We start from the raw sequence: 115,343 nt of genomic DNA on the forward strand, positions 1-115,343 counted from the left end.
CGAAACCTTCGCGCTGGCCTTTGGGAAACGGCTTGGCGCCCCAGGACGGCGCGGAGCCGGCTTCGTTGGGGATGATCCAGATCTGGAAGATCCTGGTTTCACCGGCCTCCAGGTTGTATTCGCTGTGGGCGATGCCGGTGCCCGCGCTCATCACCTGCACGTCGCCGGCCTCGGTCCGGCCCTTGTTGCCCAGGTTGTCCTGGTGGGTAATGGCGCCTTCACGAACGTAAGTGATGATCTCCATGTCCCGGTGCGGGTGCTGCGGAAAACCGGTGCCGGGGGCGATCACGTCGTCGTTCCACACCCGCAAGTTGCCCCAGTTCATGCGTTTGGGGTCGTAGTACTCGGCGAACGAAAAGTGGTGGTGGGCATCCAACCAGCCGTGATGGGCGCCGCCCAGGGATTTGAAGGGTCTGAGTTCAAGCATGATCGTCTCCTGTCAGGGTTCGTCATGGGCGTCTTGGTTGAGCCGCAGAACGAGACCAGTGGTTGATTGGCGCTCATCATCCATCAGCCAAACATCGATAAAAAGCGCAAAAAATGCCGTTATTCGATCAAGTAATTTGATGGGTTTGGGGTGGAGATTTCTACTTTCAAGCATTCAAATCATGGCTTAAGTCGATGACCTATAAGCATTTCACTAGCAGTCATCGACGAATGAGGCGACCATAGGCGCCGCATTTTTATCGTCGTTATTCCCCAGCAGTCATACCGCCACATACCTGGAGTCAGCGTGCCGCAACACAGCCCCGATCTTCCTCCCGAACTCTTGCCCCTGGCCGAAATGCCGCTGCTCAAGCGGTTGGCGGCCAGGTTCTTCGGTCACGGCCTGAGCCGCCTGCGCGCCCAGCATCGCGCATCCTGGCTGCATGGCCAGGCGGACGGTTTTCGTAGCGGGCATACCGCCGGGGTGGAATACGGCTACCAGGAAGGCAAGGCTGAGGGCCTGGAGCAGGGCCGCCAGGTGCTGCTGATTCGCGACAGCCGCTCTACCGAGCACCCGGCGCCCGGCGTCGACGACCAGTTGTTCGATGACTGGCGCCTGCCGTTGAGCGCCGAATTGAAGAAGCGCATCAAGACCGACGTCGCTCGCCTGCTGCCGGCCCACGCCCAGCCCAGCAGCGCGCAATGGAAAATGATTTTCAGCGAAACCCCGTCCACTTCGGTGATTGCCGGCGCCGGGGCGGGCAAGTCGACCTCCCTGGTCCTTCGCATCCTGCTGCTCAATCATTACCTGGGCTTCGAGCTCGACTCGATGACCGTGGTGACCTTCACCCGTGAGTCGCGCAAGGATTTCATCAATAAACTGATGGAGGTATTCGCGCTCTGGGGCCGTCCCCTGGGCCTCAAGCAGGCGCGGGAGCTGGTGCGCACCTTCCACTCGCGCATCCTGCCGATGGTCCGCAGCCTGCCAGGCTTCGAGCGCCTGCAGGCGTTCGAAAACCTCAGCGAACGCCCGGCGGCGGGGGATCTGGAGGTCGACAGCAACCCCTTCGACCTGCGGATCAACGACGCCCAGCGCAAGCACCTGAATGCCTGCTACCACGCCCTGCACCAGCGTGACGGGCGGTTTCGCGAGGCGATCAAGCCGTTGCTGCGCCATGCCCTGCAGCTCAAGGAGCTGGAGCGCGACCATCCGGACGTGCAAAAACGCATGGCCGTGACCGAGTTGGCCGCCAAGCGCGACGAGGAACTGTGCGACACCTTGGAAGACCTGTGGTTTCGCGCCGGTGCCTGGCCGATCAAGGGCATCGAGCCGAACCGGCAGACGGTCGAGATCAACGGTTCGCAGTTTCACTGCCATGGTTATGTCGCCGAGCTGGATGCCTGGGTGGTGCTGGGGTTCGACCCACGGGAAAACCCGCAACTGAGCCGCCCGGGCGCCAAGCTTTCGGTGCGCGCGGAATGGGCGGTTAAGCGCACCCTGTTTCAAGCTTTCTGTCGTAAGCCTATGATTTGGCTGGATAGTTACGATTCGGCAAAGCGAGTGCTGTCATCCCTGGCTGGCGATGCCAGTGCCGGGCCGGGCTTCGACTACAAGGTCAAGGGCGAGTTGGCTTCGGCGCCGCTGCTGGACTGTTTTGTCGCTGCGGCCGGGTTTATCGAGAACCTGGGGCTGGATGTATCGGCGGCCGTGGGCCAGATGATGTTTCCTCGAGACGATCCTGATCGCTATTTCTTCGAGGCCCTGAGTCTGTTCTGGCGAGCGCTGGATGATCATCTGCTCGACCAGTCGCCGCCGATCATGAGCTACAACCGCATGTTCGCGCTGTTCGGCGAGAACACCCCGGAGAACTTCAAGCTGCTCGGCGATGAACAGTTGCGGCCGATGTCGCACCTGATGATCGACGAATTCCAGGACGTTTCGCCGCAGATCGTCTCGTGGATCCGCGCCAGCCTGCGCGAGATCCGCAGCCGTGGGCCGGCGATGCATGTCGGGCGCGGGGCGCAGCGCTCCTCCTTGCTCTGCGTGGGGGATGACTGGCAGTCGATTTATGGCTGGCGTGGCAGTTCGCCGAAATTCTTCATGGAATTCAACAAGGAATTCCCATCGCCGGCTACCACCCGGGTGATGCTCAGCGAGAACTATCGCAGCCATCAGCACATCATCGACGCAGCGGAACATATCGTCCGCGCGGCGCCGGCGATTGCCGGAAAGAAGGCCAAGGCCAGCGGCGAACCCAAGGAAGCGCTGCCGGTGACTGTGCTGGATCGCGACGACCAGGGGCTGGCGGCGCGGTTGGCAGAGCATTACCGTAACGGCGATTCGATCTTGATGCTGTTTCGAAAAAGTAGCGATAAGTTATTGATAGAAGAACATATTTTACCAATAGTTAATGTTGATTCTAGATTGCCGGCCGAAGACCGGCGCCTCAAGCAACTGACCTACCACAGCTCCAAGGGCTTGCAGGCCGATGCGGTGTTCCTGCTGGGCGATTGCCAGCACCTGACCAGTTCACCCTACAAGAACCAGGTCTATCGCATGGCTGGGCTGGGCAAGGATGGCGATAGCGAGCCGTACGACACCGCACAGAAAGACGAAACCCTGCGCCTGGCCTATGTCGGCATCACCCGGGCGGTGAAGCATTGCTACTGGTATGTCGACAGCGCGGACACCCAGGCGGCCAATGCGCCCAAGGCATCGGACCGGATTCCCCAGGGCAAGCCGTTCTTCGCCGACCTGCGGGCATGAAAAAGCCCGCGCTACGGCGGGCTGGGGAAACAGGCTACGGGCCTGGGGCCAGGTAAACAGCGGCCCTAGGCTTTCAAGGCGAGTGGCGGCATGAAGGCCTCCAGCTCGTCTTCCACCGCTTCGATTATTCGTTCGACATCGGTGGCGTTCATCACCGTGGCGCAAGGGATGCCGGCAATGGCGATCATGGTCTCGCCACTGGCACGATCGAAGAGCCGGGCGATCATGCTGCCGGGTGCATCCATGCTGGCCTCGAAGCCCATGGGATGAAAATGCCAACGCATCAGTTGGCAGGCGTTCGGAAAGGTGACTTTACTGGCACAGACTCTATTCATGGATTGCCCACCTTGTTCATTGAGCGCTTCCTTGTGCTCGCGGTAGGTGTGGAAGGACCGTCTCTGGACCAACCTGTGGAGCTTTTAAAAATAGCACCGGGTTATGACAGCCATTGGGTTTTTTTCAGGCCGTTTGGCGATTGCCCTGCATTTTTTTGATGCAGGTCATTTTCGCCGGCGGTTTCGGCAAAACGCCAGTATCCGCGGCCATGCATTGGCCATTGAAGCGCTGGGCGAACTTCGGCAAGCTGCGCCTTTTCCTCCCCGAGCACCCTATGTCTGCCCCTGATGACGGCCCGGCGCAAACCCAGGCCACCGGCGAGACCGTGATGCGCTATCACCTGTGCTGGAAGCACCGCGACCTCGATGGCGTCATGGCGCTGTATCACCCGCAAATCCAGTACAACGACTTTTTCCAGAACCGCACCCTGGGCCTGGACGAGCTGCGCGAATACGTGCGCAACAGCATGCCGCGCGCGCCCGACGAAGCCCTGGAGCACAGCGACCGCATCCGCCTCGATGGCGATACCGCGTTCATTCAATACCAGGTGACCTTGCGTGGCGGGCAGGGCCTGGTGTCGTTTCGCGCCAGCGAGGCGATTACCGTGCGCGACGGCCTGATCTGGCGCGTCAACGAATACGCCTCGCTGGTGCGTGAAGCGGCGCCGGGCAAGGCCGGTGGCAGTACGCGGCCGGCGGCCAGCCGCCTGGGGCTGTCGCCGCGCCAGCTGAGCTTCATGGCCGATGACCTGCAACAGTACTTCGAGCGCCAGCAGCCGTACCTCGACCCCGAGCTGGACCTGCAGCGAGTGGCGAAGGAGTGTGGCTACAGCCGCAACCAGATTTCCTACCTGCTCAACCAGGTGCTGGGTCAGAGTTTCTACCGCTATGTGAACCAGGCGCGCCTGCAGCATCTGCTGGCGGCGCTGGACCAGGCGACGCCACCGGTACGTGTCGACGAGCTGGCGTTCGCCGCCGGCTTCAACTCGCTGTCGGCGTTCTACAGCTGTTTCCGTCAGCACACCGGCCTGTCGCCCAAGGCCTACGCCAAACAAATTTCTTTGCGTGCACGCGCGCAAGACAACCCCTGAACCCAGGCACTAGGATCGGCGCCATCGAAGTTCGGGTGGCGGAGTCCGTATATGCCAGCGTGGCGCAAAATCAGTTTGTGGATGGATCAGCTCGACGAGCCGCTGCTGGCCCGGCCGTCGCTGGAGCAAGACCTGGATGTCGATGTGGCGATCATCGGCGCCGGTTATACCGGGCTGTGGACCGCCTATTACCTCAAGCGCCTGGCGCCGACCCTGAGCATCGCCATCGTCGAAGCGCAGACCGCCGGCTTCGGGGCCTCCGGGCGCAACGGCGGCTGGCTGATGGGCAATCTGCTGGGCGAAGATCGGCTGCTGGCCGGGCTGGGCGCCGAACAGCGCCGCGCGGCATTCGATCTGCTGCACGGCATTCCCGATGAAGTGGCGATTGTCCTTGAGCGTGAAGGTATCGACTGCGATTACCGCAAGGGCGGGGTGCTGTACTGCGCGGCGCGCTACCCCGAGCAGGAGGTCAACCAGCGCCGCTACCTGGACAAGCTCTACAGCCAGGGCCTCGACGAACGCGACTACCGCTGGCTGAACCCCGAACAACTGGCGCAGCAGATCCGCCTGGCCAAGCCTTACGGCGGCATCTACGCGCCCCATTGCGCGACCATCCAGCCGGCCCGGCTGGTGCGGGGCCTGGCGCGCGCCGTCGAGCGCCTGGGCGTGGCGATCTACGAAAACAGCGCCGTGACTCACTGGCAATCCGGCAGCCTGCAAACCGCCAAGGCCAGCGTGCGGTGCCGCTGGCTGGTACCGGCGGTGGAAGGGTATGCAGTGACCCTGCCGCCGCTGGGCCGTTACCAGCTGCCGGTGCAAAGCCTGCTGGTGGCCACCGAGCCCTTGCCGGCTGCGACCTGGGACGAGATCGGCCTGAGCCAGGGCCAGGCGTTCAGCGAAAGCAGCCGCCAGGTGACCTACGGCCAGCGCACCGCGGATAACCGCCTGGTGTTCGGCGCCCGTGGCGGCTACCAGTTCGCCGGCAAGCTGCGCCATGACTTCGACCTGACCCGCAGCGAAGTCGAGCTGCGGCGCTACCTGTTCAGCGAACTTTTCCCGCAGCTGAAAGACGTACGGATTACCCATTCCTGGGGCGGCAACCTGGGGATGTCCCGGCACTTTCGGCCGCACATGCTCTGCGACCGCCGGCGCGGCATCGCGCTGTCTGGCGGCTACGGCGGCGAAGGCGTGGGCGCCAGCAACCTGGGCGGGCGGACCCTGGCGGACCTGATCCTCGAACGCGACAGCGAACTGACCCGCCAACCCTGGGTGATCCCCGAGGGTGGCCTCGACGCCTTGCGCGCCTGGGAGCCGGAGCCATGTCGCTGGCTGGGCTACAACGCGATCATTCGCAGCTTCGTCCATGAAGACCAGAGCCTGGCCAACCCAAGCACACCGCCCTGGCGCCGGCGGCTGGCCAGCCAAGTGGCGGGGTTCATGGAAGGCCTGATGCACTAAGCGTTTTTTTGCAGCGGTTTACAGCGGTTTTTTCCATCGACAGGTAGCGCCATGAGCATCACTCAATTCAAGAACACCGCCCACGCCAACCTCGAGCAATCGGCTCCGGTGGCCATGCCCCTGGGCAGCCCGGTCGCCGTGACCTCGGTGACCTGCGTCGAACGCAGCGACGGCGTCGAAACCGGCATCTGGGAATGCACGCCCGGGCGCTGGCGGCGGCAGATCGTCGCCCAGGAGTTCTGCCATTTCATCCAGGGGCGCTGCACCTTCACCCCGGACAACGGCGAACCGCTACTTATAGAAGCCGGCGATGCACTGATGTTGCCGGCCAACAGCACCGGGACCTGGGACATCCAGCAAACCGTGCGCAAGACCTACGTGCTGATTTTCTGATCCCTTGATTGCCTGCCAATAAAAACAACCCACACAGGAATCGCCCCATGATCCGTAACAAACCGGCTTTATCGCTGTGCGCGCCCTTGCTGCTGGTGGCTTCAATCAGCCAGGCGGCGGAGACCGTGAAGATCTACAACTGGTCGAGCTACATCGCCCCGGACACCCTGAAGAACTTTCAGAAGGAAACCGGCATCGGCTTCAGCTACGACGTCTACGACAGCAACGAAACCCTGGACGGCAAGCTGATGACCGGCCGTTCCGGCTATGACGTGGTATTTCCCTCCAACCACTTCATGGCCCGGCAGATCCAGGGCGGGGCGCTGAAGAAACTCGACAAGAGCCAGCTGCCGAACTGGAAGAACCTCAACCCGGTGCTGCTCAAGGCGTTGCAGACCAACGACCCGGGCAACGAGCACGGCTTCCCGTACCTGTGGGGCAGCACCGGGATCGGCTACAACGTGGCCAAGGTCAAGGCAGTGCTGGGCGATAACGCGCCGGTGGATTCCTGGGACCTGATCTTCAAGCCCGAATACATGCAGAAGCTGCAGAAGTGCGGGGTGGCGATCCTCGACAATGGCCCCGAGCTGCTGCCAGCGGCGCTCAACTACCTGGGCCTGCCGCACCACAGCAAGAACCCTGAGGACTACAAGAAGGCCGAAGCGCTGCTGCTGAAGATCCGGCCTTATGTCAGCTACTTCCATTCCTCCAAATACACCGGCGACCTGGCCAACGGCGATATCTGCGTGGCGGTGGGCTTCTCCGGCGACGTTTTGCAAGCCGATAGCCGGGCCAAGGAAGCCAAGAACGGCGTGGAAATCGGCTACGCGATTCCCAAGGAAGGCGCGCCGATCTGGTTCGACATGGTGGCCATGCCCAACGATGCGCCGGACGAAAAGGCCGGTTATGCCTACATGAACTACCTGCTGCGCCCGCAGGTGATGGCCGAGATCACCAATCACGTGCACTACGCCAACGGCAACGAGCAGGCCGACAGCCTGATCGACCCGGCCATCAAGAGCGACACCAAGGTCTACCCGAGCCCGGACATGATGGGCAAGCTGTTCGCCCTGGAAGCCATGCCGCTGAACATCGACCGGATCCGCACCCGCGTGTGGAACAAGATCCGCACCGGCAGCTGAGGCAGTACCACCGCTCCCCGATCTGGCGACCGCCGTCGGGGAGCGGCGTTTTTATTGCTTTATCTTCAGGCGCATCGCCAGCGCCACCCCCAGCACTGCGGCAGCCAGCACCAGCGCCGCCGGGGCGGACCAGCCGGCATAGGCGACGGCGGCGCTCAGGGCGATGGGCGCGAGCACCTGGCCCAGATAGTTGCCTTGCATCACCAGGCCCAGGCATAGCGGGATCAGCGCGGGCTCCGGAGAGGTCAGCGAGGTGCTGGCGAGAAGGGTGGCGGGCAGCATGCCGGCCACTGCGCAAAAGACGAAACACAAAGGGATTACCAGGCCGGTCGGCGTGATCGAAAGAAAGATCCCCATCCCGAAAAGCCCCATGACGCTACTGGTGCCGGCGAGCAGGGCTTGTGGGCGGACGCCCCGTGACAGCAGCAGGCCGGCGCTGATGTTGCCGACGATATTGACCGCCACCACCGCGGCGCTGACCAGCCCGGCGTTGGCGATCGACAGCCCGACCCGCTGCATCAGGAACACGGGCAGGAAGGCCATCACCGCGAAGAACTGCAGGTTGTAGGCGGTGAAAATCAGCGCCATCAACAGCGGTTGGCGGGCGCGCAGCACGCCGCTCAGCGAGTGGCGCAAAGCGGATTGCGTCTGGCGGCGCAGCGCCAGCGGGTCCCTGGGCGTGGTCAGCGGCAACAGCAGCGCCGCCAGCAGGGTCAAGGCCGCGCCGGCGATCCAGCTCTGTTGCCAGCCGCCCAGCAGCGGCCCGATAAGCATCGAGGTGCCGATACCGAACGCCATGAAGGTGCTCCAGATGCCGAACACCAGGTGGCGTTTATGCGCTGGGACCAAGCGATTGAGCACCGCCGGCGCCGCGACTACCACGATGACGAAGCCCAGCCCTTCGACAAAACGCGTGGCCAGCAGCCCGTGGAAGTCGTGCAGGCTGGAGCCCAGCGCGCTGGCGGCGCACATGATCAGCAAGCCGAGGGCCAACAGGTAGCGGTCACCCCAGCGCTGCACGAGGATGCCGGCGGCGATGCCACCGAACACCCCGACAAAGGGGAATGCCGACATGACCCAGCTCAGGGACTCCAGGGGCCGGCCGAATGCCTGCTGCAGCTGCGGCAGGGCGATGGTGGCCTTGCCGATATGCAGCGCCGCGGCAATGCCGGCGAACAGCACGTTGAACACCGCGGGCCAATACCCGGTATCGGCGACGGCGTAGCTGAGGGTGTCGGGCTTGGTTGAGGTCATGGGCTTCTCCGAAAGCAGGCGGGCGGGCGAGGATCGCCGGGGTGAGGCGCGCCAATGGGTCGGAGCCGACTCTAAAAGTTAAAGTTAACTTCAAGTCAATCGGTAAAAACGCGATGCGGCGTTCTACCCATTTGCACCATTGAGCCGTTGATCTCGCTGGACGAAGGGGCCAGGCGAACGGTGCTGTCGGGGTTGGCGTGCCGGCGCCCGGTCGGGCGCCGTGGGTGAGGGCAGGCGCCTGCCGTCAGATGAACTGCAGATTTTCCGGCAACAGGGCGCCGCCATCGACGATCAAGGTTTGCCCGGTGATATAGCCGGCCTGCTCGGAGGCGAAGAACAGCATGGCGTGGGCGATGTCCTGTGGCCTGCCCAGGCGCTTGAGCGGAATGCTCGCGGCCAGGGCCGGAGAGTCGCCGAGGTTGGCCATGGCCTGGGTGGCGATCAGCCCGGGCTCGACGCCGTTGACAGTGATCCGGTGTTCGGCCAGCTCCAGGGCCGCCGCGCGGATGAAACCATTGACCCCGGCCTTGGACGCGGCGTAGTGCGACAGCCCGGGAATTGCCGTGCGCGGACCGGTCACCGAGGAGGTGATGACGATGCGCGGGTGCTCGGCCCGGCATAACGCCGGCAGCGCCGCCTGGGTCAGCCAGAAACAGCTCTTGAGGTTCACCGCCAGGGTCGTTTCCAGGGTTTCGTCCCTCAGGTCGCAGAGGTTCTCCATCGGAAACACCGCGGCGTTGTGGATCAACAGGTCCAGCCCGCCAAAGGTCCTGAGCGTGGCGGCCACCGCCTGGTTGGCCGCGGCCCGGGCGTTCAGGTCCACCACCAGCAGCTCGGCGCTGCCGCCGGCTTCGCGGATCAGGCGCAGGGTTTCACTGCCCGAAGCCTCGCTGCGGGTGGCGAGCATCACCTTGGCGCCCTGGGCGGCGAAGACTTGCGCGATGGCGCGGCCAATGCCCTGGCCGGAGCCGGTGATCAGGGCAACACGGCCGCTGAGATCAAGCGTCATGGGTTTTCTCCTCGGGTGACGGTGTCCAGGCATTCGTCCAGCAGGCGGTTGTGCAGGTCGACGTCCTCGGCAGTGGCGGCCGGGCACAGCAGCGCCATGTTGTGGAAGGGCGTCAGCAGCACGCCGCGGTTGAGCAGGTAGAGATGCAGATAAGCCTCGATCAGGCCATGACGGGCATGGTGGGCTTCGCCGCCGTTGCGCGGCGCGTGGTCCATGAACAGGTATTCGACCCGGGCGCCGATCCGTGTCACGTGCCAGGGCAGGCGATGCTTGGCGATCAGCGCCTGGACCCCGGTCCGCAGGCGCTCGGCCAGGGCAATCATGTGCGCGTAGTTGGCCGCGCTCATGACCTCGCTGAAGGTGGCGCGCATGGCCGCCATCTGCAGGGCGTTGCCGGCCAGGGTGCCGCCGAAGCCGAAATGGTTGATCGCCTGGCCGGGCTGGAAATGCGGCAGCACCTGCCAGATGCGTTCGGCCATGGCCTGGCTGGCGCCCCACACGGCGGTCGGGATGCCACCGGCGATGCATTTGCCGAGCACGAAGAAGTCCGGCTGCAGGCCGTGTTCGCCGCTGTAGCCGGCGGGGCCGCAGGAGATGGTGTGGGTTTCGTCGATGATCAGCGGCACCTCGAAACGCCGGGTCAGCTCGCGCAGGCCGTCGTGGAAGCCGGGGGCGGGCGGGACCATGCCGACGTTGGTCATGAAGGGTTCGCTCAGCACCGCGGCCACGTCGCCGTGGGCCAGCGCCGCCTCCAGCGCCGGCAGGTCGTTGAACTCCACCAGGCGGGTGGTGGCGTCGTGGCGCAGGCCATTGGCGTGCACGCCTTCGCGGGGAATCATCTGGCCGCCGGCGTCGAACTCGACCTGGGACTCATCGACGCTGCCGTGGTAATTGCAGTTGAACACCAGCACTTTCTCCCGGCCGGTGATCATCCGGCACAGGCGCAGCACAAAGCGATTGGCGTCGGTGGCCGAGGTGGTGACCTGCCAGAACGGCAGGCCGAAGCGCCGCACCAGTTCCTGGCCGACCCACAGGCTGTCGGCGGTCGGCAGCATCAGGGTCGAGCCGTGCCGGGCCTGATGCGCGATGGCCTCGGCCACGGCGGGCTGGCCATGGCCGAACATGGCGCCGGTGTCGCCCAGGGCGAAGTCGACGTAGCGGTTGCCGTCGCAGTCGGTCAACGTCGCGCCCTGGGCGTCGGCCACCAGGATCGGGTACAGCCCCGGCCATTGCTGCATCCAGTGCAGCGGCGCGCCGTAGAGCCAGTGCTTGAGGTTCTGCCGGTAGAAATCGGCAGAACGCGGGTGACGTTCGGCGAACAGTTGCAGTTCGGATTGGTAACAACGGGCGACGCGGTCGAGGTTGAGGCCGAGGGTCATGGTCGAAGTCCTTGATAGCCAAGCGTTGGAATGAACATCACGTACGGCCCTGCGGCAGCGGAGCAAGGCCGGCATGCGGTGTAGCCGCTGCCGAGCAACGCGAGGCTGCGACCGGCCACGCAGTGGCCGCCAAACCTGAACCCGCGGTGTGTCAGGCACAACGCATTGTCCGGATCGCGCCCGCTGCGCGGTCGATCGCAGCCTGCGGCAGCGGCTACAGGGAACGCGGTGTTTGTAGCCGCTGCCGAGCCCGCGAGGCTGCGTACGGCAACGCAGTTGCCGCAAAACCTGGATTCGCGATCTGCCTGAAACATAGTGGCATCAGGTTTTGCGCCCGCTACGCGGTCGTTCGCAGCCTCGCTGTCGCTCGGCAGCGGCTACAGGTCGGCATCAGGTGTAAACGGTGCGGTTCAGCACCCGGGCGAGGGCGCCCACCGGGAAGTTGCTGGGCGTGGCGAAATCGCTGCCCTGGTAGCCGAAGATCTTGCCGTCGGTCTTGCCCGCGTGCAGATCGATCAACACCAGGCCCAGGGTCGGCACGATCTTTTCGCGCCAGACGAACAGGTACAGCTGCTCGGCGAGCTTGTAGTAATGGCAACGATCGGTGTCCGCCAGGCCTTGCTCGACGCCCTGGAGGCACTGCCAGCTGTAGAAGTTCGAGTTCAGGTAAACATGCTCGTAGGCCTCGGTGGCGCTGTAGATGTACTGGTTGCGCAGACCGACCAGCTCGTCGCTCGGCGCGTGTTGCGCGCTGCTGGCGGTCAGTGGCGTGTCGATGCTGCCGTGCAGGAACTGCGCCTTGACGCTGGTCAGCTCGCGGCCGGACAGGGCGCGGCTGAACAGATCGTCCCGGGTTTCGGCCTGGCTCGGCATCTGCCCGATGACCGCGGTGAAGATGTTCTGCGTGAGGTCGAGGATCAGGTTTACCGAGTGGATCTGCTCGTTCTCTAACTTGAGAAAGTCCACTAGATAAATTCCGGAACGTATTGAAGTACAACGGTAATTTTCCTCGCCGCGCGCTTGGTTTTCAGCGTCCTGCCAGTGCAGCGATTGTGCGCCGAAGCGGTGTTCGATCCGCCAGCCGTTGGCGAAATGCAGGGTCAGGCTGCGGCCGTTGAGCTCATCCAGGCCGGGCAGGATGTGGTTGTCGGCGGCAAAGCCTTCGGCCAGGGCGCCAACGGTAATCCATTCGGGTTGCAGGTGCGGATCTCGACTCATGAAGGGCGGCTCTTGTCTGCTGGAGAAGAACCTCATGTTCGTCGCGCAAGCCGTTGTTGCCCATCAACCGAAGGGTTGAGGCGCGGCGGTTTTTTACAGGAACAGCGCGCTCACCAGCTCGGTGCGGTTGTTCACCCCGACCTTGCGGAACAGGTTGACCAGGTGGGTCTTGACCGTCGGCAGCCCCAGCGCCAACTGCTGGGCGATGATCTTGTTGCAGGCACCGTCGCGCAGCAGTAAGGCGATCTGCCGTTCCCGCGGCGTCAGGGCACCCAGGCGTTCGTCGTGGTGCGAATAGGGCGCCTGGGCGGCGATTTCCAACAGGCCTTGCAGGGCCTGCAGGGTGTTCAATTCGTCGGGCTGGAACGGGCCCAGGCTGGCATCGCGCAGCAGCGACAGGCCGGCGATCGGGCGGCCATCGGTATTGCGCGCCAGGACCTCCACCACATCCAGCACCCCGTGGCGTTGCAGGAAGCCTTGATACACCTCGGTTTCGTGCCGGCCCTGCTGGGCCATGCCCATGCGTAGCGACAGCACGGGGTTGCCCGCCGCCACGCAGTTGCGCGGTCGCAGCGGGTCGAAATGCCGATAGCGTTGCAGGTAGGCCTCATGCATCTGCGGGCTCATGTGGTACAGCGAGAAATGCTCGGCCTGCAGGTGCGCGTCGATGCGGTAGAAGGCACCCAGGGTCGCCGGCACCACTCGGGTAAAGGCGCTGATGCAGCGCAAGTCAAGCTGTTGGGCATCCGGCAGGGCGGTTGGTGTATGCATGGGACGACTCCCTCTTCATGAACGGCCGGTAAAGAGGGGCGTAACCCTCTGATACCACGGTGTTTCAGGTAGATCGCGAATCCCGTTTTTGCGGCAACTGCGTTGCCGTACGCAGCCTCGCGGGCTCGGCAGCGGCTACAAACACCAGCCGCTGCCGCAGGCTGCGAAAAGCCCCGCAGGGGCTTGCCGCGATCACGCAGGTCGCGCTGGTATCGGTTCCAGCGCGGTCCAGGCTTCAAGGCGGCGCCGGCTCAACGGGCCTGGGTGAAGCCCTGCTCCAGGGCGTGGATGATGGCGTCGATCTGCTGCGGCTGGATCACCAGCGGCGGCGACAGGATGATCTTGGTCCCCACCGGACGCACCATCACCCCGTTGTCGCGGGCGATCTGCGCCACCTGGTTGGCATAGCCGCCCATGGGGTCGATCGGCTCGCGGGTGGTTTTGTCGGCCACCAGGTCGAGGGCGATCATCAGGCCTTTGCCGCGCACTTCACCGACGCTGTCGAAGCGCTCGGCGAACGGCAGCAGCTTGTTCAGCATGTAGTCGCCCATCTTCGCGGCGTTGGCCGGCAGGTCTTCCTTGACCACGATGTCGAGGCTGGCCAGGGCCGCCGCGCAGGCCACCGGGTGCCCGGAGTAGGTGTAGCCGTGCATGATCGCGCCGGTGAAGTTGGCGTTCCTGCTGAACGCCGACTCGATGCGCTCGTTGACCACCGTGGCGCCCAGCGGGATGTAGCCGGAGGTGATGCCCTTGGCCAGGCACATGATGTCGGGTTTCACGCCCCACAGGCGGCTGCCGAACATCGAGCCGCTGCGGCCGAAACCGGTCACCACTTCGTCGGCGATCAGCAGCACGCCGTATTTGTCGCAGACTTCGCGGATCAGCGGCCAGTAGTTGGCCGGCGGTACGATCACGCCGCCGGCGCCCTGGATCGGCTCGGCGATAAAGGCCGCGACGGTGTCGGGGCTCTGGAACTGGATTTCCCGTTCCAGCAGGTCGGCGCAGATCTTGCCGAGCTCTTCCGGGTCCTGGCTGTAGGGGTTGCGGTACAGCCACGGGGTATCGACGTGGAAACAGCCGGGCAGCAGCGGTTCGTAGTTGCGCCGGAACACGGTGTTGCCGTTGACCGAGGCGCCGCCGAAGTGGGTGCCGTGGTAGCCCTGGCGCAGCGAGATGAACTTGGTGCGGTCGGCCTGGCCTTCGAGTTTCCAGTACTGGCGGGCCAGTTTCAGCGCGGTCTCGATGGCATCCGAGCCGCCGGAACTGAAGGCGACGCGGCGCATACCTTCCGGTTCCAGCAGGTTCATCACCACCCGCGACAGCTCTTCGGCGCGCGGATGGCTGACGCCGTCGAACAGCTGGAAGTATTCCAGTTCGTCCAGCTGGGCGGTGATCGCCGCCTTCACTTCCTTGCGGTTGTGGCCGACGTTGACGTTCCACAACCCGGCGACGCCATCCACCAGTTGGTGGCCCTGGTCGTCGTACACGTAGCAGCCATCGCCGCGGACAATGCGGATCGGCTCGCGTTGTTGCATTTCGTTGGGGTGCAGCATGGGATGCCAGAAGCGGCTTGGTTCGCTCACGTTGAATCTCCTGAAAACGCACGGACAGCGTGGGACATAGTAGTGCGCCCTTCACCGCGCGGATGCTTGCCTCTGCGTGCCAGATTCTTGATCGCCGCTGCCAGGCGGATGACCCCGTCCCTGTAGGAGCGAGGCTTGCCCGCGATGACGGCGGCCCGGACGGCGATGTATCGCAGATGGAATGCGGCGGCTGGATTGGGGCTGCTGCGCAGCCCATCGCGGGCAAGCCTCGCTCCTACGGTTCGTGGGGGGGGGCTGGCAGCCAGCGGCAAGTTTTGCGGCAGCCAGAATCAAGACGGCCCCAGGCTTTGCCCTCAGAGTGGATCCCGTACCCGTCCATTTGCTTGAGGATTCCAAATGAGCCTTGCCATCGACCCACGTGTCGCCGCCTTTATCGACTGCCAGCATGGCCTGTTGATCGACGGCCGCAGCCAGCCGGCGCTGTCCGGCGCGCAGATGCCGGTGTTCAACCCGGCCACCGGCGAAGAACTGACCCGCGTCGCCGCCGGTGCCGACGCCGATATCGACCTGGCCGTGGCCGCCGCGCGACGGGCCTTCGAGGGGCCCTGGGCGGCGCAGCGCCCGGCGGATCGCGAGCGCCTGCTGCTGAAACTGGCCGACCTGCTGGAAACCCATGGTGAGGAGCTGGCGCAACTGGAAACCCTCAACAACGGCCAGTCGATCCACCTGGCCCGGGCCCTGGAAGTCGGTGCCGCCGCCGAGTTCACCCGCTACATGGCAGGCTGGGCGACCAAGATCGAAGGCAAGAGCCTGGACCTGTCCATCGCCGCCGTTCCCGGCGCCCGTTACCGCGCCTATACCGTGCCGGAGCCGGTGGGGGTGGTCGGGGCTATCGTGCCGTGGAATTTCCCCTTGCTGATGGCCATCTGGAAAATCGTCCCGGCCCTGGCCTGCGGCTGCACCGTGGTGCTCAAGCCCGCCGACGAGACCCCGCTGACCGCCTTGCGCCTGGGCCAGTTGTGCCTGGACGCCGGGATCGCCCCCGGGGTGGTCAATGTGGTCACCGGCAGTGGCGCCCAGGCCGGTGCGGCCCTGGCCGCGCACAAAGGCATCGACAAGCTGGCCTTCACCGGCTCGACGCAGATCGGCAAGGTCATCGGCCATGCGGCGGTGGACAACATGACCCGGTTTTCCCTGGAGCTGGGCGGCAAGTCGCCGGTGATCGTGCTCGATGACTGCGACCCGCAGGCCGCGGCCGCCGGCGCCGCCGGGGCGATCTTCTTCAACCAGGGCCAGGTCTGCACCGCCGGTTCGCGCCTGTATATCCAGCGAGCGATCTTCGACCTGGTGCTGGAGCGCCTGGCGGCCATCGCCGGTTCGCTGAGCATCGGCCCCGGGCTGGACGAGCAGGCGCAGATCAACCCGCTGATTTCCGCCAGGCAGCAGAAGCGCGTGCTGGACATGATCGGCCAGGGCGTGGCCGACGGCGCCCGGGTGCTGTGCGGTGGGGGCGCCTATGGCGAGCAGGGCTTCTACGTGCGCCCGACGGTATTGGCCGATGTGCACGCGGGCATGCAGGTGGTGCGCGAGGAAATCTTCGGCCCGGTGGTGGTGGCCACGCCTTTCGACGAGATCGACGAGGTGGTGGCGCTGGCCAACGACAATCAATACGGGCTGGGCGCAAGCATCTGGTCCAACGACCTGGCAAAAGTCATGGACCTGATCCCGCGGATCAAGGCCGGCACGGTCTGGGTCAACACCCACAACATGCTCGATCCGTCGATGCCGTTTGGCGGCTACAAGCAATCGGGCATCGGCCGCGAAATGGGCCACGCGGCGATCGAGGCGTATACCGAGAACAAGTCGGTGTGCATCGCCTATTGACCTGTAGCCGCTGCCGCAGGCTGCGATAAGGTCCGCAGGACCTTCAGCGACCTTAAGTACGCCACGGCCGTTCCGGCCGATCGCAGCCTGCGGCAGCGGCTACAGTCGGACCCGGTCGTCCGGCCCCAGGCTGCGCAGACAGCCGAGCAGCAAGCACGCCCGGCGTGCCCTTGAAATGCCTAGAACAACAACATCCCCATGCTTTCGAGGTCCAGCACCATGTCTTTCAACGACAGACTTACCCGACACCTGAGCCAGGGCGTGGTCGGTTTTCCCACGGCCCTGGCCAGCGCCGTCGGCCTGATCATGGCCAGCCCGGTGATCCTTACCGCCACCACCGGCTTCGGCATCGGCGGCGGGGCGTTCGCCGTGGCCATGCTGATCGCGATGCTGATGATGCTCGCGCAATCGACGACCTTCGCCGAAGCGGCCTGCATGATTCCCACCAACGGCTCGGTGTACGACTACCTGGCCTGTGGCCTGGGGCGTTTTTTCGCGATCACCGGGACCATTTCCGCCTACCTGATCGTGCACGTGTTCGCCGGCACCGCGGAAACCATCCTCAGCGGCATCATGGCGCTGGTGAACTTCGAGTCCCTCAACACCCTGCTCGAACAGAGCGGCAGCGCCTGGCTGGTGGGTGTCGGGCTGGTGATCTTCTTCGGCCTGCTGAACGCCATTGGCATCACCGCGTTCAGCCGCGCCGAGGTGATCTTGACCTTCGGCATGTGGACCACCCTGATCATCTTCGGCGTGGTCGGGGTGTTCAAGGCGCCGGCGGTGGAGCTGGGCGGCTGGTTCGGCGAGTCGATGGTCGGCACCGACCTGGCCACCATCCTCTCGCTGGTGGGCATGGCCATGTTCATGTTCGTCGGCTGCGAGTTCGTCACGCCGCTGACGCCGGAGGTGCGCAAGGCGGCGAAAACCATTCCGCGGGCCATGGCCCTGGGGCTGGTGGGCGTGGCCACCTGCATGTTCATCTATGGCGCGGCAATGAAGCGCCAGGTGGCGAACACCCCGCTGAACGCGGATGGCAGCGTGCACTTGCTGGACACGCCCATGGCCATCCCGCAGTTCGCCGAGCAGGTGATGGGGCCTTACGGGCGGATTTGGCTGGGTGTCGGCCTGCTGTTTGCCGGGGCGGCGACCATCAATACGCTGATGGCCGGGCTGCCGCGCATCCTCTACGGCATGGCCCTGGATGGCGCGCTGCCCAAGGTATTCACCTACCTGCACCCGCGTTTCAAGACGCCGCTGCCGTGCATCGCCGTGGCGGTGCTGATCCCGTGCCTGCACGCCTGGTGGCTGGGCGGCAGCACCGACAACATCATGCATCTGGTGCTGGCCGCGGTCTGTGCCTGGAGCACCGCCTATCTGCTGGTGACCCTGTCGGTGGTGGTGCTGCGCATCCGCCGTCCGGACCTGCCGCGGGCCTACAAGTCGCCGTTGTTCCCGCTGCCACAGATCGTCTCGTCCATCGGCATCATCCTGGGCATGTGGTTTATCACGCCGCCGGGCATGAACCCGCGGGACATCTACGTGCCTTTCGGCAGCATGCTCGGCCTGACGGCGGTCTACGCGCTGGTCTGGACCCTGTTCGTGCAGAAGGTCAACCCGTTCCGCCCGGTGCCGGTGGAAGAGGTGCTGGCGCAGGCCTTCAGCCTGGAACCCACTCCTGATACCCGCGCGCAGAACCTGCCTGGAGCCACGCCCGATGAGCCCTACAAGCTGGCGACAAAACCTCTCTGAGTTCTGGCACCGGCCACCCGCCGGCTACCGCCCGGGGGCGACCCTGAACCAGCTGCGGCGTGACCTGCCGGGGTTCGACTGGGCACCCCAGGCACCCGGGCTGGCGCACTTTACCTGGGCCGAAGCAGGCCTGGACTTCGAGGTCCAGGAGCTGCCGCAGGCACAGTTCCTGATGCACCTGGTGGTCTGCGAGTTTCGCCTGCGCGTTCCCGCTTTGCCGGGGCCGCAGGCGCGCATCGACATTCGCCACACCGGGGCGATCCGTCGCCAGGGCGTCGCCGCCGCCCTGAAGCAAGGAGTGAAGGAGCAGTGGGTAGGGCTGCTGCAGCAATTGCAGAGCGATCCGCAGCTGCTGGCGGCGTTGCTGCCGCTGGACTTCAAGCGCCTGCAATTGCAGCGCGACGCGCAGGGCTGGCGGGTGTGCCTGGAGCATTTCGGCGCCAGCGAGGTGGTCAACCGGCTGCCCGGGTTCCGCCGCTATATCCGCTTGAGCAACGAGCAGCGAGCTGCCTTGCTGGCCGCTTTCGCGCGCCTGCAGGCATTGTTGAGCGATCACTGAACCTTCCCGCGAGTGCTGGCATAACCCGTGCTTAGGCCATAACGGACTATCGATTGCGCCGCGCTTTATTGCCCGGCAAATAGATAACATGTTAATGATATCGCCATAACAACAAAGGCGGTCTCAGCCGGCTTCTGGAGGTGCACAGTGCTTGCTTCGCATAGTTTCGGTTCCTGGGTGGGGGCATTGCAGGGCGTTTGCGGTCGGTTCGACGCTCGCCAGGCGCTGAATTCGGCGTTGTTCATCGGTGAAGTCGGCTTGCGCGACTACGCCGGCCTCGAGGTGGCGCAGATACGCACCAATGCCGGACTGATCTCGCGCAGAAGCACCAGCGTCGATCATGAAGACGATCGCCACTGCTTCCTGATCATGCAGCGCAGCGGCCATGCCCAGCTCAGCCAGGGCGGCGAGCGCATCGAACTGGCCCCGGGAGAAATGGCCCTGCTGGACTCGGCCGGGGCCTGCGAAATCGTCCCGCACGGCTTGATCGAACATGCCTCCCTGCACCTGTCCCGCAACGAGGTGTATCGCCATCTGCCGGCGCAGCAGCGCAAGTTCGGCAAGCTCTCGCAGCAATGCGCCAGTGGCCGGCTGATACGCCTGCTGGTGGAGCAGATCTGCGGCGACGACCTGCAAGGCTGCGTTGCCCAGCAGGAAGGCCAGGCGCTGCAGGAAGCGCTGATCGCCTTGCTTGGCCCGACTCTGCGCCAGGCGCCCGGGCCGAGCCTCGATGGCTACGACAGCCAGCACGGCGGTTGCCTGCGCAGCCAGGCCCGGCAGTTGATCAACCAGTCCCTCAACGAGCCCGGCCTGACGCCGGTGTCACTGGCCAGCCAGATGAACATCTCGGTGCGCCAGCTGTATCGGTTGTTCGAAGAGCAGGGCGACAGCGTCTGCCGCTTCATCCAGCGCGCGCGCCTCGAGCGCAGCGCCGCCGACCTGGGCAACCCGCGCCTGCGCCACGAGTCGATCACCGACATTGCCTTCAAATGGGGGTTCACCGACTCGGCGCATTTCAGCCGCACCTTCAAGAAGCATTTCGAGCAATCGCCCAGGGACTACCGGGCCCGCTCGCTGAACGGCTAGGGGCGAGCCTGGCGCGGCGCAAGGATTGGTCTCAAGGGTTTTCCAGGTCATGCCCCAGGGACTGGATAAACAGCGAAAACAGTTCCGGCTGCGAGGAAATGTCCAGCTTGGCGTAGAGGTGGCGCCGGTGCACCTTGATGGTCTCCGGCGAGATCTTCAGCCTCTCGGCCATGGCCTTGGAGGAAAACCCGCGGAGGATCAGCCGGGCAATTTCCACTTCCCGATCCGACAGCACGCCACAGCCGAAATGGCTCAGGGCATCACGGATCTGGCTGGCCATTTCTTCCGTGGCGGCTGGCTGCGGGCGCTGGTTGCTTTGCTGCCAGTGTTGCTGCATCAGCGGCAGGACCCAGGCCGAGAAGGTGGTGAGTTGGCCGATTTCCTCGGCGCTGAACGGCCGCTGCATGCCCAGCGACAGCGACAGGGTGCCGGCCTGGGGAATCTGCAGGATGAATTGCAGTTCGTCCTCCAGCACGTTGTCGTGGAAGTAGCTGGAAAAGTACTCGGTCTGCCGGAAATGGTCCGGCGCCACTTCCTCCAGGCGGTACAGGCCGCTGGGGTATCCCTCGCGACAGGCCTGGAAAAACGGGTCCAGCAAGTACAAGCCGTTGAGGTAGATGAGCATCGACGCCGGCTTGTCCGAAGGCTCGGCATCGTATTCCTCGAGAGCGATGGGCAGGCCGTTGCTCGGGTAGAAGATTGCCAGGGCGTTATCGAACGGCAAGGCCTGGTGCAGCAACAGCACCAGCTGTTTCCAGAAACGCTCACCGCCGATCTGCGAGAGGGTGCGCCCGAGTCCGGCATGCATGCCGATTTCCCTGAACAGAGTGATCAAATAGGTGGCTCCGCGTCGTTGCTGTGGCCCGGCGGGTTGTTTCTCCGCCAGGTGAAAGCACGGTTTCGGCGATTTGCCCGGTCGCGTCAAGGGGGAGTACTCCAATAGGGGAATTGGCCCTGTGCCCGCGGCTGCCTAAAGTGGCCTGCAACAAGTGCGACCCAGAGCGCACCCGCCCAACGTCCTTCGTTTCTGCCTCAAACCAAAAATAATCACGAGGATAACGACATGAGCTCTCCCTGCGTGCCGCAAGGCGCCCTGAAACCTACGCTGAGCGCGTTCGATGTGGTGGCCATCACCGTGTCGGGCGTGACCCCGGCCAGTTCGGTTTTCGTCATCGCCCCGTTCGCCATCCACCAGGCCGGCAGCGGGGTGTTCCTGGCCTTTGTCATGGCGGGGCTGCTGGCCTTGATGTTCGCCTTTTGCTACGCCGAACTGGGCCGCGCCCACAACAGCGCCGGCGGCGAATATGTGTACGCCAAGCGCGTGTTCGGCGGCATGGCCGGCTACGCGACCTTTCTCACGGTGCTGGTGATGTTGCTGTTCATCCCGCCGGTGCTGGCCACCGGCGCGGCGACCTACCTGAACAATGCCCTGGGCACGCGCTTCGATTCGCAGACCGTGGCCCTGGTGATCGTGGTCAGCAGCTATGCGCTGGGTATTCTCAATATCAAGCTCAACGCCTGGATCACCGGCACCTGCCTGTTGCTGGAGATTGCCGCGTTGCTGGTGATCGTCTTCCTGGGGTTTGGCAATGCCTCGCAGCCGGCGAGCATCCTGCTGCAGCCGCAGATCGTCGAGAACGGCATGCTGCACATGGCGCCCTGGGCCCTGGTGATCGGCGCGGTGGGCGTCGGTCTGTTTTCCTACAACGGTTACGGCTCGGCGGTGCTGCTGGCCGAAGACATGAAATGCAAGGGGCAGGGCGTGCACAAGGCCGTGCTCTGGTCGCTGGTGCTGGTGGTGATCATCGAACTGGTGCCGCTGACCGCGCTGCTGATCGGCGCGCCGTCACTGAGCGCCATGCTCGAAAGCCCCGATCCCATCGGCTACCTGCTCACCAGCCATGGCAATGAAACCCTGTCGCGGGTGGTCAGTGCCGGGATCTTCCTTTCGGTGTTCAACGCGATTGTCGCCATCGTGATCCAGATCGGCCGGGTGATTTTCTCCAGCGGGCGCGATGCCTTGTGGACGCCGGGCATCAACCGCCTGTTCACAAGGATCCACCCGCGCTGGGATTCGCCGTGGCTGGCCACGCTGTTCCTGGCCGTTCCGTCGGCGGTGCTGAGCTTCAGCTCGAACCTGGCCGAGCTGACCTCGTTCAGCGTGCTGCTGATCATACTGGTGTACCTGATCGTCGCCCTCAGCGCGCTGATGAGCCGGGTGCTGCTGCGCGACCGCGCCCACCCGTACCGCATGCCGCTGTGGCCGTTGCCGGCGCTGGTGGCGGTGATCGGCGCCGGTTATCTGTTGTTCAACCTGTTCCTGGACGCTTCGCTCAGGGACATCATGGTGATCGTCGGCCTGCTGGCGCTGTCGATGATCCTGTACGGCACCAACGGCCGGTTCAGCCCGGCGTTCCAGAAGCTTTAAGGAGAAGTCATGCGCGCACGTCAATTGGGAATCAGCCTCGGCCTGGGTACGCCCGGCCCGTTCAACGCCATTACCGATGTCCCGGGGGTGCGGGTTGGCCACAGCACCCTGCGCACCACGGTCGACGGCAAGCAGGTGCGTACCGGGGTGACCCTGGTGCAGCCCCGCGAAGGCTTCGCCCGGCTGCAACCCTGTTTTGCCGGTTGCCATGTGCTCAACGGCAATGGCGATGCCACTGGCCTTGAGTGGATCCGCGAAGCGGGCCTGCTGACCACGCCGCTGGCCATCACCAATACCCACAGCGTCGGCGTGGTGCGCGATGCGCTGATCGCCGAGGAGCATGCAAGCCTGGCGGACCCTGCGGAGTATTGGTGCATGCCGGTGGTGATGGAGACTTACGACGGCCTGCTCAACGATATCTGGGGCCAGCATGTCGGCCCGCAACAGGTTCGCGAAGCGCTGGCCAACGCCGAGTCCGGGCCGGTGCACGAGGGCGCGGTGGGCGGTGGCACCGGCATGATCTGCCATGAGTTCAAGGGTGGCATCGGCACGGCCTCGCGCCAGGTGCCGAAGGAGCAGGGCGGCTACACGGTCGGCGCGCTGGTGCAGGCCAACCATGGCAAGCGCGAAGAGTTGCGGGTCGACGGCTACCCGGTGGGGCGGCGACTGACCGGCATCCCGTCGCCCTTTGCCCAGCGGGGCACGCCCGGCATGGGCTCGATCGTGGTGATCCTGGCCACCGATGCGCCGCTGTTGCCGCACCAGTGCCAGCGCCTGGCGCAGCGGGCGTCGATCGGCATCGCCCGTACCGGCGGCGGCACCGAGGACTCCAGCGGCGATATCTTCCTGGCTTTCGCCACCGGCAACCGCGACCTGCCGCCGTGCGCCTACGGGCGCCAGGGCGTGCCGTTGAGCAGCCCGCTGGCGATGCTTAACAACGACTACATTTCGGCGCTGTTCAGTGCCGCCGCCGAAGCGGTGGAGGAGGCCATCGTCAACGCCTTGCTGGCCGGCGAGCCGATGACCGCGGACAGTGGCGCGCAAGTACCGGCACTGGCGGGGGAAACCTTGTTGGAAGCGATGAAACTAACTGGATGGAACAAACTTTCATGAACTAAAAACTGCGACGTAGTCGGCAAAAGAATGTTTACCTTTATTTAATATTTAAATTCGAGATTGTCCGACAATTATTCCCGGATATTGAAGCGCAAAGAATATTTCGACTTGTCAGTCACTGTTTGCTGGAGTTTGCCGGAACAGCGGAATCAGGCGTCAAAAAAGTAGTGGACGCCTGATTTCAAATTGTGTCAGCTTTCTTGCGCCTGCATTGGGCGAGTGATAGGACGATCTCGCCAGGGATTGTCGCTATCGGACAAAAACTGTTCCATTGATTACAAGGAAGTGTGTTTATGTCGAAAGTTAAAGCGAAAGCTATTGTGACCGCAGAACAAGAGCTCGTGCCTTTGGCCGCAGCAAGTTCGGCTTATAACCAGATCAATAGCTTCAGCCATCAGTATGACCGTGGCGGCAACCTGACGGTCAATGGCAAGCCCTCCTACTCGGTCGATGAGGCAGCCACCCAGCTGCTGCGCGACGGTGCCGCGTACCAGGATCTCAACGGCAGCGGCAAGATCGAGCTGACCTATACCTTCCTGACCTCGGCCTCCTCGAGCACCATGTACAAACATGGCATCTCCGGGTTCAGCCAGTTCAGCAGCCTGCAAAAAGCCCAGGCGGTCCTGTCCATGCAGTCCTGGGCCGATGTGGCCAATGTCACCTTTACCGAAAAGGCTTCCGGCGGTGACGGCCATATGACCTTCGGCAACTACAGCGGCGGCCAGGACGGGGCGGCGGCCTTCGCCTACCTGCCCGGTACCGGTGCCGGCTACGACGGTACTTCCTGGTACCTGATCAACAGCAGCTACACCGCCAACAAGAACCCTGGCCTGAACAACTATGGCCGGCAGACGCTGACCCATGAGATCGGGCACGTCCTGGGCCTGGCCCACCCTGGCGACTACAACGCCGGGAACGGCAACCCGACGTACAACGACGCGACCTATGGAGAGGACACGCGCGGCTACAGCATCATGAGCTACTGGAGCGAGAGCAACACCGACCAGAACTTCAGCAAGGCCGGCGTCGAAGCCTATGCTTCCGGCCCGCTGATGGATGACATCGCGGCGATCCAGAAACTCTACGGGGCCAACACCAGCACCCGTACCGGCGACACCACCTATGGCTTCAACTCCAATACCGGGCGCGATTTCCTCAGCGCCAGTTCGTCGGCCGACAAGCTGGTGTTCTCGGTATGGGACGCGGGCGGCCGGGACACCCTGGACTTCTCAGGTTTTACCCAAAACCAGAAGATCAACCTCAATGATGCCTCGTTCTCCGACGTTGGCGGCATGGTGGGCAACGTGTCCATCGCCAAGGGCGCGATCATCGAGAACGCCATTGGCGGTTCGGGCAGTGACCTGCTGATCGGCAACAAGGTGGCCAACGAGCTCAAGGGCGGTGCCGGCAACGACATCCTCTACGGCGCCGGCGGCGCGGACAAGCTCTGGGGCGGCGCGGGTGCCGACACCTTCGTCTTCGGTGCGAGTTCGGACTCCGCCCCGGGCGCGGCCGACCAGATCCTGGATTTTGTCAGCGGCCTGGACAAGATCGATCTGACCGGCATCACCCAGGGCGCGGGGCTGCACTTCGTGAACGCGTTCACCGGCAACGCCGGCGACGCGATCCTCACCACCTCGGCTGGCAACAGCACCTTGTCGGTGGACTTCTCCGGGCACGGCGTGGCGGACTTCCTGGTCAGCACCGTCGGCCAGGCGGCCTACACCGACATCGTCGCCTGAGTCGTTGCGTTGTAAGGTAGAAAAGGAGGGTGGCGCCCAGGCGTCGCCCTCTCACCTTGCATTGACAGGCGAACTGCCTGAGGCTGTGGCCCGGAGCAACCCCCTATGATTCGAACTGCCTTGATCGCTAAGGCCGGCGCGTACCTGATCGCGACGCTGATGATGTTTTATGGAGAGACAAACATGGCAAGCAGCCTGAGATTGGCGGACCCCGCGGAACTGGCCGGACACTGGCAACTGTCGCAGCCGGCACAACCTGCCAACCGCTGCGCCTTGGACCTCGAGCTGAACGGCACTCTGGGCGCCGGCGCCGAGTGTTTTTCCGCCTGGCTGGGCGACTCGGCGATCGGCTGGTTTCCCGAGCCGGATGGTATTGCCGTGACTGGCAAAGAGGGCTCGAAGATCATCTTTCTAAGTCGCCAGAAAGAAGGCTTATATCAGGGCAAATTGGAATCGGGCATAACGGTTATATTGCAGCGAGCCCCCTGAATTATCACGGCTGTATGCATCGTCAAGTGTAACTGTATGGATAAGCGTATAAGGCATCGCCATATACGCTGTTGCCCATGATCGGAATAAAAGACTAAATAACTAGAACTCCGTTTCGTCTGGCGGTAGAGTTCTTTCGCCTGTCCGCCTCAATAATCCAATAATGTCCCGACTCAAGTACGGGCGGTTTATTTATCCTGCGCCCTGGCCCGGGATATACAGCTCAGGAAAGACCAATGAAGATGGCGAAGACCACTGCACCGCTGTTCAAGGCACTGGGCGATTACAAAGGCATTCTGATCAGCGTCGGGTGTTTCACCGCGCTGATCAACGTGCTGATGCTGGTCCCCTCGATCTACATGCTCCAGGTCTACGACCGGGTACTTTCCTCGCAGAACGAAACCACTTTGGCGATGCTCTCGCTGATGGTGGTCGGGTTCTTCGCGTTCATCGGCCTGCTGGAGGTGGTGCGCAGCTTCATCGTCATCCGCATCGGCAGCCAGCTGGAGCGTCGTTTCAACCTGCGGGTCTACCAGGCGGCGTTCGAGCGCAACCTGTTTCGCGGCGAAGGGCATGCCGGGCAGTCCCTGGGCGACCTGACCCATATCCGCCAGTTCGTCACCGGCCCCGCGTTGTTCGCGTTCTTCGACGCGCCCTGGTTCCCCATCTACCTGTTCGTGATCTTCCTGTTCAATACCTGGCTGGGCGTATTCGCCACGGCGGGCGCGGTGTTGCTGATTGCCCTGGCGTACCTCAACGAAGCCATGACCAAGAAGCCCCTGGGCGAGGCCAGCGGCTATTCTCAGAAGTCCACGCAACTGGCCACCAGCCACCTGCACAACGCCGAAACCATCCAGGCCATGGGCATGCTCGGCGCGCTGCGCAAGCGCTGGTTCGAGGTGCATTCGCGCTTTCTCGGCCTGCAGAACCAGGCCAGCGACACCGGCGCGGTCATCAGCTCGCTGAGCAAGACCCTGCGCCTGTGCCTGCAATCGCTGGTGCTGGGCCTGGGGGCCTTGCTGGTGATCAAGGGCGACATGACCGCCGGGATGATGATTGCCGGCTCGATCCTGATGGGCCGCGTACTGAGCCCGATCGACCAGTTGATCGCCGTCTGGAAGCAATGGAGTTCCGCCAAGCTGGCCTACCAGCGCCTGGACTCGCTGCTGCAGGCGTTCCCGCCGAGCGACACCGCCATGTCGTTGCCCGCGCCCAAGGGCCAGGTGAGCTTCGAGCAGGTCAGCGCCGGCCCGCCGGGCAAGCGCATGGCCACCTTGCAGCAGGTCAGCTTCAACCTCGGCGCGGGGGAAGTGCTGGGCGTGCTCGGGGCTTCCGGTTCCGGTAAGTCGACCCTGGCCCGGGTGCTGGTGGGCGTATGGCCGACCCTGGCCGGCACGGTGCGCCTGGACGGCGCCGATATCCATCGCTGGAACCGCAACGAGCTGGGGCCCTACATCGGTTACTTGCCCCAGGACATCGAGCTGTTTTCCGGAAGCATCGCCGAGAACATCGCGCGCTTTCAGGAGGCCGACCCGCAGAAAGTGGTGCAGGCCGCGCAACAGGCTGGCGTGCACGAACTGATCCTGCGCCTGCCGCAGGGCTACGACACCCTGCTGGGCGATGACGGCAGCGGCTTGTCCGGTGGCCAGAAGCAGCGCGTGGCCCTGGCCCGGGCGCTGTATGGCGAGCCGCGCCTGGTGGTGCTCGACGAGCCGAACTCCAACCTCGACACCGTGGGCGAAAGCGCCCTGGCGTCCGCCATCGCACAGATGAAGGCCCAGGGCACCAGCGTGATCCTGGTGACCCATCGCTCGTCGGCGCTGGCCCAGGCCGACAAGCTGCTGGTGCTCAACGAAGGGCGCCTGCAAGCCTTCGGCCCGAGCCAGGAGGTGCTCAAGGCGCTGTCCGGCAATGCCCAGGCCCAGGCGCAGGAGCAGCAGCGGGAAAAAACCTCGGCCCCGACGGCCCCGGCCGGTTTGAGCATGAGCCGCCAGTATCAGGCCCCGACACGGAACCCAGGCGCATGAGCAAGGACAGCGAAATGATGATCGAACAAGGTTACGCGCCGGAACGCCCCGAGCGCGATGCGCGGTTTTTTGCGCGCATGGGCTGGGTCCTGGCGCTGGCCGGCGCCGGCAGCTTCTTTGCCTGGGCCGCCCTGGCGCCGCTGGACCAGGGCATCCCGGTGCAGGGCACGGTGGTGGTCTCGGGCAAGCGCAAGGCCGTGCAATCCATGAGCGGCGGGGTGGTCAGCCGGATCCTGGTGCGCGAGGGCGAGGCGGTGAAACAGGGGCAACCGCTGTTCCGCCTGGACCAGACCCAGGTCGAGGCCGATGTGCAATCGCTGCAGGCGCAGTACCGCATGGCCTGGGCCAGCCTGGCGCGCTGGCAGAGCGAGCGTGACAACCTCAAGCAGGTGAATTTTCCCCAGGCCCTGAGCGCCGATCCCGATCCGCGCCTGGCCCTGGTGCTGGAAGGCCAGCGGCAGCTGTTCAGCAGCCGGCGCGAAGCCTTTGCCCGCGAGCAGGCGGGGATTCGCGCCAATATCGAAGGCGCGACCGCGCAACTGGCCGGCATGCGCCGCGCGCGCAGCGACCTCAACAACCAGGCCGAGTCCCTGCGCCAGCAGCTGGCCAACCTGCAACCCCTGGCCGACAACGGCTACATCCCGCGCAACCGACTGATGGAGTACCAGCGCCAGTTGTCCCAGGTGCAGCAGGAGCTGGCGCAGAACACCGGCGAAAGCGGGCGGGTGGAGCAGGGCATTCTCGAATCGCGGCTCAAGTTGCAGCAGCACAGCGAGGAGTATCAGAAGGAAGTGCGCAGCCAGTTGGCCGAGGCCCAGCTGAAAAGCCTGACCCTGGAGCAGCAACTGACTTCGGCCGGTTTCGATTTGCAGCACAGCGAAATCGTAGCGCCCGCCGATGGCATTGCCGTCAACCTCGGGGTGCACACCGAAGGCGCCGTGGTGCGGCCAGGGGAAAACCTGCTGGAGATCGTGCCCCAGGGCACCCGCCTGGAAGTGGAAGGGCACCTGCCGGTGAACCTGATCGACAAGGTCGGCAGCCACTTGCCGGTGGACATCCTGTTCACCGCCTTCAACCAGAACCGCACGCCGCGGGTGTCCGGCGAGGTCAGCCTGATCTCGGCCGACCAGATGGTCGATGAAAAGACCGGCGTGCCGTACTACGTGCTGCGCAGCAGTGTCAGCGACCAGGCCATGGAGCAACTCAACGGCCTGGTGATCAAGCCGGGCATGCCGGCGGAAATGTTCGTCCGCACCGGCGAGCGCTCGCTGCTCAACTACCTGTTCAAACCCCTGCTCGACCGGGCGGGTTCCGCATTGACCGAGGAATAAGGATGTTCCGTCGCATGAGTCAGCTTTCCATCTTCGGAGCTACAGTCGCATTGCTGGTATGCACCAACGCCCAGGCCATGGGGCCATTCCAGGTCTATGAACAGGCGCTGCGCAACGACCCGGTGTTCCTCGGTGCCATCAAGGAGCGCGATGCCGGCCTGGAGAACCGCATCATCGGCCGCGCCGGGCTGCTGCCAAAACTCAACTACAGCTACAACAAGGGCCGCAACGACTCCCAGGCAACCGTGCCCGATGGTCGCGGCGGCACCAGCCACGACAACCGCAACTACGACAGCTACGGCTCGACCTTCACCCTGCAACAGCCGCTGCTCGACTACGAGGCCTATGCCTCCTACCGCAAGGGCGTGGCCCAGGCGCTGTTCGCCGACGAGAACTTTCGCGGCAAGAGCCAGGAGCTGCTGGTACGGGTGCTGACCTACTACACCCAGGCGCTGTTCGCCCAGGACCAGATCGATATCGCCCAGGCCAAGAAGAAGGCCTTCGAACAGCAGTTCCAGCAGAACGAGCACATGTTTCGCCAGGGCGAGGGCACCCGCACCGACATTCTCGAAGCGGAATCGCGCTACGAGCTGGCCACCGCCGAGGAGATCGAGGCCCGCGACGAGCAGGATGCGGCGTTGCGCGAACTGGGCGCGCTGATCGGCGTGCCGACCGTGGACATTCGCGACCTCGACCCGCTACGCGAACGTTTCGAGTCCTTCACCCTGTCGCCCGCCAACTACGACGCCTGGCATGAACTGGCGATCAGCAACAACCCGAACCTGGCTTCCCAGCGCCACGCCGTGGAAGTGGCGCGTTATGAAATCGAGCGCAACCGCGCCGGCCATCTGCCGCGGCTCAGTGCCTATGCCACTTCGCGGCGGGTCGAGTCGGAAAGCGGCAACACTTACAACCAACGCTACGACACCAACACCATCGGCATCGAAATCAGCATGCCGCTGTACGCCGGCGGCGGCGTCTCGGCGGCCACCCGCCAGGCCAGCCGGACCATGGAACAGGCCGAATACGAGCTGGATTCGCAGACCCGCACCACCCTGATCGAGCTCCGGCGCCAGTTCAGCGCCTGCCTGTCCGGGGTCAGCAAGCTGCGCGCCTATCAAAAGGCACTGACTTCGGCCGAGGCGCTGGTGGTCTCGACCAAGCAAAGCATCCTCGGCGGCGAACGGGTCAACCTTGACGCGCTGAACGCCGAGCAACAGCTGTACACCACGCGCCGCGACCTGGCGCAGGCCCGTTACGACTATCTGATGGCCTGGACCAAGTTGCGCTACTACGCAGGCACCCTGCGTGAAGATGACCTGGCCCAGGTCGACGAAGCCTTCAGGCCCGGCTCATGAACTGACAATCAAGGCGGCCGAGGGCGGCCCGACCTGACATTTTCGACAAAAACAAAAAACGAGAAGTCATCACATGGATAGACGCTTTTATCAGCTCAAGGCGCTGAGTCGCCGCTTGTTGCTGGCACGCTCCACCCTGGTGGCCGTAGCGCTGCCCGGCATGGTCCAGGCGCAGTATCAGGAAACCGGCCAACTGGGCGTGCCGGCCAGTTGGCGATCGGCCGAATACACCCAGGACTGGGGCCTGGAGCGCATGCGCGCCAGCTCCGCCTATGCCGCTGGCATCACCGGCAGCGGGGTGAAGATCGGCGCCCTCGACTCCGGCTATGACGCCAGCCATGGCGAGGCCTCGCCCGATCGCTTCCATGGGGTCACCGCCACAGGCACTTATGTCGACGGCACGCCGTTCAGCGTTTCCGGGCAGCTCAACGCCAACAACGACAGCCATGGCACCCATGTCACCGGCACCATGGGCGCGGCCCGCGATGGCATCGGCATGCACGGCGTGGCCTTCAATGCCCAGGTCTATGTGGGCAACACCAACAAGAACGACAGTTTCCTGTTCGGCCCGACCCCCGACCCGCGTTACTTCCAGGCGGTGTACGGGGCCCTGGCGGATGCCGGGGTGCGCGCCATCAACAACAGCTGGGGCAGCCAGCCGCCGGGCGTCAGCTACCAGACCCTGGACGGCCTGCATGCCGCCTATGCCCAGCACTATGGCCAGGTCACCTGGCTGGACGCGGCCGCCGACGTGTCGCGCCAGGGCGTGATCAACGTCTTCAGCGCCGGCAACAGCGGCTATGCCAACGCCAGCGTGCGCGCGGCGCTGCCGTACTTCCAGCCGGAGCTGGAAGGTCACTGGCTGGCGGTGTCCGGCCTGGATGCGAATAACCAGCAGCGCTACAACCAGTGCGGCATTGCCAAGTACTGGTGCGTGGCGGCGCCCGGGCGGCTGGTCTCCAGCACCGTGCCCGGCGGCGGCTATGCCACCAAGTCCGGCACCTCGATGGCGGCGCCCCACGCCAGCGGCGCGCTGGCGCTGGTGATGGAGCGTTATCCCTACATGAACAACCAGCAGGCCCTGGAGGTGCTGCTGACCACCGCCACCCAGCTGGACGGTTCGCCCACCGTGGCCCCCACCAGCCTGGTCGGTTGGGGCGTGCCCAACCTGGAGCGGGCCATGCACGGGCCCGGGCAGTTGCTGGGGGCCTTCGATGCCAACCTGGGCGCCGGGCAGGGCGATGTGTGGAGCAACGACATCTCGGACAAGGCGCTGTTGCAGCGCCAGGGCGAAGACGCTGCCGAACGCGCGGCCTGGCAGCAGACGCTGAAGGACAAGGGCTGGGAAAACGGCCTGGGCGCCGGTGCCAGCCAGCAGGACAAGACCGACTACGCCGTCGGCATGGCCCGCGATGCAGCCGCGGCGCAGCGGGTGTACGAGGGCAGCCTGGTCAAGTCCGGCGCCGGCTGGCTGGTGCTCGGCGGCAATAACAGCTACCGCGGGGCGACCACGGTCAATGGCGGCTTGCTGACGGTCAACGGTTCGTTGACCTCGGCTGTCACGGTCAATGCCGGCGGCACGCTCGGTGGTTCCGGGCTCGTCGCTGCGCTGCTGGCCAACAACGGCGCCACGGTGGCCCCCGGTAACTCCATCGGCACCTTGCAGGTAGCGGGGGATGTGACCTTTCAGCCGGGCTCGACCTATGCCGTGGAGCTGTCGCCCACCAGCAGCGACCGTATCGTCGCTGGCGGCAAGGCCACCCTCAACGGCGCCGGGGTCACCCTGGCCCTGGAAAACAGCCCGCAACTGCTCAGCCTGGAGCAGACGCAAAGCCTGATCGGCAGCCAGTACCAGATTCTCCAGGCCGCTGGTGGCATCGACGGGCGCTTCGGTTCGGTGGAGCCCAACTACCTGTTCCTCGGCGGCAGCCTGGATTATTCGGCCAGCGGCGTACAGCTGAGCATCGGGCGTAACGACACCTCGTTCGCCAGTGTCGGCCTGACCCCGAACCAGCGCTCGGTGGCGGCCGCCGCCGAGCAACTGGGGGCGGGCAACCCGGTGTATGAAAGCCTGCTGCGGGCGCCGAGCGCCGGCATGGCGCAACAGGCGTTCCAGCAGTTGTCCGGGGAAATTTACCCGGCGCTGGGTTCGATGCTGCTCAACGACAGCCGTCAGCTGCGCGAGGCGGTCGGCGAGCGCCTGCAGGTGCCGGGCGCGGTGGTGCAGAGCGAGGGCAACGCCTGGCTCAAAGTGCTGGGCGCCTGGGGCAAGAACGACGGCGACCACGACACCGAGGCCTACAACACGTCCATCGGCGGGCTGCTGCTGGGGGCCGACGGCGCGCTCAGCGACAGCACGCGCCTGGGCGCCTTCGCCGGCTACAGCGACAGCTCCCTGAGCATGGGCGGCGGCACTCACTCCAAGGCCTCCGTGGACAGTTATCACCTGGGCACCTACCTCGGCCACGAGCTGGGCGCCTGGCGCCTGAGCGCGGGCGCGGCGCACAGCTGGCACCGCGCCGACGTCAAGCGCGACCTGCAGTTCGTCGACGTCAGCGGCAAGCAGAAAGCCAAGGTCGACGCCCGCACCAGCCAGGTCTTCGGCGAGGCGGCTTATCGCCTCGACTTGCCGGCGCTAGCCCTGGAGCCGTTCGCCAACCTGGCCTACGTGCACCTGCACCGCGACAGCTTCAGCGAGAAGGGCGATGCCGCGGCGTTGAAAGGCGGCAGCGACAGTCGCGAAGCAGTGCTCAGCACCCTCGGCCTGCGCGCCCTGAAAAGCCTCGAACTGTCCGGGCAAACCCGCCTGGACCTTTCCGGCTCCCTGGGCTGGCAGCACAACCTGAGCAGCACCCGCGCCGAAGAACACCTGGCCTTTGCCTCCGGCGGCACGCCGTTCAGCGTCGAAAGCACCTCGCTGCCGCGCGATGCCGCGCTGGTCGGCGCCCATGCCAGCCTGGCGCTGAGCCGCGACCTGCGCCTGAGCCTGGATTACACGGGCCAGCTGGCCAGCCGCGACAACAACCACGGGGCAGGGCTGAGCCTCAACTGGCAGTTCTGAGCAGGCTCCTGACAGCGTCGTGCCGATGCAAGGTCGCATCGGCACGGCAGAGCGGTATCGACACCGCAGGCTCGCGGGCCGGCGGTTCGGTAAAACCACTCGCGCCGGTTCTGGCGCGGTGTTTCTAGCAGTCAATTGTTCCTGGCCAGGCAACTATTTCTAGCAAGGCAACTAAGGAAGGTACCGATGAAATACAGATTTACGGGGGCTGCTCCGGCGGCCAATAGCCTGGTGCGCGCCTCCTGTGGCGCCTTGATCTGCAGTCTGGCCGTGGCGGGCAGCGCCCAGGCCGCGCCCTATGTGGAAAGCGGCAAGCCGGGCGATCCCGGCAGTTGGCGCAGTGCCGAGTTCAATGCCGAGTGGGGCCTGGGGGCGATTCATGCCGAGCAGGCCTATGCCGCCGGTTATACCGGCAAGGGCGTCAAGCTGGGCATTTTCGACCAGCCGGTGTATGCCCCACACCCGGAATTCAGCGGCAGCAACAAGGTCATCACCCTGGTCACCAGCGGCATCCGCGAATACACCGACCCCTACATTCCGGTCAAAGCCGGCGATGCCTTTCGTTATGACGGCACGCCCTCGGTCGGCTCCGACGGCAAGCTCGGCTCCCACGGCACCCACGTCGGCGGTATCGCCGCCGGCAGCCGCGACGGCGGGCCGATGCACGGCGTGGCCTTCGACGCGCAGATCATCACCGCCGAGAACGGCGACCCGGGCCCCGAGGACGGGATCATTCTCGGCAACGACGGCGCGGTCTACCGGGCCGGCTGGGATGCGCTGGTGAACAGCGGCGCGCGGATCATCAACAACAGCTGGGGCATCGGCATCACCGACCGTTTCGACCAGGGCGGTCGCGACCCGGCCTTCCCGCATTTCACCGTGCAGGACGCGCAGTTGCAGTTCGACCAGATCCAGCCGCTGCTGGGCACCCGCCAGGGCGGCGCCTACAGCGGGGCGATCGACGCCGCGCGCAGCGGCGTGCTGACCATCTTCGCCGCCGGTAACGACTACAACCTGAACAACCCGGACGCCATCGCCGGCCTGGCCTATTTCGTGCCGGAAATCGCGCCGAACTGGATGACGGTCGCGGCCTTGCAGAAGAACCCCGACACCGCCAGCCCCAATCCCTACACCCTCAGCACCTTTTCCTCGCGCTGCGGCTACACCGCGAGCTTCTGCGTCTCGGCGCCGGGTACGCGGATCTACAGTGCGGTGATCGGCGGCACCAACCTGGACGACATGACCCTCGGCTACGCCAACAAGAGCGGCACCTCCATGGCCGCGCCCCATGTGGCGGGCGCGGCGGCGGTGCTGATGGAGCGCTTTCCGTACATGAGCGCGTCGCAGATCGCCACGGTGCTCAGGACCACCGCCACCGACATGGGCGACCCGGGCATCGATGCGCTGTACGGCTGGGGCATGATCAACCTGCAAAAGGGCATCGACGGCCCGGGCATGTTCGTCACCGAGGCGGACATTCCCCAGGAGTTCCGTGTCGAAGGGGCCTACGGCTCCGGCCAGTTCGTTGTCGACCTGCCCGGCATCGGCGCCGTGGTGGATGCCGGCAAACCCACCGAGCGCCTGTGCACCGACGTGCATTGCGGGCTGGATGTCTGGCGCAACGACATTTCCGGCCACGGCGGCCTGACCAAGCAGGGCATCGGCACCCTGGTGCTGACCGGCAACAACAGCTACAGCGGCCCGACCCTGGTCAATCAGGGACGCCTGGCCATCAACGGCTCGCTGGCTTCGGCGGTGACGGTGAATGACAGCGGCATTCTCGGCGGCAACGGGCGCATCGCCGCCCTGACCGCCAACCGTGGCGGCACCGTGGCGCCGGGCAACTCCATCGGCACCTTGCAGGTGGCGGGCGATGTGGTCCTGCAACCAGGCTCGACCTACGCGGTGGAGCTGTCGCCGACCAGCAGCGACCAGATCGTCGCGGGCGGCCAGGCCACCGTCGAAGGGGCCAACGTGACCCTGGCCCTGGAGAACAGCCCGACCTTGCTCAGCGCCCGCGAAGCGCAAAGCCTGCTGGGCCGGCAATACAACATCCTGCAGGCGGCCGGTGGCGTCGCGGGCCGTTTCGGTTCGGTGGTGCCGAACTATCTGTTCATCGGCGGCAGCCTCGATTACTCGGCCACCGGCGTGCAGTTGCAGGTCGAGCGCAACGCGACGGCCTTCAGCGATGTCGGCCTGACCCCGAACCAGCGTTCCGTGGCGGCCGCCGCCGAGCAACTGGGGGCGGGCAATGCGGTGTACGAAAGCCTGCTGCTGTCGGAAAACGCCGCCAGCGCGCAACAAGCCTTCCAGCAACTGACCGGGGAGATTCATCCGGCCATCGGCACCATGCTGATCAACGACAGCCGCCAACTGCGCGATGCCGTGGGCGATCGCCTGCGCCAGGACGGCCTGCTCGATTCGGCGGCGCCAGCGGCCAGCGACAACAATGTGTGGTTCAAGGTGCTGGGGGCATGGGGCAAGACCGATGCCGGGTATGACCATGCCAACTACACCACCTCGATCGGCGGCCTGCTCGCCGGGGTCGACGGCTTGATTGCCGAGGACACCCGTCTCGGCCTGTTCACCGGCTACAGCGACAGCTCCCTGAGCATGGGCGACGGCACCCATTCTTCGGCCTCGGTGGACAGCTATCACCTGGGCGCCTACCTGGGGCATCAACTGGACGCGCTGCGCCTGAGCGTCGGTGGTTCCTACAGCTGGCATCGCATCGACGTGGAGCGCGACCTGCAATACGGCGAGTTCTCCGACCGGCAGAAGGTCAAGCGCGACGCCCAGAGCACCCAGCTGTTCACCGAAGCGGCGTGGCAAGTCGCGCTGCCGGGCGTGGCCCTGGAGCCGTTCGCCAACCTGGCCTACGTGCATGTGAGCAGCGACAGCTTCCATGAAAAAGGCGGCGCCACCGCGTTGCACGGCGGCGACGACAACCGCGACGCGGTGCTGTCGACCCTCGGCCTGCGGGCCAGCAAACGCTTTGCCCTGTCCGACGCCCGGCAGCTGGAACTGGCCGGCACCCTCGGCTGGCAGCACAACCTGAGCGATACCAGCTCGGATCAGCACCTGGCTTTTGCAGGCGGTAATTCGTTCAACATACAGAGCGTTGCGCTGGACCGTAACGCCGCTGTGGTCGGGGCTCGCGCCGGCTTGTTGCTGGGCCGCGATACCCGGGTAAACCTGGACTACAACGGCCTGCTGGGTTCGCGGGACAAGAGCCACGGGGTCGGCCTGACCCTGGACTGGCAGTTCTGAGGCCTGCAGGCCAATGACCATAAGAATGAGGCAGACACATGGGTGTATTCGATTATCGGAGTGACCGGGGCGAGGCGGGCAAGGCGCTGTACAGCGATGCCCTGGCGTTGACGCTTTACGCCTACACGCCTACCGGGCAGCCGCTGGCGTCGGGCTGGACGGCGATTTCCGCCGGGCAGCTGGGCTACCAGGGCAAGGTCGGGCCCCAGGGCACTTTCTTCGGCGAGCAGGAAGGCTTTACCAGCGCCGAAGTGGAAGTGCTGGGGCGTTATGACGAGGCCGGCAAGCTGCTGTCGATCGGCATTGCCTTTCGTGGCACCGGCGGGCTGGGCTTGAGCGATACCCTGGGCGATATCAAGAACAACCTGCTGGCCGCGGTCGGGCCGGTGGGCTACGCGACGAACTACAGCAAGAATGCTTTCGACAAGTTGTTCGCCAGCGTCGCCGAGTTCGCCAAGGCCCAGGGCCTGAGCGGCCAGGATGTGCTGGTCAGCGGCCACAGCCTGGGCGGCCTGGGGGTCAACAGCCTGGCCGAACTGAGCGACGGGCACTGGGGCGGTTTTTATGCCGACGCGCGTTATGTGGCGTTCGCCTCGCCGACCCAGAGCCCGGGGGACAAGGTGCTGAACATCGGCTACGAAAACGACCCGGTGTTCAGGGCGCTCGACGGCACCACGTTCAATGCCTCGTCCCTGGGCAGCCATGATCAGGTCCAGGCTTCGGCGACCAACAATATCGTCAACTTCAACGAGCACTACGCCTCGACCCTGGAGAACCTGCTGCCGCAGAGCATCCTCAACCCGCTGTCGTGGAAGGCCCACGGTTCAGCGGGTTATGCCGATGGCTTGAACCGGGTGGTGGATTCTGCGTTCTACGACCTGACCAGCAAGGACTCGACGCTGATTGTCTCCACCTTGTCCGAGGCCAGTCGTGGCACGACCTGGGTCGAGGACCTCAACCGCAACGCCGAGCCGCACAAGGGCAGCAGCTTTATCTTCGGCACCGACGGCAGCGACCTGCTCAAGGGCGGGCGCGGCAACGACTTCATCGAGGGGCGCGACGGCAACGACACCTTCCGCGACGACGGCGGCTACAACATCCTGCTGGGTGGCAAGGGGCATAACGTCTTCGACCTGCAGCAGTCGTTGGGCAAGTTCAGCGTGGTCAACGATGGCGACGGCAGCCTGTATGTGCGCGATGCCTATGGCGGCATCAGCATGACTCGCGATATCGGCGCACTGGTGAGCAAGGAGCCGGGCTTCGCCTGGGGTCTGTTCAGCAAGGAAGTGACCCACAGCGTGACCGACCAGGGCCTGCTGGCCGGCAACCAGCTGACCCACTACAACCATTCGCTCAATGGCGACGCCTACGGCAATGCGCTGGTGGCCAGCGTCGACGGCGACTGGCTGTTCGGGCACGCCGGCGACGATGTACTGCGCAGCGACAAGAGCGACGTGACCTTTGTCGGCGGCGCCGGCAACGACGTCATGCACTCCAGTGGCGGCGGGGCCAACACCTTCCTGTTCAGCGGCGCCTTCGGCTTCGACGCGATCCATGGCTACCAGGGCAGCGACAAGCTGGTGTTCATGGGCGTGGCGGGCGCGGGGCAGGGCTACGACTACACGCAACACCTGTCACAGAGCGGCCAGGACACCTTGCTCAGCGTCGGCGACTACGCCGTCACGCTGGTCGGGGTGACGGCGGACAACCTGGCCGGCACGGGGATTGTCTTTGCATAGATAAAAGCGCCAACAAGGCATTGCACTAAGGGCGGGGCGTCTGTTGAGGGCGCTCCGTCCGCGTGAGCTATCTCGAATAAGGTTCAACAACAAAGAGAGGCAATACCATGGGTGTGTATGACTACAAAAACCTCGGCACAGAAGACTCCAAGGCGCTGTTTTCCGATGCGCTGGCGATCACGCTGTATTCCTACCACAACCTCGACAACGGCTTTTCCGCCGGCTACCAGCAGTACGGCTTCGGTCTCGGCCTGCCGGCCACCCTGGTCACGGGGCTGATCGGCAGCGGCGATTCGCAAGGGGTGATTCCGGGGCTGCCCTGGAACCCCGATTCGGAGAAAGCCGCGCTGGAGGCGGTGCAAAAGGCCGGCTGGACGCCGATCGGCGCTTCCCAGCTGGGCTACGACGGCAAGACCGACTTTCGCGGCACCTACTACGGGGAAAAGGCCGGCTACACCACGGCCCAGGCTGAAGTCCTCGGCAAGTACGACGACCAGGGCCACCTGGTTTCCATCGGCATTGCCTTTCGCGGCACCAGCGGCCCCCGCGAATCGGTGATCGGCGACTCCATCGGCGATGTGATCAACGACCTGATGGCGGCATTCGGTCCGCAGGACTACGCAAAGAATTACGCCGGCGAAGCCTTCGGCACGCTGCTTGCCGATGTCGCGGCCTTCGCCCGGGCCAACGGCCTGACGGGTAAGGACATCCTGGTCAGCGGCCACAGCCTCGGCGGCCTGGCGGTCAATAGCCTGGCGGACCTGAGCGGCGATCGCTGGTCGGGGTTCTACCAGGACGCCAGCTACATTGCCTATGCCTCGCCGACCCAGAGCGCGGGGGACAAGGTGCTGAATATCGGCTATGAGAATGACCCGGTGTTCCGCGCCCTCGACGGCTCTTCATTCAACCTGGCGTCCCTCGGCGTGCATGACACGGCGCAGGAATCGGCGACCAACAATATCGTCAGCTTCAACGACCACTACGCCTCGGCGGCCTGGAACCTGCTGCCGTTCTCCATCCTGAATATCCCGACCTGGCTGTCGCACCTGCCCACCGGCTACGGCGACGGCATGACGCGGATTCTCGAGTCGAAGTTCTACGACCTGACGAGCAAGGACTCGACCATCATCGTCGCCAACCTGTCGGACCCGGCGCGGGCCACCACCTGGGTCCAGGACCTCAACCGCAACGCCGAGACCCACAAGGGCAGCACCTTCATCATCGGCACCGACAGCAACGACCTGATCCAGGGCGGCCAAGGCAACGACTACCTGGAAGGCCGCGCCGGCAACGACACTTTCCGCGACGCCGGCGGCTACAACATCCTGCTGGGCGGGCAGGGCCACAACACTCTGGACTTGCAGCAGTCGGTGAAGAATTTCAGTTTCGCCAACGACGGCGCCGGGACCCTGTATATGCGCGATGCCAACGGCGGCATCAGCATCACCCGCGATATCGGCGCGATCACCAGCAAGGAGCCAGGGTTCCTCTGGGGCCTGTTCAAGGACGACGTGACCCACAGCGTCACCGATAAGGGCCTGCTGGCGGGCAGCAACCTGACCCAGTACGCCTCTGCGGTGAAGGGCGACGGCGCGGCCAATACCCTGACCGCCCACGCCGGCGGCGACTGGCTGTTCGGCCTGGACGGCGACGACCATCTGATCGGCGGCCAGGGCAACGATGTGCTGGTCGGCGGTGCGGGCAACGACTTGCTGCAAGCGGGCGGGGGCAGCAACACCTTGCTGTTCAGCGGCAACTTCGGCCAGGACCGCGTGCTGGGCTACCAGAGCAGCGACAAACTGGTGTTCCTCGGTGTCGGGGGCGTGGTCGCCAACGATGACTACCGCGCTCATGCCAGCACCGTGGGCAACGATACCTTGCTGACCTTCGGCGGTGACTCGTTGACCCTGGTCGGGGTGAGCCTGGACAGCCTCAACGGCGCCAGCATCACCATCGCCTGAAGACTGACCGCGCGGGGTGGCGTCCTTGCCTTGCGCGGTCACGCTTTCTTTCCTGTAGCCCCCCGACAGCAGTTCCGGCAACGGCCGCGGTATTTGCCCGAAGGGTGACCTGTGGGCCGGAAAGTGACTCCAATACCTTCCAGCCGCGGCCGATATCCCGGCTGCTCGATGGCGCAGCTGCCCTGCGGGGCCAGTAAAGCCCGTGCGGGCTGGCGCGTTATCAAGGCAGGCCGCCGATACCGAGGCAGCGGCCAAGGTTTATTCAATGGCAACAGTGAACAGCAGGAGAAACACAAGGTGAGTGATAACCAGAGGTATGGCATCGGCCTGGCGCTGGTCCTGGCAGCAGGCAGCGTCATGGCCGAGGACCTGCCTCAGCAGTCGATTCTCAAGCGCTACGGCGTGACGCCCGACCAGCTGCCGGCGGCTACCGCGCCAGTGGGCAAGGCGGTGGAGCCTGAGCCGAGCGAGCGCTTTCATGTCGAGGCGTCGCAGCCTTGGGCGAATGTGACGCTAAGGGAGGACAAGCGGCCTGAAACCACCGGCAATATCAGCATCGATAATGCCGCGGCCCGAGAGTTCGAGCGTTGTCAGCGGGTGCGCAGCGAGCTGCAGAAGCGAGGGCAACAGCAATACATTTCTTGCGATAACAGCGTGCCGGGGCAGAATTCGGCACCCTGGTCGCCCTGAGGGCGACCAGGTCTGATCGGTCAGTCTTCCTCGCGGACGGTGGCGACATCGTCCGCCTTGATGCGGATTTTCTTGCCGGCAATGTCTTCGAATTCGTAGAAGCCGTCGGCGGTCTTGGCGTTAGGCATGTCCTTGGTCAGGTACTGCGTACCGTTCTGCAGGGTCACCACGGTGGGCGAGGCGCAGCCGCCCAGTGCCAGGAATGCGGCAACGGCCAATGGCAGGCCCAGGTATTTGACGTTCATAGACAAACCTCTCTTCATGAATCTGTGAGTCCACCCACGATGGCGGCTCGCGACTATATGGCTATCCGCCCTTGGTGTGATTAACCGCAAGAAAGTTCTGCGGTCCCGTAAAAAAACCTGTAACGCCACTTATCCAATAGTGTTTGCCAGGGCAGGCCGGCAACTGCTATCTGTATGCATAACCAGTATCCACCTCTTTGCCGGCGCGTTTGTCCTGTGACTTCCAACCCTCTGGAAAACCCTCTTTATTACCTGCACAACTTTCAGCAAGTGCTGGCATGGCTCGAGCTGCGCTATGCCGATGTGCTGTCATATGAAGAGCGTAGCTTCATCGACGACTTTTCGGCGCTGGCCCAGCCATCCCAGGCTTTGCTGGTGCGCATGATCATGCGCAAAGGCTGTCATTTTCGCACGTCCCGGCTTGCCTATGATGAAATCGGCGATACCCGGGCGGCGGTCGCGCCGCTGGTGCGCCTGGGCTGGGTCGACGAACAGGCGCCGCTGACCCTGGAAGAGCTGTTTGGCCTGTTGCAGAAGGCGGAAATCCTTCAGCTCTTTGGCGCGGCGATCGAGCAGCCCAAGGGCAGGAAGTCCGACTGGCTGGTCGCGCTGGCGCCGCTGTTCGAGCAACCGCGAAGCCTGGCCCAGTGGGGCCCGGCGCTGGCAGACGGGGTGTGCAGCCTGACGGTCATGGCGCTGTGCGACCGCCTGCGCCTGATGTTCTTCGGCAATCTGTATCAGGACTGGTCGGAATTCGTGCTGGCCGACCTGGGCATCTTTACCTACGAGAAAGTTGAATTTCGCGACGACGCCCGGGCCCTGCGCAGCCGCGCCGACGTCGAGGGCTTCGTGTACCTGGAGGAATGCCGGCAGTGCTTCGAAAGCGGTGCGGCGCTGGACGAGGTGCTGGCGAGCATCCAGGCCTTCAGCAGCGACAACCCGTGGTTGCAGCGGCGCCAGGCCAAGCTGCTGTTCCTGCTCGGGCAGCATTGCGAGCGGCTCGCGCAATGGCCGCTGGCCGCCGCGATCTACCAGGCGTGCGCCGACCCCGGGGCGAGAGCGCGGCTGATCCGCGTCTTCGAGCGCAGCGGCGATTACCCGCAGGCGCTGGCCCTGGCCGAGGAGGCGGCGCTGGCTCCGCAGAATGCGGCCGAGCAGCAACAACTGTTGCGGCTGCTGCCCAGGCTGCGCCGCAAGCTGGGCGGCCCGGCCACGCCACGCGCGGGTGCCCGGCCGATGTTGCGCCTGGACCTCAGCCTGGTGCGGGCCGATCCGGCGCTGTCGGTGGAGTTCCAGGTGCAGGCCCATCTCCACGAGGAGCAGGCGCCGGTGCACTACGTGGAAAACAGCCTGATCAATTCGCTGTTCGGCCTGCTCTGCTGGCCGGCGATCTTCGCGCCGCTGCCCGGGGCTTTTTTCCACCCATTCCAGCGCGGGCCGGCGGACCTGTTGAGCGAGGACTTCCACAGCCGGCGCGCCGAGCTGTTCCAGGCTTGCCTGGCGGAGCTGGATGACGGGCGTTATGCGCAGACCATCCGCCAGCGCTACCTCGACAAATGGGGCGTGCAGTCGCCCTTCGTATTCTGGGGCGCCTTCGGCGAAGAACTGCTGGAGCAGGCGCTGGCCTGTCTGCCGGCCGAGCATCTCAAGCACTGGTTCGACCGGCTGCTGCAAGACATCAAGGCCAACCGTGCCGGCATGCCGGACCTGATCCAGTTCTGGCCGCAGCAGAAAACCTACCGGATGATCGAGGTCAAGGGCCCCGGCGACCGCCTGCAGGACAACCAGCTGCGCTGGCTGGAGTTCTGCCAGCAGCACCAGATGCCGGTGGCGGTCTGCTACGTGCAATGGGCGGAGCCGGACGCGTGAACTACCGCATCGCGGTACGGGCGCTGTGCGAGTTCACCGCCAAGGCCGGCGACCTCGACCTGCGCTTCACGCCGTCGCCCACCGCGCTGGAAGGCATCCAGGGCCACCGCACGGTGGCGGCGCGGCGCAGCGCGACCTATCGGAGCGAGGTCGCCCTCGAGGGCAGTTTCGGCGCGCTGACGGTCAAGGGCAGGGCGGACGGCTACGACCCGGACGCCAACCTGCTGGAAGAGATCAAGACCTACCGCGGCGACCTGGAGCGCATGCCGGCCAACCATCGCCAGTTGCATTGGGCCCAGGCGAAAGTCTATGGCTGGCTGTTGTGCCAGCAATTGCAACTGAGCCGCATCCGCCTGGCGCTGGTGTATTTCGACATCCTCAGCGAACGCGAAACCTCGCTGGTGGAAGAGCACGAGGCCCAGGCCCTGGAGCAATTCTTCAACCGGCAATGCAGCCTGTTTTTGCAATGGGCCGAGCAGGAGCTGGCCCATCGCCGGGCGCGCGACCAGGCCATGGCGGCACTGGTGTTCCCGCACCCGGACTTCCGCCCGGGGCAACGCCGGCTCGCCGAGTCGGTGTACAAGGCGGTGAGCACCGGCCGCTGCCTGATGGCCCAGGCACCCACCGGGATCGGCAAGACCCTGGGCACGGTGTTCCCCATGCTCAAGGCCATGCCGGCGCAGCAGCTGGACAAGCTGTTCTTCCTGACCGCCAAGACCCCAGGGCGCAAGCTGGCGCTGGATGCCGCCGCGGTCTTGTTCGAGCGCAACCCGGGGCTGCCGTTGCGGGTGCTGGAACTGGTGGCGCGGGACAAGGCCTGCGAGCACCCTGAGCTGGCCTGTCATGGCGAGTCCTGCCCATTGGCCAAGGGCTTCTACGACCGCTTGCCGGGGGCGCGGCATGCGGCGAGCCAGCGGCCGCTGCTGGACCAGCAGGCAGTGCGCGAGATTGCCCTGGAACATGGGTTGTGCCCGTATTACCTGAGCCAGGAAATGGCCCGCTGGAGCGATCTGCTGGTGGCGGACTACAACTATTACTTCGACTTCAGCGCCTTGCTGTTCGGCCTGGCGCAGGCCAACCAGTGGACGGTCGCGGCGCTGGTGGACGAAGCGCATAACCTGGTGGAGCGTGGGCGCTCGATGTACAGCGCGAGCCTCGACCAATACCAGCTGGACACGGTGCGCCAGGTGGCGCCGGAGCCGCTGAACAAGCCGCTGCAACGACTTAACCGGGAATGGAATGCCCTGCACAAGCAGCAGGTGCGGCCGTACCAGGCCTACGACCAGGCGCCGGCCGCGTTGCTCAAGGCGCTGGCGCTGTGTATCTCGGCGATTGGCGACTATCTCAACGACTACCCGCAAGGGCTGGACAGCCGGCTGCAGGGCTTCTATTTCGATGCGCTGCAATTTGCCCGGGTGGCCGAGCTGTTCGACGGGCAGTTCCTGTTCGATATCAGCAAGCGCGAGCTCAATGCCCGGCGCAGCCGGTCGCAGCTGTGCCTGCGCAACGTGGTGCCGGCGGGTTTCCTGGCGCCGCGGCTGAGCGCGGCGCGCAGTACCGTGCTGTTCTCGGCGACGCTCAACCCCTGGCATTACTACCGCGACCTGTTGGGGCTGCCGGACAGCACGGTGTGGGTGGATGTCGAGTCGCCGTTCAGCGCCGCGCAGCTGGATGTGCATATCGTCAGCCGGATCTCCACGCGCTTCGCCCATCGCCAGGCGTCCCTGGCACCGATCGTCGAGCTGATCGCCACGCAATTCCGCCAGCGCCCGGGCAATTACCTGGCGTTCTTCAGCAGCTTCGATTACTTGCAGCAGGTGGCCAGCCTGCTGGCCGAACAGCACCCGGACATTGCGTTGTGGCAACAATCCCGCGGGATGGACGAGGGGCAACGCCAGGCGTTTCTCGAGCGTTTCGACGCCGATGGCCAGGGGGTGGGGTTTGCCGTACTGGGCGGGGCGTTCGGCGAGGGCATCGATTTGCCGGGCTCGCGGCTGATCGGTGCCTTTATCGCCACCCTTGGCCTGGCCCAGCTGAACCCGGTGAACGAGCAATTGAAACAGCGCATGTCGGCGATTTTCGGCGCCGGCTACGACTACACCTACCTGTACCCCGGCCTGCAAAAGGTGGTGCAGGCCGCGGGCCGGGTGATTCGCAGCCAGCAGGACCGGGGCGTGGTCATGCTGATTGACGACCGGTTCGCCGAGCCCCGGGTCCGGCAATTGCTGCCGGGCTGGTGGTCGCTCGATGCCCCGGACGTTTCGGACGGCGCGCTTCAGGGCGCCGGGTAGGCGGCGTCGCGGATCTCCCGGGGAAAGGCCCCAGACATCCCTTCGAAGGCGGTGTTGGTCAGCGCCACCACGGTCAACCTGGCCTGCGGGTCGACAAACCAGCTGTGGCCGTAGGCGCCGCCCCATTGCAGGGTGCCCCGGGATTGCGGGGTGTCGGCCAGGGCCGGATCGTCCAGCACTGCCCAGCCATAGCCGAAGCCCCAGCCCGGCCCTTGGGTCTGTGCCTGGGGCCCGACCTGGTCGGTCATCATCGCCTGCACGCTGCTGGTTGAAAGCAGCGGGCCGCCGCCCTGGCGCAGGGTATCGAGAAAACGCGCCACATCGCTGGCGGTGCCGGCCATGCCAGCGCCTGCGGAAGGGTAGGAGCGCGGATCGAAAATCCGCTTGAGGGAAAACAGCGTGGTGCTTTCGCCGACCTTGATCGCCGTCTCGTCCTGCATCCGGCTCGGCCGTGGACGGTCGTCGCGGTAGACGGCGCCGAGGCGGGCAGGATCCTTGACCGTGAAGGCGGTGTCGTTCATCACCAGAGGCCGGGTGAGCAGTTCCTCGGTCAGGGCCGGCAGGCTCTTGCCAGCGGCTTTTTCCAGCACCGCGCCCAGCACGTCGATGGCCAGGGAATAGCGCCATTGCGAGCCCGGCGGATAACTCAAGGGCACGCTGGCAATGCGTTCCAGATTGTCTTGCAAGCTCATGCCCGGTTCGGCCAGGCCGTCGGAAACCCCCGCGGTGCGATAGGCGCCGTGCTCGGCTTCGAGAAAGCCGTAGCTCAGGCCGGCGGTGTGGGTCAGCAGTTGCCTGAGGGTGATCGGCGGTTGCGTGCCGTCGGCCAGCCTTGGCCGGAAATCCGGCAGCCACTGGCTGACCTTATCGTCCAGGGACAGCTTGTCTTGCTCCACCAGGCGCATGGCGACCGCGGACACCATGGGCTTGGTGATGGAAGCCAGGCGCAGGATGGTGTCGCCGGTCATCGGCCGGGCCGCCTCCCGGTCGGCGAAACCGGCAGCGCGCTGGTACACCACGCGGCCATCGCGCATCACCACCACCACGGTCCCGACGATCCGCTGTTCGCCAATGGCCCGGTCGATGACCGTGTCCATGCGCCGGCCAAGTTCTTCGTCCGGCGTGGCGGCGCTAGCCAGCGTGGCGCCGAGGGCGGCTGCGAGGGCAACCAGAGCTTTACGGGGTAAATCCATGGGAGCAGCCTCCATTATCACAATGTCCGCTATGATTAACCGGCATTCGCGCTAATTTCAACAGTGACCATTATGATAAATAACCCTGCTGCCGTGGTGCGCCGTCGTGGGCGGCCGATTGCCTTTGATCGCGACCAGGTCCTGGCCCAGGCGGCCGAGGTGTTCTGGCGCCTGGGCTATGAAGGCGCGTCGATGCCGGAGTTGTCGGCGGCGATGGGCATCACCGTGCAAAGCCTGTATGCCGCGTTCAAGTCCAAGGCCGAGCTCTACCAGGAGGCGCTGGCGCAGTATCAGCGCAGCAGCGGGTCCTTTGCCGAGCGGGCGTTGCGCGAAGAGGCGGATGTGGTGGACGGTTTCCTGCGCCTGCTGCGCGAGGCCGCCCACGAATACAGCCAGCCGGGCCGGCCACGGGGTTGCATGATCTCTACCGCGACCCTGGCTTGCGCGGTGGAAAACGATGCGCTTCGGGAGTTTGCCGGCAGCCTGAGGGCCCGTACCCTCAAGGCCTTCGAAGCGCATATCGAGCACGGCATCGCCAGCGGGCAGCTGCGCGCCGATACCCGGCCCGCGGCGCTGGCCCGCTATATCGGGGCGATCATCCAAGGCATGTCGGTACAGGCCCGCGATGGCGCGGACTGCGCAGCATTGCTGGCAATCGGCGAGTTGGCGGGGCGGGAAATACAGCGGGCCAGGGCCTGACGGCAAGCCGTCACGCTCAGTCGCCGAGGCCTGCCTGGTGCTGCGATACGCGGACGAAGCGGCGCAGGGTCTCGCCTGGGCCGGTGCGGAACCGGGTGGGCCTGGGCTGACCTTCGTCCGCGGCGATGAAGACAAAGTCATCGCCTTGCAATTGATAGCTGGCGGGCAGTTGCTTGCCTGCGTCCGCGCCCATGCTGTCGATCCAGGTGATGGATTTTGGCGTGGTGGCGGTGTCCAGGGTGAAATGGCCCGCGAGCAGCAACTCGCCTTCAAGCGTCACGACACGGAACCCTTGCCCCTGGATCAGGGTAAGGGCGCCGGGAGCACCATGTTCGTCGGGCGGATTGCTGATCCCGCTGTCTTCGTACTCCACCTGTTCCCAGGCACCTTGAAGTTGTTGCAGGTCAAACAGGTCATTGGCTTTCATTGCGGGTTGGGCCTTGGCGCCAGGGTAAAGGGAAGCAGCGAGGCTCGCCGCGATCAGTTGAAGATGTTGCGACCGATGCAGTAAGTCAGCAGGTCCTGGTCGCTCTCGACTTCCAGCTTGCGCATGGCGGAAATTTTCTGCGCGCTGATGGTCTTCGAACTGCGGTTCTGGCTCCTGGCAATGTCGCTGACGCTCTTGCCGGAAACGAACAGGCGCAATATTTCGAACTCCTTGGGCGACAGGGTGGAAATCCGGTCGTCGATGCTCGCGTTGGACTCGATGACCGAGACGGGCGTCGGTTCCAGGCTTTGATAAGAACCTCTTTCGATAATGGTCTTGAGCGCTACCTGGATTTCATTGTGCAGCTGGCTCTTCTGGATCACCCCGACCACGCCCAGCTCGTGCAGGCGCGTGAGGATCAACTGGTTGGAAATCATGGTCAGGATCAGGATCTGCAGGCGCGGGAAGTGGCGCTTGAGGTACTCGACCAGCTTGAGGCCGTCACCGTAGGGAGAGTCCCCGGGCATGTTGTAGTCGGTGATGACGATATCGACGGGCTGCTGCTCGAGGATCTCGATCAGGCCTTGTGAGCTGATGGCTTCACCGACGATTTCAAAGTTGCTTTCGCGCTCCATTAACTCGCGAACGCCGAGAAGAACAATCGGATGATCATCGGCGATGACTACTTTAAATTTTTCCATGACTAGCCACTCGTGATACGCCGGTTGGTAAGGAAGGGATTGCGTTCATTAAGTCTTGTCGCAGCTCATTCAAGTGCATTGAGGATATCCGTCAAACTCTGTGTCAGGTTTTTCACCTCGAGAGTCACGGAGGGGGTAATCGCGTCTTGCAGTACCTGGGATTCCAGCTCGGCGCAGTTTCTCGCCAGACTCGTCAACTGCACCGCGCCCAGCGCTCCGGCGGCACTGTGCAGGCGATCGGCGAGCTGCTTGGCATCCTGGGCACCGAGGGTGTCCGTCACGCGCTGGATATCCTGGCGCATAGTAACAATGAACAGCTCGCGCATTTTCGGGGACAGCTCGATCATGGTGTCCCCGCTCGTGGGGAGAGGTGTTGCCTCGATCATCGGTTGGGGTTCCTGGGCAGGCGCATTCGCGCAGAGATTCGACAGATGTTGATGCAGGGTTTGCAGGCTCAGGGGTTTGACGAGCCAGGCATTCATGGCGACGGCCATGCAGCGGACACCTTCTTCGCGCAGGGCGTTGGCGGTGACCCCGATGATCGGAATCTCCCGGTCGCGCTCGCGCAGGGCCCGGGTCAGCTCGTAACCGTTGAGCAGTGGCATGTTCACATCGGTCAATACCAGGTCGAACACCCGCGGTTGCCAGAGCTGCAAGGCTTCTTCGCCGTTGTTGGCGGTTGTCACCGTGCAGCCCAGGGCTTCGAGTTGTTCCTTGATGATCGCCTGGTTGATCGCGTTGTCTTCGGCCACCAGGATATGCAGGCCGAGCCTGTTGTTCAGGCCACCTCCCAGGCTTGGCGGGGCAATGGCCTTGCCGCGCAAGGTCAGGGACACGGCCCTGGCGATGGCGCGCACATCGTGGACATCCACGGTGCACCCTGGCATTGACCGCGCCGGATGCTGTTCGCCGCTGACGCACAGGATTCGTGGCCCGGTCCAGGCGGGAAGGGCGTCGGAGGGGAGAACATCGACCAGCAGGCTGGCCTGGCGCGACTCTTCGATAAAGCCCGGCAACGGCTTGGCGATCACGCCGAGGCGATTCAGCCAGTCGCAGGTGCTTTGTACCAGTTCCGTGGCGGGAGCCCGCACATACACCGCCTGGGTGGTGGGTAGGATATCTGCGCAGCCTTCCAGCGACCCCGGCATGACATCGAGCCCCAAGCGCAGCGAAAAGCTGCTGCCCAGGCCCGGTTCGCTGACCACGCGCAATTGGCCGCCCATCATTTCCGTCAACCCGCGGCATATCGCCAGGCCGAGCCCGGCACCGGCCTCCCTGCAAGCGTCGCGTACCTGGTAGAAGGTGTCGAACAGGCGTTCCTGTTGGGCCGGTGCAATGCCGATGCCAGAGTCGGTGACCTGCCATTCCAGGCTCGCCTGGCCAGCCACGCATTGCAGGAGCCTGACCCTGAGCACGACGCGCCCGGTGTCGGTGAACTTAATGGCATTGCTCAGCAGGTTGTTGAGAATCTGCCGAATCCGCACCGGGTCGCCCAGCAGTTGCCCGGGCAATGCCGCGTCGATGCAGGCGTACAGCAGCAAGCCTTTGTTTTCGGCGAAGGCGCTGTAGGCGTGCAGCGTGTCCTCGATCATCTGCAGCGGGCAGAATTCCTGGGGCTCGATAGCCATCTGCCCGGATTCGATCTTGGAAATGTCCAGCACATCGCTGATCAGCTGGAACAGCGTGCTCGACGAACGCTGGATGGTCTGCAGGTGCTCGCGTTGCCGAGTATCCAGGCGCGTCAGCCCGAGCAGTTCCAGGGTGCCCAGTACGCCGTAGAGCGGGGTGCGTATTTCGTGGCTCATGGTGGCCAGGAACAGCGTCTTGGCTTCGCTCGCGGCATCGGCGGAGCGTTTGGCCTGCTCCAGCATCGCCACGCCCTCGATATGGCTGGTCACATCATGGAAGGCGCAGAGCAATGCATCCTCGCCCTGATAACGAGTGGGCACGAACCCAACCTGCAAGTGAGTACCGTCGATGTCCAGGCGGGTTTCCCCGGCGGTGCTCAGGGCTTGTTGGCTCTCGAGGGCTGCCCGCAGTTTGGCGCTGCCTTGCCACTGCCGGGCTTTCTGGTTTTCCAGCAGCACCTTGAAGTTCGAGCGTCGCACCACGCACAGGCCGGTGGGGGCGCTATCGATCACTGCCCGGCTGAAGGCCTCGCTGTCGATGATGCGTTGATAGGCCTCGTAGACCGGCTTGACGATACGCGACTGATACCGGCGACTGACCAGCCAGCTACAGCCAATGCCGGCGATCAGCAATGCCAGCAGCACCGGGAAGGGCCACAGGGTGTAGTTGAAATAGCTCTTGAAACCGAGGGTATAGAGAGCGATCCAGGGTTCGGTGGAATCGCTCGAGACTTTGAAGGTCACGCCATCGGGGGTGATGTTCAGCCCGTCCTGCAGCTTGAGTCCCGGTTGCAGGGAACCGGTCAGTACCTTTCCTGAAGGAGCGATGAGGGTCACGTGGTCGGAGGTCGACCAGGCCATGACTCGCTTGATGTCTTCGACCAGGTCCATGCTGAACAGCGACGCAATGCCGACCGGGTGGCTGATGTCCTGGGCCAGTGACCATTGCGGCCCGACCCGGGCGCTGACATAGGCCAGCAGCCGTACGGGAGCATCGTTGGCCTGCGGCGAGGTGAAGGGTTGCCAATCGATCGCGCCATCGGTCTGTGCCGGAATTTTTGCATGCTGATGCTTCAAGGTCTGCAAGACGAGCGTTTTGTTGAGGGTGTCGTTTTGCCAGAGAGGGTCTCGTGAGTGCCCGCCGGCTGGAATGTCGATATTGAAGTTGCCTTCGGCATCGAACAGAAAAAACAGCGGTGACTGGTAATGGGAGGTGGACCAGAAGGCGTTGTAATAGTCGGTCAGGTGTTCTCCCAGGTCGAACAGCCTGGCGAGCGTGCCTAGTTCGATGTTCTGGTGGTTGACATACAGCTTGAAGGGCGTGGAAAAGGCGAACTTCTGGCCCAGGTAGTTGTTCGGCCCTTCTTCGGGCACGGTTTTGAGGTAGGTGCGTGAGGCGTCGGAATGGAAGGGGACCTGGGTGCTTTGTACGGCTACGCCCCAAAGGAAGTCTTCATGTTCGCGGATGTTTTTCATCATTCGCGCAAAATGCGCTTTGAAGGTGTTGTGTTGTTCTTCGAGCAGTTTGTGCGACGACCAGTAGCTGATCGCGGTCAGTAGCAGGGTCAATCCGAGAAAAATCAACAATCCCTTGTTCAGGCGAGTCGAGTATCGTTTCAGATTCTCGAGAAGCGTGTCCTGATGGTTCATCACTGGTTATCCAAAAAAGCGGGAAAAATCGAGGCCTTGAGGATTCTTTACCTTTAAACAACGACTTGTCAGTGATGTGGGGCATGTAATCCTGAAGGTTATGTCCTCGGTCAATAGCTGCCGGCTGGTCCGTCGTTCACCAGCAATTGTTGAAACTGTTCGGAAGGAACGGCACGCGAGATCAGAAACCCCTGCACCTGGCTGCAGTCGATCTTGCGCAGCAAGGCCAGTTCTTCTGCGCTTTCCACACCTTCGGCCACCACGGTCAGGCCCAATTGGCGGCCCAGGGCAATAATGCTGGTCAGGGCCTTGGTCAACTCCTCACTGGCATGGCACCCCTGGACCAGCGCTCGATCGATCTTCAGTTCGGTGAAGGGGGTGGAAACCAGGTTCATGTACGAGCTGTAGCCTTTGCCGAAGTCGTCCTGGGACAGGCCGAAACCCTTGATGCGCAAGCGGCAGGCGCCAGCGTAGAAGTTACTGATGTCCTGCGGCACCGAGCACTCCATGAGCTCGAAGCAGATCTGCGCCGGTACGCCCTGGTGCGCCATGACGAAGTCAAACAGGCGGTCCGCCAGGTCATGACTGTTGAGCAGGTGCGTCGGCAGGTTGATCGACACCGGAATGTCGTAGTCCTGCTGGCGCCAGCGAGCCTGGGCTTGCATCGCCTGGCGTAGCACCAGCCACAGCAGGTCTTCCTCGAGATGGTAGGACTTGAGGGCGGGAAGGAAGCTGTCAGGCAGCATCATGCCTTGCGTCGGCTGCATCCAGCGGACCAGGGCCTCGGCGGCGACTATGCGGCCGTTGAACAGCGATTTCTTGGGTTGGAACCAGGCCTCGAACTGTTCTTCCTGTATCGCCTGGACCAGCGCAGCGCGGCTGAGCATGGCGGCGGGCAAGGGGCGCGGCAAGCTTGGCTGGGCGATGCTCAGCTGGGTGGTCAGGGTTTGCAGGGCGGCCAGGTTCACCGGTTTGGAAATCAGGCCGATGACTTTCACCCCGAGGTTCTTGGCCACCAGGCTAGCGCTCATCAGCATGCGCCGTGAAGCCGAACTCATGATCGCCAGGGCAGGCTTGGAGTGCAGGGCCGCCAGCCTCTGGATGAACTGCACGCCATCCATTCCCGGCATCAACAGGTCGGTGAGGACCAGGTCGAACTTGCGCCATTTCAAGCGTTCCAGCGCTTCTTCGCCATCCCTGGCGCCTTCCAGGTAATAGGGGCCCAGTTCGCTGAACAGATGCTGCAAGTACATATGCTGGAAAGGATGGTCTTCAACGATCAATATGCTACAGGGCTTCATGCTTCGCTCTTTCATAGGGCGCTAGGTAATTGAACAGGGCGCGTAATGCAAAAGGTTTGACCAGGCAATGGTTCATTCCGGCGGCTAGACATTGTTCTTCCTCGCCACGCATCGCGTTGGCCGTGGCACCGATGATCGGGATTGACGAGCCACGACGCCGCAGCTCCTTGGCCAGTTCGTAGCCATTCATCACGGGCATGTTGACGTCGGTCAGGACCAGGTCGAATCGCTCGGGATGAAACATCGTCAGGGCTTCCTCGCCGTTTGAAGCGAGCTTCACGCTGCAGCCCAGCTCTTCCAGCTGATCCCTGAGGATCAACTGGTTGATAACGTTGTCTTCCGCCACCAGCACGTTCAGGCGCAATTGTTTCAACGTGCGATGTGCGTTGTGGATTTCCGTCTTTTCCACCCACAGGCCCTGGGCTTGGCTGACCGCCTGGTGAATGGAGCGCAGGTGGTTCAGGTTGACGTGCCAGCATCCGGCACGAACCTGCGGCTCGTTATTGCCGGTGCCGGTGGCGAGAATCAGCGGGCCGGTCCAGTCAGGCTGCAGACGCTGTTCGAGCTCGCCGGGGTGAATTTCGATCAACAGACCGTCGCTGACGGGGCCGATCCTGGTGGAACAAAGCTGTACCCGCGCTCCCCATTGGCGCAGCCAGCCGCCGATGGATTCCGCCAGTTCCCGGACACTGGAGGCCAGATAGATGGTCTCGGGCAATAGCTGGGTTGCCGGCAGGCTGGTCGCGGCTTCCAGCGGCAAGGTCAGGGAGAAGCTGCTGCCCAGCCCCAGTTCGCTGACCATCCGCAGGTTGCCATTCATCAGTTGGGTCAGGCGCTGGCAGATCGGCAGACCCAGGCCGGTACCCGTCACCACGTTGGCATTGCCGCCGGTTTGATAAAAGGGCTCGAAAATCAGCGGCTGATGATCCTGGGCGATACCTTTGCCGGTGTCGGAGACCTGCCACATGATGCTGGAACGCTCGCCGTCGCGGCTCAGCAGGTTGACCCGCAGCACGATGCGTCCGAAATCGGTGAATTTCACCGCGTTGTTGAGCAGGTTGCTGAGGATCTGGCGGATCCGGTTGGCGTCGCCGATAAGGCGCTCGGGAATCTTGGGGTCCACGCAGGAATAGAGCAGCAGGCCTTTGTTCGATGCCGCCGCGGCGTAGCCCTGCACCAGCTCGTGGACCAGCTCCAGGGGGGAGAATTCGTTGAGCTCCAGAGCCAGTTGCCCGGCCTCGATCTTGGAGACGTCCAGCACATCGCAGATCAGTTGCAACAGCGTCGAGGAGGAGCATTCGATGGCGCGCAGGTAGTCGCGCTGCTGAGTGTCCAGTTGGGTGCGCGCGAGCAGCTCCAGCGTACCCAGCACACCGTAGAGCGGGGTGCGTATTTCGTGGCTCATGGTGGCGAGGAACAGGGTTTTCGCCTCATTGGCGGCGTCGGCCATCTGCCGAGCTTCTTCGAGCGCGGCTTCCACCTGCTTGCGCGCGCTGATATCGCTGAAGGCGCAGAACAATACGTCTTCGCCCTTGTAACGGGTCGGCGCGGAGCTCAGGTACAGATGACGACCGTCGGCGGTCTCGAAGTAGTCGAAGCGGTTTGGCTCGTGGCTCTTGAAGGCTTGCTGGATCCAGCCGGCACAGAGTACTTCCCGCTCGATGCCATCGCCCAGCCATTGCTGCGCCAGGGTGTTCTCCAGGACCACCTGGCCATCGGTACGGCGCAGCACGCACAAGGCCACGGGAGCGGTCTGGATCACGTCACGGCTGAACAGCTCGCTCTCGACCAAGGCCTGGATACGGCTCAGCGCCGGCGCGATGAAGCGGTGCTCGATACGACGGGTCAACAGCCAGATCAGGCTGATGCTGAACAGGCAGAACACCAGGGCACCGGCCAACTGCGGCCAAAGCGCGATCAGCAAGGCTTGCAGGCTGAAGGAGTAGACCAGCTGCCAGTCGGAGGTCATCAGCTGCCTGCGGATCACCAGATGATCGGGCCACCAGCCGCTGCCGACAAAACCAAAGAAGTTGCTGCCTTGCAATTGCTGCAAGGCCTGGCCCAGGCGCCCGGGCGGGGTATTGGTGAACAGCAGCGCGCCCTCGGAATTGAACATCATGAACTCGCCGGCGCTCTGGTCGCTGAGCGTGGCCAGGACTTCCCGACCATCCATCTCCAGGCCCAGCCAGCCGGAGTCCTCGGCACGCCCGTCGAGCCGGGTGAACAGGTACAGCTGCGAAGTCTGCGTGGCCTGGTCGGTGAGCCATAGTTCGTTGATGTCCGGATGTTCCCCATATTGCAGCGCTTCAAGCTTGGCAAGAATGGTCTCGGACAGGTTGGGGGAGGTGGGGTTGCTGCTATAGAGGCGCACGACCCGGGCTTCGGGGCCAGAGCTTACGTACAGCAGGTTGACCTTCTTGGTCTTGAAGTACTCGCGCATGCGCTGGCTCAGCCAGATGCTCCACGGATCGTCGACATCGCCCAGCTGCAGGTGCAGTTCTTCGGTGGAGGGCAGGTACACCAGGGCCTGGGCCTGCTTGGATTGGCGCACCGCGGAGAGGCTGAGGCTTTCCAGCAAGGCTTCGCGGCTGGTGAAAAAGGTCTGGGCCTCGGCGATGGCGCTGCTCATGTAGCCGCGGCGCCGGGAAATGTCGTTGCTGAGGGTGGAATTGAGGAAGTTGTAGACGGCGCCGAGGATGCCAACCAAAAGAATGAGCGCGAAAAGACGCAGCAGTCTGCTGGCGGCTTCGGGACTGGAAAATACAGGACTAATCTGATGAAGGTAGGTCTTTAATCTCATTGACCCACTCTAAAGAAGCCCCTAAAAAATCGGGATAGGACGATCCTTAAAGTCGCTGGGTATTTATCTGGGGCCAGCCTTTCCATGAAAAAAGAGAGCTGGCGTGGCCAGCTCTTTTTGCCGAAATACGACTTGCGACAGCCGCCTCAGACCATCGCCAATCGCTGCTTATGCCGTGGCGCGGGGAACGCCTGGTCGATGGCCGCCAGGTCTTGGTCGCTCAAGCGCAACCCGGCAGCCTCGGCGTTCAGTTGCACATGCTCGGGGCGCACTGCTTTGGGAATCGCGATCACACCTTCCTGGCGCAAAACCCAGGCCAGCGAAACCTGCGCCGTGGTCGCCCCATGGCGTTCGGCTATCTGTTGCAGCGTGGGGTGGCGCAGCAGTTTGCCGGCCTGGGCGATAGGGCAGTAAGCCATGAGCGGCAAGCGCTGTTGTTGCGCGGCGGGCAGCAAGTCGAACTCGATGCCGCGCTGTTCGATGTTGTACAGCACCTGGTTGGTGGCACAGGCCGGGCTCGCCAGTTCCTGGAGGTCATCGAGGTCGAAGTTGGAAACGCCCCAAGCGCCGATCTTGCCTTCTTCACGCAGGCGTTCGAAGGCTTCCACGGTTTCTTCAAGGGGGTACTGCCCGCGCCAGTGCAGCAGGTACAGGTCGATATAGTCGGTGCCCAGACGCCGCTGGCTGCGGTCACAGGCTTGGGGAATACCTTTGCGGCTGGCGTTGTGCGGATACACCTTGCTGACCAGGAACACCTTGTCGCGCTGGCCGATAATGGCGGCGCCCACCACTTCCTCCGCGCCGCCCTCGGCGTACATCTCGGCGGTATCGATCAGGCTCATTCCGCGTTCGATACCGGCCTGCAATGCAGCAATCTCGGCGTTGCGCCGATGGCGCACCTCGCCCATGCGCCAGGTGCCCTGGCCAATCACCGGGACGGGCACGCCCGCCAGATCGAGTGTTCGCATGACTATCTCCTGAAAATGTTTTGCAAGACCAAGAAGTAAACGAATGGTTACCGGTTAAGGCAAAGAAAGAATGGTTGGAAGACTAGCAAAGGAGGGGCCGCGTGTTCAGCCAAAGGCAGCGCGGCGCTCAGCTTATATAAGGTTTCAATACCCGCTAGGAAGTTTTTTGATGATTTTTATTAGATGTCCACCCTCCATCTCGATATATCCACCGAGCTTCAAGGATTTCATGATTGATAAAGCATGTGATCGGGATACGCCAGTGGTGTCAGTTATGAAAGCAATGGCTGTAAACTTTGCGCGAATAAGGTCCGGGAGTGCGTTCATCCACTCCAGTGCCGATTTAACTTCTGTGTAGCTATCACCCACACATTGATTCAGCCATTTGCTTGAAATATTGCTGGTATTCCAGGCCATGAAGTCAAAAATTCCTTTTAGCAGCTCCTTGTTGTCTGCGGCTAGATGAATATATTTCATCGGTAGCTCGTAATAAGTCGAGCGAGAGAGGATTTCGTATTGGTTGGACGGACCTCTATAGCCTGGCGGTTGGTGATCGAGCATTAAGATGCCTCCAGGGCCTATTATACTTATTACCTTCTGATCACCAATCAACAACCGCCAAGCACCGCTTTCAACTGAAAATATAGCATTTTCATTTGTTTCTAACGGCTTTTCTCCCGGGTCGACAGATTTTTTGGCTCCATTTTTTTGAATCCAGGTGTGCAAGTAGCGAATGCTAGCGCCAACGGATTTCTCGCTTCCACAATTGAAGCCGGACAGATGGATTCTGTTCATTTTATATTCTCTTTTTTTGTGGGTCGAATACATTGGTGTTGGGGAGATTTACCTTGCTTACTGCTGTGTTGATGTGAGGCTACGGATAGTGAGGGATATCTTATTGCTGTCGTGTCTGAAAAGTTGCGAGTTAAAGATTTTTGTTTTTTGTTTAACTGATTGTCTTTCTGGAGAAGTGTCGATTCAATGAAAAGTCTGATTGCAGACTGGATGGTTATGTTGTGAGCTGACCGGTTGGGTTGGATGTAATTGTTTGTTGCAATTTTTTATGGTGGACACTGGATGTGATCTGTATGTCTTGTTTTTGTGGGTAGTATATGAGTTATGACATTTGGTTCGGAGTGCGAACGCTTCTATTGTTATGCGAGGCTTGTCAGTTTTATAAATTTTCTGACGAGGGAAAGCCTGGCGAGCAGGCTAATATGAGTCTTGGTGTAATGGTATGAGCTGCCACTGAGCGATCCGCCGGGCATTAAAAATGCGAAAGCTCCATGAATAATTGTCTCGACTAGATGTAGTGCTTCGGCCAGGAGCGAAGGCGACGAATAAAATTCTATTGCGCCATTCCAAAGCACCGCAGTTTTTTTAGCTCGCCTATGTATATGCAAAAAACATCAGGAGGTGTAGGGACTCGATAAAATGTAAGAGGCATGTTTTCTTTGGAGTAGTAGGCTTGGTTGTAGGCTAGCTGGCTGTGGGTGTATTTTTTTGAGGGGCCGGTCAGGTTGTTGTTTGTGGGTGTGGTAGTAAGATAAAAACTATCCTTGGCGCTGTTTTTAATCTTGAGGGGCAGGATGCGGGCTGAATTATCAATTTGCTGGTAGTCATAAATCATATTGTCCCGAAATTGCAAACGGGCACTCTGAGTTAATGATTCGCCGTCTTCGAGCAAGACTACCCCACGAGAAAAGTATGATTCATTGAGGTTGGGGCGCTCAAGGATGGAGTATCCTGCGTGCATTAAGATGAGCAGCAATACAATCACATATTGCCATAGGTGTGAGCGGGTCATTTTGCGCATGCCAATAATTGCTGATCGGTAATGTTTGACAGTTGCGACTCATGCAGAAGCATTGAGAAAACCTTGCTTTCTTGGTTGATGCAAATAATGTCATAAAAACTATACATGCGATTGAATAATAAAATGCTGGGTGGCTCAGGCAATGAAAGCAGCTTTTCTTGCAGGAAGGTGACTTCGGTTTGTAAGGCGGAAAGTTGATCCTTATTAGTCGCTGTATATATGAGTTGCTGATGTCCGGCTTGTTGATTACTGATAACCAGATCAGGCTGTAGAAATAGCGAAAAATTAATGCGCAGAACCAGGGTCACTAACAAAAATATAATCAGTGCAAGGAGCAGTAGATGACGATGCTGAACAATTCGATGAGAGGGGGTTGCCATTGTATATGGAAGAGGCGAGGGGGTTGAAGGAATAGAGCCTGCCTCATTCTGTAATGCTAACCATTCTTTGATGCTGATTAGGAATCGGGAGTTAAATTGATAGCCTCGTCGCGGCATTGTTTGTATGATTTTCTTTTCAAAGTCGTCACCCAACTGCTCGCGTATGCTGGAAATGGCTTGATTCAAGCTGCTTTGAGTCACAACGCGGTTTGGCCAAGCATATGTTAGAATATCTTCACGGGAAACTACCGTGTCTGCCCTCCGAATCAACATTTCAAGCAAGCGCGAACTGGAAAAGCTAAGTTCTGTTTTAGCGGTTTCTTGCTGTTCAGTCCAAGTTGTCAGTAGCTGACAAGTAGGGTCGAAATGTACGAGTTGTCCGTTTTTTATTTGGCCTATAACATAGTAACTTGAGTCTGGTGTTGTTGCGGGTGTGGCTTTTTTGTCCAGGTGTTGATGTTGCTCTGAAGGGACACGAGGCTGTTGTATTTTTGTAGAACTCATGTTTTTGCCTTGGACTTTACAAGAGGAATTATCTTCAAGATGTTTTGACTAAAAATTCACAAGAGCTATCAGGCTGTCCATGGCAGGTATTGTTCGAACGTGAGTATTCACCGTCGTGGTGCTGATTAGTCAGGGCTTCATTTTCTGAAATTTTCTCTGGTGGTTGCCTGTCTGACCTAATTCCTACCTCGATTCAGCCTGCAGATAACTATCCTGCAGGATATCCAGAATGCAAAATCAAAAGATGTCAAATCACACTAATTCACGAATTGCCTCGGCGCATCTGCCCATTAGTCCGACTAGACGCTGGCCTATCATTTGCCCCCATAAAGCCTTGACATAGAGCGGATGGCTCATATCTATTTTTTGACCGGTCAAATATGGCTCAGGCCAACAGCTGATACAGGGGGCTGAGGGTGAATTTATTAATTTATCGCTGAATATCGTTGTATCGCTTTTGGCTCAAACATCGAACTTTGTTTAGCTCCTTAACATAAAAGCACAATACTTTTTTATCTTGTGGAATTGCATAAAGCGTCAAAGGAACACCCTGTGCGTTGTTATAGGCCATGTTGAAAATAATGTCTTCGTCACTGTAGGGGGGCGCGGGCACTGCTTGTGCTGGATTGGCTGAAACTGTTTTCAACTTGAAATTGCCCAGTGTGCGACTTTCTACGGTTCTGAAAAAATCATGGTGCCAAGCCCCCACTCGAACAAAGTCATAAATGCTATTGTTTTTTAATTGCATGCGAGTATTGATAGGAGTAATGCTGCCATCACTCATCAGAAATACACCGTTAGAAAAATAAGTGCCATTCGGCATGTTTTTTTCATTCAAGAGCGAGTATCCCGCATGAGCAATCCCACCGAATACTATGAAGCCGTATAGCAGAATGTTTAGTCTGATCATTTCAGACAATCCTGCAGTTGTTGATCGTCCACCGTGGCAAGTCGGGAATGATGAAGACTTATGAATTTTACAATCTCTTGGTTAACGCAGACGATGTCGTAGTAGTCCTGTGCGCGATTGAATATGAGGGTTTCCGACGAGCTTGAAAAAGACACAAGGCGTTCACGTAATATCGCTACATCACTCTTGAGTGTTTTCAGAGATGTTGAGTCCGGAGCTGTATATGTAAAAATCTGATTTTTCTCTTGTTCAGTATCGACGAGCAGATCAGGCTTTAATAATAGATCCCAATCGGCGCGCCAAATCAGGCTGCTCAACATTAACACAGCAGCAAGTGCTAATAGCGGGCTGACCGGCGCTTTTCGATTAAACAGAAAGGCATTCCGGGTCAATGTCGAAGTGAATTCTTGTTGTGGAGTTGTCTGTGTGTTGCAGTTGTAGCGATCGAGTTCATTCGTCGCCACAAGGAAGTTTGAGTTGAAACGATAGCCCTGACGTGGAACAGTTTGGATAATCTGTTTGTCCTGTTCGTCACCTAGCAGTTCTCGCAATTTTGAAATGGCTTGATTAAGACTATTTTGGGTGACGATACGTTTTGGCCAGGCGTACTCCAGTATCTCCTGACGGGTTACGATGAGGTCTGGGCTCTTTATTAACAGTTCTAGCAACCGACTGGGAGAGAAGCCCAGGTCCACCTGGGTTTGAGAGAAACTTTCGATTAAGGAAAATAATTGGCGTTGCGGTAGGAAAGTCGCTATTCGCCCATGTTGTGAACATCGTATGGTATAGCTTAAAAGTGGATCACTTTGTGTCGTGGCGTTCGGCTGAATATCCATAGTGCATCCGTAAGCTGCAGTGATTGACAGTGTTTGTTTTCTAGTGTTGTTGATTGATTCCGGGAGGTCGAGTGTACCGCTCTAACAATAACTTTTCTGCACTTTCGACACCAGACAGAATGTCGATGATCCGCCGAGATCGAGAACCAAGCATTGAGGTACACGCAGCCTGGCTTGTTTGGGACTGTGTCGTTGCAATTGCCGAGGATGTTGATTTGTATCTTGCTGTGGATGAACAGGCCATGCACAACTATCAACATCCGGCTCAAGAAGTTAAACGGTTGAACATGCCTTAAGGCCGATCTCTCGTTTAGGGCGTCAAGGTGTGCAGATTACGCTATGGGTTCAGATTTTCGACTGTTGCCGTCGTGGACGCCACGGCTGGATGATTTTCATTATGGTTAGTGAGTTGGATCGGGACGCTGGCAGAGTAGTTCAGGCAAAGCCTAGGCTTGTTTCCCAGTGCCTGCCAGAAAATGCCCAGGCCGTGTAGTTCGGATGGCGATATGACCCTGGTATAGGCCTGAGGAATAGTGCTGATCTCGCGGGTATTGATTAATGCATTCAGAACGCAGTTCATGATGATCATCGACTGGCTATTGGCTGCCGACAGGTTAGTGTTCGCACTGGCATCCCAGTAGGTAATCAAATAGTCACAGCGAATGTTGACATAAGCCGGCTCCAGATTACCTGTGGCAGGCGAATACTGGCGCGCTACAGAAGCGCGTAATGCGAGATCCTCCTGCAGGCTATAGAGAAATATATTGACGGTCGGAATCGTTGGCGGACTCTCAGGGTTGGGGATGTCAAAGTCGAGATCGACTCCTGCGGGTACATATGACTTGATGGATTTCTCAAGTTGTTGGTTGAGCAGGATAATGGCTGGGTCGGATGCAATGATCATGAAGATCTCCTTATTGAATAGTAATTTGACCGGTTTTTATCATTTCCCGCTGCAAGGCATGCCGGATATGACGAGTGTCAATTTCATCTACACCCTCTTCAGTGGCTAGCCATGTGGCGAGCAATGCAATATTTCTAATATTTGCACCGGAAACCTCGGCAATGCGTGCGAAATAATGGAAGTCGACATTATTGGCGATACGAATTTTCTGCGGCCAGATCGAACGCCACATCCTGGCTCTGGTTTCAATATCGGGCAGCAAGAATCTGATGATAAAAGTCAGACGCCTGGTAAACGCATTATCCAAGTGCGACAAGTTATTGGTCGACAGAATGACGGGCCCGTCATGGGTCTCCAAGCGTTGTAGAAGATAAGACACTTCGATGTTGGCGTAACGATCTTGCGCATCCTTGGTTTCGCTGCGCTTGCCGAATAATGCATCAGCTTCATCGAAGAACAGGATGCCGCTGTCTCTTGCGGCCAAGTCAAATATTCTCGCAATCTGCTTTTCTGTCTCGCCAATAAATTTATTTACCACGGCTGACAGGTCGACTTTGATCAAGTCTACGTTCAAGGTTGACGCTATGACTTCTGCCGCCATGGTCTTGCCGGCGCCGGAGGGACCATGAAACAGTGTGCTGATACCCAATCCATAGTTAAGTTTCTGACCAAATCCCTGTTGAATAGCATGTTCTCGATGACGGATTGCCATAAGCACTTCGTTCAGCTGTTGCCGTAACTCATCTGGGACCATCAGGTCGTTGAAGGTACGAGCAGGTTGGATGCGGGTGGCTAGGTCCCCGAAGTTTTGCTGGACTTTACGCTTGAAGGCATTGACCAAATCGCCCTGGTTCAATAGCGCTTGAGGGTCGCGCAGGCGCCGATACAGTTCCGCCTCTTCCAGAGTTTGAACCAGGCTGGAGGAAGGGACATGGAAACGCTTGGATAAGGCTTCAAGATCTACTTGGTTGTCTAGGTAATCGGGATCAACATAGTGACTAAGTATGCTCAGGCTTTCGTGTGGTGAGGTTACTGGCATCTCCAGAATGATTTGCGCTGCACCACTCAGCCACACACTGGGTTGTGAGTTGCCTTGAAGGGTGATGATAGGTTGGCGACATTCCTTGGCTTTTTGCCCGAACAGCATATAGATGCGTGGACGCGAGGAACTTAGAGTAGATAAGCCTTGTAGCAGCAGACAGCCATTTCTGAGCTGAACCTCCCGTAACGCCAGCGAGAGAGCATGTAATGCGCCGTTATCTTTTTCTGCAAGCATGTCTAGATTCAACAGCAGACTGGGCATGCCCAACATGGCGGCTGCAGTGCTGGCTGCTTGTGCGCTTTCATCGCCAACAGGTCCTTTTAGCGTCACTCGAGGTGCTGGCCCGTATGGAAGCCTGGCAAGACACCGACTCAGTTGTCGGCTAAAGGCCGGCAACGCATTGCTCACCGCTTCATGCTGATCTATCCAGTGGGCGCAAGCGTCAAGTAAAGGCGGAAGATAGTCATACCCGATCAGATAGTGATAAAGGGGAATGTCAACCTTGATCAATGCAATGCTCCGGTCATTCTCCTCAAGATTTTCCAGATGCACCAAATCATGTTTAAGCAAAGGTGCACCAGGTAGAAAGAATGCCTCGTTTCTGGATTTCTCCTGCGCAGTCGGTGCGAGCATATTCAAAGTAAAACTTAAGCTGGGAAAACGCAGCTCCTTATTATGCTGGGCACTTGAAAATTGCCAAGCGTACTGCGGATCAAAATGAGGGAGCAGTGCCAATAATAGAATGTCTCGCTCGATGTCGTTCAAAGAAAATCGCGCTGTCAGTTGACCCAGTCGGCTAGACGATTTTGTAGGGGTAATGCCAGTGGAGTTCTCTGCTTCCAGCCGGATCTGGAGCCATTCTGGTACTTCTAGAGGGGACTCATGTTGCCGATGTAGATATAGTTGCAGTGCGTTATCAATACGTTGCAGATGTTCAATGATATATGCATGGTTTTCATCAAAGCTCATCTCGTCTTCCGATACCAACTCTGCCGTATTCATGAAATCCCCTTGGGTATTGGTGCAAGTCAGACGATCTCGCAAGGCTGTTACTGCGAGATCGATGTGCAAAATAGTTAATCTTCATGACTATATACGTACCTGTTTTGCAATCTGCAGCAGGAGTCTGAATTCATGCTCGGCGTTGACCCTTTGAAGCGTGACCATTAAAGGGTGTTGACATTAGGGTAGGGCGGACAGTCTGAAAAAGTAGTATTCATTGATGTCGTGAAATATCGAAACTAAAGTTCAGTTGCGCGGTATGTTTCGCTCAAGGGCATCTGCAGTACATGGACATTCTTGTACGACTGGGCGTGGCGCTGGGCACACAACAAATACTCTTCGATGAAGGAAAGTTTAATGGCTACTACAGCAGATCAGGTCGCAACTACATATCCTATTCCAACCTACCGCTATCGGGTGGCTATCGGAGATCAGGAGATGGCGTTCAGTGCCGTTTCCGGGTTGGAAGTTTCCTACGAGACAATCGAATATAAAGATGGTGCCGGCGGCGTGTATCGAATGCCAGGTCAGGCAGCACCCGTCAATATCACGCTTCGTCGTGGTGTGGTGGTGGGGCAAAGCCAACTATATGACTGGATTAGTTCTACTTCGCTGAACCAGGTGGAGAAGAAAGATATTTCGATTAGCCTGACCAACGAGTCGGGTAGCGGGTTGCTGGTGACCTGGAACATCAGTAATGCATTTCCAACCAAGTTGTCTGCTCCAGACTTTGACGCCGCTAGCAATGAAGTGGCTATCGAGGAGCTAAGCCTGCTGGCTGACGCCATGACTATCAAGTTTCACTGATTATTATTGCTCTTATTTTTCAAGGATAAAATCATGACTACTATTACCTCACATCCAGGTGTGTACATTGAAGAAGCATCAGGCCTCTCGATGTCTATCTCTTCCGGCGCGACTGCAGTTCCGGTATTTGCCGTGGAAAATGCCGATACGGACTTTGCAATGACCAGTAAAATTACCTCCTGGCTGGATTTTGAAACTAAGGTGGGGGTGTTTGATTTTACCAAGAAGCTGCATGTGGCGATCAAGACCTATTTTGAAAATGGTGGCGGTTATTGTTATGTCGCTCAAGTTCAGAATCTGGAAAAGGATGTTCCGAAGTTTGATGACATTACATTGCTGGTGGCAGCAGGGGAAGATATTACTAGTTCTATGACCATGCTTTGCGGTGTGGGTAAATCAATGTTTGCCATTCTCGACGGACCGTCCAATGAGCTTGATGCAAGTTATTCGCCTGGCTACGCTGCAACCGCCAATGCCGCAGTCTACTATCCCTGGCTGAATGCAACCTGGGCCAGTAGCACCGATGTTAACGGCGTAGATATCTATACGGACATTCCACCCAGTGCTGCAGTTGCCGGTGTTTATTGCTCGGTCGACCGTGAACGCGGAGTCTGGAAAGCTCCAGCCAATGTTCCTTTACAGGGTGGAGTAAAACCTAAATTCAAGGTCAGCGATATCGAACAGGGTCAATATAATACGGGCATGGCGATTAATATGATTCGTCAGTTCACTGGTTCCGGGGTGCTGGTATGGGGAGCCCGAACATTACAAGATTCGGATAACTGGCGTTACGTGCCTGTGCGCCGTTTGTTCAACAGCGCAGAGAAAGATATCAAAAAGGCAATGGCTTTTGCTGTCTTTGAACCCAATAGCCAGCCAACTTGGGAGCGGGTGCGTGCCGCCATTGACAACTATTTGCGCAAGCTGTGGCAACAAGGCGGCTTAATGGGGAATAGTGAAAAAGAAGCTTATTATGTTCAAGTAGGTAAAGACTTGACGATGACGGATGAGGACATCAAGCAAGGTCGGATGAATGTAAAAATTGGTATGGCGGCCGTTCGTCCAGCTGAGTTCATTATTTTAAGCTTCTCTCAGGAAGTCGGACAGGGTTAAGTAAGGCTGTTTTCGTATATGCGCACTGCATGAGCATTAAGCGTCGTATCGATTAAGTGCTCGTCAGTGCGTTCGGATCGCTTGTCACGCGTTATCCATTGCACTGTGTCAAGTATCATGACGTTGGCATTGAACAGCATGAGTTACGAATATGTTGATGCTGTTTTAGTGTGCTGAATCGCGCTCGATCTAAATAGGAAAAGCATGATGAACATGTTACATCCTGGCGTTGAGTTTGCCGAATCCATGGCTCTACCACCGATTTCGGAGGATGAAACTGCTGTTCCGGTGTTTGTCGGTTATACCGAAAATGGCTCAATGAAAAAATTGATCTTTATTGAATCGATGAGTGAGTTTGTCAATCTGCTGGGGGGCGCGGATCATTCTGCTGGCAATAGCTCGGTGCTTTATTATGCAGTCCAGCATTATTTTGATAATGGCGGGCATCCGTGTTTTGTATATTCAGTCGATACTTATAAGGCTTTAGCGACTTGTGACAGTGCGACAATTTTAGCAGAGCTGTGTGCGGCGGTATTATCTCCAAGTATTACTCAGGAACCGGCGGTTTCACTGTTATCTGTTCCGGATATCGTGCTGTTGGATGCCGACGCCAGCACTGAAAATTGGTTGCTTGTCTGGCAGGCTATGTTGAGTGCCTGCGTGAGTAAAACCGGTCTCTTCAGCTTGCTGGATTCTCCTGTTTCCGTGGCCGCCGCCAAAAGCTGCCTGGATGTCGTTGATTTGGTCGGTAGTGAAAACGGGGCAGCTTACTGGCCAAGACTGGTGAGCGATTACACGCTGGAAAACAGCCGACAGATTGTGCTGCCTCCCTCGGCTGCGGTGGCAGCGATCATTCAACGCACGGATCGCGAACGTGGCGTATGGAAAGCACCTGCCAATGTCGCTCTGGCCCATGTGATTCAACCTGCGATTTCGCACTTACAGGCTGATGGACTGTTCAATCATGGCGCCGCTTCCATCAATCTGATCCGCTCTTTTCCTGGGCGTGGAGTCAGGGTCTGGGGCTGTCGCACATTGACCCCGGCGCCAAGTTCGCACCGGCGCTACGTGCAGGTCAGGCGTCTGCTTTCTTATATCGAAGCGAGATTGGCCAGGGTTGGACGCTTCAGTGTATTTGAGCCCAATAACGAAATTACCTGGTTGAAACTGAAAAGCCGGGCAAGGGACTGGTTACGCAAGTTATGGCTGAGCGGCGGACTGTTCGGGGTCGTTGAGAGTGAGGCGTTCGAACTGTTCGTCGGGCTGGATGAAAGCATGACGGCGGAGGATATCAAGGCCGGCAGATTGATTATGAAGGTCAGGGTTGCCGCACTTTATCCGGCCGAATTTATCGAGATTCATCTGCACTTCGAACTTCAGGAACGACATGGTGCAGGTAATAGTCAGGGAATATTGATATGACCACCCGGGAAAAACTATTCGAACCTTCGGTTTCTCATCGATTCTTGACAACGTTCTTTTTCAAAAATATTCCGAGCCCGCTGGATATTCGCTTTCAGCGTATATCGGGCTTGGGACGGGAGCTCGGTGTCAGTGAACATCGTGAGGGTGGCGATAATGTAGGTAGCCTCTATCTGCCGGAAAAGATAAAGCACACACCTTTGGTACTTGAGCGTGGTGTGATGGTCCTGACACCGTTGACCCTGTTCTTCAATGATGTCTTGAGTAGTTTTGATGCTCATTACGCCGATCTGGTGATCATGTTGTTGAACCATCAGTCCTTGCCTGTTTGCAGTTGGACGGTCAGCGATGCTTTGCCGGTGAAATGGCAAACGGGTGATTTGGATGCCACGAGCAATACGGTGCTTATTAACCGACTTGAGTTGGCCTATAGAGATATGCAATGGCTGGGAGCGAGAGCATGACCATAGAAATTCAAGAGTTGATTATCCAGGCCCGGGTGACGGATAGCTCCAACCAGTCTGCAACGCATGCCACCTCCTGGGCATCGCTGGAGCGGGCAGAGCAAGACCGTCTTGTGGAGCAGCTCACCCGGCGGGTGCTGGAATGTCTGCGTGATGAGCAGGAGCAGCAATGATGGGGATTCTAGAAAGGGCCCTGTCCAAGCTGACGATCAGTGCTTATCAGGATCGGGAACTTCGCAAGGAAGTCGGTCGAATACAAGCAATGTATAACCCTGAGTCGATCAGTTTGAATTACCGCACCGATTATGCGCCAGATGAATACATCAACAGCACGCAGCAAAGTAACCGCTATCAACAGGTTCGTCCTGGTGAGTTGAATCTGCAGTTAGTATTCGACGCTCAATTGCCAGGTAACAAGAGGACAGTAGATTCGCAATTGGCTCGATTGCGTGCACTGTGCTGTTCAGTACTTCCAGAGACTAAAGAAACGCCCTTTCTAAAAGTAGAATGGGGCAAGATGAGTTGGAGCGGCCATGGTTATTACGCAGGGCGAATGGTATCGATGGCGGTAAGTTATACGCTGTTTGATCGTGATGCCATGCCATTGCGGGCAGAGGTCGCACTGCGCCTGAGTACCGATGAAAGTCTATTGCTGCAAAAGTCTATTCAAGGATTAAGTTCGCCGTTGGTTGGCACCCTCAGCGTTCCCGATATGCCCTCGCTGGCACTGATTGCTGCGGGTATCGCCACAGGCGCTGGTGCCGCTGGCGCAGGGCTCGACTATCTTGCGCTTGCTGTCGCCAACGACCTGGACAGCCTGAACGATGTTTCACCTGGGGATACGCTGGTCGTGCCCGTCGAAGGCGAGGTATGAGCATGAATACAGGTATTTTATCTTCGTCGCTGGAAGTAGAGCTGTTGTTCGGTGCTGAAAAACAGCCACTAACTTACTTGCAGGTTGTTTCGCTCGATACTCGATTGAGCGTGAATCAGATTCCATCAGGCAAAGTCGTGTTGTCTGCTCCCGGCGGTACGACTGTTGATCTAAAAGCCCTGAGTCGCGATGCCGAACGTTGTGAGCCAGGCACCGCTGTGATCATCAGGATCAAGTCTGTCAGCCCTGAGGTTGTGCTGTTCAGCGGAATTGTGCAGCAGCAGAGCTACAGGGTGCAGATGGGACGCTCAGAGTTGACGTTGAGGTTGCGGCACCCGTTGCAAAGGCTGGTTGCGACCCATCGTAATCAGCTTTTTGAAAAGATGAGCGATAAACAGGTCTTGCAGCAATTGTTGCAGGATCATCAGATCCCGCAGGGAAGCCGAATGCATGGCTTGTCTGTGGTACATCCGCAGATGGTCCAGTTTGACTGTTCCGACTGGCAGTTCATAAAAGCCCGGCTTAACGCCAATGGTGTATGGCTATTACCGGACGCCAATGGCGGCGTATCCGTTATTGAACCAAAACTATCCAGTGGCACGGCGCAGCACACGTTATACCAATCGCAATCAACAGCACAGGCGGGAAAGAACGAACCGCTTATTGAAGAGGCTTGCTGGCAATTCAGTGGTATGGAGCAGCCCGGAAAACTGGCCGTCACAGCCTGGGATATAAAGCAGCAGGCCATGTCGCAGAGTACCCAAGGCCGACCCTTTTCCTTGGGGGAGGAGGGCTTGGATCCCGGTCGTTTTTCGATGCCGGGACAGAAGCAATGGCTGTTGGCGTCCAGTCTGAGCTTGATGCCGGATGAGTCAAAGGCATTGGCCGACAGTCGTTACCTGGCGTTGCAGGTCAAGGGGGTGCAAGCGCGCTTTACGTTAATGGGGGCTACGGCATATCAACCAGGTGAAACCTTGACCTTGAGCGGTTTTGGCAAGCACTTCAATGGCAAGGGCATTATCAGTTCGGTGCAGCATAAGATCAGCCGGGGAAACTGGCGCACTATTGTGACCTTGGGCCAAGACACCTTGCGTAATGTCGACGATACGCTGCTGCCGACGGTTTCAGGCCTGCACGTTGGTGTGGTCGAGGACTATGAGGAAGACCCGAACAGCTTCAACCGGTTGCGGGTCAAGGTCCCGGCAGTAGGGGACAAATCCCTGTGGGCACGCTTTTCCATGCCCTATGCCAGCAAAGACACTGGCTTGTGTTTGTACCCGGAGCCCGGCGATGAGGTGGTGCTGGGTTTCTTTGTCGAAGACCCTCGATATCCGGTCATTCTCGGCGCCATGCATAACCCGGAAAACAAAGCGCCCTTTGCGCCGAGCAAGGCCAATAATAAAAAAGGCTTGGTCCTTGGCAAAAAGGACAGCAAGCGACAACTCTTGTTTGATATCGAAGAGGGTAGTTTGTCATTGCAATATGACAAGGACTGCTTGAATTTCAAATCAGGTATTGAACTGAGTGCCAGTCAGGATGTCGCCCTTACCAGTGAAAATATTCAAGTCAGTGCTTCAAAAAACATGACACTCAAAGGTAAGGAAAAACTCGAAGCCTCCACCAAAGTAATGAGTGTAACCGGGAATGACTCCGTAAAAATAAAAGGGAAAGCAATCGATCTTGGATAAGAAGCAATAGCCCTGCACTGAGCAATGTCTATGTGGTGCGCTTGCGATGTCAAGTCAAGACAAAAATATCCTTATAGTTCTTATATCTATGGCTTAAACCCGGTCAGCTTTAAGTTGTCCGAACGCTATGCTGCCAGGAGTAATAATGAATAATAAAACCAGTGGGATTTATGGGCGCGGCTGGGCATTTCCTCCAACATTCACCGTTTATCCCGAAGGAGGGGTGGCGATGGTGGAAGACCAGGAGGATATTCGTCAGAGCTTGCAGATTCTTTTCAGTACGGCTCCCGGGGAAAGGGTTATGCGCCCCGATTATGGTTGCGACTTGAACAGCATCATGTTCGAGAATCTTGGCGAGGATTTATTGGCCGATATTGAGCGGAAAATTACAGAGAGTATTCTGCGTTATGAAACCAGGGTGGTTCTGAACTCCCTGCAAGTAACACAGAGCCCTGGGACCCCGAGTCAACTTGTCGTCAGTGTGAGCTATCGGGTCCGGGGTAGTGACATGACAGGGAAGCTCGACGCCTTGCTGGATATTGGCGATGGTCAGGGAGTCGGTTTCCTATGAACGATTGGGTAGTGATACAGGGCGATATCGTGAAATTCGACCCGGTGTTTGGAAATCGCACGGTGATTCCCCCGCCAACCACTATAAATGGCACCGGCAAGGCCACCATCAATAACAAGAATGTCTGTGTCAAAGGCGACGAGAGGCAAGTAAGGCTAATGAATGTCCCTTATACAACGGCTTCTCATACTGTTCCGGGGACTGGAACCATCACCATAGTGGCGCTCGATGCCAGCCAGGAGGCAAAGAAATCCATCTGCGGTCAGCCAATCATTATCAAGGGGCAGAAGTTCAAGGCTCAGTTTCTACCCACCCAACCTGCGATGACACCGCCACCTGCCTCATCGCCCGATCTGTCCGTGCCGAGCATGGGAACCGGAAGTTTCAATATCAGTCAGCGAACCGTGAAGGCAGGGTAGTTGTTTCTTATGGCGACGCTGACTCATGAGCAATTTGAGTTGGTGGAATGAGGTTGGACTTGCTCCCTCTTGGCTTCGAGGGTTTCGAATGTTGTGAAAAGGAACATGGCTTATGTCGAATTTAATAGCGATGTCGCAGGACGAACATTTCAAGTTGGATGATCGAACCATCGAGCAGCGTTTGAACTATGTGTTCGAGTATGCGAGTCGAATTCCGTTTGCGGGTCGTCCGCAAAACAGTTGGGCACAGGTGCTCTTTCCAGGCGGAGTTGAAGATATCCAGCGGCTGGCTACCTTGTATGGTTCTGCTGAACTGTCCGACGGCCAGTTGGTTCCGCAACAAGCATTCCTGTTGGTTCTGTTACGTCAACTGGAGACCCCGGCAGCGTTGTTCAATAGTCTGCCGGCAGCCCATCGCCAGCTCTACTATCGAGATTTCCTGGGTCTGAAGGAGCGTGCGGCGGAACCCGATAGAGTGGTGTTGTCCTTTCGTTTGAAAGGAAATACCTCGCAGTTGTTGCTCGAGAAGGGAAGCCTGTTCGATGCTGGCCAGGACAGCCAGGGCACTTCCATTCAGTATCAGCTGGATCAACCATTGCAGGCTAATCAGGGCCAGTTGACCGACGTGCGCTGGTGTAGGCCTCACGAGGGGAGTCTGTTCTCTTGTGTATTGCAAGATGCCCGCCAGGGGCTTGCGTGGCCGCAGCAGGGTAGTCGTCTGTTCTCGGCGGACACCAATCCGGAAGTACCGGTCATTACCGGGCGCGTAGTGGCCTCCGATGTCTTGGCCCTTTCAGAAGGCAAGCGGACTATCCGCATCGACTTTGCCTCCAGCCCGGCTCCAGGTGAGATATACGCCGACGTCAGTACGGTCAACGGTTGGGTCCGCTTGACTCGGGAACAGGGGTACAGCTTTAGTCTGGGAGCCGACGCGCCGGCGATGGCGCCGGCCAACGGCCTCGATGGGTTTTCTCTCGCCACTCCCATATTGAGGTTAAGCCGCAGAGATGGCCTGCCTGTTCCACTGGTTGCCAGCATCGCGGTAAAGGTGGCACATGCTACGCAGGTACGGTTCCGTACCGACAGTGGTAGCCATTCGCTTGACCGAGCCTGTCTTCCCTTTGGCGAGATGCCGGTACCGGAGATCAGTTTCATCAGTCTGATGGCCGCGGACTGGTGCCGTAAGTCCACCCCGTTTAGCGTGACATTGACTCCTCAATGGCAAGGGTTGCCCAGCCAGAGCTTCAGCGATTGGTATCAGGGCTATGACGACGCTCCTGCAACGAATCAGGAGTTCACCGTGCAGCCCAAGATCTACAGCGAAAATGGTTGGGAAAACCTGGGATCGAGGATTCCCCTGTTTGCCGTCGGCTCCGGGGCTCCAGCCGGTATCCCGTTGAACCTTCCTCCATTCAGCAATCTTCCTGCCCAGCCTAGCGACAGTGCGGATCCTGAAGACTGGAGTAGCAAAGTGCGGCTGGAATTGGCCGGCCAGGGTTTTTTGCATCAGCAGTTCGAGGCGCAATCGTCAACCGGAGCCATGTTGAATCCGCCCTATACGCCGCAGTGGAAGGGCCTGGATGTTGAATACAGTGCCTTGGACACAGAGCTGGGCATGCAATATCTATTGACTCCTTTCGGCTACAGAGACACCGATACTGAGGGAGGCGCCACTGATCTGCCGCAGCTCTATCTGGGGTTCAGTTCCATGCAGCCCGGGCAGCAGCTCTCCCTCTACTGGAAACTACAAAGTCCGCAATTGCTTGAATTGGGTTTTCAATATCTGGACCGGGCGAATCGGTGGCGGTCGTTGAATGCGACGGTCGCCGACGGAACTGGAGGCTTGTTCGATTCCGGGTTGTGGATGGCATCGTTACCGGCGGATGCAGCGGACCATGCTCCATGGATGCCGGCGGGACGCCACTGGATTCGTATCCTGGTCACGCCGCCAGGGGATACCAACACCCCGGACACCTCGAGCTATCCATGGTTGCAGGCTGTGCTGGTCAATAGCATGACCGCCACCTTGAGCCGTGGCGAGACGCTGGATGTCATGCATTTCGATCGACCGTTGCCGGCCGGCACGATCGTCCAGGCAGTACAAACCATTGACGGCTTGGATAGCGTCATACAGCCATGGCCTTCTACGGGAGGGAGGGCGCCCGAATCACCTGCGGTATTTCACCAGCGAGTTGCTTGGCAGCTTTCGCATCGTGGGCGAGGGCAGAGCTGGAAAGACATGCGCGCCTTGCTGCTGGAGCAGTTCCCGGAAATTCACGAAGTCTACACGCCGACCGAGGGGGGATTTACGGATCCGCATTCGTCAGATCTGCAAACCATAACGGTTATTCCCAATCATGGTCATATGGATAACACAGACCCGTTGCGGCCTGTTTTTAACATGGCTCGCCTGGACGCAATGCGTCGTTACTTGCAGGATAGAACTTCACCATGGGTCAAACTTAACTTGGCCAACCCAATATATATCGATGTGCTAGGAAAGTATGAAATTGAGTTTCATCACGCGATCAGTCCTGAATACGGCTATCGTATGTTGAGTCAAACCTTGCTTCAGCGCTATATACCTTGGGCGTGGGATGGGCGCAGTGAAGCGAAACCGGGAGGCCGGCTTGATTATTATGAAGTGCTGGCATTTATTCAGCAGCAACAATGCGTCGAGCGTGTAGTAAGACTTACATTGAATGACGCCATGCAATCAGTCGAGTGCGCCCCAACTCGGGTGTTGGTTCCGCGCTGGGAGCGAATTCTAAACTAGGGTGGTAAAAAGTGTGCCGGCAGCCTGACTCGCTGAGTTAATTATCAGTGGACGTCTACTTGTCCAATCTTATTTTCAGGGGAACATATGAAGGACTCCATCGCATCCTCAATACCAGTTCGCAAGTCCATTCACTTTGATCAGTTGTGGCAACAGGCTCAACTGGACCTCGGCTATTACGCGAGGGACAGTTGGAGCGATACCGCCGAGCACGATCCGGGTATTACTTTATTGCAAGGCATGAGTTTTGCCGTTTCGGACCTGGCCTATCGGCATACCTTGCCGTTGAGTGATTTGCTCACATCCAGGCAACAGAGCGGGGAAGGACTGTTTCCTGCCGATTTTGGCCCACATCAGGTTCTGACCGGCTCGCCTGTCACCGTGGATGACTATCGTCGGGCCATTCTGGATCTGCACAGCAGTGGCGATTCCAGCGGAAACTTCTACTTTCGCGATGTCCAGTTGTTATTACTGGATGAGAAAAGCGAAGATCATTACAGCTATTGGTTCGACCCCGTGTTTCGCGAGTTTCATTTTCGGCGCCCGGATAGCGAGGGTGCGGAACCTCAACTATTCATTCTGCAGGGTGGCTACCGACTGCTGGTCGAATTGAATCGGGGGGTAAAGCAAGCCGATGCCGAGCTGGCGTTGCGAGCGTTTCTTGCGGACAACCGCAATGTCTGTGAGTACGCCGGCCCCATTACCTGGCTGCAGCCACACGAAGTGAACGTTGAGCTGACCATCGAGTTGGAAGATGACTTTTGCGAGCCGGCAACGGTGCTGGCCAATATCTATACAGCCTTGGAATCCTACCTGAGCCCTCAACCCCAGCGCTATTGCGCAGCTGAACTGGCTGCGCAGGGACTGAGCAACGAAGCGATATATCAAGGGCCCCGACTTCAGCATGGCTGGATCACGGTGTTACCAGTGTCCCGGGATTATGCAGCGGACTCCACCTTGAGCATCAATCCCCTGGCCAGTGCGCTGTTGGCAATGGAAGGAGTGAAGCGCCTGGAAATATTGAATTTTGCGTCGGGAGGCTGGGAGGCGGTCCTGCCGGCCGGCATGTCTGTTCGTCTGTGGGGGGAAGATCCACTAGCGGTGCTGGCCGACGGTATTCAGGTCAAGCTGATGAAGCGTGGACAGCAGTTGAAAGCCAGCAAAGCGGAAATTGAACAGGCACTGCCCAAGGTTGCACTGATCAACGAACAACCTGTATTGCTGCCATACGGACGTTACCGTGATCCGGGGCGCAACTACCCAGTCAGCGACAAGATTCCACCTTGCTATCGCTTGCAGCAGCCCAGCACCGTGACCCAGGTACAACATCTGCACCAGTTCCTATTACCGTTCGAGCAGTTGCTGGCCAACGGTTGCGATCAGTTAGCCAATCTGCCGCATTTGCTGGCATTTGACCGTAGTGCCTCTGAGGATGGCCTGGTCATGGGAGGGCAATGGCCGTTTAGCGATGGTGCTTTGGCCAATACGGTTCATGCCGATTACTCGGGCCAGCTCAAACAATGGATTAAAGAACAACGCCAGGACTTCGACAAAGAGCTTTCGATCATTGGTTATCTGCTGGGATATTTCGGTGACAGCCGTTCAAACAGGACGTTGCTGAAAAATGTATCCAACGACGACTTTCTGACTATTCAACGAGGTTATCTAAAACAACACAGCGTCTTGGGTTATGCCCGCAATCAGTTCCGCACCGGTGCCGTATCTGCACTCCAACGGCGCATTGCGGCACGACTAGGCCTGGGAAAGGAACTGTTCGTTGCAGCGGCAGAGATGGAATTGGGAAACCTGCCATTCTATTTGGTCGAGCATATTAGCTTGTTGCCGCAGCAACCCGATGCACGCTATGACGAGTTGCAACCCCTGAGTCTCGTCACGGTTGACGATCCGGACTCCCCTTCATGGTTGATTCTGACCTTGGACGATGAGGTGACGGGATTGAGGCCAGGACTGTTGATTGAGTTGGTTATTCTGGACGAAGATAACTCTTCGTACAAAGTTCCTGCCTGCATGGTGGCCAAAGTTGCAGGCAATACCGTTCATCTGGATTTGCACGATAACCGTCAACTGTCCAGCAGCCTCGAGCAACTGATGGAGGCACAGTCGCAGCAAACGCTACGCTGGTCCAACAGCAAACTGTGGCTCAAGGAAATGACGTATGACTTTACATATGTCCAAGATCAGCCACTGGATCACCTACGGCCCTGGATTGAAACCGAGCCTTTCCCACGGAATCTGCAGAATGACGACACTATTGCGATTTATCTGAAGTCTACCAAGGATGGCGATGCGATCACGGTGACCCATGCCAGGGTTGTGGAGATAAATACCATCAATAGGCAGTTGCGGATTGAATGGAAGTCGGGTCCGGCATTACCGGCACCAGAGCAGCAGCAAAACTATCGATGGCATGTAATCGAGACTGAAATTACCGACCGTTTTTCTTTTGATGTGAGCCTGGTCTTCAATAGCGACCTGCTGGCCAACGCAATAGACCCCTATGTGATCGAGGCCTGGATCAAGAACATCATTCAGGATGAATTGCCTTGTCATGTATCGGCTCAACTGCTCTGGTTAAGTGATGTGGCGTTCAAGGACTTTGCCTGGACTTATGCACGTTGGCAGACACAAAAAAATGTTCAGTTGGGAGAGCTGTCTTATAACCTGATGCGGTTGTTAGCGCTCGGTATGCTGCCGACGGGAGAGCAGGGGATCAATGCCATGCGTATTGCGACCGAACAGCAACAGATAACCGCCACCCAACCCGACTGGGATTTTGACTATATCGAAGAGAATGTACTGCTCTATACACCGCCCCTCTAAATATATGAATGGGTAGCAGTCTGGTTCAGGCGTTGAGCTGCCATTGGCTCATGCTTACTTGGCATGAAGTTGTGCTGCCGCTGGTTTGAGACGGTCATCATTGGCTGTTTTTAGTAAAAAAGAATTCCCGCCAGAGCGAATTCAGACTTTGGATTGTCAGGTTTTTATTTTCTTGGCAACCTGAATCAGGAACTGGCGTTGCAATACGTATCCGATCATTCAATGCATTTGAGCGAATATGATTGCGGTGAGTGCTGTTTAGCATGGCGAATGGCAGCCCATAAAACTCGCTTGTTGGTTGCTTGAGATTCTTATCGGTATTTGCAGATTGATAGAAACTTCAGGGCGAAAGTCCTGAGGGGCGGGTGAGTGTGCATTTAAACTAATATCAGAAGGAATATGAAAATGGTTGATACTGTTCCGGAGAATGCTGTAGGCCCTAGTGTTGAAACCCTCAAGGATATATTTGGGGTGCAGAAAGTCCCTTTGGCATCGAACTTTTCCGACTTGATCGATATTGCAGACACGGGACGTAAAGCGGTGGGGTTGTCACCGGCGCAGGACGGTGTACCCGGTATCGGTCTGCAACTGGACAGTTCGCAGAAGCTGGCAGTGCGGCCAAAAGCCGAGAGCGGGGTCCGGGTTGATGGCGATGGTGTTGGCGTTATTCCCGATGTGAGTAAGGGCATTAAGGTTGATGCCAATGGTGTGGGTATTGTCGCTGATTCGAGCAAAGGCATTAAAGTGGATGTCAGCGGTATCGGTGTTGATTTCGGAGCCAGTCTGAAAGTGGCTAATGGCAAGTTGGAAGTGGCGGATTCTTTTGCCGCACCACCTAGTGCGCTTTCTGACGGTGTCGACTTTAACACTGTTGTACCTCCCGCCTATCGAGTTGGGGTGTACGCGGTGTCTAATGGATCGACGTATCTGAATCGACCAGCCACCGCCAACGGCTTGGCGGGAAATGCGTTCTTGATGATGTTTTCTCATGGCAGCAGCAACAGTAACGACTGTACGCAGATCTACTTCAACGCTGTGGGCGGAATGTGGTTAAGAGCCAAGCACGATGGCGCGACGGTATTTACTGCCTGGGGGCGGGTGAATGCTGTTGTGGCAGATCCCGCTAAAGGGATTACGGTTAATGACAACGTGGTGGGGGTTAATCACGGTACCAGCCTGACGATGGCCAACGGTAAGTTGGAGGTTGCACCGAATGCTGGTATCCCCAGTGGATTGATCGTCATGTTTTCGGGGGCAGTGATTCCTGCAGGGTGGGCGCTGTGCGATGGCACCGGAGGTCGTCCGGATTTACGGAATCGCTTTATTCTTGGGGGAAATTTATCTGAAGTTTCAGGCCGAAGCAGTGAAGTGGTAGATGGTGCAGCGAACAACAAGTCGAGCACGGTTAACACTAGCTCGAGCCAACCGTCGATCAGAGTAACAGTTAATCCCCATACATTGACCGGTAGTCAGATACCAGGACATAACCATTTAGGTGGGCTTCAACTAACTAATTATTATAACTGGGGCGATTTGATGTCCTACTATGGCTCCGTGCGCTATGGAAAGCCAAGTGGCAAGACTAATGTGATTAATGCAAATGGGCATAACGATGGTTTGAGTACTAGCGTGCTTTCATACACTTCAACTACAGGGGGAGGGCAGGCTCATTCGCATGGTGGCAGTGCAGAACAGTCGGCACACTCGCACTCTGTAAACACAGTTCCTCCGTATTATATATTGGCATTCATTATGAAATTGTAATATTCAGTGCCGGTTTCCAAGTGAGATTTTTGGTGCGAAGGAAACTGTAAAAGAGTGCGACACATGAAGCCTACCTGGCGCAACACGAGGCCTCGATCTTTAATCGATGCTCCTGGTAATAGGTTTCATGACACCTGTGCTTCGTAATCAAGGGCTTTGAAATCTGAAGCAAAGCAGTCTTTCATAGTTGTTTCATAAAACTTGTTGGAGATAATCAGGGAAGGGTATTTATTTGAATAGCGTAGGAAAACTTCGCATCATACTTGATGTGCATTTGGACTTGGCCGAGCCCTTGCTCAAGCGTTGCCGACGCCTGTTCCATCAGCAGTGGCGAAGAGAGCTGGCGACATTGATGCAGCCGATAGGCGAGGCGGCCCCACCCCTTAGGTTGCCCCCTATGATGCTGGACTTGGGCGAGATAACCCTGGCGCAGTTCGACACGCAGTTTTGCCAGCGGTTGCTATCAGCCCTGGCGGCGAAGCTGCAACCCGTGATGGCCGGCGCACTGCTCGACTCAGGTGTTTCCCCGGCGGGGACTGCGGACTGGCCGGCCGATTCGAGCATCAAGCTGGCGGATGAGCGGGGCATGCTGGTAAGCGATTCCCCTCTGCCAATGTCGGCCAAGGTGCGCAAGGCGAAAGCCGAGCTTCGTCCTGCAGTTGCGCAAACGGTCTTGTCGCAGTTTGCGGGTTTCCTGAAAAGTGGTGTTGCAACCGCTGCCTTGAGCGAGCACTTGGCCTGTTCATCAGATGCTTGGCTGCTGGCGCAGCTCAAGGCCGAACCTGGCGCATGGCGTTTGCTGCTCGCTGAATGCATCTTGAAGCCGAACGCTGTGGCGCGCCTGGTGCAAAGTGCAGGTGACGCGAGTTTGAGCGAGGTTTGCGGACTGTTGTTTGACCGCAGGGCGCAATGGCCGGCTCAGGACAAGCCGGCCTGGGCCTTCTGTCTGATGGTGGGGGCATTATTGACGCAGGTGCGGCGGACTCCCTGCGAGATCCCGATGCCGGACAACCCCTGGTTTGTGGAGCGCTTGTTACCGTCGCGCAAATTGTCCCCCCGGGTGCTACCGCTCCTGGCCGATGCGCTCGTTCAACTGTCCGGGCATCTGCCATCGTCCGCATTAGCGGGGTGGTTGCGCTTGCTTTACCTCGAGTCCGGGCAATGGCAGCACCTTGCCCCTTACTTGAGCCCTGCAAACCGTCAGCGCTTGCATCGGCTTCTGGGGGAGGGAGAAGGGCAAGGGCTGGAAGCCCCTGAACTATCGCCTGTTGCGCCTGAGTCGCTGCCGATGGCAACTCGGCAGGGCCAGGTCCTGGTGCCCGCTGGAGCCGTACAACCGGGCCAGATTCCGACAGGCCCGACCCGATCTCTCGTGGAGCCTGGCTCCGCTTCTAGACCATCAGGGCGTCAAGGGGCAACCGGCGAAGACCAAGCGACAGCTATGCCCGAGGAGATGCTCGTCGATAACGCCGGCCTGGTCCTGCTCTGGCCCTTTCTGCCCGGTATGTTTCGCCGTTTGGGGCTGCTGGTCGAAGACCGCTTTGTCGACAAGAGTGCGCAATGCCAGGCCGTGTGCTGGCTGGACGGGTGGTTATGGGGCGACCGGATGCAGGGCGAATGGCGCACACCGCTGACCAAGTTGATCTGCGGCTTGACGCTGGAAACCCCGCTGTTTCCATGGGCAGAACCGGATGCGACGGTACTGGCCAGCCTGGACCCGCTTTTACAATCGCTACCAGCACAAATCCCGACATTGGCAAGATGCAGCGCCGACGATCTACGTCGTTGGTTTCTGCAACGTCCTGGCAGCCTGTATTGGAAGGAACGACAGGTGCATGTGCAAGTGGAGCCGGATGCCTGTGACGTGTTGTTAGCGGATCTGCCCTGGTCGAGAGAACAATTGTTACTGCCCTGGCTGGAAAGCCCGTTGAAAGTTGTCTGGCCTTGAGGTCGACATCAAGCCAAAAGCGGAAGCGGTTTTATTCTAGCCACACAATCATCTGATTTAGTACTTCGCATTGCGGTGGTTAATTCGCCGCCCTAGCATCGAAAACAGGCCCAGGCCTTGTCCTCTAAATAATAGCGCCAATAACAACCCACTATGGCTACAAACAAAATAGGGAGTTACATGGAATGCCAAATAACCGAGCACAGACAGCGGAGCTGAGAAAGAACTGGTTTCTTGGTAAGACCGAAGATTCTGTCAACGATAAAAGAGCAAGAATTAGCAGGTCGTTCAGCGAAAGTGGCAGCCCCAGCAATGTTCTATCCGACGAACAGTCTTCTGCTTCCGAAACGCTTGCATCCTCGACTGAAGTCGGTTTGCCCGGAATTGAATCTGGTAGCGTCGAAAACTCTCTTGACAGCTCTACTATCGATCATGATGTCTCCACGATGGAGAATGATTTCGAAGACCCCAGATACAAGTGGAGAACTTATGACGCACCAGAAGCGATTATCAAGGCTCATTTGTTTCGTTCGGCCTGCCAAAAACAGATTAATGAAATAATCGAATTCATGAAAGGGCAACTCGATCCTGAAGTATTCAAGCGTGAAGCCAGAAAACACACGGCTCTTTTTGCCGTGAAAGCCAGCTCCGAGATGGCGCTTGGTGTGGGTATAACGGCTGGGGCGTCAATTGCTGGCGCAGCACTTGGTACTTTGGTTTTTCCAGGGGTGGGGACGGGAATCGGTGCTGCAGCAGGTGCAGGTATTGGGCTGGCCGGTAAAACGCTGATGAAAGAAGTTAGCGATAAGGCCTTTTCTAAAATAGGCGGCAAAGCGAAGGTCCAGAAAACACTTTATCCCAAGACTTCGAAGATACGAAAATCTGTAGATAAAGAAGTTTTTGACCCCTACCTCGTTGCAAAAGTCCTGCGACCACTGCAAGAAATCTTTAGCGCAAGGGAAGGGGGACTTTTTGTCGGAAAAAAAGTACTGCAATCAGCATCGAGCGGCCTTGCCAAAAAAGGCATTGAGGTCGCGACAGGCTTTACTTATGCCCCGGCCTTTCCGTTGGTAAGCACACTTGAAGAGGTAAACGACTATCAAAAAGCAAAATACACAACCAGTGCAAAACTAAACAAGCTGGACAGGCTGCTTGTCGAGATCGAACAGCTATCGCGTCTACAACAGAACGTTGTATCTGAAGCATTCGAAGAGTTGGACTACGGTGTCGTCCAGCTTAGAGACACGCTAGATGTCATCGATGTTTTTGACGGGCTCAAGAAGCTTGGCGTTGTCGACGAGACTCAGGTCCTTACATCCGCAAGCATGGCAGATACACACGTTTCCCTTTTGGAACTCGTTCAGTTTGCTCGCAGCTTGATTGACCAAGCCCGGTACCCCGAAAGACCTCACAACTGATCTTCCACAATTGAGCGGATCGAGTTCTGGACTAACACCAGGATTCAGTCCGCTCGCTTTCTTGCGGAGCGTTTCTGTTGCGCCTTCCCTGCTAACGATGCGGGTTTCACCGGCCCGCTCCTACAGCGGCGTTGTTGCCGTTTGGTAAAAATCAGCTTTCATACAGCGCAGCGGTGGCGCCAAATCATTGCTCGACCGACCCACTCCGTGACTTAGCCTGGGGTCCGGTCTCTCCTGCCAGATCTTGTCGGTTGCTGCATCCAGGAATGGTGGCGGCGCGATCCGGTTCCTTCAGTTCCTCTAGACGTTTTTTACCGCGGTGGGTCATCAGGCCTCTCGACTGCCTGGCGCACGGTTGCAGTGTTTTGCTGCATGGGCTGCCCCACTTTTGCGATCAAGCGATGGCCGGGCGACAGCTTCAGGCTAAATGCGGCACTTAAGGATATGCCCGAGGCGGGCCTGCCCAGGGCAAGGTGAGCCAGGAGGGGCTTGTCCCGGCCTCCGGGTGCCGGTATTGATGCCGGGAGATGGGCCAAGTCCAACGTCGACGGTGTCGACTTTGCGCGGATTAATGGTAAGAAAAGCGCCGCCGGATGTGCTAATGCATACCGGCGGCGTCTTTGAAGAGTCGTGCCTGATCTAAAACAGCACCCCGAGCTTTTTGGCTCGGGCGCTGCACGGCGAGTCGTTTAGATCAGCCCTGTGCTGAGCCCAGGTCGAATGCCGGGTTGGATCGACCGTAAACCGATGTTGGACAAAATGCCGGGTTGATTGGGCGGATAGGAAAGCCCGCGGGGCATGCCCAAGGCCCTGGCAGGGAATTTTGACAATATTCCACCACCCAGGACCATACCGATCCCCGCCAACGTAAAGGCAAATCCAACGCCTCTCAGGGCAGGGCTGTCGCTCGCCACTCCTGCGAATATCAGGCCGGAGCCTGTCAATGTGGTCAGAACGCCGCTGCCTTGCAAAAGATTTGCCGTTCCGCCGCCCAATCCCGCACCGACGGCGAAGGAAGCTGCGCCCAACCCATAGGATATCCACCCCAGTTGTTCGGCATATTTGATGTCGCCCCGCGCGTCATAGACAGCCGAGGCGATTCCCGTGCCGATGGCGCTCAAACCAAGACCGGCAGCCGCGACCCCGATGGCCAATGCCGTTAAAGACAGGCTGGCTCCACCGGTAGGAATAGCAAGCACCACACCGGCTACTGTGCCCACTATTCCAAGGATGGTTCCACCCACGGCTTGCCAGCTGATATGACCCGTGGGGTCTATGTAGTTGATCGGGTCCAGCTGGCAGTACTGATATCGATTGATACCGGCTGCTCCGAACGGGCTCAGGCTGTCGGGTGAATAGAATGTACGCAACATTGGGCTGTAGGCGCGATAGCCGTTACCCAACAGATAAGTGTTAGACACACAGTCATGAATAAAACCATTGAAGCCACGGGTATTACTGTCGACCAAGAACGCAGCGGTGGTGGAAATGTTGTTAGCGGTTGTCATGTTGATTCACCTGTTTGTTTCAATTGAAGGCGCCGATCGAGACCTGTTTGATGAAAAACTGGAGGGCTGCCATGAATGGCAGGCTCTGGTTTATTCGGCATAGGAATTGCGTTTGGTATTACCAGGCGCGACGTTCGCCGAAATCTGAATAGTCGTGATAGACGGTCTGCAAGGTCGTCCCTCCAGGCAAACACTTGGTGACACTCCGTACTGTTCCAGCAGTATCCGTACCGAAGAGTTCAAGTTCTTCCTGATCGCCGCGTTGGATATAGCGCCCAAGGAGCATATTGCCGAATGACAGGTACAAGGTTTTGGTGTTACCGCTGATTTCACCAATGACCGTATCGTCGTCATAAATGTAGGTGATGCTTTCGTTGTCGCTGAGAATCTGGCTTAGGTTGCCAAGGGGCTCATACAAATACTGAAAGGTTTGGTTATCGTTGGGCGTGTGACATGAAATCAGGCTGTTGGAGGCATCGTAGACGAAATGGCGAGAGTAGGGGGCAGCCTCCGGACTGTCGATTATATTCCCGGCAAAGTCACTTCGGATGAGCCTGGTACTTTCACCATTATTCAAACTGTCTACCCGATCTTCTCGATAACCATAATGCAACGGATTATGATCAGTGACTTCAATGGTGCTAAATCGCTGTCCGCCTGCGAAGTTGTAGTTGGTCACCGACGGCGCCGAAGTGCCTTTTGTCAAGTTGGAAGAGCGTAAGTGGCCATATGCTCCCAGGTAGGTATAGGCATAATCGATATTGTCGGTGGATGCTTCGCCCTTGCTGAGGTTCCGAGAGGTAACAAGCTGGTTATTGCCATGCACCGTGGTGGTATCGAGAACAGTCGTCATTGAGCCATTCGTACAGACCGCCAACTCCCTGCGAGACTCGAAATTGAACGCATCATATTCAAAATACATAATGGCCAAGTACCGATCTTGGTCAAGAAATTTGTTGCTTTCAACAGTGATGCGATACAGGGTTCCGTCGAGGCGATAGGTGGCAACCAGTTTGATGCCCAGCCCCTCATATTGTTTTACCCACAAACGACCGTAATCATCATAGTGATAGCGCTGCAACTTCCCCAGATGGTTGGTTGCCGTCATGACCCGTTCGCCGCTGACTGAATAAGTCTTTTCGGTGGTCACTGATGTTCCGTTCGCATAGGTACGCCTGGTTTGGGTCAATGCTCCCTTAGCGTCATAGGAGTATTGAAAGTTGGCCGTTTCGACACCCGAGCGAACAGCCTGTGCTTGCGTGATCAAGCCAGTTTGCCTGTCATAGCTGTAGTTAAGTCTGGTCTCCGGGGTCTGAGCCAGTGTCTTGACCACGGTGTTTGTCATCAGAGTGATCGGGTCAAACGTTGTCAGGGTATTTGCGGCGTCATAAGTATCAGAGCAACGCGAGGGGTGAGTGTAATAGGGCTGCGCGTAGCTGAACGTTTGATTGTCCTGTTCAATGAGACGACCAAAACCATCGTAGTATCGCCGAGAGTTCAGTATCACTTCCTGCTGGGTGTTGAGTGAGGTTCTGCTGATGACCGACGTCGGAAGATTCATGTTCTGCAAGGCTGAATCGTAAGTGTAAATGTTGGTGTCTACGCGGCCATTGCCATCGGAGTCATGTACTGTTTTCCTAAGAAGTCGATCAAAATGATCATAATCATAACTTGAGCGTCCGCCTGTACGATTGACGGTCGCCGACGTTCGGCCAAAACCGTCGTACGTGGTTTGTTCCAGATAGGTAACGATTTCATTATTTTGATCATGGGTAATCAGCGCCAGCGATGTGATATTTCCGGCATTATCATAAGCAACTCTATAAATCGCTCCGTTTCGTCGCTGGTGGTCCTCTGTATTGAGCACCTTGTTTCGCACGATGGTGTCTGTCGTTTCATCCGGATTGAGAATTCGGACCAGCTCTCTTGAAACATAAGTATAGCGGGTAGTGTTATTGACGGTGACTTCAGCTCCTGAAGGGTAAAGTACTTTGTCATAAGCGGTCTCCGATGCAATCAGGCCGCTAGGGAAGTATTGCAGTTTCTTGATGCAGTATTCAGCACCCTGAGGGCGGGTCTCCAAGGAATAGCTAAGTTGGTTGTTGAAATTGATATAGCTGGTGAGCTGCATGCCATTGGCTTTGGTAGTAGTGATTACATTCTGATAGCCATAAGTCGCATCGATGTTCTTATAATACTCGTAGCTGTAGTGTTCTTCCTGTTGCCAGGCGGTACCGGAGAAATTCGTTTTCTTGACTAAGCGGTTCTCTGCATCGTATTGGTATTGGGTGATGGCGCCATTGAAGTCCTGTTCTTCATAAGTGAGGCCGGAACACAGGCTGAAGGTTCTTGATGAGGTTTTTTCCAAGGTTTCCTCGACATCCGACGAGCGGTACGAGGTCTGGATCCTGGCCAGTTCCATTACCTTGGAGTATGTGTAAGTGATGGTATAAGGCTTGTTTTGCGAGGGAAGTTTTTCCCAGGCTTGCATGCCGACGAAGATCCGCGCATTAGCAGTGGTTTCATCGGTGGCGGCAATATAGTCGGCCGTGGACAGTGTGACGCCGTTTGCTTTGGACTCTACGGCACGCACCATGTATGGCCTTACGACTGTGGGTGGGGTAGAGAGTACTGGAGAGATATAAGGAAGCCCCAGCACTTCTTTATATTTGAACTCCAGCGTCTTCATCTCCCCCGTGTAAATTTCTGGCTTGTTCACGGAGCGCTTCAGGTGACAAACGAAAAACCCATGCTGGGTGGGCGGGCAACCATCCTCCTGACTGGAGTCGGCAGGGTAATAGGTGTTGGTCGTAATGACACCGGAGGCATCCCGGTGAGACAGCAAGTTGCCGAATACATCGAAACTACGGGTTTCGAAAACCTCTCGAGCACCGCCAGAAGCATTGGTATACAGCGTAGTTTTTCTTGCCCAGAGCGAAAAGTTTTCAGGCTGTCCGTTTATATCTACACCCTCTACGGTCGGGTAGATGAAGGAAGTCAATGAATGTCGAACGCCGCTCAGCGCATTGATGTGTTCTTCTTCGATGAGTAGATGAAAGCGATTGAAGGTTCTTTTGATTTTGATGTCATCGTGCCCTTCGGTGACGCTGTAGGTGAAGTCGTCATCACGATAGATACAGTTGTCACGTCCGGCTACCTGGTTTTTTACCAGTGGATAGCCGGTGAAATTATTACTGCTGTACTCATAGGTCACTGTAGCCTTGTCGCTGCGTACAGGATCGTTACCCATGATTTCCAGCTTGGATACGACATAAACAGTCTGGGAGTTGTTGTAGTTGATGCTGCTGTAAGTAAATTCCTGTGCTTGTCCGGTGGGTTTTGTAATTCGCGATAGATATACAAGGCGATCCTCTTTAACTGTGTAGTCAAAATAAAAGCGCTGATTGTGATTGTTTGGCAGTGAGATGCTTTTTACAATGTCCTGATTTATATTTCGCTGAATATAGACCTTGGTCGTGCTCCGCTCTCCGGCGCAAAGTTGTGTAACGGTCACAACTCGTTCCGTCGAACCGGGCGGCGCCACGCCGTAATCAATCAAAAGTTCGTTGCCATAGCCGTCATAAACTTTTGATAGGGCCTGGTAAGTCTCTCCGGGAGCGCTTTCATAAGAAAAGTTCAGGCAGTGACCGCTGGCGGAAAAAAGTTGGGTAATCACCCCAAGCTCATTGTAATATTCCACTGTGCCATTTTTGTAAGTGATGATGGTGTTCCAATAAGACACCGAGCCGTCGACGATATGCTTCCTCTCAATATTCAGGTCCTTGATAAAGTTGTATTCCAACAAGAAGTTGTCGGTATAGCGTGCTGATTTTCCATTGCCGAAGTAAATGACCTGATTTCTGAAGTCAATGCGCGGTGAGTTGATAATCCAGTTGCCGCCAAATCCATAGTAGTTGCTGCTGGGGTTTCCGGGGTTTGAATAAATCATCAATTCAAATGTCGCCGGATCTTGCAGGCCGCAACTGATTCGCCCAAGAGATACGGAAACATCCACCCCTCCGGTTCTGTCGTTTACGGCAGATGAAATGGAAGACAGATTGTATGCTTCTGATGTAACAGTGGTAGCGTTCATCGGTAATACCTTCTAGTTTTTATTGCGGGTGCATATATGCAGGCGATCGTATGCTCAAGAGTTTGTTGAGTGTTGAGCAGCGCTGCCGGACTGAATATAAGTTATGCGATCGTTTTGTACATTTTGAGTCCGAGATCGGACCCGGCGTATTAAGCAGGCTAGTCGGCATGTGACTTCAGGGCACTATTGAGTGGCGGAGTGGAATCTGAAATCGTTCTTTTGCTTGCGTCGAAGTATTCAGGCTTCAGATAATTTTGCCTGAGTAACAAGTAGCTGTTCGATTTTGCCGTCTGCTGCTGTTAATGAGCACTGGATGGCGGGTTGAAGATAGTGGCGCCCACGAGTCCAAAGTCTTTGTCGACAGTTATTCGCAAAGCGCTGCAATAGAGTTGCATTGCTGTGTTTTTACTGGGGCTGTTTTCTATATGGTGGCGCAGATGAATGAGGATAATCTGGTTTCTGAGTTTTTAAGATCTTGGCTGTATATAGCCATCGCCGCGACAGGAGGTGTTCTCGGGCATATGATGAGAAAACTTAGCAGCAACCAACAGATCAATGTCGGCGAAACCCTTCTACAAGGTGTCGGTGCGGCATTTGCCGGCTATCTGGTACTTCTAGGATGCCGATCACTTAATGTTTCTTCAGACGTTTCCGGTGTCGTTATCGGACTATGTGGCTGGCTTGGCGCAGATGCAACTTTAATGCTGCTGCAGTCATACATTTATAAGAAGCTGAAACTTGAAAGGATAGAGGAAAGAAATGACAGTGAAAGGCAATAGGCGGAGATGGGTCCTGGGGCATACGCTGGTCGCGTCTGCGATTATTGCGGGAAGTATTGCACTTACGATGCAGGCTAAAGTGAAAGTGATTCAAGGCATGTACTTGGCGGAATTACAGTCCCGGCTTGAAAGGGCAAAAAAACGCGAGGGTTATCTGAAAGACATTGAATCAAAGTTTGGAAGGGCCAATCTTGGCAATGTTTTGGAGATGTATTCCGTTGTCCAGGAGATGCGACAGCTGATAAGTGATGCGATTGAATTATCGGTTGAGCAGCAGCAATTGATCGAGTTACAAATAGAGGAGTCGGTACACAATGGCTAAGATAACTGAACATGAGGCTGGTGGACGCAATGTAGTTGCTTTCCTGGATATGCTCGCCTGGTCGGAAGGTACCGATAATGGAAGGCAACCCACATTGAACTTCGGGTATGACGTCATCGTGGGAGGGGAACTGTTCAGCAATTATGCGGACCATCCGAGAAAGTTGGTGATATTGCCGAGGCTGAACGTCAAATCTACAGCGGCCGGCCGATATCAATTGCTGTCACGCTATTGGGATGCCTATAGAGTTTCCCTGAAACTTATTGGCGGCTTCTCGCCGGAGAATCAGGATCGAATAGCCATCAGGCAGATCCGCGAACAAAGGGCGCTTGAAGATATCAAGGCCGGTCGAATCGTTGAGGCCGTTTCAAAGTGTCGTAACATTTGGGCAAGCCTTCCGAACGCCGGATACGGCCAGCATGAACAGTCCATTGATAATCTCATTCGTCAATATGTCCTGGCCGGGGGCTCAGTCAATGCCTGAAGTTTCCGTGCGATAGACTTCCCCGCGCGCCCTCAAAATCAACACCTTGGCGCTGCTCGACGCCCAGCCTCGCGCCACCCCTGGACGCACTTGCCGTAACGCCGCGACGGGCGCATTGTCAATGCACAGTCTGTAGTCATGCTGGCGTTCGATCCGGCGTTGACACACTGGCGCGCGGGACGGCTGGCGCCAGTGGCCGGCGTGGGCGTCCAGCCTATCTGGAGGTGCACCATGAGCCAGTATCAACGCTTGCTGCTGGTCATCGACCCGGCAATGCGCCAATCCCCCGCGATCCCGCGTGCCGCGGCCCTGGCCAAGGCCAGCGGCGCGACCCTGCATATCGCTGCGTTGCTCAAACCGGCGTCGATTCTTTCATTGTTCGAACGTCATGTGCGCGACGAGGCGCGCGAACGTTATCGCCTGCAACACCAGGAATGGTTGCAGGAGGAAGTGCACCGGCTGCGTGGCCACGGGGTCACGGTCAACGGCGAGGTGAGCTGGGCCGACGACCTGCTGGAAGAAATCCTGCAGCACGTCGCGGAAATCCAGCCCGACCTGCTGATCAAGGATGTGCAGCAAGAACCGGCGCTCAAGCGCGCTTTTCTCACGCCGATGGACTGGCACCTGCTGCGCCAGTGCCCGGTACCGCTGTACCTGATGGGCCGCCATGGCCATACCTTGCCGCAGATGGTGGTGGCGGCGGTCGATCCGTCGCGGCCGGAGCACCAGCGCGACGGGCTCAACGACCGGATCATCCGCGAAGCCAACAGCCTGGCCCTGCAATGCGACGCCGAGCTGCACTTGCTGCACGCCTACGACGTGTCGTCGGTGTACCTGGGCGATGCCGGCGGCGGTGGCCTGGTGCTGTCGGACCTGACCCGCGAGCTGCGGGTAACCCTGGAGCGGGCTTTCCTTGAACTCGCCGAGCGCTACGGCGTGCCCGAGGAGCGTCGGCATTTCATCCTCGGACAGCCGGTCACGGTCCTGGCCAACTTCGTCAGCGAGAACCAGGCCGATGTCCTGGTCATGGGCCGCGTGCATCGCGAAGGCCTGGATAAACTGGTGGGCAGCACCACCGAGCATGCGTTGTATCAGGTGCCCTGCAGCCTGCTGGCGCTGTAGCCGGGCCGCCTTGGGAGGTGAGACATGAGCGAATATCCGTCATTGCAAATGACCCTGCGCAACCGGCAAGCCGCCGGCCAGGGGCTGGTCGCCGCGCTGCAGAAATACAGCCGCCGGCCCGACGTGATCGTGCTGGCGTTGCCCCGGGGCGGAGTGCCGGTGGCCTGGGAAGTCGCCCGGGCCCTGGAGGTGCGGATGGACCTGATGCTGGTGCGCAAGCTCGGCGTACCTGGCCATGAAGAACTGGCGATGGGCGCCATTGCCACCGGCGGCATCCGGATCCTCAATCAGGACGTCCTGCGCAACCATCACATCGACGATGCCGCACTGCAGGCGGTGGTGTTGCGCGAAACCCAGGAATTGCTGCGCCGCGAGCACGCTTACCGCGGCGCCCGGCCCGCGCCCGACCTGCACGGCCAGGTGGTGATCCTGATCGACGACGGGCTGGCCACCGGCGCCTCGATGCACGCCGCGGTGCAGGCCACGCGCCTGCAGCACCCGGCGCGGATAGTGGTGGCCGTGCCCCTGGCGCCGCAGGAAACCGTGGACACCCTGAGTTTCGAGGTCGACGAGCTGATCTGCCCGATCACGCCGCTGTGGTTCGTCTCGATCGGCAATGGTTACGCAGACTTTACCCAGACCTCGGACGAGGAGGTGATCGAGCTGTTGCAGCGCGCCTGGCAGCGGCCGTGCGAAAGTGGCGCGCCCTGAGTGCCCTGGCGGCTTGAATGTCCGCCGGAACCAAAACCCTGGTTACCCCTCAAAGCTGTGCCCGGCGCTGCGTGCAGGCCGGGCATGGATCCATGGGCGAAGGATTTTGCCATTGACGTGACGACCGCGAAGGTCCGACACAGGGCAAACATGAAACAAGGCTTCCAGCTTCTCTGCGCATTGCTGCTCGCTGCCGGCCTGGCCGGTTGCATCGGCGCCCCCATCGAAATGACCGCGCAGACCGAGCAACGCCTGCGTGCCCAGGCGCCGATCCGCTTTTTGCTGACCTTCGACGACGGCCCCAGCGCTTCGAGCATTTATAACCCCACCGAGCGCGTGCTCGACGACCTGCTCGAGAACCCGCTGCAGCCGGCGATCAAGGCGGTGTTTTTCGTCCAGACCCGCGCCCCGCGCGCCGGCGGCAGCGATATAGGTCGGCGGATGATGGCCCGCGAGCATGCCGAGGGGCATGTGCTGGGCTTTCATACCGCCACGCCGTGGCACACCAACCACCGCTCGCTGGAGCCGGCGGAGCTGCAAGAGTCCCTGCGCCTTGGCAGCGCCGATATCGCGCTGATCACCGGCGTGGCGCCGAACCTGGTGCGCCCGCCATTCTGGAATTACGACAAACGCACCTTCGCCGCCTACCGGCAGCACGGCCTGCATGTGCTGCTGACCGACCTCAGCGCCAACGACGGCAAGGTCTGGGGCTTCACCGCCAGCCCACGGCGCCGGGCCAATATGTTGCGCCAGCTGTCGCAGGTGCGCGAACGCATTGCCCAGGGCCAGTTGCCGACGGTGGACGGGGTGATTCCGGTAGTGGTGACCTTCCATGACCTCAATCGCTATACCGCCCGCCACACTCGGGAATACCTGCAGATCCTGCTCGACAGCGCCAAGGCCACGGGCGTCGCCACCGCGCCCAAGCCGTTCTACGACGACACCGCGGCGCTGCAACGGGCGGTCATGGCCCGTACCGTCACCAGCAGCGAGCAGCCGGTGCGGTTGCCGGGGCTGTGGAACTGGCTGTGGGACAGGAATTCCCATTGAGCGGGCATGACCGTCGGTCCGCCAACGCCTCGCCAGAGTCGAATAAATCCCTGGTTTTACAGTCACATGGGGGCTTGCAGGGGGCGGCGCCGTCTATTTGGAAACGGCCCGGTGCCTTGCCCGGCAGCCTTGCCGACACATCGTTCTGACCCAGGTTCTAGGACATTTCAATGAAGCGACTCGCGACACTCACCCTGACTCTTTGCTCCACGCTGCTGCTGGGTGGCTGCTACCCCCACTGGGACGACGGCCGGCGCTACGATGGCGACCATGATCATGATCGCTGGCGCGACCATAGCCGTTATGACCGCGATTACTACCGCGACCGTGACCGCGATCGGGACGACGACCGCTACCAGCGTCGCTACGACCGGCGGGACGACGACGGCCGCTATCGTCGCGACCGTGACGATGACGATTGAGCCGCAAGGCGGTTCTCGCCTGAGATGACAACGGCGCCTGCGGGCGCCGTTGTCGTTTGTGCCGGGCGGGGAAGGGCGCTGCCTGGGATAAAGGGCTTTCGGCTGCAATCGGTTCTTCTCTCAAAATGAAATGTTATCTGATAACATTTTGTTGTCTGATCGTTTACTCCCCATGCGCGCCCCAAAAGGGCGCGCGTGCGTCTGGGCCGGCTATTTGCCGGGCTTCGGCGATCGCGGTTGATGAAGCTTCAAGCGGCGGCGGATGGCGCGGCCCGGGAAAACCCGGGCGTGACAGACCGCAACAGACAATCCACGCCTGTGCAGCCATGGCCGCCCGCGCAGGCGCGCAACGTTTCCCCGAACAATTTCGACGCCATCAGAGCGCGGGGAGGCGATTCGTTGAATGAGACCCAAAGGAGCGCAAGAGCATGCACATGAGCCTGGCAGACACACCAGGGCCGGCCCCTGGCCCACGACAAACCCTTTCCGGACGGCGTCCCGCCGCGACAATCGCGCCCCGCTCAAACACCCTTGCATAAGTGACCGACATGACTCTTTCTACTGGATTGGCAGGGCAGGCGGGCGTTGCCTCCCCGGCCCTGGCGGGCAGCGTGGCCAAGGCCAATACACGGATGCTGGCGATCGATGCCCTGCGCGGTTTCGTCATGCTCTGCATGCTGGTGGACCACGTGCGCGAGACCTTCCTCTTGCATCGCCAGGTCAGCGACCCGATCGACGCCCTGAGCGTCGCCCCGGACTTGTTTTTCACCCGTCTGCTCAGCGAGATCTGCGCGCCGGTGTTCATTTTCCTCACCGGCCTGTCGGCCTGGCTCTACAGCCAGAAACACAGCCTGGGGCAGACCTCGGTGTTCCTGCTCAAGCGCGGCCTGTTCCTGGTGTTCCTCGAGCTGACCTTCGTGTGTTTTGCCTGGAACGCCGAGTTCCCGCCCAAGACCCTGTGGCTGCAGGTGATCTGGTGCATCGGCATCTGCATGATCGTGCTGGCCGGCTTGCTGCACTTCAAGCGCAGCTGGCTGATCGTGCTGGGCGTGGCCATCGTCGCCGGGCACAACCTGCTGGATAACGTGGTGCTGGGCCCCGAGTCGCCGTTCTTCGTGCCCTGGTCGATCCTGCACCAGCGAGTGTTCATCGACATCACCGAGTTCACCCGGGCCCGCACCACCTACCCGGTGCTGCCGTGGATCGGCGTGATCCTGCTGGGCTGGGCCATCGGCCCGTGGTTTGGCAAGGACGTGCAGCCGGCGGCGCGCATTTCGCGGCTGCTCAAGGTCGGCGTCGGCTTGCTGGTGGCCTTTGTGTTCATCCGCTACCTGAACGTCTATGGCGAGAAACCCTGGGTGCAGACCGGCGATGCGCTGCGCACCTTCATGAGCTTCATGAGCGCCAAGAAGTACCCGCCGTCGCTGATGTTCCTGATGCCGACCCTGGGCCTGGGGCTGATCCTCCTGGCGTATTTCGAGAAGGTCCAGGAACGCTGGTCGACCGCGCAACTGGCGATCTATGGCGGCGCGCCGATGTTCTTCTACCTGCTGCACCTGTATGTGCTCAAGGCGATGTACCTGGTGGCCGTGGCCATCTGGGGCACCAACCAGGGCACTTACTACGGCTTCGATAACCTGTCCGGCGTCTGGCTGTGGAGCCTGATCCTCGGCGTGCTGCTGTTCTTCCCGACGCGCTGGTTCGCCAACCTCAAGCAGCGGCGCCGCGATATCGCGATCCTCAAATACCTCTGAGTGGGGTGCGGCGGTGCGCCCGTAAAGCGGCGCACTGCTTCCTATCGCCCGTCATTCATCGATTTCCGGGAGTTGCCAGTGAAGACCTTGACCCGACACACCCTGCTGCTGGCATTGGGAGGCCAGAGCCTGCTCGCGCTGGCCGCGGAGCAGGACAACGCCAAGGGTTTTATCGAGGACAGCCAGTGGAGCCTGTTCAATCGCAGCCTCTACGACCGTCGCGACTATCGGCACGGCTCCTTGAGCAATGGCGCGCGCAACGCCTACAAGCCCCGCGCCGAACGCAGCGACCTGGCCGAGGAGTGGGCCTACGGCCTGATGGCCGACTACAGCTCCGGTTTTACCCAGGGCACGCTTGGCTTCGGCCTGGACGCCCATGTGTATTCCGGCTGGAAGCTCGACAGCGGCGGTGGTCGGGCCGGCAAGGCGCGGCTGCTGGGCGTGGACAACGACGGCCATCCCAAGGATGAATTCAGCCGCGGCGGCGCGCTGGCCAAGCTGCGTTTTTCCTCCACCGAGCTGCGCTACGGCGAACAGCGGGTCAAGACCCCGGTGTTCGGTTCCTCCGACAGCCGCCTGCTGCCGGAGACCGCCACCGGCTGGTTCCTCACCAGCCGCGAACTGAGCGCCACCACCCTGTACGGCGGCCACTTCAACGAAAGCACCGACCGCAACGCCAGCAGCCACGACCAGGGTTTCGTGGTCAATTACTCCAATGGCCAGCAGGGCGAGAGCTTCGACCTGGTGGGCGTGCGCAACACCTCGATCAAGGGCCTCAACGCCAGCCTGTTCAGTGCCTTGTACGAAGACACCTGGCGCCAGCAGTACCTCGGCGCGCTGTATAACCTGCCGCTGGGCCAGGGCCAGGACCTGACGTTCGACTTCAACCTGTACCGCACCCAGGACACCGGCAAGGCCCTGTCCGGGCGGATCGACAACACCACCTGGAGCCTGATGTCGACCTACAGGGCCGGCGCCCACAGCTTTGGCCTGGGCTACCAGAAGGTCGACGGCGACACGCCTTACGACTACGTCACCCGCGGCGCGATCCTGCTGAGCAACGCCGTGGCCCTGTCGGACTTCAACGCCCCCGAGGAGGCCTCCTGGCAGGCTCGCTACGATCTGAACATGGCCGGCTACGACATGCCTGGCCTGAGCTTCAGTGCCCTGTATGTGCGCGGCAGCGGTATCGACGGCAGCCATATGGACCCGCGCGGCGGCTACGCCTGGCTGGGTTACGGCGAAGGCGGCAAGCATTGGGAGCGCGACCTGCAGGCCAAGTACGTGGTGCAGTCCGGCCCGGCGAAAAACCTTGCCGTGACCCTGCGCCACGCCGTGCACCGTGGCAACAAGGCCCAGGCGGAGCTGGACGCCGACCAGCTGCGGCTGGCGATCGAGTATCCGTTGGGCGGCAGGTTCTAGCGCCCAGGCACGGCCCACAGCGCCCAGCCCCTCCTTGCGGAGGGGTTTTTATTGCCCGGGCATTTATTGCCAAGGGCTTTATGGCCAGGCGCCGGTAATGCTGCTATGCCTTGGAGAACCCTCCACGCTTTACCGCCGCAGTCGACACGGACGCAGGGTCACAGGGCCTTCGCGTGGCCGATTGGCTGCGCTGACGGCTATCGGGTAACAAGGTGGTGGAGAACACAGGGATGGCACGCCAACTGATTGTCTGCATCGACGGCACCAACAACCGTTTCAGTGACGAACCGACCAACGTGGTCCGGCTGTTTCGTTCGCTGCCCAGGGACAGCAAGACGCTGCTGGCCTATTACGACCAGGGCGTGGGCACCTTCGGGCTCAGCGAAACCCTGTTCGAATGGCAGAAGGTGCCGTCGCGCATCGCCGGGCTGATGTTCGGCTGGGGCATCAAGCGCAACGTGCTCAATGCCTATCGCTTCCTGATGGAGAACTACCGGGACGGCGACCAGATCTTCCTCTTCGGTTTCTCCCGCGGCTCCTACGCGGTGCGGGTGCTGGCGGCGCTGCTGCACACCATCGGCCTGTTGCCGGCTCATCAGCCGCAATTGATGGACTTCGCCTGGTCGCTTTTGACCACGCGCCTGCAACCCGAGGACAACACCTCCGAGCCGAATCGCCAGCGGGCCATGAGTTACACCTGGTGGCGCATGAGCGCGGATAAAAAGCCGGACTTCAAGTTGATGGGGGCGTTCAAGGGCAGTTTTGCCCGGAAGGTGAGCATTCACTTTCTCGGGCTGTTCGACACCGTGAGTTCGGTGGGCTGGGTGTACGACCCGCTGATCGTTCCCTACACCCGCCGGAACAAGGACGTGAGGATCATCCGCCATGCAGTGTCCCTGGACGAACGCCGCAGCTTTTTCCGCCAGAACCTCTGGACAGAGGACGAGGGGGTGAACCAGAAGCAGGTCTGGTTCGCCGGCGTGCATGCCGATATTGGCGGCGGTTACCCGGTCGGCGAGTCGCAACTGGCGCTGATTGCCTTGCGCTGGATGATCGGCGAGTGCCTGGAGGCCGGGTTGAGCATCGACGCCGAAGCCTGTCGCGCGGAGCTCTATCCACCCTCAGTGCTACAGGATCCGCTGGCCCAGGCCCACGACTCCCTGACCCGCAACTGGTTGATCGCCGAGTGGGTGCCACGCCTGGTCTGGAACACCAAGACCCACAAGCGAATCCGTGAGTACGGTTCGATGCCGCCGTTCGGCAAACCCAGGTCGCGGGAGATTCTCAGGGATAAAGCAGGGCAGAAAGTCCGGGTGCATGACTCCGTGGCCGTGCGCCTGAAAGGCTCCCTGGCCGACGACCAGCCCTGGGGCAGCCAACTGACGTACCAGCCGGAAAACCTGCTGCGCATCGATGCCGCGCTGATCGAGCAGGTGGGCGACTCGCCGAGGCTGGATGAATACAACTTGTAATTCGCCGGCCCTCACTCCCGATGGCGGCGCAGCAGTTCGATCTGTTCCGCCGGCACCTGCTGGCGCAGGGCTTTGTACAGGGCGCGGGTTTCCAGCAGGTTCCAGATCCGCAGCAGGGTTTCCAGGGCGTCCAGCGGCTTGCTGATAAAGTCGCGGGCGCCCAGGGCCAGGGCGCGCAGACGGGTATCGCGGGTGGCGTCGGCGGTCAGCACCAGGATCGGCAGGTAATCGTTGGCCGGAATCCGCCGATTGAGCTGCTCGAGCACGGCGAAGCCATCGAATTCGGGCATGTGCAGGTCGAGGATCACCAGATCCGGCTCGAAGCTGTTGAACAGGTCCAGGGTGCGCAGCGGCTGGGTGCTGCTCAGCACGTTGTGCAGGCCTTCGCGGGCCAGCAGCTGCTCCATCAGGTCGAGGTTGGGGCGCTGGTCGTCGATGATCAGGATGCGCAAGTCGTGGTTCATGCGGGCTCCGGTAGATAGTGCTCGAGGTGGGCGAGAAACGCCGGGATATGGATCGGCTTGGTCAGGATCGCCGTGGCCCCGGCCTGCAGCAGGGCGCGGTGGGTCAGGGCGCTGGCGTCGGCGGTAATCATCAGCACCGGGGTGCGGGCGGTGGCCGGCGATTCCCGCAGCCGGCGCAGCACCTCCAGGCCCTCCAGGTCCGGCAGGCTGACGTCCAGCAGGATCAGTTGCGGGCCATGTTGGCGCGCCAGGTCCAGGCCCATCTGGCCCTGCATGCTCGACAGCAGGCGAATGCCCGGGCGGCGCTGCAGCAGGGTCTCGATCAGCGCCAGGCTCGACAGGTTGTCTTCGATGCACAGCACCTGGCCGCGGTATTCCACGGTCTCGACTCGCGCCGGCAGCACCGCCACCGGCGGCTCCAGGGCCTGTTGCTCCAGGGCCAGGCGCGTGCCGGCCGCGGCCACCTGGACAAACGGCAGCTGCAAGGTAAAGCAGCAGCCCTGGCCCGGGCTGCTATGCACCCGCAGGCTGCCGTCCATCATTTCCAGCAGGCTCTTGCTCAGGGCCAGGCCCAGGCCGGTGCCTTCCACCCGCGGGTCGGCGCCCAGGCGCTCGAAGGGCCGGAACAGCTGGTCCAGGCGCTCCAGGGGAATACCGGCGCCGGTGTCGCTGACGGCCACTTCGACCTGTGCCCCCAGGACCTTGACCGCGATCCGCACCTGGCCTCCGGCCCGGTTGTACTTGATGGCGTTGGACAGCAGGTTGAGCAGCACCTGGATCAGCCGCTGGCGGTCGGCGATCACCCCGCTGTGCTCGCTCAGCGCGGGCAGGGCGGCCAGCCGCACGCCGGCATCGGTGGCCATTGGCGAGACCAGGGTCAGGGCCTCGTGCAGCACCGAGGCCAGGGCGATTGGCTCGACATTCAGCGCCAGGTGCCCGGCCTCGATGCGGGCGATGTCCAGCACCTCATTGATCAGCGTCAGCAGGTGCTGGCCGGCGCGCAGGATATGGCCGACCTGGGGCCGCTGGCCGCTGGGCGAGTCCATGTCCAGCAATTGCGCGAAGCCGAGGATGGCATTGAGCGGGGTGCGCAGCTCGTGGCTCATACGCGAGAGGAACTCGCTCTTGGCGCGGCTGGCGCTTTCGGCTTCCTCGCGGGCGGTGCGCAGGGCGATTTCCGCGGCGCGGCGGTCGGTGATGTCGCGGGTGATCTTGGAGAAACCGCGCAACGCGCCGCTGGCGTCGTACTGCGCGGTGATCACCACGCTGGCCCAGAAGCGGCTGCCGTCCTTGCGGCAGCGCCAGGCCTCTTCCATGTAATGGCCGTCGCGGGTGGCTTCGCGCAGGGCCATGTCCGGGTGCGCCGGGCATTCTTCCGGCAGGTAGAACAGCGAGAAGTGCCGGCCGAGGATTTCCTGTTCGCTGTAGCCCTTGATCCGCTCGGCGCCGGCGTTCCAGGTGGTGACCCGGCCCTGGGTGTCGAGGGCGAAGATCCCGTAGTCCTTGACCCCGTCGATGATCAGCCGCAGGCGCTCTTCGTTGTCGCGCAGGGCCCGCTCGCGTTCGGCCAGCAGTTGCCCGGCCTCCACCAAGCGGGTGCCGAGCTGGCCGATTTCGTCCTGTTCCGGCGCTTGTGGCCGCAACGGCTGGCCGAGCGCCAGGCGCTGGGCGTTGCCTTGCACCTGCTGCACCCGGGCGACGATGCCCTTGGACAGGAACAGCACCGCGACAATCGCCCCGAACAGGCCGCAGAGCGCCGCCAGCAGCGTGGCCAGCAGCAGGCGCATGCGCGTCGCCGAGGCCGCGGCGCTGCGCTCGGCCAGCAGGCCGTCTTCGCGGATGCGCATGGCGCTGATCTGCTCGCGCAGCACGTCGAGCACCTGCTTGTTCTCGATCAGGATCGCCGTGATGCTCGCGCTGTCGTCGGGCCGGCCGTTGCGCAGGGCCACCAGGCCGTCGAGCTTGTTGCCGATCAGCGGGGTGATGGCCTTGAGGTGGTCGCGCATGCGCGCATCGCGAATATTGCTGTCCAGCCGTTGCAGCGCGGCCTCGATCAGCGGCTGGGCGCGCTCGTAGCTGGGCAGGAAGTCCTCGCGGCGGGTCAACAGGTAGCCGCGCACGCTGGCCGCGGCTTCGGCCAGCAGCGTGTGCACGGTCTGGATGTCGCCCTGCACCAGCAGCACCCGGCGCACGTCTTCCTCGGCGCGGGCGGTCTGGCGTTCGGTGATGTAGATCAGCACCAGCGACAGCAGCAGGATCACCAGTGGCAGGGAAATCACCACCAGCGCCTTGCCGCGCAGGGGCAGGTCGAGCCAGTGCCGGCTCGCCAGGAGCTTCATGGCCATTGCCCCGCGGGCTGCGCCACCAGCCCCAGGGCGATGCCGCGCACCGCGGCCTGGGTGCGGTCCGCCGCGCCGAGCTTGCCGATTACCCGCTCCACATGGGCCTTGGCGGTGCCGGTGGTGATGCCGAGCTTTTCGCCGATCTCGCGGTTGCTGAAGCCGCCGGCCACCAGGCCCAGCACCTGGCGTTCGCGGGCGGTCAGGGCCGCAACCTGGGTGCCGCCGGCGTTGCGTTCGGCCATGCGCCGCAGCAGCCGGGCGCTGACCCTGCTGTTGAGGGCTTCCTCGCCCTGGGCCACGCGCTGCAAGGCATCGAGCACTTCGCTGCGGCTGGCGTCCTTGAGCAGGTAGCCGACCGCGCCGGCGGCGATCGCCGCTTCCAGGTGGTCGGGGCTGTCGTCCATGGTGAAGATCACCACCTTGATCGCCGGTTGCCGTTGTTGCAGCAGGCGCGCGGCGCCCAGGCCATTGAGCAGCGGCATGCGGATGTCGAGGATGGCGATGTCCGGTTGCAGGCGTTCGCACAGTTCGAGGGCTTCCTGGCCATCGCGGGCCTGGCCGACCACTTCGAATTCCGCGCTGCCGGCCAGCAGGGCGACAAAACCGGTGCGGGTGACTTCATGGTCGTCCGCCAGCACCAGGCGCAGGGCAGGGCTCATGGCTGTTCTCCGGCCGAGGGCAGCGGCACCCGGGCTTGCAGGCGGGTGCCGCCGCCGGGCGCGCTGTGCCAGGACAGCTCGCCGCCCAGCAGGCTGGCGCGCTCCTGCATCGCCGCCAGCCCCAGGTGCTGACCGCCGCAACTGGACAGCGGGCTGCCCAGGGCGAAGCCGACGCCGTTGTCTTGCAGTGTCAGCGCCGCCTGGCCGTCGGCCAGTTGCAGGCTCAGTTCGGCGCGGCTGGCCCGGGCATGCTTGAGGATGTTGTTGATGCCTTCCTGGGCGATGCGGAACAGGGCGATCTCGCTGGCGCCCGGCAGGCGCGCGCCGGACTGCTGCCGCCAGTGCACCTCGATTCCGGCGTCGCGCAGGCGGTCGGCTTCCTTGTCGATGGCCTTGTACAGGCCGAAATCGTCCAGCACGTTGGGCCGCAGGCCGCCGATCAGTTGCCGGCCTTCGCCGACGCAGCCCTGGGCCAGGGCCAGGATGGTCTGCAATTCGCCGTGCAACGGCTCCGGCAATGCCGGGCAGCGTCCGGCAAACCCCTGCAGGCGCTGGTGCAACCCGGCCAGGGTTTGCGCCAGGCCGTCGTGCAGGTCGTAGGCCACGCGCTTGCGTTCGTCTTCCTGGGCGCTGAACAGCCGGTGCACCAGTTCCGACATGGTGCGCTCCCGGGCTTGCAGGGCTTCAAGTAAGCGCTGGTTCTCCAGGTGCGCGGCCAGCAGGGTGGCGAGCAGTTGCAGGGACTCCAGGTCCTCGCTGTCGGGCGCGGCCAGGGCCACGCTGTTGGCCAGCAGCAGCGCGCCGAAGGCCTGGCCGTCGGCGCCGGGCAGGGGAATGCGCAGCACCTGGGGCAGGGCGGCATCGGTCTGCGGCAGCCATTCGGGGTGCAGGGTCGCCGACCTGGCCAGCTCGTGCAGCGCCTCCAGGCGGTCGCTGCTACCGTGCTGGGCGCTGGTCCGTGGCGGCTGGGTGGCGCTCCATTCCAGCAGCAGGCCGTGGTCCATCGCCATAAAGGCACAGGCCCGTTGCAGGGCGCGCTGGCGCATGGCCGAAGGCGGCAGCTGGGTCAGTTCCTGGCCGGTGTCCACCAGTAGGCGCAGGCGCGCCGCGCGGCTTTGTGCCTGGCGATATTGGCTGCGAATGGCCAGGGCGCTGCCAGGATCGTGAGTCGGGCTTTGCATGAAAAACAGGCTCCAGCGTAAAGGGCGTGCGCTCGCAAGCGGGCATTAGACCCGGTTGCTGGCCATGGGCCTATCTGCCGAATGGCATAGGCCGTAGGCACCGGTTGGCCGATGGCGAGGTTGTGCCGGGTGGGCAAAGTAGGCGCATTGAAACCCACTGGAGCGTTCCGATGAAACTGCCAACCACCGCCATCGCCTTGTTGTTCGCCCTGACCGCGCCCCTGGCCCAGGCCCTGGAAGCCACGCCTTATGTGTACCGCACCGTCGCCGAACAGCCGCAGAACCAGGGCGACCGGGAGATTGCCGGCCTGTTCGATCGCTGGAACGCGGCCCTGCAAACCGGCAGCGCAAAAAACGTAACCAGTCTTTACGCCGCCGATGCGATCCTCCAGCCGACCGTGTCGAACCAGGTGCGCACCACCCCGGCGCAGATCCAGGACTACTTCGAGCATTTCCTCGCGGGCAAGCCGGTGGGCCAGATCAACTACCGGGAAATCCGCCGCCTGGGCCCGGATGCGGCCATGGACAGCGGCGTCTACACCTTCACCCTGAGCGAGGCCAGTGGCGCGACCCGCCAGGTGCAGGCGCGCTACACCTTCCTCTACGAGCGCATCGACGGCCAGTGGAAGATCCTCAACCACCACTCTTCGGCCATGCCCCAGGCACAGCCGCAATTGCAGGCCAGCCATCACTGAGCAACCGCTGCCGCGGCCTGAAAAAACGCCGGGACTTGAGCCCGGCGTTTTCCTGTCCGCAGCCTTCCTGGCAATAACGCCTCGAGGGCATGCCGAACCGGCGTGCATCCCCTGAAGCGCCCTGACGCGGCTATGCGGCCACGGCCTGCGGTGGCGAGTGCGGGCAGGGCTGACTGTTGGGTTGGCTGCGGGCGATTGTCGATTCTTGGAAAGCGTGGGCCGGCCAGCGCTGGCAGCGGTGCATTCGAGGCCACCATCGAGCGGCCGCGGTTTCAGTAATAAACGCCCTTGGCGTCGTAGGGCAGCAGCAGGGTATCGACCGCCGCATCCACCGGCAGGCTTACCACCGCCACCAGCGGGCAGACGATGCTCACCCAGCAGAACATCGTGGTGTAGCCGTCATAGCCGCTGGCGCCACGCATGGTCAGCAGCTGGACATTCTCCTGGGTGCCTTTGTAGAGGTCGTAGGAGCTGTGCTGACTGCGGGCTATCAGGGTGCCGCAGCCCGAGAGGGCGAGTGTCCCGAGCAGGACGAGAGCCGTGAGCGCTTTGATGATGCCATTCCTTAGCAAGCCGATTCGCGGCGCGCATCTTCGCATCGCGCAAGGTTTCGGGCCAGCTTGAATGGCAACGTTCGCAGTGAGCTGTCGGCGATGACGGTGGCGCAGTTGAAATCGCTTTCGCCGGCAAGCCTGGCTCCTACGGGGTCGGAGGGCGTTCGCTAATGTGCGGCTGGCACGCGCTTGCGTAGGAGCCAGGCTTGCCGGCGAAGGCGTCGGCCGCCTCAGCCAAGAAACCGCGGGCCACCCCGTTGAGCTGTCAGCCCAGCACCTCGCGCAACCGATGCCACAGCATGCCCAGCGCCAGCAGCGGGGCGCGCAGGGCCGGGCCGCCGGGGAAGGTCATGTGCGGCACTGCGCTGAAGATGTCCAGGCCCTGGCTGTGGCCGGCGTGGATGGCTTCGGCCAGCAGGCGCGCGGTCCAGTGGCTGACGTTGACCCCATGCCCGGAATAGCCCTGGGCGTAATACACGTTGGGGTATTGGCGCAGGCGCCCGACCTGGGGAAAGCGGTTGGCGGTGATGCCGATCATGCCGCCCCATTGGTAGTCGATGCGCGTATCCGCCAATTGCGGGAACACCTTGAGCAGCTTCGGCCGCATATAGGCGCCGATGTCCGCCGGGTCGCGGCCGGAGTAATGGCAGGCGCCGCCGAACAGCAGGCGGCGGTCGGCTGAGAGCCGGTAATAGTCGAGGCCGACTTTCTGGTCGCACAGCGCCAGGTTCTGCGGGATCAGCTCGGCGGCCAGGACCGGTGCCAGGGGCTCGGTGGCGATGATGTAGCTGCCCGCCGGCAGCACCTTGCCGGCAAGGCGCGGCTCCAGGCCATCCAGGTGGGCGTTGCAGGCCAGCACCAGGCTTGCGGCGCGCACCGTGCCGCTGGCGCAACGCACCTGCACGCGGTCGCCATGGATCAGTTCCAGCACCGGGCTCTGTTCGAAAATCCGTACCCCCCGCGAGCGGGCCAGGGCGGCCTCGCCGAGCACCAGGTTGAGCGGGTGAAGGTGCCCGGAACCCATGTCCAGCAGGCCCCCGGCATAGGCCGTGGACGCCACCACCTGGGCCATGTCCTGCGGCGGCACCAGGCGGGTTTCATGCACGTAGCCCAGCGCCGCCAGGTGTTCCTGTTCGGCTCTGAACGCGGCGAACTGGGCCGGGGTGTTGGCCAGTTCACAGAAGCCCCAGCGCAGGTCGCAGTCGATGCCGTGTTCGCGCACGCGCTGGCCGACCAGCGCCACCGAGTCGATGCCGGCCTGCTCCAGGTAACGCACGCCCTCGGCGCCGACGTAGCGGGCGAAGCCGCTGACGTCGTGGCCGATGCCGCGGATCAACTGGCCGCCGTTGCGCCCGCTGGCGCCCCAGCCGATGCGCCGGGCTTCCAGGAGAATCACCGAGAGGCCGCGCTGTGCCAGCTCGATGGCGCTGTTGACCCCGGTGAAGCCGCCGCCGATCACGCAGACGTCGGCTTCCAGCTCGGCACTCAGCGGCGGGCAGTCCGGCATGGCGTTGGCCGTGGCGGCGTAGTAGGAGCGGGTGTGGTGGCTGTTCGGATTCATTTATTGGACTTCACTTTGCTCCAGGCGCGGGTCATCAAGCGCATGGTCTGCGGGCTCTGGGTGCTGGAGATGTACAGCTTGTCGAGCACCGCCTGGGGTGGATAGACCTCGGGGTTGCTCACCAGCTCGGGGTCCATGAATGGCTGCGACGCCGGGTTGGGGTTGGCGTAGCCGACGGAGGCGCTGACCTTGGCGATCACTTGCGGGTCCAGCAGGTAGTTGATGAAGGCATGGGCCTCCTTGGGGTTGCCGGCGTCCGCCGGGATCGCCAGCAGGTCGAACCACAGGTTGCTGCCTTCCTTGGGAATCGAATAGGCGATCTTCACCCCGTTCTTGGCTTCCTGGGCGCGATTGGCGGCCTGGAACACGTCGCCGGAATAACCGAAGGCCAGGCAGATGTTGCCGTTGGCCAGGTCCGAGACGTACTTGGAGGAGTGGAAGTAAGTGATGTACGGGCGGATCTCCAGCAACTTGGCTTCGGCTTTCTTGTAGTCCTCGGGTTTTTCGCTGCGTGGGTCCAGGCCCAGATAATTGAGCATCGCCGGGAACACCTCGTCCGGCGAGTCCATCATCGATACGCCGCACTGGCTGAGCTTCTTCAGGTTCTCCGGCTCGAAGAACACCGACCAGGAATCGATCCGGTCGACGCCCAGCACCTGCTTGACCTTGTCGACGTTGTAGCCGATGCCGTTGGTGCCCCACAGGTAGGGCACCGAGTATTGGTTGCCGGGGTCGTTTTGCTCCAGCAGGGCCAGCAGTTTCGGGTCGAGGTTCTGCCAGTTCGGCAGTTGCGCGCGGTCGAGCTTGAGAAACGCCCCGGCCTTGACCTGGCGCGCCAGGAAGTGGTTGGACGGCACCACCACGTCATACCCGGTGCGCCCGGCCAGCAGCTTGCCCTCCAGGGTCTCGTTGGAATCGAAGACGTCGTAGACGACCCGGGTCCCGGTCTTGGCCTGGAAGTCGGCGAGGGTGGTCTCGCCGATGTAGTCGGTCCAGTTGTACACGCTGACTTTCGATTCGGCCTGGGCCGTGGCGCCGAACAGCACCGTCAGGGCCAGCGGAACCACCGATTTCCATACACGCATAGCAATACCCCTTTTTGCGGTTGTTATTGTGTTTGCCAAATTCATGAAGCCCTGTAGCCGCTGCCGAGCGCCAGCGAGGCTGCGCTCGGCGGCGCAGCCGCCGCAAAACCAGCCCACGCGGTGTGCCTGATGCAACGCGGAGCCTGCTTTGCGATGGCTGCGCCATCGATCGCAGCCTCGCGTTGCTCGGCAGCGGCTACAGGCCAGCGAGCCTAGACGCTGAGCGTTGCGTGATCTCTTTCTGCCGTTTTCATTGCGCTTACCAATTAATGAACCCGCCCGTCCTCCGTAGCCGCTGCCGAGCCCGCGAGGCTGCGATCGGCGGCGCAGCCGCCGCAAAACCGCGCACGCGGTGTGCCTGATGCAACGCGGGGCCTGCTTTGCGATGGCTGCGCCATCGTTCGCAGCCTCGCGCTGCTCGGCAGCGGCTACAGCTACAGCGCGGTATGCGCAGTGTTTGCGGTGTGCACGGCAGCGCGCGAATCGCGCAGGCTTCAAACGCTGAGCAGCAGGAACTCGCGCTCCCAGGAGCTGATGACGCGCTTGAAGTTTTCGTGCTCGGCGCGTTTTACCGCCACGTAGCCGCGCACGAACTTGCTGCCCAGGTACTGTTCGATGGTCGGGCACTCTTCCATGCGGGTCAGGGCGTCTTCGATGGTGATCGGCAGGCGCAGGTTGCGTCGCTCGTAGGCCCGGCCTTCCACCGCGGCGCTCGGCTCGATGCCCTCGACCATGCCCAGGTAGCCGCACAGCAGGCTGGCGGCGATGGCCAGGTAGGGGTTGGCGTCGGCGCCGGGCAGGCGGTTTTCCACGCGCATGGCTTCCGGGCCGGAGGTCGGCACGCGCAGGCCGACGGTGCGGTTCTCTTCGCCCCATTCGACATTGACCGGCGCCGAGGTGTCCGGCAGGAAGCGGCGGAACGAATTGACGTTGGGCGCGAACATCGGCAGCACCTTGGGGATGTACTTCTGCAGGCCGCCGATGTGATGGCGGAACAGCTCGCTCATGCGGCCATCGGCGTCGGCGAAGATCGGCTTGCCGGTGGCGCTGTCGACCACGCTCTGGTGCAGGTGCATGGCGCTGCCGGGTTCGTCGGCCACCGGCTTGGCCATGAAGGTGGCGGTGACGTTGTGCTTGAGCGCGGCCTCGCGCAGGGTGCGCTTGAACACGGTGATCTGGTCGGCCAGGTCGAGGGCATCGCCGTGGCGGAAGTTGATTTCCATCTGCGCCGGGCCGTCTTCGTGGATCAGCGTGTCGAGGTCCAGGCCCTGGGCTTCGCACCAGTCGTAGACGTCCTCGAACAGCGGGTCGAATTCGTTGGCGGCGTCGATGGAGAACGACTGGCGTCCGCTCTCGGCGCGGCCCGAGCGGCCCAGCGGGGCTTTCAGCGGCAGGTCCGGGTCTTCGCAGCGCTGGGTCAGGTAGAACTCCATCTCCGGCGCGACGATCGGCTGCCAGCCTTTGTCGGCATAGAGTTTGAGGACCTTTTTCAACACGTTGCGCGGCGACAGCTCGATCGGGTTGCCGAACTTGTCGAAGGTGTCGTGGATGACGATCGCGGTCGGCTCGATGGCCCAGGGCACCAGGTAGATGCCCGAGGCGTCGGGGCGGCAGACCATGTCGATGTCGGCCGGGTCCAGCAGGTCGTAGTAGATGTCGTCGTCGACGAAGTCCCCGGTTACCGTTTGCAACAGCACACTTTCCGGCAGGCGCATGCCTCGCTCATGCAGGAACTTGTTGGTGGGCGCTATCTTGCCGCGGGCGATGCCGGTCAGGTCGCTGACCACGCATTCCACTTCGGTAATCTTGTGTTCTTTCAGCCAGGTAGACAGCTGATCGAAAGGGGCATTCATAAAGACCTCGTCAATGATTGTCGGAGACGCGCACAGCGTTTGGAGTCACCCGGCAAGGCTTCCCCTGTGGCGCGTTGACGACTATCTTGAGCAAGCCTCGCGGTTCCATCTATCCACTTTAAGCAGCACCAAAGCGCACCAAAAGAGTGCGCAAGGTTCCTTCATGACAGCGTCGACAGCTCTCCAGGTCCAGGCCTTCAACACCTTCGATGTGGCCGATCAGATCCGTGCCACCCCGGGTTGGGTGCAGCATTACCAGCAGATGTCGCCCGGGCATTTCGCCGGGCAGGTGCGCTATCTGGACCTGCAAGGGGTGCAGATCTACGAGGAATGCATGAATACCCGGGTCGAGCAGAATTTCAGCGCGCCCGAGGATTCCCTGGCGTTCTGTTTCGATCGCAGCGACAACGCCCTGTACCTGCTCAACGGTGAAAGCCGCAACATCTGGATCACCCCCGAGAACTACCAGGAAATCGCCGTGGTGTTCGGCCCGGAATTCGTCCGTGGCCACGGCCTCGACGCGCAGCGCCTCGACGGCCTGTTCCTGGCGCCGCTCAATTGCGGGCAGAACGCCCTGTTCAGCCGCTGGCTGAGCACGACCCTGACGCGCCTGTCGCAGACCCTCGACCCGCCCAGCCGCGAAGCCCTGACCCAGCAATTGCTTGAGGACTGCCTGTTTATCCTCGACAACGCCTGTGTGCGCCTGGACGGCGGTGGCCTGCGCCGGCGCGCCGAGGAGCGGGCGATCATGCAGCGGGTCGCGCAATGGGCAGCGGACGGCCCGGAAGACAGCCTCAACCTGCTGGAGCTGGCGCAGGTAGCCGGGGTTTCCCTGCGCCAGTTGCAAGGCGCGTTCAAGGCCTTCGCCGGCATGGCGCCGACCCAGTGGCTGCGCCTGCGCCGGCTGAACAGCGCGCACCGCGAGCTGCTGCGCCGCGGCCCGGACGAAACCACCGTGGCCGAGGTGGCCATGCGCTGGTCGTTCTGGCACCTGGGGCGGTTTTCCAGCAGCTACCGGGCGCTGTTCAAGGAACTGCCGAGCGAGACCCTGCGCCGCGGCCAGCGCTGAAGTCCTGGCCGCCGGCGGGCAGGGCCGTCGCTCGAAGGTTCATCGGGCGGGACTCTTGTCCGCCGAAGCGCGGCGCTGGCCATTGCGGCTCGCCCGTGGCGCCTTGGGCTCGTCGTCGAGGTAGGCGCTCCGGGCGGGGTGTTTGCGCAGGTAACGCCACAGCGCCCGGGCGACGGCGTCGCCGTTGACCCCATTGCCGAAGACCTGCTGGCCAATGCTCAGGCCGAGCTGGCGATAGCTTTCGAACTGCGCCTCGTCGAAGAACTGGTCGACGGTGGGCTGGTTGGGGAAAGCCTTGTTGATCAGCGCGTAGTTCTGCACATCCGGCGATACCGAGGCGATCAGCCGCGGCTTGAGCACCAGGATGCGACTGAGCAACGTGTCCGGCGCCAGGCAGGAATAGACATTGAGCAGCAGCGCGCAGCGCTGGTCGGCCTGTGAAGGCGCGGTCTTGAAATACGCCATGCGCGCGAACACGCTGCCCAGCACTTCGTCGTCGACGATCCCGGTGTCTTCGCGGATCTCCAGGCCATGGTCGATGCGCGCCAGGCGGATCAGATTGCTCAGGTCGTCGAATTGGTAATCGGGATCGCAGCCACAGTCGCACAGCACGATCAGCTCGACCTGGCGCTCCTGGCGCAGCAGTTCATAGGCCGCCGTGTTCTCGAAGTGGCCGCCATCGGAGAGGTACTGATAGGTGCGCCGGTGGCCATGGAAGTGCGCGGTCAATTCGTAGAACAGGTAGGTCTGGGTCGGCAGCCAGCGGGACAGCTTCAGGCCCAGGGTCTGCCTGGGCTTTTGCGGCTTGCCTTCGACAAAGCGGCTGGGCCACCAGTTGCCCAGGCGCACGTTGGCCAGGCCCAGCAGCAGCGACATACCGAGGCTGGTGGCGCGCCCCAGGCCGGTGGTAAAGGCCGCGCCGGAGATGCCGATCCATTGGCCGATGGTCAGCGGGTAGGCAATTTCCGAAGCAGGGGCGTTGTCCAGGTCGCGCGGATAGATCTTGCCGTCGAGGATAAAGGTGCCTTCGCCCTTGACGCTGCCCGGTGCCAGGCACAGCGGCTTGCCCTTGCGGTCGCGCTGCACCAACTGCTCGGCGGGGTCGACCGTGAGGTTCATGGTGACGTTGATCAGGTGCAGCGGGCCGGCGCTGGGCGTGCCGTAATAGTGCTCGACGCTGATGTCGTCGTTGCTCAGCGGTTCGGCCACGCTCATGTGCTTGCGCCGTTGCTCGGGCGTGCCGTCGAAGCGCTTGCCGTTGGTGGCGCCCATGTAGGCGCGAACCAGGCGCGCACTGTAGTAGGACTGCAACGACGAGGTATTGAGGAAGCCGACGAAGCGGCTGCTGACCCAGGTCAGGGCCGCGGTCACGCCCGCCAGCAGGGCCAGGCGCAGCACGTGCCCGTCTTCTTGCAGGCGGATGCTGCCATCGGCGGTGACCCACACCACGAACAGCATCCACACCAGGCAGACCGTCGCCAGCAACAGCAAGCCGCCGACCAGGCTCATGACCTCCAGGGGCAGTTGGCGCCACCAGTCCGGCAGGCTCTTCTCGTCGCGCAACAGCGCCAGGCGGCGCACCAGCCAGATCAGCAGTGGCAGGACGCCCAGCGCGCCCTGGGTCAGGGTTTGCAGATGCATGTAGATCGCTTCGGACAGCGACACCAGGAACGCGGCGAACAGCACCGCGCCGAGGAACATGATGATCTGCGACAGCACTCGTGTGACCGCGACCCGGTAGTTGCGCACGGTAAAGATCCCGTCTTCATCGTTGGCCTGGCGGGTCTTGTACTTCAGGCGCCAGATCAGCAGCCGCGCGTAGACAATGCCGAGGACCGCGAGCGCGGCGAAGCCGAGGAACAGCTTGCGCACGTTCGCCCCGTCACCTGTCTGTAGCAGCACGGCCCAGATACCGACAAATGCCAGCGCCATCACCAGGCAGGCCACGGCGGCCAGGTTGCTCAGGGCCGGCGGGTTGCTCAGGCTGTTTTTCGGCAACACCAGCCAATAGGCCAGGCAGCAGGGCAGCAGGCCAAAGACAAACACCGCGCCGGGCAGCAGGTACAGGTTGGGCAGGCATTGCACTTGCAGCAGCATCAGCAAGGACAGCAGCAAGACAATCGGCATGCCGATGACGAAGTGTAGCGACAGCCAGTTGCGCCAGGTGATCGCCAGGGCATAGAGCGCGTCCCCCGAGCCGGTCGGGGTCAGGTAGCGGCCGTTCTCCCGCAGCCAGGCCGTGGGTCCCTTGCCGATGTCTTTGTCGCTGACGCTGGCGTAGTCGGTGTGGGTGCTGATACGTCCCGGCGGCTCGTAGTGCAGGACCTGATAGGCATTGACCGCCGCGGTCCTGGCCGCTTGCTGGGCGGGCGACAGGGGCGAGGCTTCGGCGCGCTCCTGGGCCTGCTCCCGGCGCAGGCGGTTGGGGATGAACAGGCTGGAGAAGAAACTGCCGATATAACCGCCGCCGCTGACCGTGGAGAGGTAGTCGAAACGCGGCAGCAGGGTGGTGGTGAGGTTGTCTTGCGGTGTCTTCGACGGTCGTGGGTTGGCTTGTTCCGGCGCATCGGCCCGGGCCAGCGCCTGCAGCACCCCCAGGCAAAAGGTGGCGCTGCGGATGCCACCACCGGACAACGCCAGGCCCCAGGTCTTGAGGGGCTGGCCAGCGGGCGCGGGAAGGTATTTGAGGCCCAATGCGCTACGGCGGTTCTCGATGCGCTTCCTTTCTCCCTCGTAATGCTGGGTCGAGTCCATTTGAATGCTCCTTGCAAACAAAGTAGTGGCACAGTGCTTAGTAAAGCAGAACCGCCCCATATTTCTTTGAATGCAGGGAAGTCTCCGGGATCAAGTTCACGAAATATTCTTCATTTAGAAATGTTATTAAAAATCATCGTTTTAGAGCGTTAATGCAGCGGTATCGCTAGCCATGGACGGCTTGACCCCGGCCTGCAACGGCCGTGTAACTTGCCTGTTACTTGAGGTCACTACTTTGCGTGGGTCGCTATTTCCCGCCCTGCAACTTCAAGGAATTCAACCGCGTATGCCTACTCTCACTCGCAGGAAGCTCATGCAGGCCGCCGCTATCGGCTCGGCCTTTACCTTGCTGCCAGACTCCATCCGCCAGGCCCTGGCCATCCCTGCCAATAACCGCACGGGCACCCTCCGTGACGTCGAGCACGTGGTGATCCTGATGCAGGAAAACCGCTCCTTCGACCATTACTTCGGCACCTTGCCCGGGGTGCGCGGCTTCAGCGACCGCTTCACCATTCCGCTGCCCGGCAAGCGCTCGGTGTGGGAGCAGCAGGGCGTCGGGCGGGTGGTGCTGCCGTATCACCTGGACAGCTCGCGGGGCAACGCGCAGCGGGTCGACGGCACGCCGCATTCGTGGATCGACGAGCACGCGGCCTGGGCCAGCGGCCGCATGAGCGCCTGGCCGACCTTCAAGACCAATACCTCCATGGGCTACTACCGCGAGCAGGAGCTGCCGTTCCAGTTCGCCCTGGCCAACACCTTCACCCTGTGCGATGCCTACCACTGTTCGGTGCACGCCGGGACCAACCCCAACCGCCTGTTCCACTGGACCGGCACCAACGGCCCGACCGGCGCCAACGTGGCGGCGGTGGTCAACGAATGGGACGGCCCGGGCGCGGTGGACGTCGGCTACACCTGGAAAACCTACCCCGAGCGCCTGGAAGAGCGGGGCGTGAGCTGGAAGATCTACCAATACCTGCCGGACAACTTCGGCGACAACCCGCTGGCCGGTTTCCGCGAGTACCGCCGCGCCAGCGTGGCGGCCGGCAACCCGGCGCAGCCGCCGGAAGGCTTCACCGCCTTCGTGCCCTACAGCGATGCGCTGAATGCCCAGGTGCCGCTCTACAAGGGCAACGGCAACACCCTGCCGGCGCGCAGCAGCAGCGACCTGGAAGGCATGCTGGCGGGGTTTCGCAACGATGTGCAGCAGGGCAAGCTGCCCAAGGTCAGCTGGATCGTCGCCCCGGCGGCCTATTCCGAGCACCCGGGGCCGTCGAGCCCGGTGCAGGGCGGCTGGTTCACCCAGGAAATCCTCAAGGCGCTGACCGACAACCCCGAGGTCTGGAGCAAGACCGTGCTGCTGGTCAACTACGACGAGAACGACGGTTTCTTCGACCATCTACCGTCGCCCTCGGCGCCGTCGCGGCGCCTGGACGGCAGCTTCGCCGGCAAGTCCACGGTGGACTTCGACAGTGAAGTGTTCACCCATCCGGCGCCGCCGGGGACCACCCAGCAACCGCGCCCGGACGGCGGCGTCTACGGCCCTGGCCCACGGGTGCCGATGCTGGTCCTGTCGCCCTGGAGCCGCGGCGGCTGGGTCAACTCCCAGGTGTTCGACCACACCTCGGTGCTGCAATTTATCGAGAAGCGCTTCGGCGTGCGCGAGCCGAACATCAGCGCCTGGCGCCGTGCCGTGTGCGGCGACCTGACTTCGGCCTTCAACTTCGTCAATCCCAACAGCGAGATCCTCCCGCCGCTGCACACCACCACCCGCCAGGCCGCGGACCTGCTGCGCCAGCGCCAGGAACAACTGGCCCAGGTGCCGCTGCCGGACCCCAGCCGCCAGCAATTGCCGCAACAGCGCCGCGTGGCCCGGCCGTCGCGGGCCTTGCCGTATCGCCTGAATGTCGAGGCCAAGGCCAAGCGCAAGGCGCTGAGCCTGACTCTGAGCCTGCAAAACAGCGGCGAGCAGGGCGCGGTGTTCCATGTCTACGATCGCCTGCACCTGCTGGACATCCCGCGGCGCTACACCGTGGAGGCGGGCAAGCGGCTCAAGGACAGCTGGCAGACCGCGGGGCGCTACAAGCTCTGGCTGCTGGGGCCCAACGGTTTCCACCGCAGCTTTTACGGCAACCTGCTGGAGCGCCAGCCCGAGGTGTCGATGTTCAGCCGGGGCAACAACCTGCAGCTGACCCTGAGCAACCCGAGCAAGGAGCCGGTGTCGATCACCATCGAGCGTTGCCCCTATACCCAGCAGGGGCCGTGGCGGTTCGACGTGCCCGGGCGTAGCGAGATCCACCAGATGTTCAGCTGCCACGCCAGCGGCGGCTGGTACGACCTGACCCTGCGCGGCGAGGGCGGCTGGCTGCGGCGCCTGGCCGGGCGTATCGAAACCGGCGCCCATAGCATCAGCGACCCGTTGATGGGCGTGTAGCCGCGCACCATGCCCGGCCCGCAAGGGGCCGGGCACCGTTTCAACCCCCTCGCCAGGTCTGCCGCCTGGAGTGTTTCATGCCCCTGGGACCATGGTCCCAGGGCACCTGCCGATTATTCCAATCAGACGAAAACCCGAACCCAATCGCACGAAAGGGCTTGGTTTGCTACATGAATATTAATTAGAATCAGTCTCATTTGAATAATCCTTCGCGCAGGGCTCTTGACATGATTGAAGCAGCGACGCCAACGGAGCAAAGCCTACATGCCCTGTACCGCGATCATCGAAGCTGGCTCGAGAGTTGGTTGCGCCAGCGCATGGGCAACGCCTGGGATGCGGCGGACCTGAGCCAGGACACCTTCCTGCGGGTGCTGACCAGCTCCCAGCAGCTGGTCGACTTGCGCGAGCCGCGGGCCTACCTGGTCACCGTGGGCAAGCGTCTGCTGAGCAACTTCTATACCCGGCGCAAGCTGGAACAGGCCTACCTGGACGCGCTGGCCAGCCTGCCCGAAGACAGCGTGCCGTCCCCGGAACAGCGCTGGGTGCTGCTGGAAACCCTGCAAGCCCTCGACGAATTGCTCGACGGCCTGCCGCCGCTGGTGCGCCGGGCATTTCTCTGGAGCCAGCTGGAAGGGCTGGGCTACCGCGAGATCGCCGAGCGCCTCGAGGTTTCGGAACGCACCGTCAAGCGCTACATGGCCCAGGCCTACGAACACTGCCTGCTGGTGGACCTGTGATGCGCCCGGCGCCCTCCAGCGAAACCCGCGAAGTCGCCCGCGCGGCGGCGCAATGGCTGGCGCTGCTGGAGTCCGGCGCGGCCAACGCCGACGATCACGCGCGCTTGCAGCACTGGCGCAACAGCAACAGCCGTCACGAAAGTGCCTGGCAGAAGGCGCAACTGCTGCGCCAGCGTTTCTCCGCGCTGCCTTCGGCGTTGGCCATGGCTACCCTGGACCGGCGCCCCGATCCGTCGCGGCGCGCGGTGCTCAAGCGCGCCCTCGGCGTCGC

89 protein-coding genes (2 of these 89 cut by a window edge) are annotated in these 115,343 nt (G+C 60.7%); 54 read left to right on the top strand and 35 right to left on the bottom strand.

Going from position 1 to position 115,343, the window contains the following annotated elements; translation table 11 throughout:
- Window positions 1-427, bottom strand: the 5' portion of a protein-coding gene (locus tag BLV20_RS01855) for a pirin family protein (protein WP_092296162.1). The gene continues 269 nt to the left of window position 1, outside the view; only the first 427 of its 696 coding nucleotides appear in the window; it begins with the start codon at window positions 425-427; the stop codon falls past the left edge of the window.
- Window positions 428-733: 306 nt separating this feature from the next.
- Between BLV20_RS01855 and BLV20_RS01860 the strand changes: the two genes are divergently transcribed.
- Window positions 734-3,193 (top strand): UvrD-helicase domain-containing protein, encoded by a 2,460-nt coding sequence (locus BLV20_RS01860; RefSeq protein ID WP_092296165.1) that lies wholly within the window; start codon window positions 734-736, stop codon window positions 3,191-3,193.
- A gap of 65 nt (window positions 3,194-3,258) precedes the next feature.
- On the opposite strand, the gene BLV20_RS01865 is transcribed toward BLV20_RS01860, so the two are convergent.
- Window positions 3,259-3,528, bottom strand: coding sequence for a DUF1652 domain-containing protein (locus tag BLV20_RS01865; protein ID WP_092296169.1), 270 nt, complete (start codon window positions 3,526-3,528; stop codon window positions 3,259-3,261).
- Window positions 3,529-3,803: 275 nt separating this feature from the next.
- Between BLV20_RS01865 and BLV20_RS01870 the strand changes: the two genes are divergently transcribed.
- Genes BLV20_RS01870 through BLV20_RS01885 form a run of 4 tightly spaced genes read left to right on the top strand, consistent with a single transcriptional unit; the run spans window position 3,804 to window position 7,612 of the window.
- Window positions 3,804-4,619 carry a helix-turn-helix domain-containing protein gene (locus BLV20_RS01870; RefSeq protein WP_092296981.1) on the top strand — a complete coding sequence of 272 codons (816 nt, stop codon included), beginning with the start codon at window positions 3,804-3,806 and terminating at the stop codon, window positions 4,617-4,619.
- A 51-nt stretch (window positions 4,620-4,670) separates the two neighbouring features.
- A complete protein-coding gene (locus BLV20_RS01875; RefSeq protein ID WP_092296172.1) occupies window positions 4,671-6,077 on the top strand; it encodes an NAD(P)/FAD-dependent oxidoreductase in 1,407 nt (468 codons plus the stop codon).
- 51 nt (window positions 6,078-6,128) lie between these two features.
- Window positions 6,129-6,470: a cupin domain-containing protein gene (locus BLV20_RS01880; RefSeq protein ID WP_092296175.1), complete on the top strand. Its 342-nt coding sequence runs from the start codon at window positions 6,129-6,131 to the stop codon at window positions 6,468-6,470.
- Window positions 6,471-6,517: 47 nt separating this feature from the next.
- Window positions 6,518-7,612, top strand: a complete 1,095-nt coding sequence (locus BLV20_RS01885; RefSeq protein ID WP_092296178.1) for a polyamine ABC transporter substrate-binding protein — start codon at window positions 6,518-6,520, stop codon at window positions 7,610-7,612.
- A gap of 51 nt (window positions 7,613-7,663) precedes the next feature.
- On the opposite strand, the gene BLV20_RS01890 is transcribed toward BLV20_RS01885, so the two are convergent.
- The 6 genes from BLV20_RS01890 to BLV20_RS01915 form a co-directional block, all read right to left on the bottom strand.
- On the bottom strand, window positions 7,664-8,866 hold the full coding sequence (locus tag BLV20_RS01890; RefSeq protein WP_092296181.1) for an MFS transporter: 1,203 nt from the start codon (window positions 8,864-8,866) through the stop codon (window positions 7,664-7,666).
- A 244-nt stretch (window positions 8,867-9,110) separates the two neighbouring features.
- On the bottom strand, window positions 9,111-9,875 hold the full coding sequence (locus tag BLV20_RS01895) for an SDR family oxidoreductase (protein WP_092296184.1): 765 nt from the start codon (window positions 9,873-9,875) through the stop codon (window positions 9,111-9,113).
- On the bottom strand, window positions 9,872-11,254 hold the full coding sequence (locus tag BLV20_RS01900; RefSeq protein ID WP_092296186.1) for an aspartate aminotransferase family protein: 1,383 nt from the start codon (window positions 11,252-11,254) through the stop codon (window positions 9,872-9,874). The genes BLV20_RS01895 and BLV20_RS01900 overlap by 4 nt, the downstream gene beginning before the upstream one ends.
- 390 nt (window positions 11,255-11,644) lie before the next feature.
- Window positions 11,645-12,472 carry a molybdenum cofactor biosynthesis F family protein gene (locus tag BLV20_RS01905; protein WP_092296189.1) on the bottom strand — a complete coding sequence of 276 codons (828 nt, stop codon included), beginning with the start codon at window positions 12,470-12,472 and terminating at the stop codon, window positions 11,645-11,647.
- 93 nt (window positions 12,473-12,565) lie between these two features.
- Window positions 12,566-13,243, bottom strand: a complete 678-nt coding sequence (locus BLV20_RS01910) for a helix-turn-helix transcriptional regulator (protein WP_092296192.1) — start codon at window positions 13,241-13,243, stop codon at window positions 12,566-12,568.
- 251 nt (window positions 13,244-13,494) lie between these two features.
- Window positions 13,495-14,826 carry an aspartate aminotransferase family protein gene (locus tag BLV20_RS01915; RefSeq protein ID WP_092296195.1) on the bottom strand — a complete coding sequence of 444 codons (1,332 nt, stop codon included), beginning with the start codon at window positions 14,824-14,826 and terminating at the stop codon, window positions 13,495-13,497.
- A 357-nt stretch (window positions 14,827-15,183) separates the two neighbouring features.
- On the opposite strand from BLV20_RS01915, the gene BLV20_RS01920 reads away from it, so the two are divergent.
- The 4 genes from BLV20_RS01920 (at window position 15,184) to feaR (ending at window position 20,065) form a co-directional block, all read left to right on the top strand.
- Window positions 15,184-16,671, top strand: a complete 1,488-nt coding sequence (locus tag BLV20_RS01920; RefSeq protein ID WP_092296198.1) for an aldehyde dehydrogenase family protein — start codon at window positions 15,184-15,186, stop codon at window positions 16,669-16,671.
- A gap of 219 nt (window positions 16,672-16,890) precedes the next feature.
- The gene (locus tag BLV20_RS01925; RefSeq protein ID WP_092296201.1) at window positions 16,891-18,420 is read left to right on the top strand and encodes an APC family permease; all 1,530 of its coding nucleotides are present in this window, start codon (window positions 16,891-16,893) and stop codon (window positions 18,418-18,420) included.
- Entirely contained in the window at window positions 18,386-18,979 is a 594-nt protein-coding gene (locus BLV20_RS01930) for a DUF3156 family protein (protein ID WP_092296204.1), read from the top strand. The genes BLV20_RS01925 and BLV20_RS01930 overlap by 35 nt, the downstream gene beginning before the upstream one ends.
- A 147-nt stretch (window positions 18,980-19,126) precedes the next feature.
- Window positions 19,127-20,065: a transcriptional regulator FeaR gene (gene feaR, locus BLV20_RS01935; RefSeq protein ID WP_092296207.1), complete on the top strand. Its 939-nt coding sequence runs from the start codon at window positions 19,127-19,129 to the stop codon at window positions 20,063-20,065.
- A gap of 31 nt (window positions 20,066-20,096) precedes the next feature.
- On the opposite strand, the gene BLV20_RS01940 is transcribed toward feaR, so the two are convergent.
- On the bottom strand, window positions 20,097-20,900 hold the full coding sequence (locus BLV20_RS01940; protein ID WP_092296210.1) for a helix-turn-helix transcriptional regulator: 804 nt from the start codon (window positions 20,898-20,900) through the stop codon (window positions 20,097-20,099).
- Window positions 20,901-21,128: 228 nt separating this feature from the next.
- Here BLV20_RS01940 and BLV20_RS01945 point away from each other — a divergent pair, with 228 nt between their 5' ends.
- From BLV20_RS01945 to BLV20_RS02000, 12 genes are all read left to right on the top strand, one after another.
- Window positions 21,129-22,493 carry an APC family permease gene (locus BLV20_RS01945; RefSeq protein ID WP_092296213.1) on the top strand — a complete coding sequence of 455 codons (1,365 nt, stop codon included), beginning with the start codon at window positions 21,129-21,131 and terminating at the stop codon, window positions 22,491-22,493.
- A 9-nt stretch (window positions 22,494-22,502) separates the two neighbouring features.
- On the top strand, window positions 22,503-23,606 hold the full coding sequence (locus BLV20_RS01950) for a DmpA family aminopeptidase (protein ID WP_092296216.1): 1,104 nt from the start codon (window positions 22,503-22,505) through the stop codon (window positions 23,604-23,606).
- A 296-nt stretch (window positions 23,607-23,902) separates the two neighbouring features.
- Window positions 23,903-25,351, top strand: coding sequence for a serralysin family metalloprotease (locus tag BLV20_RS01955; RefSeq protein ID WP_092296219.1), 1,449 nt, complete (start codon window positions 23,903-23,905; stop codon window positions 25,349-25,351).
- A gap of 105 nt (window positions 25,352-25,456) precedes the next feature.
- Window positions 25,457-25,840, top strand: a complete 384-nt coding sequence (locus tag BLV20_RS01960) for an AprI/Inh family metalloprotease inhibitor (protein ID WP_092296222.1) — start codon at window positions 25,457-25,459, stop codon at window positions 25,838-25,840.
- Between the two features lie 242 nt (window positions 25,841-26,082).
- A complete protein-coding gene (locus BLV20_RS01965; RefSeq protein ID WP_371914290.1) occupies window positions 26,083-27,867 on the top strand; it encodes a type I secretion system permease/ATPase in 1,785 nt (594 codons plus the stop codon).
- A gap of 14 nt (window positions 27,868-27,881) precedes the next feature.
- On the top strand, window positions 27,882-29,198 hold the full coding sequence (locus BLV20_RS01970) for an HlyD family type I secretion periplasmic adaptor subunit (RefSeq protein ID WP_371914291.1): 1,317 nt from the start codon (window positions 27,882-27,884) through the stop codon (window positions 29,196-29,198).
- A gap of 2 nt (window positions 29,199-29,200) precedes the next feature.
- Window positions 29,201-30,556: a TolC family outer membrane protein gene (locus BLV20_RS01975; RefSeq protein WP_092296231.1), complete on the top strand. Its 1,356-nt coding sequence runs from the start codon at window positions 29,201-29,203 to the stop codon at window positions 30,554-30,556.
- A 160-nt stretch (window positions 30,557-30,716) separates the two neighbouring features.
- On the top strand, window positions 30,717-33,617 hold the full coding sequence (locus BLV20_RS01980) for an autotransporter serine peptidase EprS (protein ID WP_371914292.1): 2,901 nt from the start codon (window positions 30,717-30,719) through the stop codon (window positions 33,615-33,617).
- 186 nt (window positions 33,618-33,803) lie between these two features.
- A complete protein-coding gene (locus BLV20_RS01985) occupies window positions 33,804-36,887 on the top strand; it encodes an autotransporter serine protease (protein WP_092296237.1) in 3,084 nt (1,027 codons plus the stop codon).
- A 38-nt stretch (window positions 36,888-36,925) separates the two neighbouring features.
- A complete protein-coding gene (locus BLV20_RS01990) occupies window positions 36,926-38,626 on the top strand; it encodes a polyurethane esterase (protein ID WP_092296240.1) in 1,701 nt (566 codons plus the stop codon).
- Window positions 38,627-38,733: 107 nt separating this feature from the next.
- Window positions 38,734-40,587 (top strand): polyurethane esterase, encoded by a 1,854-nt coding sequence (locus tag BLV20_RS01995; RefSeq protein ID WP_092296243.1) that lies wholly within the window; start codon window positions 38,734-38,736, stop codon window positions 40,585-40,587.
- 297 nt (window positions 40,588-40,884) lie between these two features.
- Window positions 40,885-41,277 carry a hypothetical protein gene (locus BLV20_RS02000; RefSeq protein ID WP_092296246.1) on the top strand — a complete coding sequence of 131 codons (393 nt, stop codon included), beginning with the start codon at window positions 40,885-40,887 and terminating at the stop codon, window positions 41,275-41,277.
- Between the two features lie 20 nt (window positions 41,278-41,297).
- Here BLV20_RS02000 and BLV20_RS02005 read toward each other — a convergent pair whose 3' ends face one another.
- Window positions 41,298-41,522, bottom strand: a complete 225-nt coding sequence (locus tag BLV20_RS02005) for a YgdI/YgdR family lipoprotein (RefSeq protein WP_092296249.1) — start codon at window positions 41,520-41,522, stop codon at window positions 41,298-41,300.
- Between the two features lie 216 nt (window positions 41,523-41,738).
- Here BLV20_RS02005 and BLV20_RS02010 point away from each other — a divergent pair, with 216 nt between their 5' ends.
- Window positions 41,739-43,391 (top strand): VRR-NUC domain-containing protein, encoded by a 1,653-nt coding sequence (locus BLV20_RS02010; protein WP_092296252.1) that lies wholly within the window; start codon window positions 41,739-41,741, stop codon window positions 43,389-43,391.
- A complete protein-coding gene (locus BLV20_RS02015; RefSeq protein WP_092296984.1) occupies window positions 43,388-45,682 on the top strand; it encodes an ATP-dependent DNA helicase in 2,295 nt (764 codons plus the stop codon). The genes BLV20_RS02010 and BLV20_RS02015 overlap by 4 nt, the downstream gene beginning before the upstream one ends.
- On the opposite strand, the gene BLV20_RS02020 is transcribed toward BLV20_RS02015, so the two are convergent.
- The gene (locus BLV20_RS02020; RefSeq protein ID WP_092296255.1) at window positions 45,667-46,875 is read right to left on the bottom strand and encodes a serine hydrolase domain-containing protein; all 1,209 of its coding nucleotides are present in this window, start codon (window positions 46,873-46,875) and stop codon (window positions 45,667-45,669) included. The two genes, BLV20_RS02015 and BLV20_RS02020, sit on opposite strands and share 16 nt — an antisense overlap.
- 72 nt (window positions 46,876-46,947) lie before the next feature.
- On the opposite strand from BLV20_RS02020, the gene BLV20_RS02025 reads away from it, so the two are divergent.
- Window positions 46,948-47,574, top strand: coding sequence for a TetR/AcrR family transcriptional regulator (locus BLV20_RS02025; RefSeq protein ID WP_092296258.1), 627 nt, complete (start codon window positions 46,948-46,950; stop codon window positions 47,572-47,574).
- A 16-nt stretch (window positions 47,575-47,590) separates the two neighbouring features.
- On the opposite strand, the gene BLV20_RS02030 is transcribed toward BLV20_RS02025, so the two are convergent.
- From BLV20_RS02030 to BLV20_RS02075, 11 genes are all read right to left on the bottom strand, one after another.
- Entirely contained in the window at window positions 47,591-48,001 is a 411-nt protein-coding gene (locus tag BLV20_RS02030) for a TIGR03067 domain-containing protein (RefSeq protein WP_092296260.1), read from the bottom strand.
- A 53-nt stretch (window positions 48,002-48,054) separates the two neighbouring features.
- Window positions 48,055-48,702 carry a response regulator gene (locus BLV20_RS02035; protein WP_092296262.1) on the bottom strand — a complete coding sequence of 216 codons (648 nt, stop codon included), beginning with the start codon at window positions 48,700-48,702 and terminating at the stop codon, window positions 48,055-48,057.
- 65 nt (window positions 48,703-48,767) lie between these two features.
- On the bottom strand, window positions 48,768-51,980 hold the full coding sequence (locus BLV20_RS02040) for a hybrid sensor histidine kinase/response regulator (protein WP_092296265.1): 3,213 nt from the start codon (window positions 51,978-51,980) through the stop codon (window positions 48,768-48,770).
- A gap of 110 nt (window positions 51,981-52,090) precedes the next feature.
- Window positions 52,091-53,281 (bottom strand): response regulator cyclic di-GMP phosphodiesterase PvrR, encoded by a 1,191-nt coding sequence (locus BLV20_RS02045; RefSeq protein ID WP_092296268.1) that lies wholly within the window; start codon window positions 53,279-53,281, stop codon window positions 52,091-52,093.
- Window positions 53,268-56,081: a response regulator gene (locus tag BLV20_RS02050; protein WP_092296271.1), complete on the bottom strand. Its 2,814-nt coding sequence runs from the start codon at window positions 56,079-56,081 to the stop codon at window positions 53,268-53,270. Before BLV20_RS02050 ends, BLV20_RS02045 begins: the two co-directional genes overlap by 14 nt.
- Before the next feature lie 146 nt (window positions 56,082-56,227).
- Window positions 56,228-57,049 carry an aldo/keto reductase gene (locus tag BLV20_RS02055; protein WP_092296274.1) on the bottom strand — a complete coding sequence of 274 codons (822 nt, stop codon included), beginning with the start codon at window positions 57,047-57,049 and terminating at the stop codon, window positions 56,228-56,230.
- 144 nt (window positions 57,050-57,193) lie between these two features.
- The gene (locus BLV20_RS02060; RefSeq protein ID WP_175540121.1) at window positions 57,194-57,844 is read right to left on the bottom strand and encodes a helix-turn-helix domain-containing protein; all 651 of its coding nucleotides are present in this window, start codon (window positions 57,842-57,844) and stop codon (window positions 57,194-57,196) included.
- A gap of 553 nt (window positions 57,845-58,397) precedes the next feature.
- Window positions 58,398-58,865, bottom strand: a complete 468-nt coding sequence (locus tag BLV20_RS02065; protein WP_092296280.1) for a hypothetical protein — start codon at window positions 58,863-58,865, stop codon at window positions 58,398-58,400.
- Entirely contained in the window at window positions 58,853-59,749 is an 897-nt protein-coding gene (locus tag BLV20_RS02070; protein ID WP_092296283.1) for a winged helix-turn-helix domain-containing protein, read from the bottom strand. Before BLV20_RS02070 ends, BLV20_RS02065 begins: the two co-directional genes overlap by 13 nt.
- Before the next feature lie 430 nt (window positions 59,750-60,179).
- Window positions 60,180-60,659: a hypothetical protein gene (locus tag BLV20_RS30800; protein WP_139192660.1), complete on the bottom strand. Its 480-nt coding sequence runs from the start codon at window positions 60,657-60,659 to the stop codon at window positions 60,180-60,182.
- On the bottom strand, window positions 60,656-61,495 hold the full coding sequence (locus BLV20_RS02075) for a winged helix-turn-helix domain-containing protein (protein WP_092296286.1): 840 nt from the start codon (window positions 61,493-61,495) through the stop codon (window positions 60,656-60,658). The genes BLV20_RS30800 and BLV20_RS02075 overlap by 4 nt, the downstream gene beginning before the upstream one ends.
- A gap of 71 nt (window positions 61,496-61,566) precedes the next feature.
- Between BLV20_RS02075 and BLV20_RS30805 the strand changes: the two genes are divergently transcribed.
- The gene (locus tag BLV20_RS30805; RefSeq protein ID WP_139192661.1) at window positions 61,567-61,791 is read left to right on the top strand and encodes a hypothetical protein; all 225 of its coding nucleotides are present in this window, start codon (window positions 61,567-61,569) and stop codon (window positions 61,789-61,791) included.
- 41 nt (window positions 61,792-61,832) lie between these two features.
- Here the strand turns inward: BLV20_RS30805 and BLV20_RS02080 are convergent, their stop codons facing one another.
- Together BLV20_RS02080 and BLV20_RS02085 are read right to left on the bottom strand one after the other, a co-directional pair.
- Window positions 61,833-62,399: a Pvc16 family protein gene (locus tag BLV20_RS02080; protein ID WP_092296289.1), complete on the bottom strand. Its 567-nt coding sequence runs from the start codon at window positions 62,397-62,399 to the stop codon at window positions 61,833-61,835.
- 10 nt (window positions 62,400-62,409) lie between these two features.
- On the bottom strand, window positions 62,410-64,443 hold the full coding sequence (locus BLV20_RS02085; RefSeq protein ID WP_139192662.1) for an ATP-binding protein: 2,034 nt from the start codon (window positions 64,441-64,443) through the stop codon (window positions 62,410-62,412).
- A gap of 357 nt (window positions 64,444-64,800) precedes the next feature.
- Between BLV20_RS02085 and BLV20_RS02090 the strand changes: the two genes are divergently transcribed.
- The 14 genes from BLV20_RS02090 (at window position 64,801) to BLV20_RS02155 (ending at window position 82,548) form a co-directional block, all read left to right on the top strand.
- Entirely contained in the window at window positions 64,801-65,250 is a 450-nt protein-coding gene (locus BLV20_RS02090) for a phage tail protein (protein ID WP_092296294.1), read from the top strand.
- Window positions 65,251-65,283: 33 nt separating this feature from the next.
- Window positions 65,284-66,363 (top strand): phage tail sheath family protein, encoded by a 1,080-nt coding sequence (locus BLV20_RS02095; protein ID WP_092296297.1) that lies wholly within the window; start codon window positions 65,284-65,286, stop codon window positions 66,361-66,363.
- 207 nt (window positions 66,364-66,570) lie between these two features.
- Window positions 66,571-67,785: a phage tail sheath family protein gene (locus tag BLV20_RS02100; RefSeq protein WP_175540122.1), complete on the top strand. Its 1,215-nt coding sequence runs from the start codon at window positions 66,571-66,573 to the stop codon at window positions 67,783-67,785.
- Window positions 67,782-68,249 carry a phage tail protein gene (locus tag BLV20_RS02105; protein WP_092296303.1) on the top strand — a complete coding sequence of 156 codons (468 nt, stop codon included), beginning with the start codon at window positions 67,782-67,784 and terminating at the stop codon, window positions 68,247-68,249. Before BLV20_RS02100 ends, BLV20_RS02105 begins: the two co-directional genes overlap by 4 nt.
- Window positions 68,246-68,422, top strand: a complete 177-nt coding sequence (locus BLV20_RS31320) for a DUF5908 family protein (RefSeq protein ID WP_175540123.1) — start codon at window positions 68,246-68,248, stop codon at window positions 68,420-68,422. The genes BLV20_RS02105 and BLV20_RS31320 overlap by 4 nt, the downstream gene beginning before the upstream one ends.
- On the top strand, window positions 68,419-69,123 hold the full coding sequence (locus BLV20_RS02115) for a CIS tube protein (RefSeq protein ID WP_218190291.1): 705 nt from the start codon (window positions 68,419-68,421) through the stop codon (window positions 69,121-69,123). Before BLV20_RS31320 ends, BLV20_RS02115 begins: the two co-directional genes overlap by 4 nt.
- Before the next feature lie 2 nt (window positions 69,124-69,125).
- On the top strand, window positions 69,126-70,811 hold the full coding sequence (locus BLV20_RS02120; RefSeq protein ID WP_175540124.1) for a phage baseplate assembly protein V: 1,686 nt from the start codon (window positions 69,126-69,128) through the stop codon (window positions 70,809-70,811).
- A gap of 145 nt (window positions 70,812-70,956) precedes the next feature.
- Window positions 70,957-71,382 carry a GPW/gp25 family protein gene (locus tag BLV20_RS02125; protein ID WP_092296312.1) on the top strand — a complete coding sequence of 142 codons (426 nt, stop codon included), beginning with the start codon at window positions 70,957-70,959 and terminating at the stop codon, window positions 71,380-71,382.
- Window positions 71,379-71,801 carry a hypothetical protein gene (locus BLV20_RS02130; protein WP_092296315.1) on the top strand — a complete coding sequence of 141 codons (423 nt, stop codon included), beginning with the start codon at window positions 71,379-71,381 and terminating at the stop codon, window positions 71,799-71,801. Before BLV20_RS02125 ends, BLV20_RS02130 begins: the two co-directional genes overlap by 4 nt.
- 112 nt (window positions 71,802-71,913) lie before the next feature.
- On the top strand, window positions 71,914-74,577 hold the full coding sequence (locus BLV20_RS02135) for a baseplate J/gp47 family protein (RefSeq protein WP_092296318.1): 2,664 nt from the start codon (window positions 71,914-71,916) through the stop codon (window positions 74,575-74,577).
- Window positions 74,578-74,664: 87 nt separating this feature from the next.
- Window positions 74,665-77,418, top strand: coding sequence for a hypothetical protein (locus BLV20_RS02140; RefSeq protein WP_092296321.1), 2,754 nt, complete (start codon window positions 74,665-74,667; stop codon window positions 77,416-77,418).
- Window positions 77,419-77,823: 405 nt separating this feature from the next.
- Entirely contained in the window at window positions 77,824-79,182 is a 1,359-nt protein-coding gene (locus BLV20_RS30810; RefSeq protein ID WP_139192663.1) for a phage tail protein, read from the top strand.
- Between the two features lie 232 nt (window positions 79,183-79,414).
- The gene (locus BLV20_RS02150; protein WP_139192664.1) at window positions 79,415-81,130 is read left to right on the top strand and encodes a contractile injection system tape measure protein; all 1,716 of its coding nucleotides are present in this window, start codon (window positions 79,415-79,417) and stop codon (window positions 81,128-81,130) included.
- Between the two features lie 185 nt (window positions 81,131-81,315).
- Window positions 81,316-82,548: a hypothetical protein gene (locus BLV20_RS02155; protein ID WP_139192665.1), complete on the top strand. Its 1,233-nt coding sequence runs from the start codon at window positions 81,316-81,318 to the stop codon at window positions 82,546-82,548.
- Between the two features lie 689 nt (window positions 82,549-83,237).
- Here the strand turns inward: BLV20_RS02155 and BLV20_RS02160 are convergent.
- Window positions 83,238-84,056: an RHS repeat-associated core domain-containing protein gene (locus tag BLV20_RS02160; RefSeq protein WP_092296333.1), complete on the bottom strand. Its 819-nt coding sequence runs from the start codon at window positions 84,054-84,056 to the stop codon at window positions 83,238-83,240.
- A 118-nt stretch (window positions 84,057-84,174) separates the two neighbouring features.
- Window positions 84,175-88,149, bottom strand: a complete 3,975-nt coding sequence (locus BLV20_RS02165) for an RHS repeat domain-containing protein (RefSeq protein ID WP_139192666.1) — start codon at window positions 88,147-88,149, stop codon at window positions 84,175-84,177.
- Between the two features lie 302 nt (window positions 88,150-88,451).
- On the opposite strand from BLV20_RS02165, the gene BLV20_RS02170 reads away from it, so the two are divergent.
- The 10 genes from BLV20_RS02170 (at window position 88,452) to BLV20_RS02215 (ending at window position 97,687) form a co-directional block, all read left to right on the top strand.
- Window positions 88,452-88,928, top strand: a complete 477-nt coding sequence (locus BLV20_RS02170; protein WP_092296339.1) for a phage holin family protein — start codon at window positions 88,452-88,454, stop codon at window positions 88,926-88,928.
- A complete protein-coding gene (locus BLV20_RS02175; RefSeq protein WP_092296341.1) occupies window positions 88,909-89,250 on the top strand; it encodes a hypothetical protein in 342 nt (113 codons plus the stop codon). The genes BLV20_RS02170 and BLV20_RS02175 overlap by 20 nt, the downstream gene beginning before the upstream one ends.
- Window positions 89,243-89,734 carry a glycoside hydrolase family 24 protein gene (locus BLV20_RS02180; protein ID WP_092296344.1) on the top strand — a complete coding sequence of 164 codons (492 nt, stop codon included), beginning with the start codon at window positions 89,243-89,245 and terminating at the stop codon, window positions 89,732-89,734. Before BLV20_RS02175 ends, BLV20_RS02180 begins: the two co-directional genes overlap by 8 nt.
- 231 nt (window positions 89,735-89,965) lie before the next feature.
- On the top strand, window positions 89,966-90,856 hold the full coding sequence (locus tag BLV20_RS02185; RefSeq protein WP_092296347.1) for a universal stress protein: 891 nt from the start codon (window positions 89,966-89,968) through the stop codon (window positions 90,854-90,856).
- Between the two features lie 24 nt (window positions 90,857-90,880).
- Window positions 90,881-91,567: a phosphoribosyltransferase gene (locus BLV20_RS02190; RefSeq protein ID WP_092296350.1), complete on the top strand. Its 687-nt coding sequence runs from the start codon at window positions 90,881-90,883 to the stop codon at window positions 91,565-91,567.
- A 150-nt stretch (window positions 91,568-91,717) separates the two neighbouring features.
- Complete coding sequence (locus tag BLV20_RS02195; protein ID WP_092296353.1) at window positions 91,718-92,617, top strand: polysaccharide deacetylase family protein; 900 nt, start codon at window positions 91,718-91,720, stop codon at window positions 92,615-92,617.
- A 170-nt stretch (window positions 92,618-92,787) separates the two neighbouring features.
- Complete coding sequence (locus tag BLV20_RS02200; protein ID WP_092296356.1) at window positions 92,788-93,039, top strand: hypothetical protein; 252 nt, start codon at window positions 92,788-92,790, stop codon at window positions 93,037-93,039.
- Window positions 93,040-93,587: 548 nt separating this feature from the next.
- Window positions 93,588-94,793 carry an acetyltransferase domain-containing protein gene (locus BLV20_RS02205; protein ID WP_092296359.1) on the top strand — a complete coding sequence of 402 codons (1,206 nt, stop codon included), beginning with the start codon at window positions 93,588-93,590 and terminating at the stop codon, window positions 94,791-94,793.
- 78 nt (window positions 94,794-94,871) lie between these two features.
- A complete protein-coding gene (locus BLV20_RS02210; RefSeq protein WP_092296362.1) occupies window positions 94,872-96,215 on the top strand; it encodes an OprD family porin in 1,344 nt (447 codons plus the stop codon).
- Window positions 96,216-96,445: 230 nt separating this feature from the next.
- Complete coding sequence (locus tag BLV20_RS02215; RefSeq protein ID WP_256577635.1) at window positions 96,446-97,687, top strand: DUF2235 domain-containing protein; 1,242 nt, start codon at window positions 96,446-96,448, stop codon at window positions 97,685-97,687.
- Between the two features lie 11 nt (window positions 97,688-97,698).
- Here BLV20_RS02215 and BLV20_RS02220 read toward each other — a convergent pair whose 3' ends face one another.
- Genes BLV20_RS02220 through BLV20_RS02235 form a run of 4 tightly spaced genes read right to left on the bottom strand, consistent with a single transcriptional unit; the run spans window position 97,699 to window position 102,333 of the window.
- Window positions 97,699-98,151: a response regulator gene (locus tag BLV20_RS02220; protein WP_092296368.1), complete on the bottom strand. Its 453-nt coding sequence runs from the start codon at window positions 98,149-98,151 to the stop codon at window positions 97,699-97,701.
- Window positions 98,148-100,490 carry an ATP-binding protein gene (locus tag BLV20_RS02225; protein ID WP_092296989.1) on the bottom strand — a complete coding sequence of 781 codons (2,343 nt, stop codon included), beginning with the start codon at window positions 100,488-100,490 and terminating at the stop codon, window positions 98,148-98,150. Before BLV20_RS02225 ends, BLV20_RS02220 begins: the two co-directional genes overlap by 4 nt.
- On the bottom strand, window positions 100,487-101,152 hold the full coding sequence (locus tag BLV20_RS02230) for a response regulator (protein WP_092296371.1): 666 nt from the start codon (window positions 101,150-101,152) through the stop codon (window positions 100,487-100,489). The genes BLV20_RS02225 and BLV20_RS02230 overlap by 4 nt, the downstream gene beginning before the upstream one ends.
- Window positions 101,149-102,333 (bottom strand): sensor histidine kinase, encoded by a 1,185-nt coding sequence (locus tag BLV20_RS02235; RefSeq protein WP_092296373.1) that lies wholly within the window; start codon window positions 102,331-102,333, stop codon window positions 101,149-101,151. Before BLV20_RS02235 ends, BLV20_RS02230 begins: the two co-directional genes overlap by 4 nt.
- 170 nt (window positions 102,334-102,503) lie before the next feature.
- Here BLV20_RS02235 and BLV20_RS02240 point away from each other — a divergent pair, with 170 nt between their 5' ends.
- Complete coding sequence (locus BLV20_RS02240) at window positions 102,504-103,028, top strand: SgcJ/EcaC family oxidoreductase (protein ID WP_092296376.1); 525 nt, start codon at window positions 102,504-102,506, stop codon at window positions 103,026-103,028.
- A gap of 272 nt (window positions 103,029-103,300) precedes the next feature.
- Here BLV20_RS02240 and BLV20_RS02245 read toward each other — a convergent pair whose 3' ends face one another.
- The 4 genes from BLV20_RS02245 to BLV20_RS02260 form a co-directional block, all read right to left on the bottom strand.
- Window positions 103,301-103,600 (bottom strand): YceK/YidQ family lipoprotein, encoded by a 300-nt coding sequence (locus tag BLV20_RS02245; protein WP_092296379.1) that lies wholly within the window; start codon window positions 103,598-103,600, stop codon window positions 103,301-103,303.
- Between the two features lie 247 nt (window positions 103,601-103,847).
- Complete coding sequence (locus tag BLV20_RS02250) at window positions 103,848-105,143, bottom strand: NAD(P)/FAD-dependent oxidoreductase (protein WP_092296382.1); 1,296 nt, start codon at window positions 105,141-105,143, stop codon at window positions 103,848-103,850.
- Window positions 105,140-106,228, bottom strand: coding sequence for a polyamine ABC transporter substrate-binding protein (locus tag BLV20_RS02255; protein ID WP_092296385.1), 1,089 nt, complete (start codon window positions 106,226-106,228; stop codon window positions 105,140-105,142). Before BLV20_RS02255 ends, BLV20_RS02250 begins: the two co-directional genes overlap by 4 nt.
- A gap of 494 nt (window positions 106,229-106,722) precedes the next feature.
- Entirely contained in the window at window positions 106,723-108,081 is a 1,359-nt protein-coding gene (locus BLV20_RS02260) for a glutamine synthetase family protein (protein WP_092296388.1), read from the bottom strand.
- Between the two features lie 163 nt (window positions 108,082-108,244).
- Between BLV20_RS02260 and BLV20_RS02265 the strand changes: the two genes are divergently transcribed.
- Window positions 108,245-109,150, top strand: coding sequence for a helix-turn-helix domain-containing protein (locus BLV20_RS02265; RefSeq protein WP_009043999.1), 906 nt, complete (start codon window positions 108,245-108,247; stop codon window positions 109,148-109,150).
- Window positions 109,151-109,189: 39 nt separating this feature from the next.
- Here the strand turns inward: BLV20_RS02265 and BLV20_RS02270 are convergent, their stop codons facing one another.
- On the bottom strand, window positions 109,190-111,904 hold the full coding sequence (locus BLV20_RS02270) for a patatin-like phospholipase domain-containing protein (RefSeq protein WP_092296391.1): 2,715 nt from the start codon (window positions 111,902-111,904) through the stop codon (window positions 109,190-109,192).
- A 286-nt stretch (window positions 111,905-112,190) separates the two neighbouring features.
- On the opposite strand from BLV20_RS02270, the gene BLV20_RS02275 reads away from it, so the two are divergent.
- The 3 genes from BLV20_RS02275 to BLV20_RS02285 all read left to right on the top strand — a co-directional run.
- Window positions 112,191-114,335 carry a phosphocholine-specific phospholipase C gene (locus BLV20_RS02275; protein WP_092296394.1) on the top strand — a complete coding sequence of 715 codons (2,145 nt, stop codon included), beginning with the start codon at window positions 112,191-112,193 and terminating at the stop codon, window positions 114,333-114,335.
- Window positions 114,336-114,562: 227 nt separating this feature from the next.
- Window positions 114,563-115,072, top strand: a complete 510-nt coding sequence (locus BLV20_RS02280) for a sigma-70 family RNA polymerase sigma factor (protein WP_092296397.1) — start codon at window positions 114,563-114,565, stop codon at window positions 115,070-115,072.
- A protein-coding gene (locus BLV20_RS02285; protein ID WP_092296399.1) for a FecR domain-containing protein crosses the window boundary here: on the top strand, window positions 115,072-115,343 show its 5' portion. The gene runs 703 nt beyond the window's last position; the window shows 272 of its 975 coding nt (coding positions 1-272); its start codon is at window positions 115,072-115,074; its stop codon lies beyond the right edge, outside the window. The genes BLV20_RS02280 and BLV20_RS02285 overlap by 1 nt, the downstream gene beginning before the upstream one ends.

This window comes from Pseudomonas sp. NFIX28 (genome assembly GCF_900107395.1).
Taxonomy (GTDB): Bacteria; Pseudomonadota; Gammaproteobacteria; order Pseudomonadales; family Pseudomonadaceae; genus Aquipseudomonas.

Coding starts and splice junctions, on each gene's coding strand:
- BLV20_RS02095 (WP_092296297.1), top strand. CDS start 65,284: ATGACTACTATTACCTCACATCCAGGTGTGTACATTGAAGAAGCATCA.
- BLV20_RS02025 (WP_092296258.1), top strand. CDS start 46,948: ATGATAAATAACCCTGCTGCCGTGGTGCGCCGTCGTGGGCGGCCGATT.
- BLV20_RS01870 (WP_092296981.1), top strand. CDS start 3,804: ATGTCTGCCCCTGATGACGGCCCGGCGCAAACCCAGGCCACCGGCGAG.
- BLV20_RS01945 (WP_092296213.1), top strand. CDS start 21,129: ATGAGCTCTCCCTGCGTGCCGCAAGGCGCCCTGAAACCTACGCTGAGC.
- BLV20_RS01930 (WP_092296204.1), top strand. CDS start 18,386: ATGAGCCCTACAAGCTGGCGACAAAACCTCTCTGAGTTCTGGCACCGG.
- BLV20_RS01910 (WP_092296192.1), bottom strand. CDS start 13,243: ATGCATACACCAACCGCCCTGCCGGATGCCCAACAGCTTGACTTGCGC.
- BLV20_RS02065 (WP_092296280.1), bottom strand. CDS start 58,865: ATGCGCAAAATGACCCGCTCACACCTATGGCAATATGTGATTGTATTG.
- BLV20_RS02195 (WP_092296353.1), top strand. CDS start 91,718: ATGAAACAAGGCTTCCAGCTTCTCTGCGCATTGCTGCTCGCTGCCGGC.
- BLV20_RS02200 (WP_092296356.1), top strand. CDS start 92,788: ATGAAGCGACTCGCGACACTCACCCTGACTCTTTGCTCCACGCTGCTG.
- BLV20_RS02205 (WP_092296359.1), top strand. CDS start 93,588: ATGACTCTTTCTACTGGATTGGCAGGGCAGGCGGGCGTTGCCTCCCCG.
- BLV20_RS02060 (WP_175540121.1), bottom strand. CDS start 57,844: ATGAACAGAATCCATCTGTCCGGCTTCAATTGTGGAAGCGAGAAATCC.
- BLV20_RS02235 (WP_092296373.1), bottom strand. CDS start 102,333: ATGCAAAGCCCGACTCACGATCCTGGCAGCGCCCTGGCCATTCGCAGC.
- BLV20_RS02115 (WP_218190291.1), top strand. CDS start 68,419: ATGATGGGGATTCTAGAAAGGGCCCTGTCCAAGCTGACGATCAGTGCT.
- BLV20_RS02240 (WP_092296376.1), top strand. CDS start 102,504: ATGAAACTGCCAACCACCGCCATCGCCTTGTTGTTCGCCCTGACCGCG.
- BLV20_RS02190 (WP_092296350.1), top strand. CDS start 90,881: ATGAGCGAATATCCGTCATTGCAAATGACCCTGCGCAACCGGCAAGCC.
- BLV20_RS02070 (WP_092296283.1), bottom strand. CDS start 59,749: ATGAGTTCTACAAAAATACAACAGCCTCGTGTCCCTTCAGAGCAACAT.
- BLV20_RS02255 (WP_092296385.1), bottom strand. CDS start 106,228: ATGCGTGTATGGAAATCGGTGGTTCCGCTGGCCCTGACGGTGCTGTTC.
- BLV20_RS02260 (WP_092296388.1), bottom strand. CDS start 108,081: ATGAATGCCCCTTTCGATCAGCTGTCTACCTGGCTGAAAGAACACAAG.
- BLV20_RS02085 (WP_139192662.1), bottom strand. CDS start 64,443: ATGAATACGGCAGAGTTGGTATCGGAAGACGAGATGAGCTTTGATGAA.
- BLV20_RS02040 (WP_092296265.1), bottom strand. CDS start 51,980: ATGAACCATCAGGACACGCTTCTCGAGAATCTGAAACGATACTCGACT.
- BLV20_RS02045 (WP_092296268.1), bottom strand. CDS start 53,281: ATGAAGCCCTGTAGCATATTGATCGTTGAAGACCATCCTTTCCAGCAT.
- BLV20_RS02020 (WP_092296255.1), bottom strand. CDS start 46,875: ATGGATTTACCCCGTAAAGCTCTGGTTGCCCTCGCAGCCGCCCTCGGC.
- BLV20_RS01955 (WP_092296219.1), top strand. CDS start 23,903: ATGTCGAAAGTTAAAGCGAAAGCTATTGTGACCGCAGAACAAGAGCTC.
- BLV20_RS02270 (WP_092296391.1), bottom strand. CDS start 111,904: ATGGACTCGACCCAGCATTACGAGGGAGAAAGGAAGCGCATCGAGAAC.
- BLV20_RS01895 (WP_092296184.1), bottom strand. CDS start 9,875: ATGACGCTTGATCTCAGCGGCCGTGTTGCCCTGATCACCGGCTCCGGC.
- BLV20_RS02220 (WP_092296368.1), bottom strand. CDS start 98,151: ATGAACCACGACTTGCGCATCCTGATCATCGACGACCAGCGCCCCAAC.
- BLV20_RS02280 (WP_092296397.1), top strand. CDS start 114,563: ATGATTGAAGCAGCGACGCCAACGGAGCAAAGCCTACATGCCCTGTAC.
- BLV20_RS02275 (WP_092296394.1), top strand. CDS start 112,191: ATGCCTACTCTCACTCGCAGGAAGCTCATGCAGGCCGCCGCTATCGGC.
- BLV20_RS02055 (WP_092296274.1), bottom strand. CDS start 57,049: ATGCGAACACTCGATCTGGCGGGCGTGCCCGTCCCGGTGATTGGCCAG.
- BLV20_RS02090 (WP_092296294.1), top strand. CDS start 64,801: ATGGCTACTACAGCAGATCAGGTCGCAACTACATATCCTATTCCAACC.
- BLV20_RS01875 (WP_092296172.1), top strand. CDS start 4,671: ATGCCAGCGTGGCGCAAAATCAGTTTGTGGATGGATCAGCTCGACGAG.
- BLV20_RS01900 (WP_092296186.1), bottom strand. CDS start 11,254: ATGACCCTCGGCCTCAACCTCGACCGCGTCGCCCGTTGTTACCAATCC.
- BLV20_RS30800 (WP_139192660.1), bottom strand. CDS start 60,659: ATGATCAGACTAAACATTCTGCTATACGGCTTCATAGTATTCGGTGGG.
- BLV20_RS01885 (WP_092296178.1), top strand. CDS start 6,518: ATGATCCGTAACAAACCGGCTTTATCGCTGTGCGCGCCCTTGCTGCTG.
- BLV20_RS02105 (WP_092296303.1), top strand. CDS start 67,782: ATGACCACCCGGGAAAAACTATTCGAACCTTCGGTTTCTCATCGATTC.
- BLV20_RS01990 (WP_092296240.1), top strand. CDS start 36,926: ATGGGTGTATTCGATTATCGGAGTGACCGGGGCGAGGCGGGCAAGGCG.
- BLV20_RS01960 (WP_092296222.1), top strand. CDS start 25,457: ATGATTCGAACTGCCTTGATCGCTAAGGCCGGCGCGTACCTGATCGCG.
- BLV20_RS02165 (WP_139192666.1), bottom strand. CDS start 88,149: ATGAACGCTACCACTGTTACATCAGAAGCATACAATCTGTCTTCCATT.
- BLV20_RS02170 (WP_092296339.1), top strand. CDS start 88,452: ATGAGCACTGGATGGCGGGTTGAAGATAGTGGCGCCCACGAGTCCAAA.
- BLV20_RS02225 (WP_092296989.1), bottom strand. CDS start 100,490: ATGAAGCTCCTGGCGAGCCGGCACTGGCTCGACCTGCCCCTGCGCGGC.
- BLV20_RS02180 (WP_092296344.1), top strand. CDS start 89,243: ATGGCTAAGATAACTGAACATGAGGCTGGTGGACGCAATGTAGTTGCT.
- BLV20_RS02030 (WP_092296260.1), bottom strand. CDS start 48,001: ATGAAAGCCAATGACCTGTTTGACCTGCAACAACTTCAAGGTGCCTGG.
- BLV20_RS01925 (WP_092296201.1), top strand. CDS start 16,891: ATGTCTTTCAACGACAGACTTACCCGACACCTGAGCCAGGGCGTGGTC.
- BLV20_RS01950 (WP_092296216.1), top strand. CDS start 22,503: ATGCGCGCACGTCAATTGGGAATCAGCCTCGGCCTGGGTACGCCCGGC.
- BLV20_RS02155 (WP_139192665.1), top strand. CDS start 81,316: ATGCCAAATAACCGAGCACAGACAGCGGAGCTGAGAAAGAACTGGTTT.
- BLV20_RS02120 (WP_175540124.1), top strand. CDS start 69,126: ATGAATACAGGTATTTTATCTTCGTCGCTGGAAGTAGAGCTGTTGTTC.
- BLV20_RS02185 (WP_092296347.1), top strand. CDS start 89,966: ATGAGCCAGTATCAACGCTTGCTGCTGGTCATCGACCCGGCAATGCGC.
- BLV20_RS01995 (WP_092296243.1), top strand. CDS start 38,734: ATGGGTGTGTATGACTACAAAAACCTCGGCACAGAAGACTCCAAGGCG.
- BLV20_RS02215 (WP_256577635.1), top strand. CDS start 96,446: ATGGCACGCCAACTGATTGTCTGCATCGACGGCACCAACAACCGTTTC.
- BLV20_RS01985 (WP_092296237.1), top strand. CDS start 33,804: ATGAAATACAGATTTACGGGGGCTGCTCCGGCGGCCAATAGCCTGGTG.
- BLV20_RS02050 (WP_092296271.1), bottom strand. CDS start 56,081: ATGAGATTAAAGACCTACCTTCATCAGATTAGTCCTGTATTTTCCAGT.
- BLV20_RS02140 (WP_092296321.1), top strand. CDS start 74,665: ATGAAGGACTCCATCGCATCCTCAATACCAGTTCGCAAGTCCATTCAC.
- BLV20_RS01865 (WP_092296169.1), bottom strand. CDS start 3,528: ATGAATAGAGTCTGTGCCAGTAAAGTCACCTTTCCGAACGCCTGCCAA.
- BLV20_RS02080 (WP_092296289.1), bottom strand. CDS start 62,399: ATGATCATTGCATCCGACCCAGCCATTATCCTGCTCAACCAACAACTT.
- BLV20_RS01965 (WP_371914290.1), top strand. CDS start 26,083: ATGGCGAAGACCACTGCACCGCTGTTCAAGGCACTGGGCGATTACAAA.
- BLV20_RS01975 (WP_092296231.1), top strand. CDS start 29,201: ATGTTCCGTCGCATGAGTCAGCTTTCCATCTTCGGAGCTACAGTCGCA.
- BLV20_RS01880 (WP_092296175.1), top strand. CDS start 6,129: ATGAGCATCACTCAATTCAAGAACACCGCCCACGCCAACCTCGAGCAA.
- BLV20_RS01970 (WP_371914291.1), top strand. CDS start 27,882: ATGATGATCGAACAAGGTTACGCGCCGGAACGCCCCGAGCGCGATGCG.
- BLV20_RS02075 (WP_092296286.1), bottom strand. CDS start 61,495: ATGGATATTCAGCCGAACGCCACGACACAAAGTGATCCACTTTTAAGC.
- BLV20_RS30810 (WP_139192663.1), top strand. CDS start 77,824: ATGGTTGATACTGTTCCGGAGAATGCTGTAGGCCCTAGTGTTGAAACC.
- BLV20_RS01890 (WP_092296181.1), bottom strand. CDS start 8,866: ATGACCTCAACCAAGCCCGACACCCTCAGCTACGCCGTCGCCGATACC.
- BLV20_RS01905 (WP_092296189.1), bottom strand. CDS start 12,472: ATGAGTCGAGATCCGCACCTGCAACCCGAATGGATTACCGTTGGCGCC.
- BLV20_RS02130 (WP_092296315.1), top strand. CDS start 71,379: ATGAACGATTGGGTAGTGATACAGGGCGATATCGTGAAATTCGACCCG.
- BLV20_RS02250 (WP_092296382.1), bottom strand. CDS start 105,143: ATGAATCCGAACAGCCACCACACCCGCTCCTACTACGCCGCCACGGCC.
- BLV20_RS02100 (WP_175540122.1), top strand. CDS start 66,571: ATGAACATGTTACATCCTGGCGTTGAGTTTGCCGAATCCATGGCTCTA.
- BLV20_RS31320 (WP_175540123.1), top strand. CDS start 68,246: ATGACCATAGAAATTCAAGAGTTGATTATCCAGGCCCGGGTGACGGAT.
- BLV20_RS02160 (WP_092296333.1), bottom strand. CDS start 84,056: ATGACAACCGCTAACAACATTTCCACCACCGCTGCGTTCTTGGTCGAC.
- BLV20_RS02005 (WP_092296249.1), bottom strand. CDS start 41,522: ATGAACGTCAAATACCTGGGCCTGCCATTGGCCGTTGCCGCATTCCTG.
- BLV20_RS02135 (WP_092296318.1), top strand. CDS start 71,914: ATGTCGAATTTAATAGCGATGTCGCAGGACGAACATTTCAAGTTGGAT.
- BLV20_RS02035 (WP_092296262.1), bottom strand. CDS start 48,702: ATGGAAAAATTTAAAGTAGTCATCGCCGATGATCATCCGATTGTTCTT.
- BLV20_RS02230 (WP_092296371.1), bottom strand. CDS start 101,152: ATGAGCCCTGCCCTGCGCCTGGTGCTGGCGGACGACCATGAAGTCACC.
- BLV20_RS01980 (WP_371914292.1), top strand. CDS start 30,717: ATGGTCCAGGCGCAGTATCAGGAAACCGGCCAACTGGGCGTGCCGGCC.
- BLV20_RS02125 (WP_092296312.1), top strand. CDS start 70,957: ATGAATAATAAAACCAGTGGGATTTATGGGCGCGGCTGGGCATTTCCT.
- BLV20_RS02175 (WP_092296341.1), top strand. CDS start 88,909: ATGACAGTGAAAGGCAATAGGCGGAGATGGGTCCTGGGGCATACGCTG.
- BLV20_RS01920 (WP_092296198.1), top strand. CDS start 15,184: ATGAGCCTTGCCATCGACCCACGTGTCGCCGCCTTTATCGACTGCCAG.
- BLV20_RS02265 (WP_009043999.1), top strand. CDS start 108,245: ATGACAGCGTCGACAGCTCTCCAGGTCCAGGCCTTCAACACCTTCGAT.